A 112,201-nucleotide genomic window follows, 5' to 3' on the forward strand; every position below is an offset into this window, starting at 1 on the left:
CTGCTGGACGGCAGCGACCAGGTGGGAGTAATGGCCCTCACCCTGGATACCGTCGATGACGACGACCGGCGCCTGCTGCGCAGGCTCTCCGGCCTGGTCGCCGACATGCTGGTCACCAAGCACAGCTACACCGACCAGTTCTTCCTGGCCCGGCGCCGCGAGCCGATGAGCGTGGCTGCGGAGATCCAGTGGTCCTTGCTTCCGCCGCTGGCGATGTCCGTCCCTCAGGTCGCGGTGGCCGGAATCCTGGAGCCCGCCTACCACGTCGCAGGCGACAGCTTCGACTACGCCCTCAACGACGACATCCTGCACGTGGCCATGGTCGATGCGATGGGCCACGGTCTGGACTCCGCCACGATGGCGACCGTCGCCGTCGGCGCCTACCGGCACGCCAGGCGTGCCGACATCGGTCTGTCCGAGATCTACACGTTCATGGACCGCGCCATCGCCGGGCAGTTCGGGCCCGACCACTTCGTCACCGCGCAGATGATGCGCCTGAACATCACAACGGGGCACTTGCAGTGGGTCAACGCGGGCCACCCTGCACCCCTGTTGATCCGCGACCACCAGGTCGTCGGGCAACTTCAGGGCCCGACCACATTGCCGGTCGGCTTCGGCGGTGAAGAGCCCCAGATCAGCGAACAGATGCTCCAACGCGGCGACCGGGTGCTGTGCTTCACCGATGGCCTGATCGAGGAGCACGAAGCCGGCGCAGAGCCGTTTGGCGAGGAACAGCTCATCCACTGGGTCAACCGCATCGAGCCCGCCGAGAAGGGAGTACGAGCGGTGGTGCGCTCGCTCTCTCACACGCTGCGGCAGGAACGGGGCGGGAGCACCAGCGACGACGCGACTCTCTTCCTGATCGAGTGGCGCGGGGGTGCCGCCGACCATCTCGCCGTTCTGGAGTGAGCCGACTGCCGCGCCACTATAGACAGAGCTGGCGGCACGTAGGCCCGCGCTGTGGCCAACTGCGGCGCGCACTCTCCGTTGGGACTGTCCGCCGGTGCGCCTCTGACCGTGGCTACCACGGAACGGGGGTCCGCACGAGCTCTGCATGTCAGAGACGCGACCCTCGGGGACTGGATTTACCGACCGATCGTTCTACTCCCGCCGCTGCGGCGGACACTGTGCTGGCGAGGCCGGCTCGGGGATCCCTCTGGGGCATTGTGTGACGCCGTCCGTGGGAATTACGCGACCGTCCACGGATGACGCGTAACAACGTATTGCCGTCCTGGTTGGGCACGGGGACGGGGCCTGTGTGTCGGCAAGGTCTGGCCGGCGTGGGGCTCTGCCCGGCAGGGAGCTGGGAGCGGGGGCAGGCGAGGTGGGCCGGGGCGGGTATGGCTGTGCCGGTCAACGCAGTTCTCAGGCGTGGGCGCTCGACCCGGGGGCGCGTGCGGCGCGGGGTGGGGCGGAAGCAGGGAGAGCAGTCAGGTGGGCCTGGTGAGGGCGGGTAGGTGGGTCGGCGTCGCGTAGCGGGTAGTGCGTTCGGCGAGGTGCTGATCGCGGACTTGTCGTCCTTGCCGTTGTGCTGACGAGCCGGTGAGGGCTCGGCGGTCTGTTCGGCGGCGGTTGCCTGCCGCTGTGCGGTCTGCTGTTTTGGCCTTCAGCAGGTCAGTGGTGCGGCAGGTCAGTTGTGAGTGCGTCGCGGGCGGCGGTGTGCGCCGCCTGGCGGTCGTGCGGGACCAGGCCGATGCGGGTGCGGCGGTCCAGGATGTCGGATTCGTCGAGGGCTCCCTCGTGGTGTACGGCCCACAGGAGTTCGGCTGCGGTGACGGGGTGGCCGGGGATGACGGGGCGGGCGAGTGCGGGGTCGGTGAGGCCGATGGCGTGGATCTGGAGGGCTTCGGTGCCGTAGCGGCGGACGAGGCGGCGGGGGGCGTCGAGGGTGGCGAGTGTGGCGGGGCGGGCGGCGCCGACGAGTGGGAGGGTGGCGGTGCGGCTGGGGCCTGCGGGAAGGTTGCGTACGGTGGTGGCGGCGTCGACGGCGTCCTGGGCCATGCGCCGGTAGGTGGTGAGTTTGCCGCCGACGACTGTGACGACACCGTCGGGTGAGGTCAGCACCGCGTGCTTGCGGGAGATGTCGGCGGTGCGTGCCGAGTCTGACGTGGTGTCGAGGAGGGGGCGCAGTCCTGCGAAGGCTCCCACGACGTCGTCCCGGGTCACTGTGACGTCGAGTGCGGAGCCGAGGACATCGAGGAGGAAGCCGATGTCCGTCTCCGGCACTTCGGGTACGTCGGGGATGTCGCCGTCGACGGGTTCGTCGGTGAGTCCTACGTACACGCGGCCGTCGCCCTGTGGGAGGACGAGGACGAAGCGGTTTTTCTCGCCGGGTATCGGGATGTGCATGCCGGCGGTGAGGCTGCCGAGGTCTTCGGAGCGCAGGACGAGATGGGTGCCGCGGGAGGGGCGCAGGCGGATGTCGTCGACGAGGCCGCCGGCCCAGACGCCGGTGGCGTTGATGACCGTACGTGCCCGGATGAGCAGTTCTTCGCCGGTGAGTTCGTCGCGTACGCGGGCGCCGGCGCCGCTGAGGTGGAGGGCGCGGGTGCGGGTGAGGATGCGGGCGCCGTGGGCGGCCGCGGTTCGGGCGATCGCGGTGACGAGGCGGGCGTCGTCGGTGAGTTGGCCGTCCCAGGACAGCAGTCCGCCGCGCAGGCCGGCGGGCCGGAGGGCGGGGGCCATGTGACGGGTCTCCACGGCGGAGAGGGTGCGCGGCGCGGGGAGGGTGGCGCGTCGGGTGCGGGCTGAGGCGCGCAGCAGGTCCCCGGCGCGGAAGCCGGCCCAGGCGAGTGCGGCCTGGCTTCGGGAGACGAGTGGGGTGAGCGGGAGGACGAAGGGCTGGGCGCGGACGAGGTGGGGGGCGGTGTGTTCCATGAGGATGCCGCGTTCGACGGCGCTTTCGTGGGCGACGTCGAGTTGGCCGGTGGCGAGGTAGCGCAGTCCGCCGTGGATGAGTTTGGAGCTCCAGCGGGAGGTGCCGAAGGCGAGGTCGTGGGCGTCGATGGCGGCGACGGTCAGTCCGCGGGTGGCGGCGTCGAGGGCGGCTCCGGCGCCGGTTGCTCCGAGGCCGACGACGAGGACGTCGACCTGTGTGCCGTCGGCGAGTTCGGCGAGTTCGCGGCTGCGGCGTGCGGCGTTGAGTGAGGACGCGCCGGGGGTGGGGGCGGCCGGGCTGCTCATGGGGTGAGGGTCCTCTCCAGGATGGTCCGCAGTTCGCCGAGGAAGGCGGTCTCGGTGAGGTGGGGGTCGGCCTCGTCGGTCATCGTGCGCAGTGACAGCGTGAAGGCCTGTACGACCAGGAGCAGTGAGCGGGCCTGCAGGCCGGGGTGGATGGTGCGGACGGATCCGTCGGCGTGGCCTTCGGTCAGGGCGCCGGTGATGAGTCCGAGGAGGGCGTCCTGGCTGGCGCCGCGTCGGTCGAGTACGTAGGGCAGGAGCAGTTCGGGGTCGACGTCGAGGATCTTGTGGAAGAGGGGGTGGGCGCGGAAGGCGGTGGTGCCGGCGACCAGTCCGTCGACGAGGCGGCTGCGGGTGGGGGTGGTGGGGTCGTTGTCGGGCATGGCGCCGACGGCGAGTGCGATCCATTCGCGGGTCATGAGGTCGCCGACGAGGGTTCGTACGTCGGGCCATCGGCGGTAGAGCGTCATGCGGGAGACGCCGGCGCGGCGGGCGACGTCGGTGAGGGTGGTGCGGCGTACGCCGACGGCGAGGACGCAGTCGCGGGCTGCGTCGAGGACGGCGTCTGCGTCCGACTGGTTGTGACGAATGGGCGTCATCTGTCACAGTGTAATGCCAGTGCAGGGTGCGCGGCACGGTGCCAGGCAGAACCGACGGTGAGGACGGCCCAAGTGACCCAGGTGGACATGTTGTGGAGCGGCTGGGGCGACCCGGACAAGGCGGCTCCGCTGCCCGACTCGGTGATCGGTCTGCTGCGCGATCTGCTCGGCGTCACCCCGCGCGAGACCGGGCCGGCCCGGCTCGACGGCATCGCGGTGCCCCCCTCCCCGCTCGCCGACGGCACGCTCCGGGCGCTCACCGAGTGCCTGGGCGACGGCGCATACGTACGCACCGGTGCCGAGAGCCGTATCCGGCACACCCGGGGCAAGTCCACCCCGGACCTGCTGCGCATCCGGGCCGGTGAGGTCGAGGACATCCCGGCGGCGGTCCTGCTGCCGGGCAGCCATGAGGAGGTGCTGGCCGTTCTGCGCGTCTTGGCCGAACAGGGGGTTGCGGCCGTGCCGTTCGGCGGCGGGACCTCCGTCGTGGGCGGACTCGCACCGCAGGCGGGGCGCTGCTTCGTCGCGCTGGACCTGCGCCGCCTCGATCGGCTGCTCGCGCTCGACGAGGTCTCGCGCACCGCGACGCTGCAGCCCGGGCTGCGCGCGCCGCAGGCGGAAGCGCTGCTCAACGAGCGCGGCTTCACGCTGGGCCACTTCCCGCAGTCCTACGAGTGGGCGACGATCGGCGGCTTCGCCGCGGCGCGCTCCAGCGGTCAGGCCTCGGCCGGTTACGGCCGCTTCGACGAGATGGTGCTCGGCCTGACCGTCGCCACGCCCGAGGGCACCTGGGAGGCGGGGCGGGCGCCGCGCTCGGCGGCCGGGCCGGATCTGCGTCAGCTGATCCTGGGCTCCGAGGGTGCGCTCGGCGTGATCACCTCGGTGACCGTGCGGATCAGGCCGCTGCCCGCGGCCCGGATCTACGAAGGGTGGCGTTTCGCCTCGTTCGAGGCGGGCGCGGCCGCGCTGCGCACGCTTGCCCAGGACGGTCCGCGGCCGACCGTGCTGCGGCTGTCGGACGAGACGGAGACGTTCGTCGGCCTGGCCCAGCCGGACAGGATCGGGAGCCCGGAGGCACCCGCGGCGGCCGGGTGCATGGCGATCGCCGGATTCGAGGGCACCGCCGAGGACACCGCGGACAGCCGTGCGCGGGCCCGCGAGGTGCTCCTCGCGTGCGGCGGCGAGTACGTGGGCGAGGAGCCCGGGGACCGCTGGGCGCACGGCCGTTACAACGCCCCCTACCTGCGCGACGCGCTGCTGGACGCGGGCGCGTTCGCCGAGACGCTGGAGACCGCGGGCTTCTGGTCGGCCCTCCCGGCGCTGTACGGCGCGGTGCGCCAGGCACTGACCGCCGCACTGACCGACGCCGGCACGCCGCCGCTGGTGATGTGCCACATCTCGCACGTGTACGAGAACGGCGCGTCGCTGTATTTCACGGTGGTCTCGGCGCAGGGCGACGATCCGGTCGCGCACTGGGCCCCGGCCAAGCGGGCCGCGAACGACGCGATCCTCGCCTCCGGCGGCACCATCAGCCACCACCACGGTGTGGGCACGGACCACCGCGACTGGTACACCGAGGAGATCGGCCCGCTCGGCGTGCGCGTCCTGCAAGCCGTCAAGGCCGAAATCGACCCTGCCCAGGTCCTCAACCCCGGCGTGCTCATCCCCGTCCGCTGACCCCTCCCGACAAGCCCCCCGCCGTCCGAAAGGCGCACACATGCGACAGTTCACCGCGGTCGTCAACCCCGCCGCAGGGGGTTCCAGCGGTACGGCGGCGCTGCTTCCGCTGGCCCGCCTCCTGCGGGAGGCCGGGGCGCAGATCGACACCCAGTACAGCCGCAGCCTGGAACACGCCGCGGAGCTGGCACGGCAGGCCGGCGGGCAGGGGCACACCGTGCTCGCGGTCGGCGGCGACGGCATAGCGGGCTGTATCGGGGGCGCGCTCAGCGGCACGGACACCGTGTTCGGGCTCGTACCGGCCGGCCGCGGCAACGACTTCGCCCGGGCGCTCACGCTGCCCGCCGACCCCTCCGCCCTCGCCGAGGTGCTGCTGCACGGCACACCGAAGCCGATCGACACCATCGAGGTCGAATCGGCCGTCCATGACAGGACATCCGTACTGGGCAGTGTGTACGCGGGCGTCGACGCGGTGGCCAACCGGCATGCCAACACCTCCCGGCTGCTGCGCGGTGCCGCCTCGTACTACGCGGGCGGACTGCGGGCCGTGGTGACGTGGCGGCCCGCCGCGTACCGCATCACGGTCGACGGCGTGATCCACGAGCGGCGCGGCTACACGGTCGTCGCCGCAAACTCGGGCTTCTACGGCTTCGGCCGCCACATCGCGCCGGGCGCGCGGCTCGACGACGGGCTGCTGGACGTCGTCGTGATCCAGCACGCGCCCAAGCGGCTGTTCTTCACCATGATGAACGAGCTCAAGACGGGCGCCCACCTCAAGCGCCCGCAGGTGGAGGTGCTGCGGGGCAGGGAGATCCGTATCGAGGCCGACCGGGACATCCCCTACGGCGCGGACGGCGAGGTCGACGCAACACTTCCCGTCACGGTCAGGGTGCAGCCGGGGGCGCTCAGCGTGCTGTGCTGACAGCCCGGACCCGGCCGGCCCCCGAACCGGGGCCAACTGCCCCTTTCATAGAGTTTCCGGCCGTGCCCGGGCCGCACTGAAGGAACAACTCAAACGGCTGCTGGAGGGCGTGCCGCCCGGGCGGACTGCCGGGCGGGGCCGGCCTCCGCATCCCCGGCCGGCCCACCGGAAACAGTCCGGGAGAACAGTGAGGATGCCGCCGGGGCTGCAGTCCGGTGCGGCGCAGATCGCTGTCAGGGTGGCCAATCGCACCGCTTCGGTGCGGCCGTTGCTCGCTGCCGGCAGATTCACCACCGTCACGCCGGCTCTCTCCGCCAGCCCGGGCAGTGTCACACCCCGTTGGGCGAGCCGCCGGCCGAGGCTGCAGGCGATGCGGTGCCGGTCCGAGGCTGCCGGCATGTTCCGACCAACCCGCCGATGTCCCGGGCCCGTTCCGTACCCCGGCGGGGCGTCCCGGCCAAGCGGGCAGCAGCACGGCGACCAGCAGCGGGACAGCAGGGAGCTGGAAGAGTCTGTGGCAACCCGGGCTCCCGGAGCCGGCCGGCCTAGTCTTCTGAGTCAGGAATTCTGTTCAGATGTGTAGGCTTGCTCTATGGCGGGGATGGGGCGGCCGAAGGCCGAGTTGATGCTGTCGGATGAGGAACGGGCCGCGCTGGAGGGGTGGGTGCGGCGTCGTTCCACGCCGCAGGCGTGGGCACTGCGGTGTCGGATCATTCTGGCCTGCGCCGCGGGTGCCTCGAACAAGGACGTGGCGGCCCAACTCGGTTCCACGCCTCATGCGGTGGGGCGGTGGCGTGCCCGGTTCGTGCAGTACCGGATCGCCGGTCTGGGTGACATGCCACGTCCGGGTGGTCCCAGGACGGTGACCGACGAGCAGGTGGCCGCGGTGGTCACCAAGACGCTGGAATCCACTCCGAAGAACGCGACGCACTGGTCGACACGGGCCATGGCGAAAGAGATGGGCCTTTCGCAGTCGTCGGTGTCCCGGATCTGGCGGGCCTTCGGCCTGCAGCCGCACCGGTCGGAGACCTTCAAGCTGTCGACCGATCCGTACTTCGTCGACAAGGTCCACGATGTCGTCGGTCTCTACCTGGACCCGCCCGAACGGGCTCTGGTGTTCTGCGTGGACGAGAAGTCGCAGATCCAGGCCCTGGACCGGTCCCAGCCCGTGCTGCCGATGATGCCCGGGGTTCCCGAGCGGGCCACCCACGACTACGTCCGCGCCGGTACCACCACACTCTTTGCCGCTCTCGAGGTCGCCACCGGCAAGGTAATCGGCTCCCTGCACCGCCGGCACCGGGCCGAGGAGTTCAGGAAGTTCCTGACCAAGCTCGACAAAGAGGTGCCAGCCGGCCTGGACGTCCACCTCGTCTGCGACAACTACGCCACCCACAAGACGCCCGCCATCAAGAAATGGCTGCTGGCCCACCCCCGCTTCCACCTGCACTTCACACCCACAGGATCGTCCTGGCTGAACCTCGTCGAGCGGTGGTTCGCCGAACTCACCAACAAGCAGATACGGCGAGGCGTCCACAAGTCCGTCCCGGCCCTGGAGAAGGACATCCGCAACTGGATCGCCGCCTGGAACACCGACCCGAAGCCCTACGTCTGGACGAAGACCGCAGACGAGATCCTCGAACGCCTCGCCTCATATCTGAACAGAATTCCCGACTCAGAAGACTAGGCCATGTTTTAGAACTAGCGCCGTCCGCCCGTAGGGCGGGGCTCGCGGCGTCTGGTGCGTGCAATCGCAAGGCGGAGGATCATCCTCGTACTGGACGTACTTGGATGACTCCGACAACGCAGCGAGTGTGCGTGCCAGGCGTCGCGGGCCAGGCGGGAGTTCTCAAACACGGCCCAGCCGCTCCCGGACCAGACCGGCCCCAGGGGTGGGGGCGGACGCCGCGACGAGCCCTCCCCCGGCGGTGAGACCGGCGATCCCGGCCAGCCCGGGCCGCGGTGCCCGGCCGAAACGGCGTGCCCCGGCAATGGAGAGCAGCAGCCCGCGCAGCAGCAGGGCACCGGTGCTGAGGCCGGGCACAGCGACGTCCGCCCTCCCGCTCTGCCTCATCGGGCAGGGTCTCCGAAGACGCGCCGCGCCCACTGATCGAGCCGGGTGCCGAATGCCGCTGCCGAACCGATGCCGGACGCGGGCAGCGTTCCGGCGTCTTCGAGGCCGGCAACGAAGTCCACATCGGCCCAGCCGCCCCGGAACAGCACAACGGACAGCTCAGCGCCCGCCGGCCCGGAGACCAGCACACCGATCGAATCAGGATCACGCACCAGTGCCCTGTCGGTCTCGAGCTGCTGAGGCCACGGCGCGGCTTCGTCCCGCCAGGTCAACCGCCCGGCCCTGAGACCGGCCGCCGGCCATCGGGCGGCCCGCTCGGCAATCACTGCGGCCGCCTCATCAAGATCAACGACTCGTTCCATGAGCGGATCATGCCCGACCCCCACGCGTTGTTCCGCCGGTTTCCATCGCCCCGGGTTCAGGCCGCCGGCCCCCGAACCGATACAAGTGCTCGCAGTCCGCGAACCACCGTCCCAGGGCTTCGGTAGGCGGCCGGCAGCCCGCCCGGCGCGCGCCGGGCACGATGCGGTGACGACGTCTGCCTGGAGCGCCGGGGAGTTCGGGGTGAATGATCCGGCCCCGGCCCTCAAGCGGGAGCGCGCTTGCGTCGATGTCTGAGGGTGTGACGGTTTCCTCGAAGGCGGTATTCAGGTCCGGGCGGCTGCTGGCCGCCGGACTGGTGGCGGCTGCGGCAGTGGTGAGCACCGCCGGAGCTCCCGCGGCCGTGGGTCCCGCTGCAGTGCAGCGGGCGGCGGTGGTCGTGCAGCGGTGGGACGAGGCCCGGCTGCGGGCCCTGTTCGGGTCGGAGAACCGGACGATCCGCACCGAGCAGCGCCTGGTCGCGCTGACATTCAACGCGGCGTGGAACGACCGGGGCCTGGACACGGTGCTCTCCGTCCTGGACCGCCACAGGGCCCCGGCCACCTTCTTCCTCACGGGTGACTTCGCCGACCGCAACCCCGCAGCCGTCCGCCGGATCGCGGCAGCCGGGCACGGCCTGGGCAACCACTCATACAGCCACCCCGACTTCGCAGACCTCACCGCACACGAGCGGGCGAGCGAGGTGCTGGCCGCGAACCGGGCCATCCGGGCCGCGTCCGGGACGGTGCCGCTGCCGTTCTTCCGCTTCCCCTACGGGCAGACCACCCCGCAGCACATCGCGGACGTCAACGAACTGGGCTTTGCCGACATCGAGTTCACCACCGACACCAACGGCTACCTGGGCGCCGCCGGCGCGATGACCGCGGACAAGGCCGTGCAGCGGGCCCTGGACGCCCTGCGCCCCGGCATAATCCTGCAGATGCACATCGGAACTGCGAACGGCACGGGCCCCGTCCTCGACGCCGAGGCACTGCCACGGATCATCCAAGCCTTCCAGTCCCGCGGATACCGGATCACCGACCTGCAGGACCTGATCAGCCAGTAAGGCACCCGCCAGAAGCGAGAACCACGCCCACTGGTTCACCCCCACAACCACCACCAGCCACCACCACTGCCCCCGGACGCCCCGCACGGTCCTCACCCACCCCGCTGCAGGCAAAGACCCGACACGCATACGCCGCCACACACCCCCGCCCCACACGACAAGCAGACCCCGACAAAGCCAAACCCCCACCGCCACAGGCATGCCCGCCCAACCCGCAGCCCCGCCCCGGCGGAACGCCAACCAGCACCACTGCCACTACGCTGCCGGACCACTGACCAGCCACCCGATCAGCACCCCCAGCACAGCAGCCGAACACACACCACACCGACCAACGTCACGCCGGGCCGCACACACGACCCCCGGCCTCGCGACAGAGGCCGGCGGGGACGCAGCGCTTGCTGCCACCGGCCGAGGTGAATGCCGTTGGCCGATCCCGGGCCGACATGGTCCTGCGTGCTGTGCGCGAACCCGTCATGACCGGCTGACCGCCAGGGCCCGGCGGTCGGTAGCGTCGCGTCCATCAACCGTGTCGAACTGCCGCACACCGTCAAGGACTTCGGCCGCCTGGTCGCTCTCGCGGAGAAGACCGGCGAGCACATGACCCTGACCGAGGACGGCAGGCCGGCGCGTACCAGCGTGCTGCTCCCGGCGGCCGGGCCGGGCACGCCGGAGCACTGGGCGCAGCGGGCATACGGCGCCCTGACACCCCTGCCGGACACAGCCGAGGACAGCCGCCCCGACGCGCGCAGCACGGCCCGTAACGCGGTACATGCACACGGTACGTGCACGCAGACCGCGAGCGTATGACCATCACCCGGGACCTGGGTGGTGGTGGCCGAGTCGCGCCGTGCCGGGTGGCTTGAGCGGCTGGAGGACCGGGCGGCAGGGGCATACGGGCCCCCAGCAGCCGGAGGCGTTCGCCGAATCCCGCCCGTCAGCCCCCGGCCGGCGAGCAGCAAAGGGGCCGGCTCGACCGGGGCAGCCTGCCGGGCGCGAGCGTCCGCACGGTGCAGGCACAGACCACGGTTCCCCGCCCGTTGTGCGAACCGCCTGCCCACAGAGCGAGCGCAGCTGCGAAAAGCCCACGCGACGCCGCCTGACCGGATGCGAGACGTCCGGCGCGTTCCCCTTCCGGCGCCGGATTGTCCTGCCGGCGACCCCTTTCGTCGGCGAATTCATGGGCGACCCATGGCCAAAGCAACCCATGATGCGCAAGGATCACGCCCGCACCGAGCCACCCCCCGAATCCGGCTCAGCACATCCCACCGATGGGAGATGTATATGGCTCGCCGCACATCCCGCGGCCTGGCTGCAGCAGCCACCGCCACTGTCGCGCTGCTCCCCCTGACCGGACCGGCCGGTTCGGCTTCGGCCTCCGGATCCGCTCCGGCTGCGCCGCAGGCCCGCGTCTTCATGGTCAATCCCGTCCAGTCGTCCGGCGATCAGCTGCTCACCGACGCCAAAGATGCCGCCGGGGCCGTACCGGCCTCCGCCTACGCCGTCGCCGCGCTGCGGAACCTGGACGCCAGCGGCGGCCTGTCCGGGACCTGGGCCCTGGTGAGATCCGACACGGGAGCCTCGGCAAAAACGACCGACGCCGGCTCGTACACCCGGCACGACGACCAGTTCGAACAGGTCATGGCCTACTTCTGGGTGAACGAGGCACAGGAATACCTGCAGGGCCTCGGATTCGGCAGCGAACTGCCCGGAGCCAACAACCGGGTCCAGCCCGTCCGTATCAACCAGTGGGGTGCGGACAATTCCTTCTTCACCGACAAAAAGGCCGAAATCCGTTTCGGCAAGGGCGGTGTGGACGACGCCGAGGACGCCGAGGTGATCGTCCACGAGTACGGGCACGCCGTGCACCACGCCCAAGTACCGGGCTTCGGCACCTCACTGGAGGCCGGCTCGATCGGCGAGGCCTTCGGTGACTATCTCGCCGTCGAGGTCGGCGCACACGCGGACGCCACCTACGGCTGGCCGATGAAGGCCGACCCCGCATGCGTCGCCGACTGGGACTCGGTCACCTACAGCAGCGCCCCGCACTGCCTGCGCCGCATCGACGGAAACAAGGTATACGGGGACCGGGTCGGGGAGGTCCACGCCGACGGCGAGATCTGGTCCCGCGCGCTCTTCGACATCCGCAACGCACTCGGCGCCAGGACCGCCGACCGCATCATCATCAACGCCCAGTTCGGCTTCGCACCCGACACCAGCTTCAAGGACGCAGCACTGACAACCATCGCAACCGCCGAACGCATGTACGGCACAAACGCAGCCGGCACCGTCCGCAAAGCATTCACAGCCCGCGAAATCCCCGGCATCCCCTAACGCCACCCCGACCAGAGGCCCCTCGCCCCGCACACCGGCCACCGACACGCCGGACACCGACCCGGACAGCCCGGGAGCCCGGGCAAAGACGCCGCCGCCCCCGCCGCCGACTCCCCACCAGAGACAACAACGGCAGGGGCGGTGGCGGGAACGGCGGCTGCCAGGGCACCGAAGGCCGCCGGGAGGGCCAGTCCGACACAAAACCCGTGGCGGACCGGACTGCCGCGATGACAAGCTCCCCCCACCGAAGGGGCGTAGCTCAGCCCGGCCAGAGCAGCGGACTCCAAACCCGTACGCCGCAGGTTCGAATCCTGCCGCCCCTGCCACGACAACTCGACCACGGCGATTCCGTCCCCCCTCCCGGCCATCCCGGGCGGCAGGACGGCGGCAACGGCCGCAAGGGGCCGCCCCGCGCAGCCCTGCAGCTCTCTGCGCGCAGCCACCGCAGAGCGTGCTTCGAAGTACGGCACGGTGAAATATCCGCGCAGACCGGGCACTTCGCGGACCATGCCCGCCCTGCCCGGGCCGACGGGCATCCCCCCTGCCGCACGGCGTGATACCCGCCCGCCACCCGGCCCACGATGCCGACGATGTGACAGGCCGCCCTTCGCACGCCTGCCGTGACGTCCGGGTTCCACCGTTCAGTCTCCGGGCAGCCGCAGCGGCACGGGCTTCAGCCCGTCCAGACCCTGCAGCGGCTCAGTGCCGGGGCCGACACCGGCCAGCTGCCGGACGAACTGCATGACATGGCCGCCTGCTGCCGGGCCGAAGCCCACCGTGATCCTGCCCGCTCCCAACACTCGTGGCACGCAATGCGATACGCCGCTGACCACGGTGGCCGCCTCGCGCCCGACGCGGCCCGGCACACCCGGCCCGCCTCGCCGGCGACTTCCCCACCGCCCCCGCCACCGCCGACACCCATCCGCCACCATCGCGCACACGGAGACATCTCGTGACCGCACAGCGACACACCCCAAGCAGCCACCGCCCATGAAACCGCTCACGCCGAAGCCGAGAAACACCCCATCCCCGGCGAACGCACCACCCCCCAGGCCCAACACGCCTTCGCCCTCGCCTTCATCAGCCCCGACCAAGCCGCTGGCGAAAACGAACTCGCCGAACAACTCCTGACCGGGCTCGTCCCGCACATGACCAGCGCTCGCCGCGCTCATCCGCGACGCCGGCACCACCCAGAACACCGAAGACCGCGCCGAACCGCTGCGCACCGAGACCGGCCTCGCCGGCGTCACCGTCGCCGAGCCCGTCCCCGAACTCGCCCTGCGCTTCCACCACACCGCCCCGGGCGCCGACCACGCAGTGACCGCCCCGCGATCACCCGCCTGAACAACCTCACCCGCAGCGGCGGCTACGCGTACTACGCCGGCATCGCCCACTCCACGGCCGGCCTTCCCTCGATGCTCCCCCACCAGCACGCACCAGCACGGTGGCTCGACGGAGAACAGCCCACCCGCGAGCAGTGGCGGGACCTGGCCGCCACCCGGCGCGATCACCGGCACGCCACCCGATGACGCACTGCGGGCCCCGCCGGATCCGGCGGGGCCCGCAGTTCCGCTGCGATCAGAAGGTGAAGCCCAGTACGCGGACCGGCTCCCCCACCCACCGGCGCGGGGCAGTGGCGGCGACACTCGCGCCGCCGGCACGGTCCGGGGCGGGCCGCGCCGCGTACCGGCTGTGCGCCGCGGCCCACCTCTCCTGCCGCCCGACGGCCGGCACGGCCGCCAGGTCCCTACCGAGAACAGTGACGCCGGACAGGGAGGCCGGATGCCCGGCCGTACCATGCCGGGCACGACCGGCTCCGCCCGACGCACACACCGGGGCACACAGGAACCAGTCCGCTGCGGCGTCGCGCGGTGGACCAGGCGGCTCACTCGCCGGACAGTGCCGATCCGCCGCCGAGACGTGTGCCGTCCTCGCGGCGTGGTCTCTCAGCGGGCGCTGCCGATGTTGCGGTCGGCGTCGGAGCCCTTGAGCATGAGGGTGGTTTCCTCGATGCGGCTGAAGCGGCCGTCGGGGGCGAGGTCGCCGAAGACGTACACCTCCACGGTGACGGTGGTGCCGTCCGTCTTGGTGATGTGACAGGTGTGCCGGTCGGCGTACCTGTCGCCGTCGTACAGCTCTTCGTGGACCTCGACCGTGCCGTCGGCGACGATGCCGCGCAGGTGGCTGATGTGGTCGAGGAACTCGGCGCGGTCGGCCCACTCGCCGTCCGTGCGCTGGCGGTAGCCGGGGGTGAAGTGGCGGTCGGCGGCTTCCTCCAGAGTGATGCCGCGGTTGAAGAGCAGGTCGTTGAGGGCGGCTTCGATACCGGTGCGGTTCATCTGGATTCCCTGGGAGTGTGAGGCGGTCCGGGAGGGCCGGCCGGGCGGGGAGGTGATCGGGGTCTGCCGGTGATGTCCGGCTTCTTCAGCGGGTGCTGGTGAGGGTGTCGTCGAGCCAGTCGAAGATCCGGGCCAGCGACAGGCGCATGGCGCCGGGGTGACAGTGGGCGCCGGCGCCTTCCTCGGCGGTGAACACCATGAGGGTCCTGGGGCAGGTCAGGTGGTCGTAGAGCTGCTCGGGCTGGCCCCTGAAGAACTCGTCCTCGGCGGCGTCGCAGACCAGGGTGGGACACCGGATCTGTTCGGCGATGCCGCCTTGGAGGGTGTAGTCGAGGTAGGAGGCGCTGAAGGCCCGGGGGGTGTCCACGCCCATGACGTACATACCGTGGTTGATCGCCCAGCGGGCAGTCGCGTCCTTCGCCATGATCTGCTCGAAGCGGGCGTCGAGTTCGGGGGCGGACTCCGCACGCAGAAGCCGTTCGGCCTCGTCGCGGTCACCGGGGATGCTGCGGACGGATATCTGGCCGAGGTCGTAGACACCGTCGACGGCGATCAGCGCGGCGAGCCGGTGCTCGAAAGCCGCGGCCCGCGGCGCGAGGATGCCGCCCATGCTGGAACCGAGCAGTGCGATACGGCTGCTGTCGACCTCGGGGAGGGATTCGGAGAAGTCGACGACGGGAGTGATGACGTTCTCCCAGTCGGGGCGGAAGACCAGCCCCTCGCGATGGCGCGGCCCGGGCTGTCCGGGGCCGTCGAAGGTCAGCACGGTGTAGCCGCGCTCCACGGCCGCGAGCGCGCCGCTGAAGTGGAGTTCCTCGGCGGTGCCGTCGAAACCGCTGTGCATGATCAGGGTCGGCCGGGGCGTGCCTGAGGTGTCGGCCCGGTAGAGGTAGCCGGGCAGCGTGGTGTCCTCGTACGGGATACGGACCGGCTCGATACGCGGGCTGGCGTAGAGGGCGGCCGCTGCCCGGAAACAGGCGACGCTGCGGTCGTAGGCGTGCTCGTGGCGCGGGTCGCACGGGTTGCCGTGCAGGAAGAACTCCGCCGACCGGTAGTAATTCGAGGCCCGCAGGAACCCGTCCCGGGCGCTGACCGTATGACCGGCATCCAGGGCCTTCTCAGCCTCTGCGGACACCCGGTCGGCGGTGGCGAGCCACTCGGTGTGCCAGCTGTCGTAGTCGCCCTCGACGATGCGCTCGCTCGTGGAGACGACCTCGCCGAAATCGGCGCCGCCGTAGGCGATGTGACTCATCGAACGCAGGGTCTCGTACCAGAACTGGGGATTGTTCGGGAACAGCAGCTGCCTCATCACACTCTCCTTAAGCACAGATTTGTGCGTACGACGGAACTGTAGACCCTGCGGGCACCGCGAAGCAAATATTTGTGCTTACGATGTGGGGGTGACCTCGAAACAACCGACTCCACGCATCCGCAAGAGCTCCGAGCAGGTCCGCTCGGCCGTCCATCAGGCGGTCATCGACCTGCTGTCCGACCCCCAGGGCGCGGACCTGACCATTCCCGCGATCGCGCAGCGCGCCGGGGTGAACCACACCAGCATCTACCGGCGCTGGGGCAGCCGTGAGGCACTCCTGGCCGACGTCGTCGTCACCCGCCTCGAACGCGACTGGCCACTGACCGACACCGGCACCCTGCGCGGCGACCTCACCGCCTGGGCACAAGCGGGAGTTGCCAGCATCCGCACACCCGAAGGCCGGCTCCTCGTACGCGCCGTCGCCCTGTCGATGCCCGCCAGCGCCCAGGCGCAGGGGGAACGCGCGCAACACTTCGAACGCCGGATCCACGCCATCGAACGCATCCGCCAGCGAGCCGCGGCCCGCGGCGAGAACCCCCCGCCCCTCGAACAGATCCTCGACCAACTCATCGCACCGCTCTACCTACGAGCAATCTTCGGCATCGACCCACCAGCCACCGGCTACCCCGAACTCCTCGTCAACAGACTCCTCAACAACCCAGACGAATCACCAACAGCCTGAACAAACACACCCCAACCCCCGACCCCCAGGCACTCACACCAGACACCCGCGTCAACAACGAACCAACGCACCGCCCCGCCAACGGGCGGGCAGCGGCCGAGCGAAGACTTTCCTCGATGTCACCGGCCCATCCCCCATCCGGCCAGGTCCAGGCCGTTCACGCCGCACGCGGACGTTCCACACCCCTGACGCACGCCGGCTCCTGTTGATCACACCAGGGCAAGGGGATGACGCCCGGCGATTGACCGCAGCCACGGACCGCGCCCGCATCCCGCGTCGGACCGGCGGGCACCCGCCCGACCCGCCCGGACCACCTGTGCGGGGATAAGGCGTACAGCCCTCGCCGCAACCGTCGCCACCTGAGAAGACGGCAGATCCGGCACACCATTCCCGAACACCGTGACCAGCGGACGAACCGCCGGCGAAAGCGCGGGCCGGCCCACGGGTTTGACCGGGCTCGACATGCCAGGAGGAATGACGTCGAGCAGACCATCAACGCACTCAACGGCTTTCGGGCCGCAGCGACCCGGCATGACAAGAGAAGGTTCATCTTTCACGGCACAGTCACCCTCGCCGCCAACCGGCTGTAGATCCGCCAGCGATCCCCTGGCAGCCCACAGGCGCCCTCGTCGCAGGACCCGCTGCCCTGGGCGCGTATCACCTGAGGTGAGATGCACAGAAACCAAAGACGAACACCGCCAATCCTGCCCGATTTCGGGCAGAAATATAGATGTTGCACGAGTCTCAACCTAGGGTGATCACTCATGATCACCCTAGATGCGATAGGGAATTTCACCCTGATAGTGGGACTCCTCACGCTCACTCCCGGACTGGATACCGCACTCATCCTGCGCACCGCGGCGCTCAGGCACCGCCGTCGCGCCTGGGGCGTGGTCCTCGGCATCCAGAGCGGCACGCTGGTGTGGGGCACGCTCGCCTCGCTCGGTGTGACCGCGCTGCTGACCGCGTCTCACGTCGCATACCAGACTCTTCGTTGGGGCGGAGCCGCCTACCTGGTGTGGATGGGCGGCAGGCTGCTGTGGACCACCTGGCGCCACTCATCGAGCCAGAGCCCGCAGGCGGCGAGGGCCGGGACCGAGACCAAAGCCAGGACAGGCACCGGCGACACCCTGCTCAGCGGCTGGCGGCAAGGGACCGTGACCAATCTCCTCAACCCGAAGATCGGCGCCTTCTACGTTGCCGTTCTCCCGCACTTCATCCCCGCTGGTGCCTCGCACCTCGGTGCGGGCGTACTCCTGGCCGGTGTACACATCCTCCTGGCTGTCGCCTGGGCCTGCGCGCTGATCGCCTTCGCGCGCGTGCTCCGAGACCGCCTGCACCGGCCCTCGGCCCGCCGCTACCTCGACCGCATCGCAGGCACGGTCATTGCCGCCTTCGGCATCCGGCTCGCGCTCGGACAGTGAGACGCCAGCCGACGCAGCCGCAAAGCCGCCCAACGCACGACCTGCGCACCATCCAAAGCGAAAGGACATCTGCATGCGCTCGCTCCCCACCAGCACCGAGGCCGTGGTCTTCGACTGCGACGGCCTGCTGGTCGACACCGAAACTTGCTGGACCGCTGCGGAATCAGCCATCTTCGCGGCACACGGTCACCCCTTCGGCCCCGAACAGAAGGCGCTGGTCATCGGCCGCACCGTGGAGGCCGCTGGAGAGGCCATGGCCCAGTACCTCGGGCGACCCCGCGCCGGCGCCGAAATCGCCGCCGAACTCCTCGAAAGAGTCCGCAAAGAGCTTTCCCGAGGCGCATCAGCACTCCCCGGGGCGGCGGAACTGGTGCGCGCCTGCCGGGCGGCCGTACCCATCGCCGTAGCCAGCAACACCCACGGGAACTGCTCGACACGGCACTGTGGTCGGCCGGTCTCGCGGACTACTTCACCCACTCGTTCGCCGCCGACGAAGTCCGCTCCCCCAAACCCGCACCAGAGCTCTACCTCACGGCATGCCAGGCACTCGGCACGACTCCCAAACGCTCCGTCGCCTTCGAGGACTCGGCCACCGGCGTCGCCTCGGCACGTGCTGCCGGGCTCCACGTCGCAGTGGTGCCGTCCCTTCCCGGAGCCGACCTCGACCACGACTGGCTGGGCACCAGCCTGGCCCAACCCGAACTGCTGGACTGGGCCGGGGAACTGCGAGATGGCACGGTCCGCTGATCCACTCAGGGAGAGGGGCCGTCACCGAAGACGTCGGGGTGTGCTGAGGCGTCCGCACCAACAGCCTGCCTCCCCTTCCCCGACGCTGAGACCGTCGGGGCCAACGGGTCCAGCCGGAAGCGGCCTGCCAGTCAGCGCCAGATGCGCCAGATGCCCCCCGGCGACCGCCCCGATAATCACGGAGAAGCAGGCGTCCCCGACCACACGGCACACCCCGGCGCACACAGCCAGCACAGCGACCACATCAAGCACTTGATGCCGCGTCGGCTCGGGCGGCAGCACTGGTCCAGGCGCACTGCGGCGGCCGACACTGTCCGCATGGGCCAGTAATCTCCTCGTACGCACCCAGCCCGACGCCGTCGCCGGCCTGCTCCGCCTCGGCCAGGGCCTGCGAGAAGCCCACCGCGAACTCGACCGTGAGCAGCTGCGCGAACTGTCCAGCCAGCAACACCGCCTGATCGGCGCGCTGGCACGCCAAGCCCGCCAGCTGGCAGCAGAAGCCGGACATCCGGTCAGTGAAGTCGCGCAGCACGAGATCGAAGCAACCCTGCACGCCGTCCTGGACGATCCCCAGGCGCCGCACCAGACCGATCGTCAGGAAGGCGAGAAGCTCGCAGACCACGCTCAGTGTGAGCATCCAGACCTTGGCCCCGAGCGTCTCGAAGCTCTTCTCCAGGTAGCCGGCCGGATAGCCGAGCACCAGGGCGATCCGCCAGAGTCCGCTCGGCAGTACAACCAACGTGGTCAGATGCGCGGCCCAGATCGCCCAACGGGGCGGCGGCGCAACGGAGTCTGCGGTCGTAGTGGTCTCAGAGTGGTCATGAGGCTCATCCTGCCGTCCCGTCCGTCACGTTCCATCGACCTCAGAGCCCGGGCCAGGTAGTCCGCTGGGATGGCGCCCGGCCGGTGCGAGGGGGCTGCGGGGAGGAGCGATCGTCAGACCTGGAGGGACCGCTCAGAACCCATCTCTGCACCTCAAAGCTGATCGCCGTCTACTTGTAGGCCTGATTCAGCGCCCAGATCGCCCAGACGATCACGGTCAGCGGAATCACGACGGCCGCGGTGCCGAGCGCGACACCCGCCCGCGCCCGGAAGCGATCGGCTCCCTCCCAGCCCCGCATCCTGCGCAGAGCGACGATGCCTGAGACGACCGCAGAGATCCCCACGGGCACGATCAAATAAACGGGAAGAAGGCGGACCCACATCGGGACCGGGACGGGCAGCAAGGGGCAGACAATCATCGCGACGGCGACAGCACCCAGTACAAGCGACGTCGTACCCCGCGACTGCTGCCGCGCCGCCACCTGTTCACTCGATCCGGCCATCTGCTCAACGGAACTCATGCTCGGGATGCTAGGCAGCAGGTACCGCGCTCCGCTTGGGCGCGAGTACCTAGGTCGTCCTGAGTAGCCCGCAGCCGAATAGACGGCACGAGACCAGCGCAAGAGCGGGCAGCGCCTCCACAGGTCTGTAAGCCCTGTTGCTCCTAGGGGGTGTCTCTTCGATCAGTGACTCGTTGTTCTGGTCATGCTCAGCAGGGGGGATCTCACGGACGGAGAGTGGGCGAGCCGCTGCTGCCCAGGGGCAACAACAGGTGCGGCCGGTGGCGGGACCACCGTCAGGTGATCAACGGGATCATCCACCGGCTCGGTACCGGCTGTCAGTGGCGCAAGCTGCCCGAACGCTTCGGCCCGTGGAAGACCGTCCACAAACGCCATGCGCTGTGGTCGGCCGACGGCACCTGGGAACGACTGCTCCAGCACGTCCAGGCCGTCGCCGACTCAGCAGGCGACCTCGACTGGAACATCAACGTCGACTCCACCTCGATCCGCGCCCACCAGCACGCCGCCGGCGCCCCGACCGATCCGCCACCGGCACCTGCCGGTGTCTCAAAGGGGGCCCTGCAAAGATCAGTTCACATGCGCACGCACATCCGCCTGAGACTGTTCCTGGCGGAGGCGGTGCGGCGGGCGAGGCTCTCGGCCGCTCCCGCGGCGGACTGACCACGAAGATCCACCTGAGCGCAGACGGCAGATGCCGCCCGCTCTCCCTGATCCTCACCCCCGGCCAGCGCGCGGACTGCACCCAGTTCGAGCCCGTCATGGACAAGATCCGCGTCCCCCGCCTCGGCACAGGCCGGCCCAGACGGCTGCCTGACAGCGTCGCCGCCGACAAGGCGTACAGCAACAACCTGATCCGCTCCTACCTGAGACGACGCGGCATCCGACACGTCATCCCGGAGAAAAGCAGCTCCAGAACCGCCCGTCAGCGCAAAGGCTCGGACGGCGGCCGACCGCCGGGCTTCGACAAGACCCGGTACAAAGCCAGGAACACCGTCGAGCGAGCGATCAACAAGATCAAACAGTTCCGAGCCGTCGCTACCCGCTATGACAAGCGCCAATACGTATACCTCGGCACCATCACGGCCGCCGCACTCCTCATCTGGCTCCGCTCGTGATCACAACGCCCTGGCGGGATCCGAGGCTGTGGCGTGAACGTCGATACCAAAGAAGGCCGCACAGTCTGCCAGTCCGCTCACGGTCACGGGCAGATGCTTCTGAGAGTTCCAACCCTGCTGGGAGAGGCGCAAGTACTGAGACTCGACGACCCGTCCATCGAGGACGTCGCGAGATAGGCCGTCAGGCTCGTAGCCGAGCTTTCGAGAGACGGCCAGCGATGCGTGATTGTCGGTGAAGGACGCCGACCTGGCGAACACTGCGCCAAGTTCCACGAACGCCAGGTGCAGCAGGGCGACCCGCATCTCAGTGCCGAGCCCCTGGCCCTGGTGATCAACGCCCAGCCATGAACCCGAGACGATCTCGCGTCGGATGCCGAAGTTCTCAGCCCGCATCTCCTGGATGCCCACGGGGTGTCCCTCGAAGAACACGACGAGCTCCAGAGCCCAGTCGTCGGGTGACCATGAACCCAAGCGGCTCCAATGCTGCTGCACGACGTGTCGAGCGAGCTCAACCGGCGGACGATCCGTCCACGGCGTCAGAAACGGACGCGTGCCGGGGGCATGCACGCCTCGTGCTGCCACTTCGGCCACCGCCGCGAGCTCTTCCTCGGAAGGAAGCCGCAACTCAAGACGGGGCGACCGCACACGCAGCGCCTTGAGCGGCCAGATGTCGATCAACATGCGTGCCAGTGTGCACAGATGTACGTGGGGACGCTCCGCCTTTTTCTAGATCTGCGTCTGTCTCAGAGCATGATCGGCGAGACGCCCCCTAGTCGGCGTGAGGCGCCCCGAAGTTCTCGGACAGCGGTCCCCATAGGATCGAAGTCCAGAACGGCGGAGAGAGCACGTGGCACAGAAGCGTAGGAAGTTCAGTCCTGAGTTTCGGGACGAGGCGGTCAAGATGGTGGTCGTGGAGTCCCGCCCGATCGCCGAGGTCGCCCGAGAGATACAAGTGAACGAGGGAACGCTGGGCACCTGGGTCAGCCGGTACCGGCAAGAGCACGCCGGGGAGGAGCCTCCCTGAACATCAGCGAACGCGCCCGCCTGCGCGAACTGGAACGCGAGAACCGGGAACTCCGTATGAAGACCGAGTTCCTGGGAAAAGCGGCGGCCTTCTTCGCCCAGGAATACCGGTGACGGAGAAGTACGAGTTCATCGACGGCGAGGCTGACAACTTTCCCGTGCAGCAGATGTGCACCTGGGCGGGAGTATCCACGTCGGGCTTCTACCACTGGAGGTCCAGGCCATTGTCGGCCACCGCGAAGCGCCGTGCGGAACTGAGGGCCGTCATCCTCAAGGTCTTCTCTGACTCTCAGGAGACCTACGGCTACCGGCGTGTCCACGCCGCGCTCCAGCGGATGAACGTGCAGGCCGGAGCGGAGCTGGTCCGCGCGCTGATGCGCGAGCTCGGCCTGGTGCCATGCCAGCCGCGGCCCTGGCGGGCGACCACGATCGCCGATGATGCGGCGCCGGCCACGCCCGACCTGCTGGCCCGTGACTTCACCGCTGACGCTCCCGGGCGCAAACTGGTCAGCGATATCACCTATGTTCACACCTGGGCCGGGTTCCTGTATCTCGCGACCGTCATCGACTGCCACACCAAAGCTGTGGTCGGCTGGGCGATGGCCGACCATATGAAGACCTCTCTCATATCGGATGCACTCGATATGGCAGTCCGGAACATCGACCTCGCCGAAGGCTGCGTATTTCATTCCGATCGCGGCAGTCAATACACGTCTCGGGAACTTCGTTGCAAGCTCCGCTCGTTGGGCCTGCGAGCGTCGGTCGGCCGCACCGGTGTTTGTTGGGACAATGCGATGGCTGAATCATTTTTCGGCGCCCTCAAGAACGAACTCGTGCACCGAACTACGTTCCCAACACGCGCACATGCCCACCGGGCGATCGTCCGCTACATCGAGATGTTCTACAATCGAAAACGCCTCCACTCCGGCCTCGGCTACAAGACTCCCGCAGAAGTCCACGCCGAGTACGAGGAGTTGCAGACGGCGGCATAAAGAGAACCCTCAACACCGCTGTCCGAGAAGCGCAGGGCCCCTCAACGGTCTTGCAGGGCGGGAGGTCGTGCGGCAGGTACTCCCATGGGATACCGGTGCGGTTCACGTAGAGGATCGCGTTCACGATCTCCCGCAGATCATGCACTCGAGCGGCCGTGCCTGGCCCGGTCCGCCCCGCTCGCCAAGCCGTGAACACCGGCTCGATCAAAGCCCATCGGGCATCGGACACGTCACTGCGATACGGGCGCCGAGAACTCACGGAACAAGCAACGACGCACTGCTGCCGCAGTCACCTGAACGGATCAAACCACCAGCAACCCAGATCAGATGCCCTCTAAGCCGTCGACGCACTACTTCGACCCCCGCGGCGTGCACCGGGTGTTCGCAGTCGCCGTCACCGTGGACACCTGGCGATTCTGGAACGATGCCCCCGGGTTCTCGCAGTGATTCACCGGCACGCTCACGACAACGACAACGCGATCAACGGTGAGGCAGAGCTATCGCGGGATGAGGTGCTACCTGGCCCTACTGGTCAGGGACCGGCCTGCCGACACCGGCGTCAGGCTGGGGCAGCGCGATCGAAGCGAGGAAGTCGTCGAGCATGGCGATCTGTACGTCCTCGGGGAAGCGGACGGGGTCGAAGAGGGCTTGGACGACGAGTCCGTGGGTGAACGCGACGGCGGTGGCGGCGAGTTGCTCCGGGGCGGCGGTTGCGGGGATCTCGCCCAGGCTGCGGGCGGCTTCGAAATGCGGGCGTATCGCTGAGCGCAGTCGGGTGTAGCGGTCGGCCTGGTCCGTGGCCAGCCCGTCGTCGGCGAGGGCAAGGTCCCAGGAGCTGACCCAGATGCGATTGCGGGCGGTGTCGTCCGCAGTCAGCGGCAGGATGTCCAGCAGCATGGCTCGCACGGTGGCAAGGCCCTCGATGGGACGTTCGCGGCGGGGACGTTCCGCGGTGCGCTTCTCCAGCAGGTCCAGGGCATGCGCGATCAAGGCCCGCTTGGTCGGGAAGTAGTGCATGAGCATCCCGGTCGAGACGCTCATCGCGGCGGCGACGGCACGCAGGGTCAGCCCGCTGAACCCCTTGTCGGCGAGTACGTGCCATACCGCCTGGGACACGTCCTCGCGGCGGGCTTCACGATCTCCAGGTGCGGGCGGCATGCTGCTACCTTACGTGCCGAACGCTCGTTACGTACCCCGGGATTGAGGTATCCTTGTTCGCACTGCCGGTCGGTGACAACGCTCAGCTCCGCCCCCTGGAGCCCTGGCACGCCCAGGAGTTCCTCGCCCATATCGACCGCGCCCGCCCCAACGTGGACCCTTGGATACCCTGGGCGACGTTCAGCACCGACCTCGCCTCCGCCACCGCCGTCCTCCAGAGGTACGCCGACAGACAGGCCAAGGACACCGCTCGGATCTATGGGATCTGGCTGGACGGCACGCTGGTCGGCGGCGTCATGTTCACGAAGTTCGACGCCACCTCCGGAGTGTGCGAAATCGGCTGCTGGCTGGAGGCGGACGGGGCAGGCCGCGGGCTGGTGACCCTGGCATGCCGGGCATTGATCGACTGGGCTTTCAAGGAACGCGGGATGAGCCGGGTCGAATGGTGGGCCATGGCTGGCAACACTCACAGCATCAAAGCCGCGCGCCGACTCGGGATGACCCGCGATGGTGTGCTGCGGCAGCGCTCTGCGTACCGGGGCGTGCGGCACGACAGCGAGATCTGGTCGGTCCTCTCCGAAGAGTGGTCACCCGTGCGAGGAGTACCCGTGTCCGACGTCAAGGCCGAGCTCGACCAGCTGATGCGCGCCTTCCTCGGCGCGTTCACCAACACCGGCGGCAGCCGGCCGAACGTCAACGTTGTCCGTGAGGTGTTCATTCCACAAGGAATGATTATCAGCAACGTCGGGGACAAGCCCGTGATCTACGACCTCGACGCGTTCGTCGAGCCCCGGGAGAAAATCCTCACCGATGGGACGCTGACGGAGTTCTCCGAATGGGAAGTCGCCGAGCGGACCGAAATATTCGAGTCGATCGCGCACCGGTTCAGCGAGTACCGCAAGTCCGGTTTCCTCGACGGCGAGTGGTTCGAGGGCTCCGGCCGCAAGACCACCCAGTTCGTCCGGACGCCTGCCGGCTGGAGGATGAGCTCGATGGCCTGGGATGACGTGTAGGAGGCTCCCCAACCCAGATATGGCATGGGTTTGCGAATGGCCGGAGTGGGCTTGATTCGCTTTGACGGACACCTGAGATCAGGGGTTCTGCCCCGGAAGGATGTCCATCATGGAGAGCATGGGGAAGAAGAAGCCTTGGCCTCGCCGTTCGTTCACGCCGGAGTTCAAGGCCGAGATCGTCGAGCTGTGCTGGCGCGGTGGCCGCTCGGTCGGCCCGGTGGCCAAGGACTTCGCTCTGACCGAGACCGCGGTGCTGCTGTGGGTCAGTCAGGCCGAGGTCGATGCGGGCGAGCGTGACGGTCTGACCAGCAGCGAGCGCGAGGAGTTGGCCGCGTTGCGGCGGGAGAACTGCCGGTTGCGCGAAGACGTCGAGATCCTCAAGCGGGCCACGGCTTTCTTCGCGAAGGAGACCCGGTGACGGTGCATCCGTTCATCGAGGCGGAGAAGCGAGACGGTCACAACGTCAAGCGCGCATGTGAACTGCTGCAGTCTCCCGAACCAGCCTTCTATGCCCGTCGCACTGGCAGGCCCGGACCTCGGGCGGTCCGGGACGCCGAGCTGACCGAGGAGATCGCCGAAGTGCACGAGCGGTCGCGCGGCGCCTATGGGGCTCCGCGCGTTCACGTCGTCCTGCAACAGGAGGGCGAGCGGTACGGCCGATGCCGCGTTGCCCGGCTGATGCGGGGCGCGGGGCTGCAGGGCCGGCACCGCAGACGACAGCACCAGACCACGATTTCCGACCCACGGGCCGCTGACCGGCCGGACCTGATCGGGCGGGACTTCGCCCCGGACTCGGCCGCCCTCGATACCCGCTGGTGCGGCGACATTACGTATGTCCCGAACGAGGAGGGCTGGCTCTATCTGGCCACCGTCATCGACATCACCTCACGCCGGGTGGTCGGATGGGCGACCGCCGATCACCTGCGAACCGAGCTGGTCGCCGATGCCCTGCGGACTGCCTGCCAGCAGCGTCGCCCAGGCCATTCAGTGATCTTTCACTCGGACCGCGGCTGCCAATGCACCTGCACCGAATTCGCCGCTCTGAGCGAAGAGTTCGGCATCCGGCATTCTGTCGGCCGCACCCGGCAGTGCTGGGACAACGCGCTCGCCGAGTCGTTCTTCGCCACCATCAAGCGCGAGTTGCTGAAGAGGGCGACGGGCTCGCCGCCCAGGAAACGCCAGAGCGGCGACCCTGCCCGAGCTGGAGCATGTGGAGCACTCGCCAGCACTGCCGGAGCCGTGGTGAGCATCGCCAGCAGGGTCCGTGAGTGCGGCGTGGGCACCCAGATCCGGACGGCACCGCCCTCTGGCACAGGTAGATAGTCGACCTCCCGATGCCCCCACACGCCGCCGCTGCCGCCCCACTTCACCTTGCTCACCTGCTGCACGGTGCCGCCGCACGCCAGCCGCAGGGCCTCGCGCCCGTACGGTCGGAATTCCACGACGCCCGCCTGCGGCAGCAGCCGCACGCGTCCACGGACGAAGCGCCGGGGATACGGCAGCGCGAAGCCATGCAGCCTGCACCAGATCCGGACCTCGTGCCCCGCGGCGGCTCTCCGCGCCATCCAACGGCCCCAGACCACCATCGCCAGACCAACGAACAGCAACCAGCCCAGCCCGAGAAACGGGCCGCTGCCGGACGGCAACCACATCAATTCCATGACGGCATACATGCAGCCTGACCTGCTCGTGACGACAGGCGCGGGAACAAAAATGATCGCCGGACCGTGGCTGCCGGAACCCGGCAACGAGGCCTATCCCCTACAGAAACGACCCGACGGAAGGTACGGCGCAGCCTCGCCCCACGCTGCCCGCCTTCGGACACGGCTCACCACCGCTGCAACCACTCGTCGCCGCACCACCCGCCGACTGCGGCTGCACGCGGAGGCGGCGGGCTCCGCTCACTAATGATCTCTGTGTGATGCCACCCGCTGAAAGCCCGTTTACACAGCTCAGTTCGCATCACTCCGCGACATTGCGCGGCGAAACTCAGTAACGTCCGGCAGGCCCGCGCGTCGCAGGAATTCCAGTGACCTACGAGGGACAGGCGGTACCGCGGCGGGCAACGTCCAGGTGTCCGCCGCGTACCTGTCCTAGATCCACGAAATACAGTCAAGCTCGGTTGAGTCGCCTTTCGATGACGAGCGCGAGGGTGGATAGCCGACCCCGGAGGGTCGGTTCCGATCTGGTTGGAATCTACCCATACAGTTCACTCTGAGGTCTTTGTGACCTGAGTCGCCGGATCCGAGAGGGAGATCAATGAGCTCCGCGAGGCAGACCGTCAAAACCGTGCGCAACGATCGGGTACAGCTCACCGATGCGGAACGAGCGACGATAGATCTCCTCAACGCCTCCGTCGCAGATGTCAGAGAGCCGGAGGGCTGCTACGCGCTCGCCGAGTTGCGCAAGTCGCTCACCAAGGAGACCCGCGAGGCGCTGGGGACCGCGATCCCAGATCCCGAGGAGCGTGGTCGCGCTCAGATCGAGCAGATCAGGCCTGAGCTCGAGAAACTCAAGGGCACCGCGTGGCCCGTACGTGGCTTCATGCCGCTAGAAACTCGCGGTCTTCCGCCGGTCGACGTTGCGCCGCAAGGTCCTATTCGTCCCCTCCCCCGTGACCCGGATATCTTCCTCGCCCAGCCACCGCACGTGGGCGAGTGGACGTGGACCGAGACGAGCACGCTCGTGAACGCGCCGAGCGATACCCTCACCGTCGACGTCGACAGCGATCGCTATCGGATCTTTGGACACATCGGCTACGCCAGCGACGACCTCTTCACCGGCACAGTGGGCCTCGCGATCACCTACATCCTCCCGCCCGAGCGCATGCCGAGGACGGACCGGACGGTCTTCGTGGTCGAACCCGAGGTGCGACTGGGCGGCGATGTCTCGGGCTGGACCGGTCCGTATCACCCGATCTGGCACGCGGACGATAAGTGGTCGAAGTGCTGGCGATTCCTTGAGGCGACCCTCACCCTCAGCAACGGCGAGCGGCTGGCTGAGGACTCGTATAGCTTCGACCTCTTCCTTCTCGATGACGTAATTCCGGTGGGCCGGGCGAGTGTCGACGAGTTCTTTGGCTGGGGCGCGAGGCTGACGTTCGCGGCGAACATGGCCGACCTCCGCCGGGACGGTCACTCGATCTTCTTGCGGATCGCGCTTCGCTACGACTTCCAGCTCGAGGGCGAGAGCGACATCTGGTTCCGCAACCGACCCGGCTCGGCCAGCGAGTCCGTGCCGGCATTCGACAACGCGCTAACGTTCCGCGTCATCTCGCCGGGCTTTGTCCCGATCTGAGTAGGGTCGGGGACTGGAGCGGTGGCTGCCACTCCGTTTCCAGTCCCCGCCGCTTCAAACCGTGCATGCAGTTCTCCCGCACACGGCTTTCCGACATCGTTCACCGACTGGCATGCGCTGTCGCCCTGCGATGAGGTCTCGCATCATCACCTCGTCCGGGACCAGTTGGCGGGCAGCCGCGATGACCGCGAACTCGTGCTCGGCCGGTGTGAAGCGGGCCACTGCGTCGACCTCACGCACGAGGGACGTCGGGATGTACGGACGCCCGGTGTCCAGGAGCAGCTGCCGGGTGTCGTTGTAGAAGTTCGCGGTCACGCCTCTGGCGAACTCCAACTGGTCGTCCTCCAGGTGCGTGAGGTGTTCGACGATCGCGGCGCGATCCCGTGCGGCGTAGGCCCGCAGCAGGTCGTGGGCCCGCCGGGACGCCTCGTTCATCCGGGGGTCGGTGAGAGCAGAAGGCCGCAGCCACACAGAGCGCGTGACTGCCCCTCACCCAGCCGTGATCGTTCTCGCCGATACTGACTGTTCCGTTGGTCCCCATGGCCGGACGGCTGGCGGATCCGCAACCGCAAGATCTGCGAAGCGTGCGGGAAGGTCCTCGACCTGACCCAGATCGGCCGCGGCTACGAACTTGACGATGGCTCGCTGGTCGCGATCACCGACGAAGAACTGGACGCGCTGCCGCTGGAGAGCGTCCGCGCCATCGAAGTCCAGGGCTTCAACCCCTATGAGAGCGTCGACCTCCTAAGGGTCGGCAAGCCGTACTACCTCGCCCCGAACGGGCACATCGCAGCCAGGCCGTGCGCGCTCATCGTCCAGGCACTGCAGCGCAACTCGAAGGTGGCGATCACCAAGTTCGCGCTCCGGGACCGCGAGCGGTACGGACTCCTCAGGGTCAAAGACGGCGTACTGGTTCTCCACCAGCTTCTGGCCAGTGACGAGATCCGCTCCCCCGCCGCCCTCGCCCCGCGGGAGACAGACGTGCCCGCTGACGAGCTCCAGCGCGCGCTCGACCAGACCGACGCGCTCACCACCGAGGACCTGGGCGACCTGACCGACCACTACAAGGAAGCCCTCGAAGAGGTCATCACAGCGAAGATCGAAGACAGGCATCTGTCCCGGGCTGAGGCACCGGCACCCAGAGAGCCTGTGCTGGTCGACCTGATGGCCGCGCTCAACGAGAGTGTCGCGGCCGCCCGCCGGTCACGCGGCGAGAGTGGCGAGCACGCGACCGTCCACGAGATGCCCCAGCCCAAGGGGACCGCGAAGAAGACCGCTACAGACGGAAGTGTCAAGGCTCGCCGCCACGACGACGAACTCGCTTGACGGACCCGACGGACTGTCCGGCGCTAGGAGCATCAGCGGTTTACAGACCCGTGGGGGTGCTGCCCGCTCTTGCGCTGGTCTCGTGCCGTCTATTCGGCTGCGGGCTACTCAGGACGACCTAGGTACTCGCGCCCAAGCGGAGCGCGGTACCTGCTGCCTAGCATCCCGAGCATGAGTTCCGTTGAGCAGATGGCCGGATCGAGTGAACAGGTGGCGGCGCGGCAGCAGTCGCGGGGTACGACGTCGCTTGTACTGGGTGCTGTCGCCGTCGCGATGATGGTCTGCCCCTTGCTGCCCGTCCCGGTCCCGATGTGGGTCCGCTTTCTTCCCGTGTACTTCTTCGTGCCCGTGGGGATCTCTGCGGTCGTCTCAGGCATCGTCGCTCTGCGCAGGATGCGGGGCTGGGAGGGAGCCGATCGCTTCCGGGCGCGGGCGGGTGTCGCGCTCGGCGCCGCGGCCGTCGTGATTCCGCTGGCCGTGATCGTCTGGGCGATCTGGGCGCTGAGCCAGGCCTACAAGTAGACGGCGATGCTGGCTGTTCATGGCGAGCGGGGTGTTGGGGGTTCTGGGCCATTGGCGGGGCGCCCGACTGGCAAGGCAAGAGCAACTCAGTCGCTGACGAGCGGGCAGCAAGCCCGAATCGCGGCCGGATCCCACCAGTAGCAGCGGTAGTGCGCCATCGGCCAGCCGCGGTCCTTGAAAAAGATCCGCACGATGATCTGGTCGCCTGCGGGGTCGTGGACGCGCCAGCTGGCCCGGGCGTCATGCCACAGGCCGCCCACCCTGATCTGGACCGGCATGGCGGGGACAGGTCCGTACGGCTCCATGTCCGGCACCGGCGCAGCGTCGCCCTGGGGGACGGGTCGGTGCCGGATCGCGTCGCCGGGCAGCACCCGGTCCTCGATGGGATGGGGCTCGAGAGCGGTGAATTCCATGGCGTGCTCGTCGGCCCAGAACCAGCCCAGGCGCCTCGCGCCCACCCGGTCAGCGGGCCGCAGGCCCATCGCGAAGAGAATCCGGCCGTCGGCGAAGTCGCGGCGCTCCACGGCTGAGCCGAAGTACGGCCGTCCCGCCATCTGCAACCGCACCCCGGGCTCTTTGCGCGGCCTGTAGAACTCCACGCTGACCGGCTCCTCCCCCACGGTCATCGGGTCCACCTGCACCGCATCCCGCCACTTGCTCACGGCACGCTCCTCGATGCGGGGCCGTCAGCCGGCGTGACGGTGGGAGGCGGCCGGGCCCACGGTGCCCGGGCCGAACCTTCGGTTGAGCGCGTCGACCGCCCGCTCGGCGCGCAGCCGGTCCTCCCGCATCGCGTCCAGAGACAGCTGCTCGGCCACCGTCTCGGCGGCGACGAGTTGCTCTCCTCTGATGGCCACGGCCCGTACGCGAGCTCGCTGGAGCGCCATGGACCGGTATAGGTCGTACGCGAGGTCGCGAAGGTCGTCGGTGTGCGCGGACGGCCCACCCGGCAGCTGCCGGCTGCGGATCAACTGGCCGCTTCCGGCGAAGGTCAGCGTGAGTGTCACCGCCTTCGCCGCCTGGCGGCGGCCGCGCAGGAGTTCTCCCAGCTCGACTGCGCAGGACAGCAGGGCGGCCCGGATCAGGTCCGGCGCCGGGGTGTCGGTCGAGAAGCGGCGCGCGGCAGAGGCGCTGTGCGGCAGCTCGGCAGGCACGATGACGCGGCGGTCGATGCCGCGGGTTCCGTCGCTCGTTCGGAGGTGTTGCATCGACAACACCTCCGCCGACGCCGTCGTCAGGGCGGGCGGTATTTGGTGGGCCTGCGGGGTCGGCGGCCTTGACGGTGGTGTTGAGCTCACCGAGGTCGCCGACGAGTGCTCGGCGTGGCCGATGTTGCGCCGGCACCAATCAGGTGCCGAGCGCGTTGGCGGGCGTGGTGCTGGCCGGGGGCAACAGCGGGGCAGACCATGACAGTCCGCTCACAGGCGGGGCTGGGTCTCGTACATGCGGACCGCTACGACCAGGCCGGAGGCCGCGGTGAGGGCAACCGACGAGATGCGCTGATCAGGACCGACGACAGGCTGACAAGTGATCACTTCCCGCGCATATCAAGATCGTTTCCCACGGTCCTGGTCCGCGGCAGGCACAGGGCGCATGCGGGTGGTGTACCCCGCACCACTCAGGGCGTAGAATTGAAGAGTTCTTCAATTTGTTAGTTGCCGAGTCGGGCAAGGGTGCCGAGGTGGGAAGGGTGGCCGTGGGCGGGTTCGTCGAGGCGGTGCTGGAGCGTGTCCGGGAAGCGCGGGCCGCCTTGGAGGCCGCGCTGGAGGCAGAGGACGCCTACGGCGCGGCGATGGCGCAGGAAGAGCTGGACGATGCGCTTCGGCTCGCGAGCGACCACGGGATCGACGTGGGGGCGGAGGAGGGTGAGCGAGGTGCCGGTTCCGCTGTATGAGGCGAAGGCGGAGTTCTTCCGGATGCTGGGGCATCCGGTGCGGATACGGGTGCTGGAACTGCTGCAGGGCGGGCCGATGCCGGTCCGTGATCTTCTTGCGGCGATCGAGATCGAGCCGTCGAACCTGTCGCAGCAGCTGGCGGTGCTGCGCCGGTCGGGCATCGTCACGGCCACCCGCGAGAGTTCGACGGTGGTGTACGAGCTGGCGGGCGGGGATGTGGCGGAGCTGCTGGCTGCCGCGCGGCGCATCCTGTCTGTCCTGCTGGCTGGGCAGCAGGAGCTGCTGGCCGAGCTGCGCGAGGCGGAGAGGGAAGCGGCTCCGTGATGGGGATGGAGAGGTTCAGGCCGTGGCGCAAGCACTTGCCCGCGGCGGCAGTCGAGCACACCTTGCCTGCGGTCCAGCGGTACATCGTGTCTGTCCGGGTGGCGCCGGAGGCGGTGCGGGAGGCTCGGCAGGCGGTGGCTGAGCACCTGCCGAAGGTCGGCATCGCCGCGGACTCTGCATTCGCTGATGCGGTGCTGTTGGTGGCCAGTGAGCTGGTCGCCAACGTGATCCGGCATGCGGCGCACACTCCCGTGACGGATGTCGGGATAACCGTCGGTGCCGGACAGCTGGTGATTGCGGTCACCGACGGGGACTCTCGCCTCCCTTGCCTCGCCGCGGATGCAACGGGTGAGGGTCTGCGGACGGTGAGTGAGCTCACCGACATGTACGACGGCGATGTCAGCGCGGAACCGGCCGTGGATCACGACGGCAAGGTCGTGCTCGTCCGGTTCCGGATTCCTTACCCACAGACCCCAGGAGACGCAAGGCCATGAGCGATGACGGAACCGAGAAGCAAGCCGAGGAGCCGATGGACCTGGAGAGGTGGAAAGAACGCGGCGTCATGCTGCGCGTCTTCGTCTACGTCTTCGCAACGCACCTGTTCGCCGGCTTCATCTGGCTTCTGTTTTACGTGGGCGAGCACGCGCCGAAGTAGCGGGCCGCCTCATAGGTCGTTGCCGGCGTAGGAGAGGTTGAAGCTCTTATTGGTCAGTGGGAAGTCCGGGACGATGGTGTCGGCGAGGGCGACGGGCAGTGCGGGCCAGTTGAAGAACGACGGGTCGACCGGTTTGACCCGGGCCAGAGTGCCGTTGGGGGCGAGCTCGATGCGGGTGGTGATGGTGCCGCGCCAGCCCTCGACGATGCCGACGCCGCTTCCTGGCCCCACGCCCGGTGCGGGCGTCGGCGCGAGGACGGCACCTGGGGCGAGGCCGTCGGTGAGGCGCTCGATCAGGGCAAGGGAGACGTCGATCTCCTCGGCGCGGACGAGGAAGCGGGCGAGCACGTCGCCGGTGTCGCGGACGGGGACAGCGATCTCGGAGTCGTACGCGGTGAAGGGGTGGCTGAGGCGGGCGTCGGTGCCGGGCAGGCCGCTGGCGCGGGCCACGTAACCGAGGCAACCGATGTCCCGCGCGGCCTCTGCGGTGAGGACGGCGGTGTCGGTGAAGCGGTCACGGACGGTGGACTGGTCGAGCGCGAGACCCGCGATCTCGCGGATGTCAGCGCCGATCGCCTTCAGCCGCCGCGGGTCGGGCAGGGCGTGCAGGGCTGCGCCACCGGGCATGACGCCGCCGCGCAGCAGACGGTGACCGGTGATCTCGGCGTTCAGGCGCAGGAGTTGTTCCCGCACCCGCTGGGCGTGGGCGTTGAGGATGGAGTGGCCGACGTCGTTGCAGAGCATGCCCAGGTCGGCGACATGGTTGTGCAGGCGCTCCAGCTCCAGGAGGAGGACTCGGGCGCGTTGGGCGGTGGCCGGGACCGCCGTGCTGGTGGCCTCTTCGACGGCGAGGCAGTAGGCGAGGGCGTGTCCGACGGCGGTGTCGCCACTGATCCGTTCGGCGAGGGGCAGCCCGGCCGCGATGCTGCGGCCTTGGAAGAGTTTTTCGATGCCTTTGTGGACGAACCACAGGCGGGCTTTGAGTTTGAGGATGGTCTCGCCGACGACGGAGAAGCGGAAGTGGCCCGGCTCGATCAGCCCGGCGTGCACCGGTCCGACCGGGATTTCGTAGACGCCGTCGCCTTCGACCTCCAGGAAGGGGTAGGGGCCTTCCTGCTCTGCGAAGGGCGGCGGGGGCCCGGCGTCGGGGAGCATCGGGTACCAGCCGCGCGGCCAGTGGAAGTGGCGCACCAGACGGCGCGGCATGGGGTGATCGCGGGGGACGATCCCGAAGAGGTCCCGCATTTCGCGCTCGAACCGGCCTGCGGGGAAGGACATGTGGGCCAGCGTCGGCACCTCCGGCCGGTCGGCGTCGAGGTGTACGTGCAGTTCGGTACGGGTATCGGGCGGTCCCGCGACGAAGAGGTACACCACGCGGATCCGGTCCTCGTCGTGGTGGGCGGCGACCAGGGCCAGTCGACGGCCGGCGCGCAGCAGTTCGTCGGCCCGCTTGGGCAGTTCGGCGGCATGGATCTCGTGCACAGTGCGCATGGCTTCAGCGGGCTCCGATCGCCTGGGCGGCATCCTGCAGCAGGTCGGTGAGCGGACCGGTCGAGATACCCAGGGCCGCGCAGGCCACCAGGCCCAGGACGAGTGGCCATCGGGTCGTGGCGGGCGGCTCGTCCGTGCGGGCTGTGGGTGCGGGGCCGAGCAGCATCCGGGCGGTGCGGGTGGCGAGCGCGGCGAAGGCGATCAGGACCAGCAGCAGGGCGGCCGAGACGGCCCAGCCCATGCGGGCGGTGAATCCGGCGCGGACGATGCCCAGTTCGGAGGCGAACAGACTGAAGGGCGGGAACCCGAGCAGCGCGACGACCGCGAGCCCGAAGATGCCCGCAAGGCCGGGTGCCCGGGCGATCAGGCCGCGTACGCGTCCGATGCGGGTGGTCCGGGTGAGGTGGAGGATGTGGCCGGAGGCGCAGAAGGCGGCCGCTTTGGCGAGCCCGTGCCCGGCGATGTGCAGGAGCAGGGCGGCACGGGCGAGAGGGGTGCCGATCGCGGCGCCGAGGGCGATCAGGCTCATGTGCTCCATGCTCGAGTACGCCAGCATGCGTTTGTAGTCGCGCTGGGCGAGCAGCAGGGCCGCGGCGAGGGCGAGTGTGAGCAGCGCGATGCCGGTCAGCAGGGCGCGGGTGTAGCCGGTCCCGAGGGCGGCGTCGGAGATGCTCTGGTAGCGCAGGATCGCGGTGAAGGCGACGGACAGCAGGACGCCGGACATCAGCGCGGAGACGGGGGCGGGTGCCTGGCTGTGGGCGTCGGGTAGCCAGGCGTGCAGGGGCACGAGGCCGGCTTTGGCGCCGAAGCCGAGGAGCACGAGGCCGATGCCGAGCCGGGTGACGGCCGGGTCCAGCCGGTCGGCCTGTTCCATGAGGGTGGGCCAGTTAAGGGCGTACGCCTCGGCGATGCCCGCCTGCCGGGCGGCGTAGTAGATGAGGACGGTGCCCAGGAAGGCGAGGGCGATCCCGGCCGAGCAGATCACGACGTATTTCCACGCGGCTTCGACGGATGTGCGGGTGCGGCGGTGGCCGACGAGGAATGCGGTGACGATGGTGGTGGCTTCGATGGCGACCCACAGCACTCCGAGGTTCGCGGTGAGCACGGCCAGGCACATGGCTGCGAGGAACGACTGGACGAGGACGTGGAAGAGGGCGGTGTTACGGGCATCGGCCCGTCCGGCGGTGCGCTCGCCCGCCAGATAGGAGGGGGCCGTGGCGCAGGCGATCAGTGCGACGGCGCCTACGACGAGCAGCATCCACACCGTCAGGGCGTCGGCGCGCAGCAGTCCGCCGTAGGCGGTCACGGCTTCGTCGTCACCGAGGGCGGCTGCCAGTACCGCACCGCAGGTGATGACCGCCAATGGGGAGATGAGCCCGTACCAGTCGGCCCGGTGAGGTGCATCGGACCCTGGCGGAGGTGGCGCTGCGGCCCCGTCCGCCGGTCCGGTGGCGGCGCCGACCAGGGCAGGCTGACGGGACACCTCCCTGCTCGGCTCGCGAACTTCCGCGGCAGACGCACGCAGGCCGGTCAGCGCATGGACGCAGGCCACGGCCAGGGGCACCGCGACGGGCGCGGTCAGCAACACGGCGGTCGCAGCGGGCTCTTGGAGAAGATGCGGCATCAGTCGTGCAGCTCCCGCAGGTCGTCGATGTCGGTCGTGCCGAATGCAGCCCGCATACGAGTGGTGAGCAGCTGCAGTACCAGTACGGCGAGCAGGACATCGAAGGAGACGCCGAGTTCGACGATCAGCGGCACTCCGGAGGTGGCGAGAAAGGCGGTCGCTGTGATGCCGTTGTCCAGCAGCAGGAAGCCCACCACCTGGGCCAGCGCCCGCCGCCTGGTGACCAGCACGAAGAACCCGATCAGAACGACCGCAAGGCCCACCGGCAGGGCACGTGTCGCCGGGGTGGCGTCGAGCTCGGCCAGCGGCCGGGCCACGGCATAGGCGAGCAGGGTCAGTGCCGCCGCAGTCAGCAGGGACGCCGCCACATTCACCAGCGGCTGGGTCTCCCGGGTCTCGGCCCCGTCCGTGTCATACGTTCTGTGGTGCCCGGTCGGGGCGGTGAGCGCCCGGCGCATCAGATACGGAAGCACTCCGGCCCGCAGGAGACCGATTCCGGCCGCCACCGCGATCAGGTCCCAGCGTTCCTCATGCAGCCCCAGGAGGACGGCGACGGCGGCCAGGGCGATGCCCTGGAGGGCGAAGATCCGTACGATCGCGTCGAGTTCACGCCGCCAAAGGATCATCACCGCCGCCAGCAGGAACGCCCCACAGGCCAGGTCCAGCAACTGCGTGTACAGACTCTCGCTCACGGCGCGCTCACTCTCCGCTCAGGAAGTAGGAGGAGGTCACCGCGAGCAGCGCCAGCAGGAAGGACCCGGCGAGCAGCTCCGGCACGCGAAACAGCCGCAACTTCGCCCAGAACACCTCTGCCGCGGCCAGCACCACCCCCAGCAGCGCAACCTTGACCACGAACAGGACCAGCGCGACGGCGAGCGCCGACGCTGATACGGTGGTCGCGATGCCCCAGGGCGCGAACAGCGAGGCGAGCAGCCCCAGCAGCACCGTGAGCCGCATCTGCGCACCCAGTTCGACCAGCGCCAGATCGGGCCCCGCGTACTCCAGCACCATCGCCTCGTGCACCATCGTCAGCTCCAGATGCGTGGACGGGTTGTCCACCGGGAGCCGCCCGGTCTCCGCGAGGACGGCGACGGCGAGCGCGGCGGTCGCCAGCAGCCCCGCCGGCGAGGCCAGCCGTGCCGGTTCGTGGACGGCGCCGGAGACAATGGCAGGCAGGTTGGTGGAGCCGGCCGGTATCGACAGGGCGAACACCGACATCAGGAGGGTCGGCTCCACCAGAGCCGCGATGGTCATCTCCCGCGAGGCCCCCATGCCGCCGAACGCGGTCCCGGTATCCAGCCCGGCCAGCGCCAGGGCGACGGTGCCCAGCGCGAGGAGCGCCACCACCAGGATCAGGTCCGCGCGCCCGGCGACCGGTGTGTCCGTGGAAAGCAGCGGAACCAGCGCGGCGACCACCACAGTGGTCGCCACCAGCAGCCCCGGAGCGATACGGAACGCGGGCCCCGTCCCGATCGCGCTGATCGGTTCTTTACGCAGCAGCTTGCGCGTATCGCGCCACGGCTGGAGCATACCGGCCCCGGCCCGCCCTTCCATGCGCGCCCGCACCTGCCGCATCAGCCCGGTGAGCAGTGGAGCGCCCCCGACGACCACAGCGATCTGCCCCGCCACCGCCACATACCCGGCGGCGCTCACCAGCCCACCGCCAGCACCAGGAGCAGAGCGACCAGGCCGAAGAAGCCGTAGCCGAGATAGAGATGGACACTGCCGCCCGCCAGCCGGCGCGCGGCCCGCCCGGACCTCGCGAGAAACGCCAGCACCGGTTCGTACAGCCGGTGCTCGATCCGGTCGGGCACCCGGTTGCGGAACCGGACACGCTCCACCAGGTACGCGGATTCCCCTGCGTGCGTGACATTCACGTCCTGCTCCGGGGCAAGTACGTCGTCGAAGACGCGCTGCAAAGGTTCGGCGAACGAGGTCGCCGTATAGGCCATCCTCGGCGTGGGAGCGCCGCCGCCGCAGTCCCACAGCTTGGCGTCTCTGCGTCGACGGCGATTGCCATACAGCCGGGCCAGGTACACCGCCAGGGTGGCTTTATTCACCAGTAGTGCCGTCGGTTGTTCACGGGTTTGGGAGGCACCCAGATCCACGGTCGGGTGATGTTCACGAGTTTTGACAGCGCTGAGGTACTTGCCAGGGCAGCATCGGGATGCTCCTGGTGAAAGGTCCTGGTCATGCCGCAGATGTCCAAGGTCGAGCTGTACGCGGCGATCCGGCGTGATCACCGTGCCGGCATGAAGATGCGCGAGCTTGAGCGCAAGTACAACGTGTCGTGGCGGACCGTGAAGAAGGCCGTGGACTCGGTCTGGCCAGAGCCGAGGAAGAAGCTGCCGCCGCGGCCGACCGCGCTGGATCCGTACAAGCCGGTGATCGACGAGATGCTGCTGACAGACCTCGACGCACCGCGCAAGCAGCGCCACACGATCACCCGGATCTTCCACCGGCTCGTCGAGGAGCACAGCGCCGACGTGTCCTACCAGATGGTCCGACGCTACGTCTCCGACCGGAAGCCGGAGATCCTCGCGGCCTCGGGCAAGGCTCCGGTGGAAGCGTTCGTGCCGCAGACCCACCTGCCGGGCCACGAGGCGGAGGTCGACTTCGGCGACGTGACGGTGCGCCTGGCCGGCGAGCTGGTGACCTGTTACCTGTTCTCGCTTCGCCTGTCCTACTCCGGCAAGGCCGTCCACCGGGTCTTCGCCTCCTGCGGTCAGGAAGCCTTCTTCGAAGGACACGTGCACGCGCTTCGCACGCTGGGCGGTGTTCCCCGGACCAAGATCCGCTACGACAACCTGAAGTCGGCCGTCGCCCAGGTGCTGGGACTGAGTCGGGCCCGGGTGGAGACCGACCGGTGGATCGCTTTCCGCTCGCACTTCAACATCGAGAGCTTCTACTGCCGCCCCGGCATCGAAGGCGCCCATGAGAAAGGCGGCGTCGAAGGAATGATCGGCTACTTCCGCCGCAACCACTTCACGCCGGTTCCGGAAGTCGACTCCCTGGCCGAGCTGAACGAGATGGTCGACCAGTGGGACCTGCATGACGGGCGCCGGAGGATCGGCTCGCGGCCTCGGACCGTTGACGAGTACTTCGCCGTCGAGCAGCCGCTGCTGATGCCGTTGCCTCAGGAGCCCTTCGAGACGGGCCGGCTGTTCACGCCGCGGGTTGACCGCTACAGCCAGATCAATGTCCGGACCAATCGCTACTCGGTCCCGACCCGCCTGATCGGCAAGCGGGTGCGGGTCGTTCTGCACGCCTCTCACCTGGTGGTTTACGACCGGAACGTGGAAGTTGCCCGGCACGAGAGGCTGATCGCGAAGGGCGGCTGCCGCCTGGACCTGGACCACTACCTTGAAGCCCTTATCCGCAAGCCCGGCGCGTTCCCCGGTGCCACGGCCCTCGAACAGGCCCGGTCAGCGGGCAAATTCACTCCGGTCCACGACGCCTGGTGGGCCCAGGCCCGCAAGATCCACGGCGAGCGGGACGGCACTCGGGCGCTGATCGAGGTCCTGCTGTTGAACCGGCACCTCTCCCACGAACACGTCGTCGCGGGCCTGGCTACCGCCCTGCGGGCCGGCGCCCTGACCGCCGACGCTGTCGCACTGGAGGCCCGCAAGGCTGCTCAGGCGGAGGACGAGCCGATCGTGGGTTCCTCCGTCCCGGGGCTGCCCGGCGAGACGCCGGCGACCGTTACGTCGTTGCACGAGTGGCGCCTCGCACACCTCCCGCCGGACACCCGACCGATGCCGTCGGTGACCCCCTATGACCAACTGCTCCGACGCCGCCGCACCAGCGGCGGCGACCGCCATGAGGGAGAAGCACAGTGACCACTCTGCCCCGCCAGCGAGGCTTGACCGAGCAGGCCGCCGACGCCGCGATCGACACCGCCTGCCGCCTGCTGCGGCTCCCGTCGATCCGCAACGAGTTCAACGAGATCGCCGACCGGGCGGTCAAGGACCAGATGACCTACCGCGGCTTCCTCGCCGAACTGCTGATGACCGAGTGCGACGACCGGGCCCGTCGCCGTTCGGAACGGCGAATCAAGGCAGCCGGCTTCCCGCGGGAGAAGTCCCTGCGTGCCTTCGACTTCGATGCCAACCCGAACATCGACGCCGCTACGATCCACACGCTGGCCAGCTGTGAATGGATCAAGAAGAGCCAGCCCCTCTGCCTGATCGGCGACTCCGGAACCGGCAAGTCGCACATGCTCATCGCCCTGGGCACCGAGGCGGCCATGAAGGGCTACCGCGTCCGTTACACGCTCGCCACGAAGCTGGTGAACGAGCTGGTCGAGGCCGCCGACGAGAAGCAGCTGAACAAGACCATTGCCCGCTACGGCCGCGTCGACCTGCTCTGCATCGACGAACTCGGCTACATGGAGCTCGACCGCCACGGCGCCGAACTCCTCTTCCAAGTGCTGACCGAGCGCGAGGAGAAGAACAGCGTCGCCATCGCCTCCAACGAGTCGTTCGGCGGCTGGACCAAGACCTTTACCGATCCACGCCTCTGTGCGGCCATCGTCGACCGCCTCACGTTCAACGGCACGATCATCGAGACCGGCACCGACTCCTACCGACTCGCCAGCACGCGCGCACGCACTGAGCATGCCGAGGCTGGCTGATCTCGTTCCGAAGCTCCGGGCGAGAATCAAGGCCAAGACCGCTGACGAAGGTGAGAAGGCCGTGAGGCACGCGTTGAACCTATGGCGTCAAGAACTCGGAGAAGTTCCCGACTCGGTCTGGCAACAGACCGAACTCCGCGTGCTGATCCTTGCCGACAACGGACTCACGGCCCTCCCACCGGAGATCGAACGACTGCACCGACTGACGACCCTGGACCTGGGCCACAACGCGCTCACGTCGATTCCCGACGAGCTGGGCAGGCTGACGGAGCTCAGCGACTGCCTCTACTTGCACGACAACCAACTGTCACGGATTCCGGACGCCGTGGGAAGGCTGACCAGGCTGCGATACCTCAACATCGGCGAGAACTCGCTCACGACCCTCCCCGAGGCCATAGGGGGGATGACCAGCCTCATCGAGTTCAGGGCACAGCACAACCGGCTGACCACGTTGCCCGACTCCATCGGCCGGCTCCGCAACCTGCGTGAGCTCTGGCTCCGAGGAAACACGATCGAGCATCTCCCGCCGTCAACTGCTGAACTGCACGAACTTCGTCACCTGGACCTGCGCGAGAACTCCGTGGCGGAGCTGCCGCCGTCACTGGCCAGCCTGCCGCGGCTGCGTCAGATCGACCTGCGGACCAACCGCCTCAGCCACTTGCCGGGCTGGCTCACTCTGCTTCCATCGCTGGAGAAGCTCGATCTGCGATGGAACGACATCGATCCGTCCCTCCCGCTGCTGACCGAACTCGAGCGACGGGGATGCGTCGTCTTGGCATGAGCAAGACGACACGCGATCTCACAGCAGTGCCGTCATTTCTCGTGAACATCCACGAGCAGGTTGATCATCAAGTGCTGCTGAAACTCGCCGACAAACGCTGCTGCTGAAGATGAACGAAGCCAGCCAGGGCCAGCGCCGCGGTGAGTGCGGCCACCACCCACAGCGGCGACAGCGACGCCGACACGTCGGCAAGCCGTACTCCCAGCCCGCCGCCCGACAGGGCCTGACCCCCAGGAAGGCCCGCGGCGAGCACGGCCTGATCCAATCCACTGCCCAGCAGTCCCGGGACCAGCGCAAGCCCCACGCACCCGGCCGCCAGCAGCCCCATTCCGGCGAGCATCATCGGCGGCGCCTCCCGCGCGCCGGTGGCCTCTTGGCTGCGCGGCCGGGCGAAGAACCCGACCCCGAGCGCCTTGACGAACACCGCCGCGGCGATCCCCGCCGAAAGCGCGATCAGCGCCACCGCCAGCGGCAGCATCACGGCGACGGCCACCCCTGGCATCTGAAGTCCGTGGATCAGCGACTGCAGCAGCAGCCACTCACTGATGAACCCGTTGCCGGGCGGCAGCGCCACCGCCCCCAGCGCGCCCAGCGCGAAGAGTCCGGCCGTGACCGGCATCCGCGCCCTCAGACCACCGAGCCGGTCGAGATCCCGTACGCCCGTGGCGCGCAGGACGGAACCGGCCGTGCAGAACAACAGGGCCTTGAACGCCGAGTGGTTGACCACGTGCAGCAGCGCGGCCGCCAGCGCGAGGGCGGCCAGCGAACGATCACCCGAGGCGGCGAACAGACCCGCCGCTCCGGCCCCGATCAGGACCAGCCCCATGTTCTCGGATGTCGAGTACGCCAGCAGTCTCTTCAGGTCCGAGGCCATCGCGGCCTGCAGGATCCCGTACACGGCGGACAGCCCGCCCACCGCGATCAGACCGAGCCACCACCAGGACGGTCCGCCGCCCAGCAGGTCGAAACCGGTCCGGATAAGCCCGTAGACGCCGAGGTTGACCATGGCTGCGCTCATCAACGCCGAGACGGGGCTGGGTGCTTCGGGGTGGGCGCGCGGCAGCCAGGCGTGCAGCGGCACCGCTCCCGCCTTGGAGGTGAAGGCCGCAGCGGTCAGTACGAAGATCAGCCCGCGGGTGGCGGGCGGCATGTCCTGCGCGCCCGTACGCAGTGTCGCAAAGTCTTCACCCCCGGCGTGCGCGGCGAACAATGCGAACCCGGCCAGCAGCAGGACGAGTCCGAGGTGGGTCATCACCGCGTACCAGACGCCCGCCGTCCGCACCGACGGCCGCTCGCGGTGCTCGGCCAGGACCAGCAGCAGCGAGGCCAGCGCCATCAGCTCCCACAGCACCAGGAACGTGGACACCGATCCCGCCGCAGGCACCAGCACCAGCGACAGGGCGAACAGCGGCAGCACCGTCTGCGCCGCCCGTGAGCCCAGCCCGTGCGGGCCATGCCCGGACGCGTACCCGATGCCGTACACCGCCACCGCCGCCACCACTGCCCCCGCCACAGCCATGAACAGCCCCGACAGCGCATCCACTTCAAGATGCACCCCGGCCAGCGGCAGCAGCCCCGGGAGCTCGGCCGACCATCGCCTTCCGCCCAGTACAGCCACACCCGCCGCACCACCGGCCACCCCCACCCCCGCCGTGCACATTCCGGCGGCGATGATGCGCCACCGGACCGGCAGCCCGGCACCCGCCGCCGCTCCGGCCCCACCCATGGCGACGGCAGCACCAAGGGCGGCCGCGACCAGGCTCACCGGCCGGTCACCCGCCGCAGCGCCGCCACGATGTCGTCCGGCGTCGGCGGGCACCCCGGCACCTGAAGATCGACCGGTACGACATCGGCGACCGCGCCCTCGACTCCGTACCCTCCCGCGAACTCACCGCAGTTGATCGCACAGTCCCCGACCGCGACCACCAGCTGCGGCTCGGGCATGGCCGCCACCGTGCGCCGCAGCGGCTCGGCCATGTTCCGCGTGACCGGCCCGGTCACCAGGGCCACATCCGCATGCCGGGGCGAGGCCACCAGCCGGGCTCCGTACCGCTCCGCGTCGTAGACCGGGCCGAAGGCCGCCGCGATCTCGATCTCGCATCCGTTGCACGAGCCGGCATCCACACAGCGCACCTGCACCGACCCGCCCAGCCCGCGCGCCATCGGCAGCGGTTCCACCGACCGGGGCGGAGCAGGTTCAGCCACCCGCCCGGTGCCGCGGATTTTGCGCAGCAGGCCCATGAACGCCCCTCCCGGATGCTGGTGAGGACTCTTCCGCACGTGGCTAACGGACGTCTCCACAGCCGGAGTTACGCCCTTTTTTCTTGCGCTTTGACTATTTTGTTGGCTGCGCGTCGGCGGGGTTGAAGGCGGCCGCCCCTCGCCGCGCAGAGCGCTGTCCGTGTACGCCGAAGGGCGGCCGCCGGTCTGCGGACGGCCTAGGTCTGCGGTTCTCCCTCGGACGCCGCCGCCTGCAGGTCGGCGAGCAGTTCGGCCTGACCCGCCAGCACACCGGACAGGATCGCCCGCGCGACCCTCAGCAGCTCAGCCACCTGCGGACTGGTCAGCGAGTAGAAGACGGCCGAACCTTCCCTGCGGGTTATGACCAGATTGGCCCGGCGCAGGACGGCCAGTTGCTGCGAGAGGTGGGCGGGCTCGACGCCCACCTCCGGCAGCATTTCGGAGACCGCATGCTCGCGCTCGCTCAGCAGTTCCAGCACGCGGATCCGGACCGGATGCCCGAGCGTCTTGAAGAACTCCGCCTTCAGTTGGTACAGCGGCGCGCTCACTGAACCGGCCCCGCGTCCGGGCATGCCGCCGTAAGGCCGGACGATCGTTGCCAAGCCTGCACCGTGCATCCCATCCACCCAAAACTCTTCACCATGGGGTCATCCTCGCGCCATCACACCCACGTGATGACCTCGGGAATTGCTAAGATTAGCAATTCCGAAGGTCGAGAGAGGGAGGTTTCGGGTGAGAATCCCACGACTGCGTGGCGGCGGGGCTCTACTCAAGTGCCCTGCCTGCCGTCTCAAGTGCCTGCCCGCGGCCGTCGCCGCGGACGGCTCATGCCCCCGCTGCGGGCATCAGCGCCTGCTGAGCATGGACATCGACCGTGGCTGGATCCGGCATGCCGCCCACGCGGCCCGCGGCCCGAAGCTGTCCGACGGCGAGCGTTGAGAGCGGCGCCGCCTGTGAGCATCAGCTGGAGTTTCGGGGAACAGCGCGGCGTGGCGGTCATGAGTGTTGCCGGGTTCCTCGGCAGCAGTGCGGTCGACCGCTTTTCGGAGGGGTTCGGCTGGGTAGCTGCCCGCAGCACCGGGGCCGTCATCCTGGACCTGACCGAACTGCTGGGCTGGAGCGCCGAAGGTGAGGCGGCAGTCCTGCAGGCGGCCGCCACGCTGCGGAAGACTGAGCGTTCCCTCGTACTGTGCGGCCTGGACCGCATCGAGGCAACGCAGTCACGGGTCATCCACCACGACTCGATGACCATCTACGCGGACCTGGACACCGCCCTCGGCGCCCAGGCACCGCCCTCCGGCTGACCACGCGCTGCACCGTGACGCCGTGGAACAGCTGCGGCGCTGCCCCTGCCGTCGGCCAGGAGGTGACGGCAGGGAGAAGCGCCGGACGAGACCAGGGTGGGCCTTGAGGTCACGCCTTTTTCAGGAACTCGGTCTTCAGGACCAGGCCCTTGACCTTCTTGGTGTTGCATTCGATCTCGCCGGCCTTGCCAGTGAGGCGGATGTTCTTCACCAGCGTTCCGCGCTTGAGTGTCTCGGAGGTGCCCTTCACCTTCAGGTCCTTGATCAGCGTCACGGAGTCGCCGTCATGAAGCGGGGTTCCGTTGCTGTCCTTCACGATCACGTCGCTCATACTGCTTCCTTGTCTGCTTTCGTTCCTGTGGATCTCTTACATCAGGCCCTGTGGCGCCACATTTCGCGCGCCGGGCCAGTCGTCGCTGTGCCACTCACGCGTTTGGCCACTCAGGTCGTCGTACGCAGCGAGGGCGGCTGCGAGGTCGCAGTGGACGGGGATCGGCGGGTGGGTGCCGTCGGGGACGAGGGAGCCGTCCGCGGGGATCGCAGCGAGTTCCAGACGCCGTCCCTCATCCTCGAGTTGGCGTGCTGCCTGGGCGACGGCGAGCTGGCCACCGATGGACCAGCCGCGCAGCTCGGTGAGGTCGAGGATGACCGGTCCCGTGCCGCGGGCCAGGGCCCAACCGACGGCGCCGGAGAAGCGGGCCACGGCATCCGCGCCGAGATACCCGGCCAGCGAGAGGACACAGAAGTCCTGCTGGGTGGTGTAACGCCACTCGATGGTCATCGTCGCTCTCTCGTTCTCACAGGGGGAGGGTGATCCACACGCTTTTGCCGCGGCCGTCAGCGTCCGCGCGTACGACCGCGGTGCCGCCGAGGCCGAGGGTGAGCTCGACGACAGTGGCCAGCCCGCTGCCCCCGTTGCCAGCCGTGGCGTACAGGGCTGGCTGATAGGGGTGGCGGTCGTGGACAGCGAACGCGAACGTGTCATGGCCCGCCGCGTAGATCACCGTGACGTTCGGGGAGAGCACGGCGGCGTGCCGCACGCTGTTGGTGACCAGTTCGCCCAGGATCAGCAACGCGGGATCGACCGTGGGGTGGCGCCGGCTGATGCCCCACTCCACCAGCACCTGTTCGGTGGTCTCGCGCGCTATCCGGACAGCGGACCCTATGGCGGGAACAGTCAGCACATGCCGGTAGGGCAAGCTCTCGAGCTGAGCGGCCATCAGGCACCCTCGTGGGCGAGGCGGAAGCCGGTCACCGTCTGCGGGCGGATCCGGACGAGGGTGTCGTGCGGGCCGTGGACCCAGCCGGGCAGCGTACGGCGGTAGTGGGCCGCCTCGTCCGGATCGGTGATCACCTCGGCCGGACCGGTCGCCGTCACCGTCCACCCGATGCCGCCGGCCACGCGGATCTCGTCGGCGTGGTACGTGAGCGCGGCCCTCCCGGACAGGGCTGCCGCCTGGGCCGGGGTGCGGACGATCAAGCGGCCGTACTGGAGGATGTGCACCGCCGGACGTATCACCGCGCTCTCGCGCTGGACGTACACGAGCCGTCCCCGGGCGGCACCTTCGAGCAGCCACAGGGCTTCGGTGCCGGACACTTCGACCATGCGACGGGAGACGGGGACGGTCATCGGGAAGCCTCCTCGGAGACGGGGGCGGGCGACTGCGCGGGAACGGCGGGCAGGACCCCGGCTCCCTGCAGAAGGGCGCGGGCACCGGCGATGGCCTCCGGGGTGGTCGCGTACTCCCGCCCCTCCAGCCGCAGAAGATCCAACGCGCCGACGGACTCGAGGACGCGCCGCTGTCCGGGCCGTATCCCGGACGTCATCACCGCGATGCCGCGCCGGTTGAGCTTCTGCACGGCGTCCTTGAGGACCAGTGCACCGGTGGCGTCCATGGTCGTGATGCGCGACATGCGCAGGATGACGACCCGGACGTCGGCGACCTCGCTCAGCTCCAGCAGGAAGCGGTGCGCGCCGGCGAAGAACAGCGGCCCGTCGATCCGGTAGGCCACGATGTGCTCGGCCAGCAGGGCGTGTTCCTCGTCGCTGTGCTCGCCGGGCAGGTCGGGCCGGAAGTCCACCTGATCCATCCGGGCCTGTTTGGCCACCGCCCGCAGGGCCAGTGCCCCGGCCACGACCAGGCCGATGATCACCGCGTAGACCAGGTCCAGGGCGAGCGTGGCGACGGCCGTCAGTACGAGCACGATGGCATCGGAACGCGTCGCGCGGGCCATGGCCCGCAACGCGCCGACTTCGACCATGCGGATCGCGGTCGCCAGCAGCACGCCCGCGAGCGCGGCCAGGGGGATCTTGGAGACCAGCGGGGCGGCGGCGAAGACGATCACCGCGAGGACGGCGGCGTGAGCGAGCGCCGCGAGCCGCGAGCCCGCGCCGGTGCGGACGTTGACCGCCGTCCGGGCGATGGCGGCCGTCGCCGGGACGCCACCGAACAGCGGCGCGGCCAGGTTCGCGATGCCCTGACCGAACAACTCCTTGTCCGGGTCGTGCTTCTGGCCCACCGTCATACCGTCCGCGACGGTGGCCGACAGCAGCGACTCCAGCGCCGCGAGCGCGGCCACGGCGACCGCCGGGGCCATCAGAGAACCGGCCGCCGACAGGTCGAGGAAGCCCAGCGACGGAGCGGGCAGCCCGGACGGCAGATCACCGATCGGCACGGCAGCGTCCAGATGGAAGAGCTGTGCGACGAGGGTCGCGGCGATCACCGCGACTATCGAGAAGGGGACGGTCGGCCGCCAGCGCGCACCGAGAAGCATCACGACGGCGACACCGGCCGTGAGCGAGACGGCGGTCCAGTTCGGTGTGCGTACGAACGCTTCGACGGCCCGCCAGGTCACCACCAGGACCCTGTCGCCCTCGGGCTTGGCCACCCCGAGCGCGTTCGGGATCTGCTGAAGCCCGATCACGCACGCGATGCCGAGGGTGAAACCCTCCACCACCGGAGCCGGGATGTACTGCATGTACTTCCCGGCGCGCAGCAGGGCGAGTGCGATCAGGATCAGCCCGGCCAGCACTCCGACCGTCAGCACCCCGCCGGGCCCGTACTCGGCGACGATCGGCACCAGCACCACCGTCATGGCCCCGGTGGGGCCGGAAACCTGGAGATTGGAGCCGCCGAACAGCGCGGCGAGCGCACCGGCGACCACCGCGGTGGCAAGCCCCGCCTCCGCGCCGAGCCCGGAGGACACCCCGAAGCCCAGCGCGAGCGGCAGCGCCACGATCGCCACCGTCAGGCCCGCCAGCAGATCGCGGCGTGGGTTGCGCGCCATGAGCAGAAAGTCGGCACGGGCAGGCAGCAGGGAACGCACCCGGCCCATGGCCCGGGTGAAGACCGCACTCACTGCGCCGCGACCTCGGCTTCCCGCAACTCCACCAGCAGCTCGTTCTGCCCGGCCAGCATCTCGGTGAGGATCCGCCGTGCGGCCCGCATCAGATCCGCGACATCCCCGCCCGCGAGCTCGTAGACCACGGTCGAGCCCTCTCGCGTTGAGCTCACGATCCCCGACCGGCGCAGCACCGCCAGCTGCTGGGACAGGGCCGACGGCTCCACCTCGATCGATGCGAGCAGATCCCGCACCGGCATCGGCCCGCCCTGCAGCAGCTCCAGCACACGGATGCGCACCGGATGCCCCAGCATCCGGAAGAACTCTGCCTTGGCCTGATACAGCGGAACCGGCACGGTCTCGGACTCTCCTCAACCCCCGTCGGGGGTATCGCTTGGTGCTGTGCCCGCGGCTACCTACGGACACAGCCAACACAGCATGTAATGAATTGCAGAATTTTGCAATTCATGGAGTTCCGCTCGACGCTGAAGGTGTCGCCTGCCAGGGCGCCTGGGGGCTGCGTGAATTCTGCGTCTGCGCGGCGACGGGGCCCCAAGCCCCCGCCGGTACACGGGTCCCCGTTCGGGAACGGCCAGGCCGGACGGCGCGGGCGCGCACGGCAGGCAGGTGCGGGAGCCTGGAGACATGGACATCGAGATCCTTCTCGTGCCCGGCTGCCCGAACGAGACGCTCGCGGCCGAGCGGCTGCGCTGCGCGCTCGACACGTCGGGGTTGAGCAGTATCGGATTCACCACCCGCGTCGTGACCGGCCAGGCCGAAGCCGAGCGGATCGGCTTCACCGGCTCCCCGACCATCCTGATCGACGGCCGCGACCCGTTCGCCGAGCCCGGACACACCCCCGGACTGTCCTGCCGGATGTACCGGACCGCGGACGGCCTCGCCGGTGCCCCCGACGCCGGCCAACTCCACGAGGCGCTCCGGGCCGCCGCCGTCACCACAGCCGGTCTCACCCTCACCGCGGTGGAGAAGTTTGTCTTTCGCGATACGAAGTTCCCCTCCCCGGCTGCCACCCACATCCTCGGCACAGCGGAACGCCCCCATACGGGAGACGGCACATGACGAGCACAGCAGGCGAAAACAAGCCCGTCCCCCTGGCCGACCTCAGCGCCGCCCACGCCTCCGTCACCCTGCTGGAGCGCCTGGCCGACAAACTCGGCGGACGGGCCTCCGTGACCGCCGTCTACGGCGAACCCATTACCCGCGACGGCATCACCGTCATTCCGGTCGCCAGGGTCGGCTTCGGCTTCGGCGGTGGCGTCGGGCGGGAAATCGGCGCCGCCAAAACCGGTGAGGGCGGAGGCGGAGGCGGCGGAGCCGAGGCCCGGCCGCTCGGCTACATCGAGATCACCGACGGCAAGGCCACCTACAAGCCGATCCGCGACCCATGGACGGACGTCGTCCTTCCGCTGGCGGCCCTGCTGGCCGGATCGGCCCTGCCCCAAGTCGTCCGGATGATCAGGCGCCGCGGACACCGCTGACAGTCAGCCATGCCTTGACGCTCGCACCCGGTTCTCCTCAGTCCTCAGCGGGGGCTCGTTGTCCCGCAGAGGCGGAGCGCCGTGAGGAGCCAAGGCTGTACGGGGCACCGTCCCCAAGACCGGTGGAGGAGTGTGGAGGCGGTCGCGTTCTGTCAGGAGTTCGGCGATCACCTGGGCATAGGTCTCGACACGCTCGGTCAGGTGCCGGTTCGTCTCGAGCAGTCGGCGGTTGCGCTCCTCCAGGTCACTTGTCCGGGCCTGCAGGTGCTGGAAGGCGGGCGGGATTCCGTTGGCCAGTGTGCGCCGGGCGAGGAAGTCGTCCTTGAGGTCGGGGTGTTTGTGGGTGAGAACCCACCGTTTGACTCCTGCTTCGGCTGCGAGCTGCAGGACGGTCAGAGCTCCGGTGGAGCGTTGCGGGGTGCCGGCGAGGAGGCGGTCGGCCGCGGTCTGGATGGCGACGCGTTCTGCTGAGCGGTCTGTGGCCATTAGGGCTCCTGCGGGTCGTGTTCGGCCAAGATGCCTTCGAGGCGGGCGAGTTCGTGCCGCTCGCGCTGGTTGCGGATCGGCGGGGCGAGCGGATCGTCGACGAGGATGCGCAGCCGGTCGGCCTGAGCGCGGACGATTGCGATGTCGCGGTCAGTGCGGGCGATGTTGAGGCAGGTGGGGCGGCAGTCATCGAGGTCAGGGGTGCGGCGGCTGCTGTGCTCGTCGCTGGCGAGGCGGCAGGCCGCGCGGGCGGGGTCCAGGACGCACGTCATGCCCGTGCCGGGGTAGACCATGAGGTCGGGGTTGGCCAGCAGGGTCGCGGCGTCGCGGCGGGTGCGCAGGACACGTCCGGCGAAGCGGGCTGCAGCAGCGACGCGGTGACGGTATCGGTCGGCTGCGGGGCCGCTGACGTGCTCTGCGGCGGCGAGGTGCTCGCGGGCCTCGGCGAGCTCGTCGAGCCGGGCGAGCCATTGCTCGAAGACGAGTTCGTCGGGGAAGCCGGAGGCGTAGGTACCTAATGGTGGAGTCGGGTATTGGAACTGTCCGAATGCCTCAGCCATTGCGGACCCATGAGGTGAACTCGTCGGCGAGGCCGGGCGGGTTGGCGGCCTCGGTCTGCCGGGCGATCGCCTCGTAGTACTCCAGCTCGTGGACGATCACCGGCACGGTTCGGCCGACAGATCTTTCGATGATGCCGGTTGTATGGAGGGTTCGGGCGAGCTGGCAGCAGGTCTGGTTGAAGCGGGCCTCGATCTGCGCGGCGAGTGGCTCGATGACTGAATCCCAGTCGGCGAGGTCGGTCGGCTCGTCGTACCAAAGTCCGAGTTCGGTGATCCACTCCTGGCGAGCTGTGGCCCCGGCGGGGTCGCTGGTCAGGTCGCCGACCACAGTCAGCTCGTTCTGGATCCAGAAAGCGTAGTTCCAGCGGGCTTCTGCCGGGTCAGAGGCGTCCTGGATGCTGCGGCGGGCCTGAGTTTCAGTGTTGTAGCCGATCGTCAAGGTCGGCTGACGAGGGTCGTCGTCCTCGTTGTCGATGAGGAAGGAGACAGCGTAGATGTCGCCGGCGTCGGCGGCCGGGATGGATGCGAGGGCCCTCTCGACGAGATGCTGGAGGTGATCGTTGAACGTCATGGTCGGCGGGGTCCTGTCGGTCGGGGTCATGTGTCCCACTGGTCGCAGTACTCGATGTGGATCTCGCGCGCGTCGCCGAGAATGCCGTCGTTGGAGTGGAGCTCGGTGCAGAAGTGCGGGTAGCTCGGATGGACGGGGACGTATCCGGGGCCGTTTCGGGCGACGTCGAAGAAGTGCCGGGCGGTGTCCCTGAACACCTTCGCGCTGCCCGTCATGAACAGGGTCTCGGCGTGGAGATGCTGGTGGAACAGATCCCGGTTCTCCTGGTAGTGCCGTGCCTCGTGATCAATCACGGCTTCGTCGGTGTGTCCTGGGCCGGGCAGCGTCACGGTCTGCGGACGCCCTGGGCCGAGCCGTCCTCGTACTTCCTTCCAGCGTGAGGGTGCGAACTGGAGCGAGTGGTGCAGCAGCACGAGATCAAGCTGCCGTGTGCCGTCTTCTGGCAGCTCGTGGGAGGGGCCAGGGTTCCCCCGCATCGGCAGGTGGACCAGCGAGCGCGGTGAAGAGGCGGCGAGCTTCCATAGCCCACCGATTCGGTGGGCGGCGTCCTGATCGAGGTAGATGTCCAGGTGCCGATCGTGGTCGATGAGCACTGCGTGGACCAGGGGCCGGGCGGGTCGGATGACCTTAAACTCCGTGGATCCGAGCCGTGCTTGGTGGATGGTGATGGGTAGCTTCATTGGTTCTCCGGGACACGGCGGCTGACATCGGCGGCGTAAGAGGCCCAGTCGCCGGCTGATGCCTTCTGCCATTGGACGGCGACTTGGATGTGGACGCCGAGTACCCGGGCGAGGATGGCGGCGGGCAGTTCGGCGGCGAGGGTGAACAGTGCGGTGGAGCGGTCCTGCCGGGGTCGGATCCCGATCTTGTGGAGACGTTGGCCGATCCGGTCATCGCCGAGGGGGTGTCCTGGGCGGCCGCCGGGAAACAGCCAGCGGACGTCCTCGAGGGTTCCGATCTTGGCTTTGCCTCGGCGGGTCGCGACGAGCTCGCGGACGAGTGCGGCCAGCGGCTCGGGTAGGACGACTGGCGAGGTGCCGAACGTGATCGCGACGGTGTCGTTGTCGAGGTGGACGTCGTCGACAGTGAGCTGGCTGATGGTGGCGATCTTCTGCGCGTAGAGGACCAGCAGCAGTCCGGCGACGCGGTCCGGGGTGGGCAGGGTGTCGTCGTGGAGGAGCCGTCGGGCATCTGACCAGCGTTTCTCGCTGTCGATGGTGCTGAGGGGGCCCGTCCAGCGGGTAGTGCCGTAGGTCAGGCCGCGGGCGTGCCGATGCTGTACCGACCAGCGGACGAAGTGGCCTGTCTCGTCCCGGTAGGTGGCATCGGTGCCTGAGGTCCATCGCTCCAGGTCAGGCTGGGTGCAGTCGCCGAGCGTCAGGCCGTTGCCGGCCAGCCAGTCGAGGAAGTTGGCCGCTGCGGTGACGTGGCAGCGGACGTTCAGGGCTTGGAGGTGGGTGGTGTGTTCCTTGCCGAGGCGTCGTCGGAGTCGCCGCAGGTGATGCCAGCTTGCGTATCCGTGCAGGATCCGGCGTTCGGTGAGATCGGTGCGGGCCTGGACTGTCGCGATGGTCCAGCTCTCCAGGGCGACGAGGCGTTCGTCGCGGGCCGGCAGGGCGCCGGTGGCGACCATGACGCTGCGGAGATGTGCGAGAACCTTGCTCGCGGGGAGCTCGTCGAGTGTTTCGTGCGTGACGGGTCGTTCGTCGCGGCCGATCTGCCGGAGCAGGGTGCTGACCTTCGAGCCCGATAGCCAGAACATGGTGCTGGTGGGGCGTTCGGCTCCGGACAATGCCTCGTAGAGGGAGACGAGGTCCTCCCGGATCGTGCCGGTGTCGCCGCCAAGGAGGTCGCGTACCAACTGGTCGAGGGCGCATCGCTGGCAAGGGCGGGTGCTGAGCTGCCATGTGGTGCGGCAGACCGGGCAGCGGCCCCAGAAGTCCGGATCCGGGTCGGTGCACTTCGCGCACAAAGGCGCGTCCCAAGTGCCGCCGCGGACGTGGTCGACGGTGCCGCAGCTGCTGCAGGGCGTCCACCGCAGCTGGCACCGGTTGCACCAGGGTTCGCCCGTGACCCGGGAAATCTCACAGACCGCTTTCCGTCCGCAGATGCCGCACTGGGTGGCGGTCCTTGGCCGGCAGTTGGCGCAACGGGGTCCGTCGGGAAGGCGGACGGCGACTTTCTGGCGGCGCCCGCAGCCGCAGCATTCCTCCAGGTTGACGGGGTCGCTGACGAGGCAGTTGGGGCAGAGCGGGTGCCCCTCGGCATCCCGGGCGGCGGGCTCGCGGACGGCTCCGCAGCGGATGCAGGGCACGGCCGAGCTGCGGGCGAAGCAGTTGCGGCAGACCCGTTTGCCGTCCAGCAGCTTCGACAGTGCCTTGACCTCCTGGCAGCGGAAGCAGGCCGGGTTGACCACCGTCGTGGCCCCGGCTTGGACGAGTTCGCCGATGAACCGCAGGACGGCGGGGGTCGGGGCGTCGTAGCCAGCGCCGGTCAGCAGGTCGGGCTGGGCGATGACCGCCCAGGCCAGACGTCGTCGGCCAGCCGTTCGGACGGTGGCGCGTTCGAGGGCTGATCGAACAGTGTCGGCGGTCAGCACAGGATCGACGGCGGTGACGAGTCTGGTGAGTTCGGCGAGTGGATCGCCGTCTATGTCCGGGCACTTCGCGCAACGAGGGTCGCCGTGGCGGTCCCGGGTGACGACGCGCCGCTGCTGGCGGCAGCCCGCGCAGACGGCTGGCTTGTCGAAGCAGGGCGAGCATCCCCACCGGCCGCCGGTGCGGCTGCCCACGTAGGGGCGTCCGCGGCCGCACTCACCGCAGCGGGGAAGAGCGATGTCCTGGGCGCCGGCTTCGCGAAGAGCCATCAGCAACCGCGCGACGCAGAACGGTGCCGGAGGCCGTCCGGTCCGCAGCAGCGACGGATCGTCATGCAGGGCCTGGGCGAGGCGCCGACGACCGGCTCGTTCACGCATCACCGTGCAGACGATCTCGCGAACGCGGTCGGCGTCCAGGTGCCGCTCGACGTTTCCGACCAGCCGCACGACCACGCCGACCGGATCGGCCAGAACCTCCTCCGCGTACCCGTTCAACGGTCCACCGGTGCGATCCGGGCCCGCTTGGGCCGCAGGTCACCGACTCCCTCGGCGGCGGGTGCCCCGCCTGCCGCCACCTTCTTCGGCTTCTTCACGGCGCCAGCCGTTGCGATCGGCTCGATGAGGTCGTCCATAGTGCAGTCCAGGATGTTCAGCAAGGACATGAGGATCTTCAAGCTGAGCCGCTCGGGCCGGTCCACGACGAGCCGGTAGACCTGGCTGGAGGAAAGCGTGATGCCGCGTTCCTCGAGCGGAGCGATCAGGTCGGTCGTGGAGAACATCCCGCGGTCCGCCATGATCTTGCGCAGGTGCCACTGGTAGTCGAGCTTGGCGGCCATCGTCGGGTCCTTCCTCGTCACGTCCCGGCGAACGCCGGGGCAAGTGCCTTGCTCAGGGCAGTGTTCATGAAGTCGTCGCTGACGTGGGTGTAGATGGCGGTGGAGCTGTCGCACTCGTGGCCGACTTGCTGCTGGATGAACCGACGGTCAACCCCGTCCTCGGTCAGATGCGTGACGTACGAGTGGCGAATTGAGTGGGGGACGAGCTCCTTCGGGAGCTTCAACGCGTCGCGGTAGGCCACAAACCGGGCGTTGATCTCGGAGGGCTTGACCCGCCCTCCCCGCTCAGTGACCCACAACGCCGGGTGGTCCTCGCAGCCGAACCGCGGCCGGACGTTCTCCACATAGTCCTGGACCGCGTCCACCGCCCAGTCCATCACCGACAGCACGTTCCGGCGCCGTGGCGGCTGGCCCTTCTTCGCCTTGCCGTAGCGGACGTTGAGCGTCCCGTACCGGCCGAACTGTCGCGCCTTCGCGTTGCGGCCGAAGTCGACGACATCCAGCTTCGAAGTCTCCGTCCGACGCAGACCCCACCCGTAGATGACCTTGAACAGTGTGGCGTCGCGGTAGGCAGCAAGGGCGCCCTTGCGCTTGGACTTCACCGCGCGTTCGACCTGATCGTCGGCGTAGTCGAGGAACCGCTGCAGTTCTGCCCGGGTGAACGGCCTGGCCTCCGGGTCGCCCTCGTAGTCGTTGAGATGGGCGATGGTGTTCCACTCGTGGCAGATCGCCACTGGATGGGTGCCGAAGGCGTCTTCGCAGGCCGGCCCCCAGCCGTAGCGGCCGTCGACGAGGAACTCTGTGAACTGCCGAACGTCGCCTTGGTAGCTGCGGATCGTGGACGGTGCCAGGTGCTTCTCGCCCGTCAGCGAGGCTGACCACTCGTCCATGTGGCCCGGCAGCCACGACCACGGGTACTCGTTGGTGAATTCATGGAAGCGCCGGATCAGCCGTTCCCGCCCGGCGATCGTGCCTTCCTTCAAACCCCGGGACATCTGCTGGGCCCGCCAGCCTCGCAGCATCGCATCGACCATCGCGTCCTCCGGACGCAGCTGGATCACCCCGGAGACAAGCTCCAGATGAGCCGCCCCGGCCAGAGCCACCTTCCGCTCTTGCACCACTCCAGGCCCTCCCTTCTGGAGGGCAAATCCTGCATCAGATGGGATCTGTCTGGCAAACTTCCTGATCAGGAGGCCACTTCGTAGTAGCGTTGGAGTCCATCAGGCCCTCGCCCCGAGCTGGCGACCTGCGACTTCTCGCCCGTCTGATGCAATTCCCGAGCCTTGGAGTAGCCGAGGGTCATCTGCACGCGGACGTGGCCGTACTGGACGGCGGCGGCGACCAGGCCTCGGGGCTTGCGCACGATGAACCAGGCCAGGGTGCGGCGCAGTCTGCTGGAGCTGATCCCAGGCCGGGCCGGATCCGGCGGGATCGGGTCGGGGCGCCGGTGGGCTGCGCAGTAGTCGTTGACCCAGGTGATGAAAGCGTTGATGTCGGCGCTGGCGTTGGAGTCTGTGCGTGCCTTCCCGGCGCGCTGACAGAGGCTGGCGGCGGTGGCGCGGCCGTCGATGTTCAAGGTGGTGGGGAAGAGGAGTTCGGCGTTGTGGAGCCGTTCGAGGACGGTCACGGCGCGGGCGACGGGTTCGACGACCACCCAGGGGTCGGGGCGTTCCTCGCCCTGGGGGACGTGACGGCCGGCGGTGTCGCGTACTCCTTTGAAATGCTGGCCGTGGACCAGTGTCAGGCCGGTGTTGGAGTCGCGGCGGGCGCATCCACGCTGGAGGTTGAGGACTTCGCCCGGACGTATACCGGAGAGGTACGCGATGACGATGAAGCAGGCCGTGCTCAGGTGGCGGGCCATCTGCGGGGCCTGCTCGTAGGTGATCGGGCCCGGTAGCCAGGGGACTCCGTCAAGGCCAGCGGTGATAGGGGCGAACAGAGGGGAACCGTCGGCGACCGGCAGCCCTGCGGCATCGACGGCCCGCACCAGATGGGGGCTCTGGATCAGGGAAATGACGTCGATTCGCCGGGCGATGTGACTGTAGTTGACCCGCAGAATCCCGTCCGGGCCCGGCTTGCCCGGCAGCGGCAGGTCCCGCCGGCGGTAACCGTCCAGCAGGCGTTCCAGGTCCTTCATCCGCTCGCCGGGGGCCCGCGGCGCGGGCATCGGGGACAGTCCGGCGGCCCGGCCGGACGGGGTACGCACGCAGATCGCCTTGAATTCGCCGAACGCGGCCGTGATGTCGTCGGCGAAGAGCTCGATGAACCGCAGGGCCCAGCCCAGCAGCGCTGTCATCGTGTCTGGGTGGATGCGCTGGGTCCGGTTCTCTCCCGATGGGTCGCGGCGGGTACCCAGGATGTCGGCGATGAGTTCGCCCCGCCACGGAGCCGCGGCCGGCAGCCGGTCGCCCGGCGGCAGGAGCTCGCGCAGGGACCACAGCCGGACCACCACGGCCAACAGGTCCTCACCGGTGGCGTGCGGCAGGCCGGTTGCACGGACGTGGGCGGCGAAGTCGTCCAGATCCGCGCTGGTGAGACGGTGTAGAGAATCCACGGCCCGAGCGTCCGCCCAGTGCGCGAAGCTGCGCAGACTCTGGAAATAGGCGGCCACTGTGCGTACGGCGGGCCGTGAGGACTTCGCCCGGTAGTAGGACGGCATACTCTCCGGCGGGTTGATCCACAGCCACACAGCATGCTTGACCGTGCTGGTGTATGCGGATGGCACGGTGGTGAAGTCCAGGGAGAGCGCTTTGGCGTGCGCTTCGAACAACCCCGGTGTCAGGTCCCAGCGGTCGTCGGCGAACCGCGACAGCGTGTGGGCATCGGTGCCCGGCCTAAGGGGCCGCTCCCGTAGTACGAGCTCGCCAGGAGCCGGGCGAGAGGGGAACGAGGCCGCGGACGCGGCGGGGGTGGTCATCGGTCCAGCCCGCGGTTCAGCAGACGCTCCACGAGTTCGTGCTCGCGCTCGGCGCACCGGGCTCTGGCCGAGGCGACGTGCTGGGGCGGGAACTGTTTGAGGATGTCGGTGAGCTGGCTGGCCGGAATGCCGTACCGCCGGGCCCACTGCGAGGGCGGCATTGCTGCGCGCCGGGCATCGATCTTTTCCAACGTGAGGGCCAGGACTGGCAGGTGCTCGGGGGTGGCACGTGCACACGGGCAGGACAGGCACAGCAGGAAGGAGGCCGGACACGGCTCGCCGGGCGGCGCATGGGGACTGGCCCGGTGGCCGGTACACGCAGCCAGCGCAGTATCCAGGCGTCCGGCCAGCACCTCCTTGAACGTGCCGGCCGACAGGCCGAAGCGGCCCGCGACCCGGCCCGGATCCTCACGGGCTTCGGCCAGGTCGGCCTCGGTCATCACCGCCAGCGCCGGCAGCGCCGGCAGCGCACGAGCCTTGGCCACCTGCTGTTCCAGGACCTCGGCAACGACCCTTTGGTAATCGGTGAGGTTGCCTCGGTTGCGGGCCAGGTAGTCGTTGGCCAGGGTCCGCTCGCTGTGCGCCACCGGCCGTTGATTCGTCTCCAGCCAAGTCAGGCGCAGGCGCCTCGAATCCACATGCAGCAGTCCCTCTCCGGCTACCTCATTGCTGCTCGTGAGGGACATGCTCTTGGACCAGGTGTGGACCATGCTTGAGGGCATGCCCGTGCGAAAGCCCGAGCCATGCGGGCCTTTGAGGCTGAAGTAGACCAGCAGCGCGTCCGTCCGCGCCCAGACGCGCGAGGCGGCGCCCAGATCGATCAGCAGCATGTAGAGGCCAAACGGCGTGTGCAGATCCCACCGGGCACCCTCCCTGCAGCCGGCTCCCTGCTGCAGAGGTACCGTGCGGTGCGAAGAGGCAGGTCCTCGCCGGGGCTTGAGCCAGTCGACCAGCGCAGTCGCCTGCCCGCCCGCGCCGCCGTCCGGGCGGTGATGATCTGTGACGGCTGACGCGATCGTGCTGTGATTCTCTCCGGTCAGGCACATCATCAGCACCCCGGCTGCAGCCACGTCCAGGAACGTCATCAAGGGAGAAGCCAGCGCTCAGGGCGAGAAGGCCATCGCCTACGCGAGTCTGCAGATCGGCAAACCTTACGAGTGGGGCGCCGAGGGACCGAATTCGTTCGACTGTTCCGGACTCACGTCAGAAGCTTGGGCCGCCGCGAAACGCCCCATCCCACGTACGTCGCAGGAGCAGTGGCGCCAGCTTGCACGCATCGACATCAAAGATATGCGCCCCGGCGACCTGATCATCTACCACAGAGACGCCAGCCACGTGGGCATGTACATCGGCGACGGCTCGATCGTGCACGCACCCCGACCCGGGCGGAACGTCACCGTCGCTGATGCCGGCTCGATGCATATCCTCGGAGTCGTGCGTCCTGACAAGTGACGGTCCCCTGGCCGCTGTGAGGCAAGCGAATTGGGCTTCGGACGTCTCTTTTCGGCGAACTACGGGCTACGGGCCACGGCCGCGACACCACGCGACATGGCCTAGTAGGGCTTGGTCAGGTTCATTCGTCGGTGGCGTCTCCGGTTGGGGCTGTTGTCGTTGACCGGTTTGTGACACCTGGGGAGTTGGATGAAGTCCGGTGCCGTCTGGAGGACTTCGCGGCGGATGTGTTCGAGCCGTTCGCGCGGGCGGATCAGCGTCAGTGGGGCGGGGTGTATCTGCAGGGACTGCTACTGGACGGGCAGCGGAAATCGGTGGAGCTGATGGCCGCCCGGCTGGCTGGAGCGGCTTCGGCGAGGAAGGGTTCCACGCGGTCGGCCTTGAGGAGATGGAGCGAGTCGAGCGCCTCTACAGCCTCGCCGGCGTACTGCAGACCATTGCGTTCGTGCTGTGCGGGATTGTGTTCATCCTCTGGTTTCGGCAGATGCGGGAGAACGCCCAACTTTGCGCGCCCGACGCGCACAGGAGATCACCAGGCTGGGCGGTGTGGGGCTGGATCGTACCGGTCGTATTCCTGTGGTTCCCTCGCCGCATCACACTGGACATCGGGACGGCGAGTGAGCTGCCGCGCGACGTGCCCGACGCACCGCGCGCACACCGGTCACCCTCGTCAACGCATGGTGGGCGGTGTGGATCTCCCAGGCGACACTGAGCAATCTGGCCTCCCGGTACTACGTCGCGGCCGACGATGCAGGCGCGATCAAGGAGGCATTGGGCCTGTTGATGGTCTCCGACGTCCTCGACATCGCCGCTGGCGTGCTAGCCGTCCTCGTCGTGCGAAGGATTACCAGGATGCAGCAGCGGAGGGTCTCGTGGACCGAGCCCGTCCACGACTCCCCGGCCGCAGCCGCCGGACGGCCCGCCTGATGTGATCGGCGCAGCGTGCGGGAGTCCGTCGGGCTCCGCAACCCGAGCGCCAGCTCATGTCGCGGATGAGAGGCCCCAACCACCGGTCAGGGCGCTCTACCCGCCAGGTGTTACGACTGCGGTTCGTACGGCCGACGACCGCCCCGGACGCCAGGCCCAGCGCCGACGTAGTGGACTTGGTTGACTGACACCGCGGCTCACTTCGCTGAAAAGGGACACAGCGAACTGGGAAACGATCACGGTAAACGATCAACGTCTGACTTCCGTCATCCGCCGCAGCGCATTTCGTCGGTCAGCCTGAATCTGCGGACGGTTATCGAGGGGAGTGCGGGCGTTCGTGCTATCGCACGCCTCGGCAAACCGTTCGGGCTAACGGTGGGAATTGGGGTGCCACCACAGTTCTTCGGTCAGCCTCTCCCAAGGAATCCGCATGTGGAGGTGCTCGGATCCGTAGACGACGACAGCGCGCGTCTGCTCGAGGAAGGTTTCCAGGTCGCTTGGGCGCATGGCGAGTATGGCCCGTCCCTTGGGCGAACTGAGCGTGATGCGCACGCTCGTAGGCCCTTCCTGCCCGGGAGGGGCTTCGGATCTGTGGACCGTGACATCTCCCGTGCCGGAGGAACGACGCAGCCCTTCGATGAGGAGCTCGCGCGCGAAGATCCACTCGACTTGGGTTCCTACCCGTTCACCGAAGGCAACGCGTACGGCGTAGGGGTCGTCCGAGCGGTAGGTGAAGGTGGTGCGAACCGGCCGCGGGCGGGGGTGGCCGTCATCGAGCAGCTCCAGCTGCGTCTGTGCCCGGACGGTTGTCACTCCCTCGTCGCTTTGGACCGTGCAGGCCAGCGGCGGCCACGGATCGTCTCCAGGCAACGTGGTCGCCCCGGCTGCTGGGAGGCCGCTGTCCGGGAGGTCGAGTCTGCCGGATCGGATTGCATGCGGGCGCAGGGGTACGGCGTCGCTGCGTTGGAGCAGCTGCCAGAGCGGTTGTGTTCCGTGCGTGACCACGATGAGCCGCCGCCGTCTGGCATCCACGGCGCTGAGTGCGCCGGCGGTTCGCTGTGCCGCGGTGGGGGGTGGGCGGAGATGGCGCAGCGGAAGGCACAGATTGGGTTGCGCCGGCGTGAGGGAGCCGGAGTTCTGGATGTGGATGAACTCTGCGGGCAGCAGCCTTGCCGGCGTCGCGTCCAGCATCTGCCATACAGGGACGAGATCCCATACCCAGGGCCGCAGCGAGCCGCATACCTGCAGCACGTCCCACCACTGCCCCACCGGACGCAACGGATCGCGGCCCTCCCGAGAGAGCTCGTGGGCGCACCACAGGCACGCATGGCGCCAGATCTGGCGATGGGGTTGCAGTCGCGACACCAGGTGGTCGTACACGTCGAAGGAAGGCATCAGGCGCCAGGGCGCAGACAGCGACAGCTCCAGAGCCCGTCTCGATGAACCCTGACCAGGCCTGTGAGCGTCGAGGGTTGCGGCTGCCACCGCTGCCGATGCCGGCTCCCCCAGAGGGCTGCCCAAGCCGGGGACATCCCGCAGCAGTACCGCAGGATCGTCACCGGCGTGCGTCACAACCACATGGGCCACTGCGACTCGCAGCAGCTGCGCCCATGTTCCCAACGCGCCGAGTGTTCTCGTCGTGCCGGACCAGGCCGTCTGCTCATGCCACGTTCTCGGGTCGCGCAACGAGGACACGAAAGCCGACACAAGAGAATCCGCTGTGCACGCCTGTGGCAGAACCATGAGAACGCCGTCGCCCCGGTCCTCGGCGCCCGCCAGCAGGGCAGGGGAAGCCGCCTGGTCGAACACCGCCCGCATATCGACGCCGAGGAGGGCGTTGAGGAAGGAGGACTTACCCATGCGCATTTCTCCCAGCACCGCCAAGGACACCGACGGATGCGCCGCCGCGGCGGCGCGTTCGGTCACCCGGCAGCTCGTTGCACCCGGCGCAGCCGGGAGCGGCTCACGTGCCGTCACGGCCGGACGTTGATCGTCCTGCAGACGGGAGTCGAGCAGCTGGCGGATGCCGGAGGGGGTGTGCGCGCTGACCGCTTGTATGCGGGGGGCTCCCAGGCTGGAGGCGGCCAGCAGTGTGTCGAAGTCGTCTGTCTCACGTCGAGCGGCGTTGAGGTCGAGGTCCATGGTTTTCCTTGTCGGCTCCGTCATCGCGGTCCCCCCTCGCCGGGTTCCTGCCACCGCGCCGTGACGGCACGGAGCTTGACTCGTACGCGGCTCAAGCGACGTTCCAGAGCTTTTTCCGTCAGGTTCGCCATCGCGGCAGCCTCGCCCTGGGTGTATCCCGCGGCCCGCCAGCCGATTCCGATCCGCACTTGTGCGTCGGTCAGCAGCGGGAGGATGCGGTCGATCTCGTCCTGGAGGGCGGCAGCGTGGTAGGGGTCGGCGGCGCGCTGGTCGGGGATGCTGTCCAGCGGGTCTGCTTCGTCGTGCCCTAGAGGTATTGCCGCCATAGCTTGACGGGTCATGTGCTCGCGGCTCCAGCGGATATACACCGGCCGGAACGCGCGCACGCAGGCGCCGACGTAGTACGTAGTGAGGGTCGCCCCGCCTTCGGGGGTCCATCTGCCGTTTTCCAGCGCATGGGTGCGGAAGAGTTCAAGGCCTGCCAGGACGGTGTCCGTGGCGACCTCGCTGCGGTCGTCCCGGTCCCAGTCGTGGATGATCTCGCGGCCCGGGACGGGCCGGCCGATCAGGCTGGTCTGACGGAAGATCTCCGCCGTGCTGTTCCAGCTGAGCATGATGGGCCAGCCGTAAGCCATCAGCTGTCCCGCGAACTTTCGGTAGCGGGGGCCGTCGAAGCCGTCGGCCCGCAGCGCGTCCACCACACGCGCATCACCCGCCAGCCGTGCGGCGCGGACAACGGCGGCTTCCAGCCCGACACCACCCGACAGCAGATCCTCGATGCGGGCCAGTTCCTGCTGTTGCAGCGGCAGTACCGGTCCCTCCCCGTCCACGGGCGGACCGGGGCGCGGGGGGACACCAGCTGTGATCTCACTCGGCACACCGGCTCCTTCGCGCTGTGGGGACCCGTCATCGGGTGCGTGGCATTGGCTCACGACCTTCTGATAGGTCCGGCGCGCGAAACTCCCCCCGGCCCTTTCCCGAAATTCTTCACCGCCCCGGCGTGATGGTCCTCACCCGGGGGCAAAGGCAGCGCGCCCCGCTACAGCAACCACAACCAGACACCGTCGCCGCATCGGCCGTGTCGCCCTGCCAGCAACCGGAGTTGTCATGAACGACCGCGGTCCCCTCCTCGGCCAGCGCTCCGCCGTCATCTTCCTTCTCGGCATCCTCACCGCCCTCGGCGCGGGCCTCCTCACCGCCGCCAAAGGCGGCGCCATCGCCGACGCCGTCCTCGTCGGCGGCGCCTCCTTCGCCACCGCCGTCGCCTTCTTCCACACGATCATCGAATAGCCCAACACCACCGGACAGCTACCACCGACACGGCACGGCCACCGGACAGCTGCCTGCGATCGAAGCGCACAGCGGCCCCACAACACCGACGATCTCGCGAACGACCCACCTGCCAACAATCCGCCGGATACCATCCGCACTTCACCCCAGGGGACATGACGACCACATTCCCGCCACCGCGTCCGTGAGACGCCACCCACCATGCCGACAGGCCGCAGAGCCCAGAACCCGCTCGAACAGGCCGCTGCAGGCTGAGTGCCTCCGAACCAGACGGTCACCGAGCCGCAACCGGTGCAACGGTCGATGCCCTCTCTCTCGCACCAGCCCCAGGCCCGACTGCTCGCCCTCCAGTGCGCACAGCGGCAGACTTCCGTGGCCAGGTGCGCCTTCCCGCCGGCTCCTGCGCGGCAAGCGCCTGGCCCACGACCCCAGGCCCAGGCACGAGATGGCACAGGTCAACTGCCTGGCGGGGCTTGGCTCATGGATTCCGCTGACGAGCAGCATGTGTCACAGCCCGGCCTGCTGGTGCCGGACATCACGGCCCGCGGATGAGCCGACCGCCCTGGCGGCCCTGGCCGAGCCGGACCGGGTGTGGGCTTCCTCCGGTACCCATCGACTGTGGCGGGTGCCCTGGCCAACCACGCGGCGCACGGCATGGGACGGGATCCGGCCAACCTACGGCAGGCGCGATGAGACACCAGCGGACGCTGGCGGACGCCAACGAACAGCAACGACCAACGACGACCGCCAACGGGACCGGTCTGACCTGGCCGGATGGCATCCGGCCGTCGTTTCGGACCGGCGCGGTTGCGCAACACTCCCCCGTATGTCGAGCTCCTCGGAGTGCTGCGCTCCGAGGACCATCCCGACAGCAACGCTCCCGAGGCTCCGCAGCCCACCCTGGAACGGCTCGACGGCCTGCTCGCCAGCGTGCGTACGGCCGGGCTCGACGTGACAGTGGTGATCTCCGCCGCCCGCCGCCCGCTGCCCGAAGGCGTGGAACTGTCGGCCTTCCGGATCGTGCAGGAGGCGCTCAGCAACACACTGCGCCACGCCCCCGGCGCCACGGCCCGCGTCGAGCTCACTTACTCCCAAGACGCTCTTCACCTGCGGATCCTCAACAGCCCCGGACTACAGACCGCCCAGCCCTCACCAGGAGCCGGCCACGGCGTCCTGGGTATGCGCGAACGCGCCGCGATGCTCGGCGGAGAGCTCTCCGCAGGTACAACACCCCACGGCGGCTACGAGGTCACCGCACTGCTGCCGGTGCCTGCCGCCCCGACTACTCGGACAGACAGGGAACAAACCGCATGACGATTCGAGTGGTGATCGCCGACGACCAGGCGATGGTCCGCGAAGCCTTCTCGGTGCTTCTCGACGCCCAGCCCGACATCGAAGTGATCACGACCGCCGTGGACGGCCTGGAAGCCGTCGCCAAGGCCGAAGAACTACGCCCCGACGTGATCGTCATGGACATCCGGATGCCCGGACTGAACGGCATCGACGCCACTCGCCAGATCACCGCGCAGGCCGACCTGCCCACCAAGATCCTGGTCCTGACCACCTTCAACCTCGACGAGTACGTGTACGAAGCGCTGCGTGCCGGCGCCAGCGGATTTCTCCTCAAAGACGCCTCGGGAGTCCAACTGGCCGAAGCCGTACGCACCGTGTCCGCCGGCGAAGCTCTGCTGTCTCCGGAGATCACCAAGCGGCTCATCACCGAGTTCTCCCGCCTGAGCAGCTCGAGCTCGGCGAAGCCACCCGCCCACGTACGGGTCGACGGGCTCACCAACCGCGAAACCGAGGTACTGACGCTCGTCGCCCAAGGGCTTTCCAACGCGGAGATCGCCGGCAAGCTCGTCGTCGCCGAACAGACCATCAAGACCCACATGGGCAGCATCCTGCACAAGCTCCAGCTGCGAGACCGCACCCAGGCAGCCGTCTTCGCCTACGAGACGGGCCTGGTCGCCCGAGGCCGCACCAACCTGTGACCCCACGGCGAGGCTGGGCCTCAGCGGAATCTGAGCCTGTGGCAGCTGATGTCTCATGCACCCCTGCCTGAGAGCCATTCCAAGGAATGGCTCCGTAGCGGGATGCCGAACCAGGGGCCCGGTTTCTACCTTTATTGAGTGAGTTCGCCCTGGCCGCTTCACATGCGGTTCCCGAGGATGTTGCGGCTCCCAATCAGTCCAGCAGGCGGCCGAGTTCCGCCCACGTACAACCGCAGGAGCGCAGCCATGACCACGCACAGAAGTCCCACCGCATCGACCAGCGGGCCGGTCCGGATCCTGCGTGTCATCGCCGCCGTCCTGGCCTCGTTCCTCGCCTTCCTGGCCGTCACCATCGTCCTCGGCGCGTGCTTTCCGGCCATCCCAAAGCCGGAGTGATCGGGCCGGTCCTGGGCGGGCAGTATCCCTTCCACCTAGCCCTGCTCGCCGTCGCGGCAGCCGTCCTCGCCGCGCTGGCCTGGCGTGCCGGCCTGGTGCGCTGGGGCCGCACGGTCACCATCATCACGACGTTGTGCACCCTGGGTGCCCTGGCCATCGGCGGAATCCAGTTCCGGGCTGCGCAGAACGCCGGCGTCGACATCTCCTTGGGCCAGGCGTTCACCGAACTCGCCTATCCGGCAGCGAAGCCGGACGCAACCAAGACGTACGCCAGCCCCGAAGGCAAGCCACTGCAGGTGGACGCGTACCTCCCCAAGAAGACCCCGGGCAAGCAGGTGCCCGCCATCGTGCTCGCCCACGCCGGCGGTTTCCACACCTTCGACAAGAGCGACCTGCGCGGCACCGGCCGCTGGCTGGCCGACCACGGGGTCGCCGTCTTTGCCTCGACTACCGCCTCGCCGGCCCCGACCGGCCCACCTGGAACAAGGCCCCTCAGGACCTCGTCTCTGCCCTGCGCTGGGTGCAGAAGAAAGCCGACGAGTACGGCATCGACAGCTCGCGGATCTCGCTCGGGGGCATGTCGGCGGGCGGCACCCTGGCGATGAACACCGCCTACCGCCTCCACAACGAAACCATCAAGACCACTGACGGCACCCCCCCCAAGCCTCTGGCCTCCGTGGTCGGCTTCTACCCCGGCGCCAACGTCACGCAGATGTGGAAGGACGATGTGGCCGGAACCCGCGAGGCGGCGGAAATGTTCACCGGCGGACGCCGCAGCAGTACCCGGACCGCTACCGCGAGGTGTCCCCGACCTCCGACATCCACCCCGGCCTGCCCCGCACCTTGCTGGTGGTCGGGGACCGCGATCGCAGTGCCCGCCGAACCCATCACCGCCTTCGGCGACGCGCTCAAGAAGAAGGGCGTCGACACCGAGGTCAAGGAACTGCCCTTCGCCGAGCACGCCTTCGACGACGCCTACGGCAGCCTCACGTCCCAGACCAGCCGACAGATCCTGCTCGACTTCCTCACCAAAGACGCACGCTGACCTCGCCGTCCCGCCCAAGCCCCCTGGCCGGCCCGTTCCGACCTGGGGCAGGGCCGACCCGGCCCACGTTCGAGGGGCACGCACAGCCCAAGGACTGTGCGTGCCGCTCCGCTCGCGCCGGGCGGGCGACCATCTGATTCGGGACGCTCCCGGAGCGCGTGTACATCAGAGCCGCGGCCCCGGTCTCCATAATCGTGCGGGCCCACCAGGCGCCGCCGGAACGCATAAAAAGGAGGCCCTTCAGAAGGCGCCTCCCGGCGGCACCGAGCCCGATGACCATGACCTCGGACGAAGCTCTACCTGGCCGATCGCGGCCCGTTTGTAAAGGCGCCCGTATTTCGCTGGTTCTAAACTCGCAGCTCAGTTCGCGTATAGGCCCTAAGCCTGCCGTGCTCCCGGGGGGCCTCTAGTCCTTAAGAGCTACTGCTCGGGTTGGCTCTCCGGCGTGATTCTTTCCGGTCTCGGTTTTTCTACGTTGGTATTCCAAGGCCGTAACAGAATTGCGCGGCCACAGAGAGAAAGGTGATGGAAATGTCCGCACACAGTCGTGGAGCCGTTGCCGTCCTGCTTGCTGCCGCTGTCGCCGCGGGCGTGACCACCCTGACCGCTTGCAGTTCTGAGGATTCGGCCGCTGTGTCCTCCGCCTCGTCCTCTCACGCTACCGCTTCGGAGGACCGGAAGGAGGATTCGGCCGCCGTGCCATCCCCCTCGTCGTCTCACGCTGCCGCTGCGGAGGACCGGAAGGAGGGCCTCGCACTTTCCGCCCCGACCGGTGAGTACGCGGTGGGCCGCGACTCGTTGCACCTTGTCGACAAGGGCCGCCGTGACCCCTGGGTGTCGAAGGCGGGCGACAGGGAGCTGATGGTGTCGATGTACTACCCGGCGCAGAAGGGAACCGGCAAGCCCGCCCCGTACATGAGCGCCGAGGGGGCCCAAGCCTTCCTGAAGCAAATGAAGTTGGAGGTCCCCGCCAAGGTGCTCAGTGGCACCCGCACCCACACATACGCCGACGCGAAGCCCGAGTCGGGGAAGTTCCCGCTGGTCGTCTTCTCGCCTGGCTTCAAGACGCCGGGCGCCACTCTCACCGGCCTGGCCGAGGACCTGACTAGCCGCGGCTACGTCGTCGCGGTCGTGGACCACGCCTTTGAGGCTGCGGGCGTCGACTTCCCTGGCAAGGGCATCCTGCCGTGCACGGCCTGCGGGAAGGTCGGCCCCACCAGCTTCCAGCCCGCCGCCGAGGGCCGAGCCAAGGACCTCTCCTTCGCGCTGGACCAGCTGATCGGGAGCACGTCGCCCTGGAAGCACGCCGGCATGATTGACAAGGGCCGGGTCGGGATGGCCGGGCACTCCCTGGGCGGCGCTGGCACCGCCGCCACCATGGCCCAGGATCCGCGCGTGCGCGCCGGGGTGAACATGGACGGCCCGTTCATCGACTCCGGCAGCAAGTCCGGCCTCTCCGGGCGGCCCTTCCTGATGCTGGGCACCAAGGCCGACCACAGCCCCGGCAGCGAGGACAAGACGTGGGACGTGGCTTGGAAGAAGCTCGAGGGCTGGAAGCGCTGGGCCACGGTCGCCGGAGCCGACCACTTCGCGTTCACCGATCTGGCCCCGCTCGCCGGGCAGTTGGGCCATGACGACCCGAAGGGCCTGCCCGGCAAGCGAGCTGCGGAGATCACCCGTGACTACGTGGGCGCCTTCTTCGACGAGCAGCTGCGCGGCAAGGACGAGCCGTTGCTCGACGGCCCGAGCAAGGCCAACTCCGAGGTCACTTTCCAGCACTCCTCCACCCGGGATGCCAAGGACGACTCAGGCACTTCATCCCGACCCTGACTGCGGCTGCCTTCACACGACCGCGGTGCGGTCTCGGTCGTTCGGATACGCCTGGCCGGTCGTACGCGTGTGGAGGCGGAGCGCAGCCTGTCATGCCGCCGCGGGCGGATGGGACCGCTCGCTGCACTCGGCATCGCCGTTCGGGACCCGAGGCGGGCAAGTCGCCCTACTTCCATCTCCCGTTTAACGGTATATCGCATGGGGGATCTTGCCGCAAGCCCCCCATATCGGGTGAAGATGGCCCTCCGCGTCACGAGCGCGGCAAGAGTATGGGAGTGAACATGCGGGTGCTGTTGTCCACTATCGGATCGCGCGGAGAGGTCCAGCCGGTGATCGCTCTGGCCGTGCAGCTGAAGGAATTGGGGCAGGAGGCCGTGGTGTGCGCACCTCCTGATTTCCAAGAGTGGGCCAAGTCGCTGGGGATCACCTACGTCCCGGTCGGCCCGGAATTGCACGCCACAGCCAAGCGGCCGGCAGGGGCAGTGCTCACACCCGAGCAGCGGCGACAGATGATCGAGGGCACGGTTGCGGATCAGTTCGCGGCGGTGGGTTCGTCCGCCGAGGGATGCGGGATGATCGTGGGAGGCGGTGCTCTGGCGATCGCCGCCCACTCGGTGGCCGAGCAGCGAGGTATCGGCTACGTGTACGCCGCGTTCGCACCGATCACGTTGCCCTCGCCGCACCACGCGCCGCCCGTGTTCGGATTGCTGGGAGAAAAGCCGACGGACAGCCCCGTCGACAACCAGACCCTGTGGGCCCAGGACGCACAGCGCTGGAATGTCATGTGGAGCGCGGCACTTAACGCACAGCGAGAGGCTGCCGGGCTCGCCCCGGTGAGCGATGTAAGCCGTCATATCTTCACCGACACCCCGTGGCTGGCCGCCGATCCGACCCTGGCACCGTGGCCCGAGCCATCGGAGCTGAACGTGTTCCAGACCGGGGCGTGGACGCTGACGGATCACCGGCCGCTCTCGCCCGAGCTGGAACAGTTCCTCGACGATGGCGAGCCACCGATCTACTTCGGATTCGGCAGCGTACGCGCCCCCGAAAGCATCGCCCGGAAGATGATCGCAGCCGCCCGCGCACTCGGCCGCCGCGCGATCCTCGCCCGCGGCTGGGCCGAGCTGTCTCTCGACGAAGCCGCGCCCGACTGCCTGGCAATCGGAGACGTGAACCAGCAAGCGCTGTTCCAGCGGGTCGCCGCAGTCGTGCACCATGGTGGGGCGGGCACGACCACGACGGCCGCCGCAGCCGGGGCGCCCCAGGTGATCGTCCCGCAGATGTTCGATCAGTTCTACTTCGCCCGCCGCGTCGACCAGCTCGGAATCGGCAGCGCCCTCGCGGTCAGCGACCCGACGGCCGACTCCCTCACCGCAGCGCTGGGCCGAGCCCTCGCCCCCCAGGTGGTCGAGACCGCACACACTCTGGCAGGGCGGGTGCGCACCGACGGTGCACTGACCGCAGCCCGCCGAATGATCGAGAGGCAGTAGCACCCGCTCGCGCCCGCCTTCTCCGGCCAGCAGCACTCTCTCCTCCATCATCACTGTCCGTATTTAACAGCGGCAAGACGCTTCGTAGACAGACCGCTGGGCTTTGGAGGAGATATGCCCGAAGGGGACCTGCTGAGTCAACTCCCCGAGGTGTCCGGGGGCATAAAGGCCCTCGGCGACGGTGAGGGTGCGGCAGCAATCGTCACATCAAGCAAAGCTGCCGTGCCGGCTACCCGGCCGGCACCCGCATCACCGTGCGGCGCGAAGGCGTTCAACTACCATGCGGTAGCTACACATTGCACCGCCAACGGCCACCGCGGCGCCGAAGGCGGCGACGGCTTGGATCGGCTCGCTTCGCCCCCGTAGTCAAAGCCCCACCAGAAGACCCAGCAGTCGGGGCTGACCCGGATTGCAGCCCGGCCCGTCCGGCCGGGCTCCGATACAGGCCAGCCGGCCGCCACGGCTCCGGGGTCTGAGAGTCTTGGGTATCCGGCTACTGACGAGGAGCAGGCGATGGCTGTTGAAGTACCGGCGGATATACAGGCGCGCTGCAAAGGGCTGGGGAAAGGTGTCGGCTACGCCTTGAAGGTGCTGTGCGCGCAGCTTGAGGACGACCCCCTGCTGGGCAGCCCAACGGGTGACCGGTCGCTCTACATCGCGCAGATCGACGGCGAGACCTTCGAAGACTGCCCGGCGCTGACCGTGCACTACGCTTACGGCCCTCCGCTACTGGAGGAGGGACAGTTACAGATCAGGGGTATCGAAGAGACGCATCCGGCTGCCGTCGAGCCGAAAGAGGAGGCCGTCGCGGCTCCAGATCCCCATCAGGAGGAGATCGAAGCGCGGCAGGTGACGGACTCGTGGCGGCGCATTGAGGCGTGGCTGTGTGAGCATGCTTCCGCCTCATTCGATCTGCTCAAGCCAGGCGCCTCGGAGGGTGAGATAGCCGCGCTGGAAGAAGCGATCGGCGTGCGCGTCCCGGCGTCCTTGAAGGCGCTGTGGCAGCTTCGCGCAGGCCACCTAGATGAGCCTGGGGCCGGGTTCCTCCCCGAGTACAACTGGGCGCTGATGGATCTCGACGCGGTGGTCCTGGTCTACCGGGAGCGCATGGAACTCCAGCGGGACTGGGGAAGTGACGAGCCCTTCCTGTGGAAGCCCTCCTGGATTCCCTTCTGCGCGTGGAGCACGCACGACTTCACCTCCGGCCTCTACCTTGATGCCGAGAGTGGAGAGGTCTGCCGCTGGTCTGAGTCGATCGACCGTCGTACCGAGTTCGAGTCGCTGACGGCCTTCCTGGAGGGGATGGCGGATGCTCTTGAGGTGCCCTCTCTTGCCACATGGCCTAAGCCCGGACTACTGAACGGCGGCCTTGTGTGGGGGCCACCAGGTGATGCGAACGAAGAGGCATTGTGGCGGCCGTGGAACGGATGACATGAGTGAGGGGGACCGGCCGGTGCCGGTCCCCCTCACTCATGTCAGGTCGTGTCAGCCGACCTTGCGCCAGGCGCAGGTGGTGTCGGCATTCGCGCAGTGCTCGAAGCCGGGGTTGCTGACGAAGAATCCGTCATTGTCCAGTAGACGCCAGATGGCGGGGTTGAGCTTGTTGAATGCCTTCCGGTTCTGGGTTGACTCGATTCCGGCCCGCCCGCACCGCTCCTTCCAGGCGGGCCCGTTCGTGGCCGTCCGGGTGTCTGCGAGGAGGCCGAAGTTGGCGCTGCCGTCACCCAGCTTGTCGGTGAAGAGCTGGGCACACTGGTCCCCGGAGGACACCTGGTTGACGCCGCCGGGGAAGCCGCCGCTCTCGTGGGTGGAGGCCATGGCGTACTCGTCGCAGTCCATCGTTCCCACGGAGGCGTCGGCGCGGTGCGCCGCCCAGCTGCTCGGGCAGACCTTGTCACGGCTGTCATCCGACGTCCACGGCTTGCCGTCGGGCCGGGTCGCGGTGGTGTCCGGGCCGAGATAGTGCAGGAGGGAGTCCCACTTCACCGAGCCGGCGTGGTCGGGCATCTTCTCCTGCATCAGCCAGTAGTACGCACCGGCCGCCGGGTACAGGTTGGTGTCGACGGTGTACGTCGGCTTGAAGAACGGCAGCACACAGCCGGGCGCCACACCCTTGAGGATGTCGTCGCAGCGCGGGGCGAGTTCCCTGACGCGCACGTCACCGCTGGTGCCGAAGTTGGCTGTTGCGGGGTTTCCGCCGGCGTCCACGGTGGCGGTGATCGACCATCCAAGGTCGATGATCTCCTTGCCCGTGCCGGACCAGGTGGTCTGGATGGTTCCCCACCGGCCGCCGTACCGGCTGTCCGGCTCGATGGGCCAGTATGCATCGCCACCCGCCGGGTTGTTCTGGTCGTCCGCCCACCTGATGTTCGACGTCACACAGGACTTGCACGTCGACCCGACGTTCCACTTGATGTGGACGCCCTTGAGGACGGGGTCGATGTGCGTCGGCACCAGCATGATCTGCTGGTCGAACTCGGCGAAGTTGGAGCCGCTTCCTCCCTTGTTCGGGTAGGTCTTGATGCGCTGCTCGATGTTGAAGGTGGCCGTTCCCAGCGCGGGCTTCTCAGGATCGGTGTCGGTGAAGATCAGTGTGCCGCTGCCGATGGTTTTCATGCAGGCTTCGGTGCGGCTCATGTAGTCCTTGCCCGACGGCTTGCCGTAGCACCAGTCGACCAGATCGACGCCCGGGCCCACCGGCGCGGACGCCCGGAGCGCGTTCTTGGCCTTCTTGGACGGCGGGTTCAGCTCGACACACAGCTTGTGCCCCTGTGCGTCAGGCTTGCCGCACGTACGCTTCTGGGTGGGGGCCTTGAGGGTCGTGCCGTCCTTGCGCAGGGTCGGCAGCGCCGGGCCCGGGTCGGTACGCGTGAACTCGATGATCTTCTGCGCGACCGGGTCGATCGTCGACGATGCCTGCGGCGCAGGGAACTTCACGTAGGGCTCGATGCGGAAGTTGGCCCACGGTGACCAGGTTGTCTCGTACAGGCTGCCGTCAAAGGCGTTGGTGTGGAACGTGTAGGTCACGCCTGGCTTCAGCTTCCCGTACGGGACGGGGACGGACGCGGGCTTGCCCGACGCCACATAGCCCGATACCAGAACGCCGTACGGGTTGGCGTCGGTCAATTTGACCTGGGTCTTGGGCTTGCCATTGGCGTCAGTTGTCCACACCTCGAAGGTCAGGGTGCTCTTGTCGCCGTCTGCGTCGGTGACCGTGTTACTTAAGACGGTCTCGGGTGTGATGACGCGCCATGTGCTGCCACTCTTCTTGAACTGCGGCCCGGCTGAGGGGTTCTTGCCCGATACGGGGCGCGATCCGGCGGCTGTCGCGTCTTCGGGCCCAGCTGCTGGACGCGATGCCGGAGGAGCGGAAGGGGTAGGACTCGGCGTGAAGCCGGCGGCTGACGCCGTTCCCACTCCCGCGAGAAGAGCGAGGACGGCGCCTGCGGCCACGTGCCGCAGCGCCGACAGGGTGCATATGCGTCTCAACTTCGAATCCTCCTTGAGGGTACGTATGTTCGACGCAAGCTCATCAGACACATCCCCAAGGCCAATATGGCCAAGGACACGGTTTACCCCACACCCAGAAAGTCCAGCCAAAAGCCCCAACCTCGCCCGAACTCCGCCACGCCCACACACCGGTGACCGCCCATCAGAGCGCAATAGGCGACGCCCGCGGTGCAGTAGCTGAAGGTCCCGTCCAGCAGCATGTTCAACAACAGGAATGCAGGTGCCACGCCCAACTCCCGGGGCGTGGCACCTGCTCCCTTTGAGGCGCCCCGAAGTTCTCGGACAGCGGTCCCCATAGGATCGAAGTCCAGAACGGCGGAGAGAGCACGTGGCACAGAAGCGTAGGAAGTTCAGTCCTGAGTTTCGGGACGAGGCGGTCAAGATGGTGGTCGTGGAGTCCCGCCCGATCGCCGAGGTCGCCCGAGAGATACAAGTGAACGAGGGAACGCTGGGCACCTGGGTCAGCCGGTACCGGCAAGAGCACGCCGGGGAGGAGCCTCCCTGAACATCAGCGAACGCGCCCGCCTGCGCGAACTGGAACGCGAGAACCGGGAACTCCGTATGAAGACCGAGTTCCTGGGAAAAGCGGCGGCCTTCTTCGCCCAGGAATACCGGTGACGGAGAAGTACGAGTTCATCGACGGCGAGGCTGACAACTTTCCCGTGCAGCAGATGTGCACCTGGGCGGGAGTATCCACGTCGGGCTTCTACCACTGGAGGTCCAGGCCATTGTCGGCCACCGCGAAGCGCCGTGCGGAACTGAGGGCCGTCATCCTCAAGGTCTTCTCTGACTCTCAGGAGACCTACGGCTACCGGCGTGTCCACGCCGCGCTCCAGCGGATGAACGTGCAGGCCGGAGCGGAGCTGGTCCGCGCGCTGATGCGCGAGCTCGGCCTGGTGCCATGCCAGCCGCGGCCCTGGCGGGCGACCACGATCGCCGATGATGCGGCGCCGGCCACGCCCGACCTGCTGGCCCGTGACTTCACCGCTGACGCTCCCGGGCGCAAACTGGTCAGCGATATCACCTATGTTCACACCTGGGCCGGGTTCCTGTATCTCGCGACCGTCATCGACTGCCACACCAAAGCTGTGGTCGGCTGGGCGATGGCCGACCATATGAAGACCTCTCTCATATCGGATGCACTCGATATGGCAGTCCGGAACATCGACCTCGCCGAAGGCTGCGTATTTCATTCCGATCGCGGCAGTCAATACACGTCTCGGGAACTTCGTTGCAAGCTCCGCTCGTTGGGCCTGCGAGCGTCGGTCGGCCGCACCGGTGTTTGTTGGGACAATGCGATGGCTGAATCATTTTTCGGCGCCCTCAAGAACGAACTCGTGCACCGAACTACGTTCCCAACACGCGCACATGCCCACCGGGCGATCGTCCGCTACATCGAGATGTTCTACAATCGAAAACGCCTCCACTCCGGCCTCGGCTACAAGACTCCCGCAGAAGTCCACGCCGAGTACGAGGAGTTGCAGACGGCGGCATAAAGAGAACCCTCAACACCGCTGTCCGAGAAGCGCAGGGCCCCTCACTTTTCGCTACCGGCCGCGCCGTCTACGCGTGCATTGACGTGGAACCCGGATGGGGTACCCGCTCTGCCGCAATCGTCTTGGCGAAGGCTGCCGTGCTGGCCACAGCCCCCAACTGGGCGAGGATCTCCTTGGGCAGCAGGTCTTCCTTGCCTTTCAGGGCGTCAGCGACGTCCTGCGCGGACGAGAACACCATCGGCGCGGCGATTGTCCTGAACGATCCGCGTTAGGTTGCAGCGCCGTCCCCGTCGCGGGTGCCATCCTCACCGGCCTGACCGGCACCGGTGCCAGCATCCCCGTGCTGCGCCCCCTCATCCGATGAACCTCCACGACGGCAGGTCGACCATCGGCCGAAGGTCCGCTTTCGGTGGGTATAGATGCTGGTGGCTGGGTGGTTGGGGTGCTCGGGGGCGGGTGCTTGAAGTGGTGTTACGGGCACGGCCAAGCCGTGATGCAGACGAGGAAGCCGCTCTCCCGCCCACGAGATCCGTAGCAACCAATGGCCACAGCTTCCCGACACAAGGGACGCAGCGAGTCTCAGCAGCCGCGCCGTGCCGAGAAGACAGCGTCGAACTGGTGCCGTGCGGCGAAGGCCGATCCGTACCAAAACGGCGTTGACCGCGCGAAGAACCACTAGCATCGGTTTACTGTCGCCGAGGCGGCAACGCGATGGGGGAGACGCGTGGAACGGGCGGTTGTCTTCGTGCATGGCACCGGGGTGCGTGCCGACAAATACACCAGAACTTTCAGCACCGTCCGCGACGCGATACGGGCGACATCACCCGGGCGGGAAGTCCGCGGCTGCTTCTGGGGTGCGCAGGAAGGCGCCCGGCTGCTGTTCAACGGCGCTTCCATCCCCGGTTACGCGGACTCCGGCGGAGGAGCGGACGAGAAGGCCGACGAGGACATCGCCCTGTGGGGCGTGCTCTACACCGATCCCTGGTACGAGTTGCGGCTGCTCGGCCTGGGTGCCCCACCAGTGGTCCGGACCGTGCCCGGTCGGTTACCGCCGGCCGAGGAGTTCCTCACTGCGATCAGGAGCCTCACCCCGTCTGCGGAGCTTCTCGCGCTGCTTGCCCGGCACGATCTCGGCAAATTTTTCACCGAAGCTGTTGTCGCCCTCCGCGGCTCCCCCGAGCTTGAGGAGGCCGCTCGTACCGCCGACACAGGTGGCCACGAACACCGCCACGCCGCCGCCCGCGCGCTCACCGCGCACACGCTCGCAGCAGCCGCCGAGCGCCGCGACACCGCTCTCACCGGTCTCGCGCGCGATGCCCTTGCCACCCGGATCAGCGCTGAACTCGGTGGTCAGGCACGCTCGTTGGCGGAACGCCTGAAGCGAGCCAGTGCACACGGGCTCACCTGGCGGGTGCACCGCAGGCGTGGCTCGTACACCGATCACGGGTTCGCATTCGCCGCCGATATCCTGCGCTACCAGGCACGCGGCGACGGGGTGCGGAGCCTGCTGCGCCGTACCGTCGAGGACACGCCGGGCGACCGGATCACCGTGATCGGGCACAGCCTGGGTGGAATCGCCGCCGTCGACCTGCTGGCGCTGGCGTCCGTCCCGCGGGTCGACCAGCTCATCACCGTGGGCTCGCAGGCCGCGTTTTTCTACGAGACCGGCGCTCTGGTCTCCCGAGAGCACCCGGACCTCCTGCCGCCCTACTTCCCCGAACGCTGGCTCAATATCTACGACCCGCGCGACTTCCTCTCCTTCCGTGCCACCGATGTCTTCCGCGGCCGGGTACGGGACGTCCGCGTCGACAACGGACAGCCTTTCCCCCAGGCACACAGCGCCTACTGGGACAACAATGCAGTCTGGGACGCGGTCCGGACGTGGCTGGGGTGACCACGGAGAACGACCATGCGGTCGTGGTCGGCCTGGAGCAGTACGGGGTCTGGCAACTGCCCGGCCCGGCCGCCGATGCGCTGCGTTTCACCCGTTGGCTTCGCCGCAGGCGCGTGCCCGCCAAGAACATCCAGCTGTGGCTAGCCCCGCTGAGCGGTGACGGCCTGCGTGCCCAGGCGCAGGCGCTGGGGGTGCGGTACAACGAGGCCGTCTCCCGCGACCAGTTGATGGACGTCTTCCGGGACGGTCCGAGACCCGGCGGAGACGGTGGCACGCTGTACGTCTTCTGGGGCGGTCACGGCGTGATGGCCCGCAATGACCAGCGGTTGCTGTACTGCCCCAACTCCACCTGGGAGGACCGGCGCTGCCTCAACTTCACCAACCTGCGCGAATACCTCACCAGGCATGAACTTACCGGGTTCCGGCGCCAGGTCTTCCTCGTCGACTCCTGCGCCACCTACTACGAACGGCTCAACAGCGGTGACCCGGATCCGGCCGTCGCCTACTTCCCCGAACCCCAGCGCATTCCGGGCGTCGAGCAGTTCATGCTGTACGCCACCCGCGCAGGCGAGGCTGCCGACAACCCTGGAGAGGGCCTCTTCTCCCAGGCTGTGCTCGACCACCTGGAGGCCGCCGCCACCGATCCCGCGCGGGATGTTGACCTGGCTGCCCTGACCGGCCACCTCGCCGCCCACTTCCGGCAGCTGGCCATCGGCAAGCCCTCCGTCGCCCTTCCCACCGCCGTCCACGTCCGGCACCTCAGTGGCGATGAGGAGCAGCTCCACCGCGCCGCGCTCCCGGCCCCGCCCGCCACGCCCGACTTCCGCGACTTCGCCCTCACCGTCCGCACCGCTTTCGCCGATGTCGGCGAGCTCGCCAGGCACGCCCAGCACTTGGCCGCGGAGTGTCCGGCGTCTGGGGTTCAGGGGCAGGCCTCGGCCGACGAGGTGGCCTGCGCGCTCTACACCCATCCCAGGGCCATGGCCGCGTTCACCGAGAGCCTGCACCGGGCGGGCAGCCCGTACGCGAACCAGATCCGGGAACTGGGCGCGACCCGCAACCTTCCGGGCCTGTTGTCGCCGATGGAGTACGAGCGGCTGTTGCAGATCCTGCGCGGCCTGCCCGAGCTGTCCGGTCCGCAGGTGCTGGCCTGCCTCCAGGCCGCCCTGCCGTGGGTCATCCTCCCGGATCTCCCGGCCGAGGAGGACTCGTACCAGCGCCTGGTCGCATGGGTGCGGGAACTCGAGAAGCGCCGCCTGGGAAAGTACCCTCCACTCGTCCATTTCACCGAGTTCCTCGCAGCCCTCGTGCCCGAGTCCGACGCGGAAGCGCTGCGTGCGTGGGGGCTCGAAACCGTGCTGCGTGTCGGCGGCAGCGCCGAAGTGGCCGCCAGCTGGCGGGAGGAGGCCCGGCAGTGGGCCGCGACCCGCCCGGCCCTGGGCCGCGGCCGGGTCGTCGTCCAGCTGGACGCTGGCGCGGGCGCCGACTGGGACGACGCCGCAACGTACACCTGCGCGGTGTGGTCGGACATCGGCGACGGCCAACTCGTGCCCGGATCGTCGAGCGGGGGCGGGGGGCACACCGCCGCGCAGGTGACGCGACTGGTCGCCGAGGCCGTCGAAACGCTCGGCGCCACCAGCCCGGTCGTCGAGATCCTCGTTCCCCTGGAAGGGCTCGCCGTGCCGGTCGACACCTGGCACTGCACCGTTCCCGGACGCCGCGCACCGAAACTCCTGGCCGTCGACCACCCAGTGGTGCTCCGCTGCGCAGCCGCCGCCGGCTCCTACAGGGGCCGCCGGTTGGCGCCGGGGGCCCCCGTCGTGCTCACCGACCTGCACCGCGACGGCTGGGCCGCCCACGGAGCGCTCCAGGCCGACCAAGCCCGCGGGCTGGCCCTGATCACCGCCGAGAAGCCCTACCGGTTCGATATGGCGTGGCTGGCCGTCGAGCTGGGCTACAGGGTGGTGCTCTGGGAACGTGAACTCTCGGGCCCGTTGGGGGAGGATTTCTTCCACCCCTTGTTTCCCCGCGGCGCCGCCCTCGGCGCTCTGCCTGACCGGATCCGCGCCTACCGGGCCAAAGCGCTCGTGGACCCGGCCGCGTGCCCCGGCCGCCTCTCACTCGTGTACGACGATCCGAGCCTGCCACTGCCGGCTGTCCTGCCCCTGACCCAGGAGATCACCGCCGATGAACAGCAACGAGAGTGTGGACTGGCGCATCTTCCGGAGCCGGAACGGTCGACCGACCACCTTCCCCGAACCGCCCCCGTGGCGCCGGTTCGCGACCGTCCGCCCCTCACCGGTTCCGTCTGAGCGCGCGTATGTGCTCGGCGAGTTCGAGATCGAAGTCGTCAACGCCGCCCTCTACCTGCGCCGCCCGCTGCTCGTCACCGGCCTGCCCGGCACCGGCAAGTCCTCGCTGGCCCATGCCGTCGCCGGGGAACTGGATCTCGGGCCGGTGCTGCACTGGCCGGTCAACAGCCGCTCCACGCTGCAGGACGCGCTCTACCGCTACGACGCCATCGGACGCCTTCAGGAGACCGAACCCGGTGGCGAGCGGCCCTACATCGGCACCTTCGTACGGCTCGGCCCGCTCGGTACGGCCATGGCCCCGTCGGACCGGCCACGGGTACTACTGGTGGACGAGCTCGACAAGGGAGACGTCGACCTGCCCAACGACCTGCTGACCGTCTTCGAGGAGGGCAGCTTCGAGATCCCCGAACTGGCCCGGCTCCCCGAGGAACAGCCGGTGATCGACGTCCTCACAGCGGACCGCGGAGCGCGCACCGGCGTCGAGCGGGGCATCGTGCGCTGTACCCAGTTCCCCGTGGTCGTCATCACCAGCAACGGCGAGCGTGACTTCCCGCCCGCCTTCCTGCGCCGCTGCGTACCGCTACACCTGACGCAGCCGGACGGGGAGCGGCTGCGGCAGATCATTTCCGTACGACTGGGCGAGGAGGCGCTGGACGGAGCCGACGACCTCATCGAGGATTTCCTGCACCGCCGGGCCTGGGGCGAGCTGGCTACCGACCAGCTGCTCAACGCCGTGTTCCTGCGTGCGGGCGGGGCCCGGCTGGCGGACGGGCTGCTCGATACCGTCCTGCACAAACTCAGCGGGACAGGCGACGCCGAGTGACCGCGCCGCTCGGACGGCTGCAGGCGGCTTTCGCCGCCGCAGGAGTCGAGCTCGACGGCCCGGAGCTGGCCGACGCCCTGTGGCTTGCCGCTCGGCTGCCGACCGGAGCGGCGGCACCTGTGGCGCGGGCTATCGCTGCCGCCCCTCCGCCCACCCAGGAGTCCCACCAGTCGTTCCCCGGGTCCGCACTTCCCCCCCGGGACGCGGCCCCGGCCGTAGGGGCGCATGCCGCACCTCCGGCGTACAGCACTGAAGAAGAGTCCGGCCGCGGCGCAGTCCGGACCGGCCCGGGGACAGCCAAGCCCGTACGGTTGCCCGGGCCTCGCGCCCTGTCCCGGCAGCTCAAGCTGGGCCGAGCCCTGCGTCCACTGAAGCGCAGTGTCCCCGGCATGTCCGGCCGGGAGCTCGACGAGGCAGCGACCGCCGCTGCCCGCGCCGACACCGGCGTCCCGTACGTCGTGGACCGCCCGGTCCCCGAGCGCTGGCTGCGGCTGGTCCTGGTCGTGGACGACGGCCTGTCCATGCAGCTGTGGCGGGGCCACGCCCGCGAACTGCAGTCCTTGCTCGAACGCTGCGGCGCCTTCCGAGAGATCCGCACAGTCCCCCTGGACCGCGCCCTGCAACACCCGTACGCCAACCTGTTCGACCCGACCGGCCGCACGATGGTCCTCGCCCTCACCGACGGCACCCGCACCGTCTGGACCGACGGCCGCGTGCGCAGACTGCTCAACCACGTGGCCCGGCTCGGCCCGACCGCCGTCGTCCACACCCTGCCCCGCCGCATGTGGCCCGGCACCTTCCTCACCGCCGATACCTGGCACGTGGCCCAGCACCGCCGCGGCTCGCCCAACGTCACCTGGACGGTCACTCACCCAGCGCTTCCCGGCACCCCGCTCCCCCCAGGCCGCACGCCCATCCCCGTGCTGGAAACGGCCCCCGCCTCCCTGGCCGCCTGGACCAAATCCTTGACCGCCATCGGTCGTCTCACACCGCTGTCGTTGTGGACCCCACCCACCGCTTCCGGCAGCCTCTCACCCCGCCCTGCACTGTCGGTCACCGACTTCCGCCGCACAGCCTCCCGGGACGCCTACCGGCTCGCCGCCCACCTGGCTGCTTACTCCCCGGTGACCGTCCCCGTCATGCGCCTGGTCCACGCCTGCCTACCCGGTGCCCACGGCCCGGCCCCTTTGGCCGAGGTACTCCTCGGCGGCCTGCTCAAGCCACTCGACGACGTCGAAGTGCCAGCCTTCGAGTTCACCCCGGACGCGCGCTACCTGCTCCTGGAAGCGGTGCCTACGGCCGAACTGGTCGAGACGGGGCGCCGTGTGGCAGGCCGGATGGCCGACCTCGTCGGACGATCCTCGGACTTCCCGGCCTGGATCGCCACCCCGGCGGAGGGCAGGCTCGACCAGGGCTCGCAGCCGTTCGCCCGCATCGAGGCGGGGGCGGCGGGACGCCTCGGAATCACCCGGCCCCCTCACACCCCGCTGCCCAAGGACAGCAGTGGCGCCCCCCAGCCCGCGGGTAAGCGCCGAGAGCCCGAGTGGATGCACCCGCTGGGATCCAGTGGCGGCTTGGCGTCGTTTTTGGCTACCGACGAGGACACGGTGTACGTCAGCGACACGGAACATGTGTGGGCGGTGCAGGCAGGTTCCGGCCGCGTGCGTTGGAAGCGACGCCTGCAGTACCCCTCGGCTCCGTCGGTAGCGAATGGAGTCGTGTATGTCAGCGATACGCAGCGCCTGTACGCGCTGGATGCGCGGGACGGCAGCGAGACGTGGTCTTGGCCCACTGGGGAGTGGGAGACCTCGCGCCCGGCTGTGGCTGACGGTGTGGTCTACGTGGGTGGGGAGACTGGCCTTTGGGCAGTGGATGCTGAGACAGGCGAGCCCTGCTGGTCCAGCCCGTTTCGCACCCTTGGCAAGGTGCAGGCGGCGCCTGCCGTTGCTGATGGCCTCGTCTTCGTCGCCAGCTATGACCACCGGCTGCGTGCACTGGAGGCAGGCACTGGACGCCTGCGCTGGACCTTTGAGGCTGGCGGCGCTTTCTTGCACGCTCCTGTCGTCGCTAACGGCGTGATCTATGCACCGAGCAATGAACGGTTGTACGCGCTTGAGGCAGACAGCGGGGAGCTGAGGTGGTCGCACGAAGGCTGGTGGTGGTCGCCCTCGGTGGCCAACGGCCTGGTCTGCGTGGGGGGCGTGGAACAGTTCGTAGCGCTGGATGCGTCGACGGGTGTCAAGCGCTGGGCTCCTGCTGAGGGTCGGGTCGGAGGCAACACGGTGATTTCCGGCGGGGTCGTGTACGCAGCGCACGGCGCCTACGTGTGGGCCCTGAACCTGGAAACCGGCGAAGAACGCTGGACTTTTTACACGGGGGGCGGGCTCGTTTGGTGGGCACCAGTCGTGAATCAGGGAAGGGTATACGTCGGCATCTCACACACCCCACAGAACGAGGCGCTTCTTCTCTCCATACGAGCCTGACAACCCGTGGCGGGGTGATTCGCCGTCATGAACTCACAGACCGGAAGTGGGAGTTGCTTGCTCAGCTGATACCGAGGGCCGCCACGGGTTGGCCGCGGTGATCTGCGCCGACGAGCTGGGGCCAGTGATCCCGCGAACCTTCCCGCCCGCACCCACCTGGTCACCGGGCCGGCACGGGATCAATGCGGAACTTGACTACAGCCGCGGACCGGAGAAAACCTGGGTCTACGGCGGTCTGCGACCAACCGACGGCCAGGCAGTCACGATGACCCCATCCTCTCGCAACAGCGTCTTCTACCAGCAGTTCCTGCAATGGCTCGAGCAGGCCCACCCGGACGGGGAGATCTGGATCGTCACCGACAATCTGTCCAGTGACAACAGCCTGTCCACTCGGACCTGGCTCGAGGACCATCCCCGCATCCACCACGCCTTCATCCTCGTCGGGGCATGCTGGCTCAACCTGCAAGAAGGCTGGTGGCGCATCTTCCGCAAAGCCACCCTCGCCGGCCGTTCATTCGCTACCCGCGATGACATCGACCAGGCCACGGCCCTGGCCAGCGACCAACTCAACTCCCGTGCCAGCCCCTGGTCTGGGGCAGACCCACACCGCCAACTCGCTTACTACGGTGCCGATATGTGTACATCGTTTGAGGAATTCAGCACTAGGAGCAACAGGGCTTACAGACCTGTGGAGGCGCTGCCCGCTCCTGCGCTGGTCTCGTGCCGTCTATTCGGCTGCGGGCTACTCAGGACGACCTAGGTACTCGCGCCCAAGCGGAGCGCGGTACCTGCTGCCTAGCATCCCGAGCATGAGTTCCGTTGAGCAGATGGCCGGATCGAGTGAACAGGTGGCGGCGCGGCAGCAGTCGCGGGGTACGACGTCGCTTGTACTGGGTGCTGTCGCCGTCGCGATGATTGTCTGCCCCTTGCTGCCCGTCCCGGTCCCGATGTGGGTCCGCCTTCTTCCCGTTTATTTGATCGTGCCCGTGGGGATATCTGCGGTCGTCTCAGGCACCGTCGCTCTGCGCAGGATGCGGGGCCGGGAGGGAGCCGATCGCTTCCGGGCGCGGGCGGGTGTCGCGCTCGGCACCGCGGCCGTCGTGATTCCGCTGACCGTGATCGTCTGGGCGATCTGGGCGCTGAGCCAGGTCTACAAGTAGACGGCGATCAGCTTTGAGGTCCAGAAATGGGTTCTGATTACTGGGCGAAAGAGCTGAACGCCTTTTCCGAGGAAGCATCTGACGGCCCCTTGGGGTTCCCCAGGTTCGGCCTGCGCACGACCTATCCCGCTCGGGAGGTGACTGACTGGGAACAGACCCGTGATCCGCACGCCGCACCTATGCACACCCCGGCAGGCCGCCGGGCATAGGAGACGGACGCGGTTGGTCCCAGAGAGCCCGCGGCGAAGGTCAGGGTGATCGTTTCTGCGGTGAACTTCGTGACCCGGGGTGGTGAGTTCGCGCGGTCTGGGGGGGTGGAGCGGTGCGGTGCGCGCTACCTGTATCCGTGTGATGACAACCATGACGCGTTCCGCTGTAGCCGCTGTCCTTGCTCTGGTGCCGTCGAGTCTGCAGTCGTCGGCTCAGGCCACCGGTACGGTGATGAAGCCCGGCGCAGGTACGACAACCTCCGCCGTGCGTGCGGTGGGATGCCCCGATGGCTACGTCTGCATCTACCCGGACATCAACTTCGGAGGTCAGCCGTGGGTCCGGCGGGCGGCTGACGGAAGTGTGAAGGACCTGCCCTCACAGATCCGCGACGACGGCAGCTCCATCAGGAACAACTCCGGCAAGACCGCCCGCGTCTACGAGAAGCGCAATCACCACGGACGGTGGGTTTGTGTGACCCGCAGCGGCGGCTCCATCCACGACCTGCGCTCCTACACCTCAACGACCAGACCCGCTCGCTGAAGATCAACAACAACGACTGCGGCTGAACACCGGCACAGTTCCTTCTAGTTGGGCTGCGGTAGGGACGTCACCCCTGACGCGGTGAGCGACGGCTACCAGGCAGCGGAAGGCGGGCGGTGCCCGACGTGCGAGCGAGTCCACCGCGATCTCCAGGCGGAGCGAGCAGCCGCGGAAGACGCTGCCGGCAGCAACGGGATCCTCGCCCATCTGCACGCTCGCCCCGAAGGCCAATAGAGACTGCCCTGAGCCAAACGCCACGCCGGCACCACTGGTCACGGCCGTCCTTCACGTTTCTGGGAGCGGGCTACCGGTGCTTCGAGCGCCCCCGATTCGCGCTCTGCCTCGTCATGTCGGGTCCGCGACACGGTGGATGCAACCTGGGGGCGGAATCCCTCATTCAGCCGCCATGGAGGTGGCCGATCCGACCCCCGGTGTGAGGCGGTCAAGGCAAATGGCAACACTTCAGCCTGTGTTCGTCGACTGGACGTCCCGCAACGATGAGCGGACCGAGGCGATTGGAAGCCTGGGCGGTGCTTCGGTGACGCTCGCCGGGCCCCTGGGCGCCGTCTACCTGCACGAGGACTGGACGGAATTCGGGTTGGCGTACTTCACCCCGCCGCTGCCCGCATCGGACATGATCGAAATGGTCGGTCATTTCGAAGGCAGTACGCTCGAGGTCAGTTTCCGTCCCCCGGTGAAGGATCCCGTCTTCCACCTGGGATCGCTCGCCTCCGAGCTGGAGTTCCTGGAGCTTCCGGCGGGTACGCGCGTCGAGCGGCTCAGCGGCGACGAACATTTCGAGGTCGACGGCAACAAGGTCAAGGGCCAGTTTGCGGATCCTGTCCCCAATCCCGACGGGAGCCTTGGGCCCAGTGACTCTAACGGCAGCGTTCGCCTCCGCGGGCGGGAACCCGTCTCTTCGATCAGGTTCACCCTGAAGCCGACCTACACCGCCGGCTCGCCCGACGGCGTACACCTCCAGATCGGCGGGACGGTAGAACAGCCTGTGTTCGTCGACTGGACGTCCCGCAACGACGAGCGCACCACGGCCGAGGGAACCCTGGACCGCCGCACTTCGGTAACGCTCACCGGGCCCCTGGGTGCCGCTTACCTGCACGAGGACTGGACGGAATTCGGGTTGGCGTACTTCACCCCGCCGCTGCCCGCATCGGACATGATCGAAATCGTCGGTCATTTCGAAGGCAGTGCGCTCGAGGTCAGTTTCCGTCCCCCGGTGAAGGATCCCGTCTTCCACCTGGGATCGCTCGCCTCCGAGCTGGAGTTCCTGGAACTTCCGTCGGGTACGCGCGTCGACCGGCTCAGCGGCGACGATCACTTCGAGGTCGACGGCAACAAGGTCAGAGGCGAGTTTGCGGATCCTGTCCCCAATCCCGACGGGAGCCTTGGGCCCAGTGACTCCAACGGCAGCGTTCGCCTCCGCGGGCGGGAACCCGTCTCTTCGATCAGGTTCACCCTGAAGCCGACCTACACCGCCGGCTCGCCCGACGGCGTACACTTCCAGATCGGCGGGACGCCGTTGCCGCACACATCTCCAACCGAGACGGCTACCGCCTGAGCCGAGCTCGGACAACGAACCGCGACAAAATTTGCCCGCCCAATCGAGCAGATGTCGGACGACCAGAGACCGAGCCGGAGACGGATGGGGCGAAGGGCTGGCTCAAGAGCCCTGGGACGCCGCGGGTAGCGCCCGACCGGCGGTGCACCAGGACCACGTCGATCATTTCGCTTCCTCGATGCGTGTGGCGCGGGCGCGCGCGGTCTCGGCGCCGCTTCGTGCTTCGCGGGCCTTGCGGGCGGCATCCGACATGCCGCGCCGGGCTTGGTCCAGTGCGCTTCGTGCCTGGCGTGTTTGCTCCTGGGCGGATTTCATCTCCTCGGCGAGGGCGGCGGACCGTGCCTCTGCCGCCTGGAGCTGTTTCTTGGCCTGCTCCTGCGCTGATTCGGCTCGCTGGCGTTCTTCCTCCCGGTCGCGTGCCTGTTGCTCGGCGCTTGCCGCGTCCTGGCGGGCCTGGGCGACCTTCCGTTGCCGCTCTGTCTCGCGGCGCTGCTCCTTGGCGCTCCGGACCGAGCTGTCGGCACTGTCCTGTTGGTCCTGACTGGCCGGGCGGCTGGATCGTGTTGGGGGTGGGGGAGCAGCCGTCCGCGCGGTGGCGCTGAGCGTGGCCGCGGTGAAGCCCACCAGGGGATTGAGAGGCTTGACGAGTTGGCCTGAGGCCCATTCCTGTGCTGCCTGGGGATCGGCCAGGACCGCATGCAGGGTTGCTTCGATCTCGCGCTGCACGACTTCACTGACCGGATGACCGGCTTCTGCTGCCAGCTGGCGGGCTTGGCGTGCCGGGGTCCCGCCGGTAACGCTGCTGGATTGAACGCTAAGGAATGATCTTGCCCCCTCGCGTAGGTGGAGGGTAGCCAGTTGCCTACGACGCCAAAGGCGCGGTGGTCTGTTCGTCGTGTTCGCGCAGCATGCGCATGACGGTGGCGGGTGAGGGGTGCTGGCCCTTCTTCTGGCCGTTGGTGATGACGAGGCGGGAGGCGATGTCGCGGAGGCTCATCTCTTGCTCCCGCAGGTGGAGGGCCATGGAGAGCATGTGGTCGTCGGTGACGCCCGCGCCGCCGATGGTTTTGCCGCACTTGCGGGCGGACTCGTGGCCTTCGAGGGTGCGGTCGCGGATGTACTCGCGTTCCATGCCGGAGAGAGCCGCCAGCACGGTGAATACGACGCCGGAGGGGTCGTGCGAGCCCTGGAGCTCACCGGTGAGGAAGTGAAGGCCGACGTCACTGGCCTTGAGCTCTTCGGCCAGCGTCGCCAGTTCGATGCCGCGGCCGAGTCGTTTGTGCTCGTGGACGACGAGGGTGACGCGGACGCCGGAGGCGCGCAGTTCGCCGGCGAGCTTGACGGCCTTGTCCAGCTCGGGCCGTTGGGTGGCGCGGGTGGAGATCTTCTCGGAGAAGATCCGGGTGGCGCCCCCCTCGGTCAGCGAGTCGAGCTGGGAGTCCAGGGACTGGCGGGCCGTGGACGCGCGCGCGTACCCGAGGCGGACGTGTCCGATCGGCTCGGTGCCGACACCCTTGGGCCGGGGCAGCTCGGTCCAGACCGAGCCGGGCTTGCGCACGGCGGGGGTCGGTACGTTCAGCGCCTTGACGAGTTTTGGCACCAGCCGGAAGCGGGCGGTGTGGTACTGGCTGGTCACCTTGCCCTTGCCGGTGCGGCACGGCGAGCCCGCCGGGGCGGCGCAGGTGGACATCGGGCAGGCGTGCGATTCCACGCGCTTGAAGTCGTCGCTCACGAGCCCTGACTGTTTCATGAGGGTGTTTCAGCCGTCCAGCTATTTGCAACAACACATGAAACATGAAACCCGCAGCATGATCGGCGGGCGGCGCCGTGTTTCACAAGCGAACACCTATGAAACACGGCCCCCGGTTCGGACCGGTCAACTCGCGTCCGTGGAAACCACCTCAGAAGAACGGATGTGGCTCATGCGGTTCTACCGCTTGAACCGCAGATACGCGGTCCGCTCGATCGATGTTGCAATAGAGAGGCCTGCCCCTGGCCTCGGACCGTCTGCGAGGCAATGGAGATCGGCGGCAGTATCCAGCCATTCAGGCAGAGGAAGCGGGGAAGGGAGCGCGGCGGCGAGATCGGAGTGCGCCCCGGCGGCTCCGGTCGGTTCCGGTTGGTGCGCCCTCATCGCCACACCCGCCGTGTGCTTCTCGATGCGCAGGCCGAATCGTTTTGCCGTCCTTGCGCGCATCCCGCTCGCCTGATGTTTCATTTTTGACGAACCTCGCGAGCCGCAGTACAGCTCTCTGGCCACTTTAGAACTTTACATATGATCCCATTTTCTCTAGTGACCTTGCTATGGCATCCACCTATGCACGTAGCTATTTGGGTACACCCGCTTCCTTGTTCCGGCTCCCGATGAGCCTGGACGGGACGGCCAGGAACCGGTCTCCGGTTCCCGGCCAGCCAGGCGGCGGTCGTGTACACCCCATGTGAGGAGAAGTCATGAAGAAGGCTTACGAGGCGCCGACGCTGGTCCGGCTCGGGACGTTCCGGAAGAAGACCGGGCTCCTGCAGAGCTCCGGCAACGACCGTCTCATCCTGAGCAAGAACTGACGAGCGACGGTTCCTGACCCGACGTCATGACTGAACTGCACGAGAGTGCGGGGACGGGCCCCGGCGACGCGCACTTCACGGTCTTCACCGACCGGGAGGACGCGGCCGCCGTGGCCCGCTCCTTCGCCCGCCCCGGAACGCGAATCCTGCAGCACGCTTCGGGCCGGCCCTGGCTGGTGGGGCAGTGGCACGATGAGGAGATCGTCACCGCGCGCGCCGGCCACACGGTCCTCGCCGTCATCGGCTGCTGTCGGATCGACGCCGTAGAGCTTGAGCGCCACGCCGGGAGGCTGCGGGATCTTGCCGAACTCGACGCACTGGCCCGCTCCCTTCCAGGGAGCTTCCATCTCGTCGCCGCGCTCGGCGGGCGGCTCAGGGTGCAGGGCACCGCCTCCGGGCTCCGGCTGGTCTTCCATGCCCCCGTTGACGGAACACAGGTGGCTGCCAGCCGCGCCGACGTACTCGCCGCGGCGCTCGGTGCTGACCCGGACGAGGAGCAACTGGCCGTCCGGCTGCTGTGGCCGGTTCCCCATCCACTCGCCGAGGCACCCATGTGGCGAGGCGTCACTTCCGTGTCTCCCCAGGACGCGCTGATCGTTTCGCCGGATGGCCGGAGCGTGCGCCACTCGCGCTGGTGGGCACCGCCGGAACCGGTACGTACTCTCGCCGATGGCGCCTCACTCGTCCGCGAAGCCCTGGCCGCGGCGGTCGATGCTCGTACCCGGCAGGGTGGCGTGGTCAGCTGCGACCTGTCAGGCGGCCTGGATTCCACCTCCATCTGTTTCCTGGCGGACCGCTCACCAGCCCGGGTAGTGGCCAGCACCTGGCCTGGTCGTGACCCCGCCGACACCGATCTGTACTGGGCAGAACAGGCCGCCCGGTCGATGCCGGACATCGACCATGTGGTGTGGGATGCCGATACCTCGCCGCTCGTCTACACCGGCCTGCTCGGCATCGATGACCTGCTGGACGAACCGACCATCGGCGTCATGGACCGCTCAAGGGTCCTGCACCACCTGCCCGGCCTGGCGGAGCGGGGCAGCCGGTTGCACCTGACCGGCATCGGCGGCGACCACGTGGCCTGGTGCTCGGAGGCGTACTACCACCGACTGCTCCGCACCCGCCCGCTGTTCGCGCTGCGCCGGCTGCGCGGCTTCAGGGCCCTGTGGCAGTGGCCACTTGGCGGCACGGCACGCGCGCTGGCCGACTCGCGGCCGTACGGGAAGTGGCTGGCCGACTCCAGCGGCCGCCTGCGAGACCCACTACCCGCCACCGTCAGCACCAGCCTCGGCTGGGGCATGCCCCCTCGCCTCTTCGACTGGATCACCCCCGACGCCGAACGGATGGCCCAACGGGCGCTGCGAGAGGCCGCCATGACCGCCGTACCGCTGCACCCGGACCGCGGCCTGCACACCGACCTCGAACAGATCCTTTCCTGCACCCGCATCATCCGCCAGTGGGACGGGATGGCCGCCCGAGCCGGTGTGCCGATGGCATCGCCGTTTCTCGACGACCGCGTCATCGAGGCATGCCTCGCCGTGCGCCCGAGCGAGCGCGTCACGCCCTGGCAGTACAAACCCCTCCTGACCACTGCCATGAGCGGGATCGTGCCCGACGCGTGCCTGCGGCGCACCAACAAGGCCGCCGCTTCCATGGACGCATCCAACGGACTGCGCGAACACCGCGCCGATCTGCTGGCGCTCTGGGAGGACTCCCGGCTGGAACAGCTCGGACTGGTCGACGGCGCAGCCCTGCGCCGGCTCGCCCAACGCCCGGCCACACCCGAACTGCGCGACGCGATCCTCTACTCGACCATTGCCGCCGAAGTGTGGCTGCGCGGCCTCCACCGAACCACCGGGCCCAAGGCTCCCGCCTCCTCATGACCACCGTTCCCCAGCAGAAAGGCACACGCATGGCATTGAAGTTCGGCGCCAATGTCTCCACAGCCGAGACGGACTACGGCACGGTCCTCCTGGACGAACGAGCCGGGGACTACTGGGAGCTGAATCCCACTGGCACCCTGGTGGTCAACACGCTGATGGCGGGCGGTGACCAAGCCGCCGCGGTCGCCGCGCTCGCCGACGAGTTCGACATCGACCTCGTCCAGGCGAAGCAGGACGTCGACGCCCTCGTACAGCAACTGCGGGCCTCGGGGCTGGCCGAATGACGACCCCCAGCGCCCTGGAGCGGCCCACCGGCGTGCCCTTCACCCGGCGCCTGGCCGCCCGTCTCGTCCTGACCCCCGCCCTCGTCATCGCCCTCCTGCCGCCCCGCCGGATCCGTGCCGTGCTCCACCTCGCATGTCGCGGAGCCACGCCGGCCACCGCCACACAGGCCAAGAACGCACGGGACGCGATGTGCGCGGTGAGCCTGCGCTGCGCCGGCCCGAAAGGCTGCCTGCGCCGTTCCCTGGGAGCCGCGCTGCTGTGCCGCCTGTCAGGGAGCTGGCCGACCTGGTGCACCGGGGTGCGCGTGGTGCCGCCGTTCACGGCGCACGCCTGGATCGAGGCGGACGGCCGCCCCGTGGACGAGGGTGTACCCGACGACTACTTCACCCGGCTCATCACGGTCGCTCCCGGGAGCCGATCGGGCCGATGACCGACACCGTCGTGGATCAGGCACAGCCGACGGCCGCGGGCGACCGCTCCACCCGAGCCGCGGTCGCCACCATGTACCGGCTCACCACCGGCCACCGGGCCACCATCACCGTCGCCACCGTACTCACCCTCGTCGGCTCGGCGCTCGGGCTTGCCCAGCCGCTCGTCGCCAAACAGGCCGTGGACGCGAGCGGACGGGGACAGGTGTTGTGGCCCTTGCTGCTGCTCCTGGCCGTACTGTTCGTCACCGAAGCGGCGACCAGCGCGGTGGGCCGCTTCGTCCTGGAGCGCATGGGCGAAAGCATCGTACGAGGGCTGCGCCACAGCCTGGTGGCGCGGCTGCTCCGGCTGGAGATGCGGGAGTACGACCGGCACCGCAGCGGCGACCTGATCTCCCGGGTCACCGCCGACACCACCCTGCTCAGAGAAGTCGTCTCCCAGGCACTGGTCGATCTGGTGACGGGTGCCCTCGTCGCGGCGGGGGCGATCGTCCTCATGGTGTGGATCGACCCGCTGCTGCTGCTCCTGGTCACAGCGACCGTAGCTACCGCCGCCGTGATCGTCGCCTCGCTTCTCAAGGGCATCCGGGCTGCCTCCGAACGCATGCAGACCTCCGTCGGCGCGATCGCCGCCGACCTCGAACGCGCGCTCGGCGCCCTGCCGATGGTCCGGGTTCACCGAGCCGAGGACCGTGAAGCGGGCCGCATCGGAGAATGCGTCGAGGCGGCCTACCGCGCCGGCGTACGGACCGCGAAACTCGCCTCCCTGATGAGCCCCGCGGTCGAACTCGCCGTCCAGGGCTCCTTCCTGATCGTCCTGGTCATCGGCGGCCTGCGGGTCAACGGCCACGCCAACTCCCTCGGCGACCTGGTCGCCTTCCTGCTGTACGCCTCCTACCTGGTCCTTCCACTGTCCTCGGTCTTCCGGGCAGCCGGCCTGATCCAGCGTGGCATGGGGGCCTACCAGCGCATCGAGCAGGCACTTTCCCTGCCGGCGGAGCCCTCCCAGCAGACCCCGGCCGTCCGGGCATACACGCGCGAGGCGGCCCGGCAGACCATCCCGTACCAGGAACCCGCCCTCGCCCTGCGCAATCTCAGCTTCGGCTACGACCCGGACCGGCCGGTGCTGCGCGGCGTCTCGTTCACTGTCCCCTACCGGCAGCAGACGGCCCTGGTCGGCCTGTCGGGTGCCGGAAAGAGCACGATCTTCGCCCTCATCGCCAGATTCCACGAACCGGACTCCGGGACCCTGCTCTTCGACGGCCTGCCCGCCACCGCACTGAGCCGCACCGCATGCCGCGGACGCATCGCCGTCGTCGACCAGAACGCACACGTCGTCCACGGCACCCTCTGGGACAACATCACCTACGCCACGCCCGACGCCACCCAGGCAGAAGTGCAACACGTCGTCGAGCTCGCCCAGCTGGAAGGCGTCGTGCGGCGGCTGCCGGACGGCTTGTCGGGAATGCTCGGCGAACGCGGCGGCACCCTGTCAGCGGGAGAGCGCCAACGGGTCGCCCTGGCCCGCGCCCTGCTCGCCCGCCCCTCGATCCTCCTGCTCGACGAGCCCACCTCCCACCTCGACACCATCAATGAGACCGCGCTCACCACAGTGATGAAGGACGTCGCCCGAGAATGCGCCATCCTGGTCATCGCACACCGGCTGTCCACCGTCCAGCACGCCGACCAGATCGTCGTACTGGACAACGGCCGCACCACCGCCCAAGGACGTCACCAGGAACTACTCACCAGCAGTCCCACCTACCGCGAACTGGCCGCCGGACAGACGCTCCACCCAGCCAACGCCCAGACCTCCCCCGTGACGACCGTCCGCCCCCACCCACGCCACCCGCTGTGAACCGGACACGGACACGACACCGAGCGCGCCTCAGGCAGTCCAGCCAGCCATCACCCTGGGCCAGGGCGACGGCGACGGCCAAGCCGTTGCTCCCTGCCGCGAAGGCGTCCGGCACCGACGACGTCATCGCCGGACACCTCCACGAGGCCACATCGGCACCACTTCGCCCGCGCTTACGTCATCCCCGTCGGCTGACCGGGGGTTGCCAGAGGAACTGATCCGCTCGACAGCCCAGTGAAGGCCGTCGGAGTCGGTCCGGAACCGCACGACGTCGCCCTTGGATACTCCGTCCTGAAGGAAGGCGGCATTCTGTACGCAGGCCGTGTCGACGCCGAGCCTCGTCGCCCACAGGCCCTCAGTGTCCTGCGGGAACCATCCTTCCCGAGGAACGAAACGGAACCAGATCTTGATCTCCTCGACCGCGCTCTCCACGACGTCATCCTGCGTCAACCGCCCCCGTGCTTTGCACCGGGCCTTAGAGGCAATGCCGTTGTTTTAGGTTGCGGGCGTAGGCTGCTTGGCAGTGGTCCCGGGGGTGGTTCGGGTGGCTGTGAGTGTCTCTGAGTTATCGGGTCTGGGGCTGTTGACCTGGGTGTATCCGCCGGGGTTGGTGGATCGGGTGGTGGCCGCTTGCGGCTGCGCGGAACAACGCAAGCGACTGCTTCCCGCCCGGCTGGTGCTGTACTTCGTGCTGGGGCTCGCGTTGTTCTCTCCGGCTCCGTATCTGGAAGTGATGCGGCACCTGGTGGAGGGTCTGCGAAGCCAGGGACTGCTCGGTGCCTGGCACGTGCCGGCGAAGTCCTCGCTGTTCCGGGCCCGGCAACGGCTGGGCTCGGAGCCCTTGCGGGTGCTGTTCGCCACGACGGCCAAGCCGATGGCCACCGAGGCGACGCCCGGGGCGTTCTGGCGGGGGCTGCGGCTGCTGGCGGTGGACGGGACCTGCTGGGACGTCGCGGACACCGCGGCCAACGAGGCTGCCTTCGATCGTCCGGGCAGCGGCCGCGGGACAGGCCGGAGTGCGTTTCCGCAGGTGCGGATGGCTGCCCTGGTGGAGCTGGGCAGCCATGCGGTGCTGGACGCGGAACTGGCCGGCTGCCGCACCGGTGAAGTCACCCTGGTGGCCCGTCTGCCGCGTTCCTGCGGTCCCGGCCAGCTCGTCCTGGCCGACCGGGAGTTCCTCGGTGTCCCGTTGTGGCAGGCATTCACCGCCACCGGCGCCGACCTGCTCTGGCGGGTGCCCGCCAACCGCGTCCTGCCCGTCACCAGGCAGTTCCGTGACGGGTCGTGGCTGTCACAGATCCGCGCAAGCAGCGACCCTGCCCGGAACGAGCCCATCGTGGTCCGGGTCCTGGCCTACCGGCTCAAGGACCAGCTCGGCGAGGATGCAGCCGGCGGATACCGCCTGGTCACCACCCTGCTGGACGCCCGACGGTATCCGGCCCGGCAACTGGCCGCGCTCTACCGCGAACGCTGGGAGATCGAGTCCGTTTTCGCTGAGATCAAGACTCATCAGCGCGGCGCACGCGTCGTCCTCAGCAGCAAAACCCCCGACGGCGTCCGCCAGCAGATCTGGGCACACCTGCTGGTCCACCACGCCCTGCGCGAGCTCATGCTGAGAACGGCCGCCACCCGTGGCCTGGACCCCGACCGGGTCTCCTTCACCGAAACCCTGCGCTCTGCCCGCCGCAGCGTGACCGTCACGCCCGGCAGCTTTTCCCCCTGACCTCCTGGTCAGAGCCCTGGTGATACTCGAACAGGACCTCCTGGAACGACTCCTGCCCAACAGACGCCTGCGCAGCCAGCCCCGCGTCGTGAAACGCAAGATGTCCAACTACCGGCTCAAACGACCTGAACACCATGACTGGCCCCAGCCCACCCGCACCGGCACACGAGCCGTCCTGATCACCAGACCCCAACCAGCAGATCCGTAAAGCAACGGCATTGGCCTTAGAGGGTGTCTCACGTGGCAAGTTTCGCGAGCTTCTTGTAGCAGGTCAGGGCAGCAGCCAGGCCGAGGAAGGCGAGGAAGTGTGAGCCCTTTCGTTCGTACCGGACGGTCAAACGGCGGTAGCCGAAGAGCCAAGCGATCGACCGCTCGATCTTCCAGCGGTGCCGACCGAGGCGTTCGCCGGAGTCGACGCCTGGCCGCGCGATGCGCGCGACGAGCCCACGCTCGCGCAGCCAGGCCAGGTGTTCGCCGGAAAAGTACGCCTTGTTCGCGCGGAGTTTGACGGGGCGGCGCCGCCGTGGCCCCCGGCGGGACCGGATGGCGGGGATGCCGAGGATGAGCGGCTTGAGGGCGAGGCTGTCGTGCATGTTCGCGCCGGACACGGCGACGGTGAGTGGGACGCCCTGGGCATCGGACAGCACATGCAGCTTGCTGCCCTTCTGGCCGCGATCGACCGGGTTCGGACCGGCCAGCGATCCCCCCTTTGGAGCGAACGGAGGCCGCGTCGACGATCGCCGACGTCCAGTCCACCTCGCCCCAGGCCCCGAGTTCGTCCAGCACCGCCCGGTGGAGCCGACGCCACAGGCCGGCCTCGGTCCATATCGTGAAGCGGCGATGCGCGGTGGCGGGGGACGTGCCGAACGTCGGCGGCAGATGCCGCCAGGCACAGCCGGTGGTCAGGACGTACACCACTGCCGTGAACACGGCCCGTTCGTCACACGGAGCGGTCCCACCACCTTGCGGTCGAGCCGCGAACGACGGCAATAACGGGGCAACCAGCTCCCAGAGTGCATCAGGAACCAGACGCTTCGACAGATCAGCACTCACAACCGGCATCATGCCGCTCGAACATCACGTCACGTCGTGGGACAGCCTTCTAAGCCTTGGTTGGTGCGGCCGTCCTGGCGGTCTGCTCGATCTTCGCGAAGTAGGCTGCACGGGCTTCCTCGTCGATCGGCTGCTCGTTTTCGGCGCGCACCCCGGTCCGGCCGTCGACGCCCTCGCGCAGGATGTCGGCGTGCCCGGCATGCCGGATGGTCTCGCCGAGGACATGGACCATGATGGCGAACAGGTTCGTGTTCGGATAAGGCTCCGACCACCAGGGCACGTGGCCGGGGGCATCGAGGGCAAGCTCGTTGATCGTCGCGTCCGAGTGTTCCCGCGTGCGCCGGTAGAACCCGACGATCTGATCGCGCGTCTCGTTCTCGGCCGCCCATTGATCGCTGCCGTCGGAGTCCTGCCACCGGCACAGCGGTTCCGGAGAAGGGCGGTCGAAGACCTCACCGAAGTACCTGGCCTCGACCGTGGCCACGTGTTTGACCAGGCCGAGGAGGTTGGTCCCGGTTACTGTCAGAGGCCGGCGCGCGTCGTATTCGGACAAGCCGTCGAGCTTCCAGAGCAGCGCCTCACGGTCCCGCCGCAGTCTCTTGTGCAGGTTGTCTTTCGCGAACTCATCGATCATGCGGCATGAGCCTGCCATGGGCTGCTCATGGTCTCAAGATCCCGTACGCGGTCCGCAACGACTGGCGGAGCCGTGGTCAGCTATGGTCACCGCCCCGACCTGCTGCAAGGAGCTCAGGAACCTGTCCACGTGAGACAACCTCTTAGCTGCTCGATCCGTCTTCGACAGCACCAGCTATGCAGTCGTCAAGAGCTGTCCACGGCCGCGCGGTGTTCGGAGGCTCACCCCAGGGGATTTGACGGCATAGCAACGTGAGGTGTCTGGCCAGGAACCCGCCACATGCGGTGGCTGCCGGAGGACGCCCCTCGGGGCCGTCACGCGGCCCGCGAGCGGGAGACTGACCTTGACTGTGCACATCGACCCCGTCGGCGGCGCCCTCATGGTGGTGGCGTGCGTCGTGGGGTACTTCGTCTACATGCACACTCGCCAAGGGCCGCTCGGCAAGGGCGACATTGTCGGGGCAATCGTCTGCGGCACCTCGGTACTGGCGGCGCTGGTGCTCATCCTCGGGGGCGACCACTGCGAGGTTCAGCTGCCCGAACCGGGGCGGAGCGGAGTCCCCTCGACGTCGTTGAGTCCCGCTTCCAGCATTGGTCACCAGGGCGCCGGCCCTTCCGCGTCGCCCTAAGCGGCATAACTGTGCGCCGGTCTTCTCGCAGTCCGCTGAGCCACGTTGGCCCGGACCGCGTGCCGCTGCTGATCCTCGCCGCGAACGACCGCAGGTGACCACCGCATTGGGAAAGCCCGGCCTCAACCTGCAGACCCTGGTCGATCGCCCTTCCAGCCCTTCATCCATCGACGAACCACCTCTTGCGGCACGGCGGCCAGGCTCAGCGTTACACCGTCGCCGAGATCCGTCTCTTTCGAGGCTTTCTTTCGAGTCTCTTCATTGAGTCGCTTGGCGTACCTCTTGGCTTCTGCTCTCAGGTCCTTGGCCTCGGCGGAGGCTTTGGCGAGCCGTTCAGCGGCGCTGCGTTCGGCCTCGGCCCGTACCTGCGCGGCCTCGGCTTGGGCCGCTCTCGCGTCCTGACGCAACTCCTCAAGTTTTGCTTCGTGGCTTGCCAGCAGCAGCTCTGTCTCTGCTTTCCGGGCCTCGCGCCACTCGTCGGCGTCGAGCCGTGCTTGCTCGATGATTCGTTCCGCCTCTTCGCGGGCCTTAGTGAGGATGGCCTCCCCTTCGTTGCGGGTCTGGTCGAGGGTGTTCTGCACGGTGGTGCGCAGGCGTTTCCAAGGGTCCTGGGCCTGCCGTTGCAGGAGTTTGACCTCCTGCCACCGCTTCCGCCACGGTGCTACGAGTTCGGGCCTGGCCCTGTACGTGGGTGAGTCGTCTGGCGGCGGTAGTGGGTTGCTGACGACCCGGACGAACTCCAGAAGCGCTTCAACGGAGGGGAGCCGCTTGCCAGTCAGCGCCTCGTTGATGCCGGCTTTGGTGAGCTTGGGCCGGGCTGACGCCGTGACGAGCATCGCGTAGGACGGTGCGCCGAAGGCGATATGCAGCCGGTTCAGCTCGGTCGTGAAGTTGAGCAGTGCCTCGTTGCATGCGGCGATGGCTGCTGCGTCGTTCGGGTCCACCTCGGGACTGTTCTGTGTCACCGGCTCCCCCTTGCCGCTTACGGTCTGAGCCAACGGTAGAAGGGGCAGGTCCTGAACATCCACGAATTCCGCTAAACGTTTCTGAACGGCTCGACTGTTCGGCAACGAGCCGCATCTGTACTGCTGCTGACCTGCAGCGTCGGGGGTTTTCCGAGGTCGTACGGATCACTAGGCATTCAGGGAGCAATGCCGGTCTTCTTGAGCCATGGCTGACATCGACACCACCTCGCAGATTCCCGAGCCCGAACTGCCCCGCCCCGCTGACGAACCGGCGCCGGCCTCTGATGGCGACCGGCACCGGGTGCTCGACCTCGTTGTCCTGGTCGCCCTGCTGGGGCTGTGCGCGGGGGTGTACCTCGCGGTCGGGGATGCTGGCTTCTCCGTGATCATCGCGGCGGTCGCCGGGCTGTTCGGCACCTGGCGCATGCGGCGCTGACACGCTGGTGTAGAGCACGTGTGCCGCTCTGCCTCTCGCTCTGGAGGCACGCTCGCGCAGCGCCGGGAGTTCGGCACGACGGGCGGCGATCCGCTCGAGCAGCGGATCGTATTGACGTGGCGCCGGTCAATTCGATGGCTGTGTCCTTGGCGGACTGGCAGAGCTCGCGCGCGCTGCTGCTCAGTTCGGTCTCCTGGTCCTGGCGGCCGATCAGCTCGGTGCGGTCGCTCACCCGCTGTCGCAGGGTGTCGGCGTCCTCCACATCCGCCTGCGCTGCTGCGTGGCGGGATTTGTGTCCGTGCACGCGTGCTGACTTCGAGCCGTGGGCACGGCCGGGTTGTACTGGGGTGACCCGGCCGCGGGCCTCCTGCCAGGCCGGCTTGGGGCCCGGTTGCTCGGGCCCCGGTGACCTGCCGCGAGGTCAGGAACGCGGTGCAAGCTCCTCCCAAATCGGGACTGTGCGGGCGGTGCACCCGGTGCAGCGGACTGTCTGTCAGGCGGCGGCAGACAGCTCGTGGTGGGGTTGCACGGTCCCGAAGGTGCCGTCGAAGGGCAGGGAGTGGCTCGAGGGCACGAGGCAGTAGGGGGAGCCGGATCCAGCGGGCGTACGAGGCCCGCTCCGGCCCGCCATCAGCACGTCGTAGGGAGTGAGTACGTCGAGGTTGTCGAAGACGTAATAGACCGGCAGCTGCGTCCATGCCACCAGCTGGAGGTGGGCGGTGACCGCGGCGCGTTCCACGACGTGGCGGTTGGTGGCTCGGCTGGTCATCCGGCTCTTGCAGTCGATCAGGGCAACGCGCCTGCCGTGGGCTGCGATCAGGTCGGGTGTCCAGCGCAACGAGCTGCTGGTGCCCCGGAGGGCGGACTGTACGGCGTCGGTCAACACGCCCTGCCCCCACGCGTTGACAGCCCACCCGCGTAGGGCGAGTTCCTGGGCGACGCGTCGCTCATGGGCGTCACCGACGGCCTTCCTGTGCTGAAAGCTTGGCGCAGCTCAACCAGCCCCTCCAGGGCGCCCGCGCGGATGTCGGCCAGCGCCGTGACCAGTTCCTTGGGCGGATCCGCGACACGGTACGGGGCGGCATCGGCCTGGATGGAGATGACCGACATATGGTGGGCGACCACATCATGCAACTCGCGTGCGATGCGGGCGCGTTCCTCCAGAACCGTGCGGCGTGCCCGCTCCTGCACGATGGCTGACTCCTGCTCCGCGAGCCGGGTGCGGACCTCCCGGGTCCTGCGCACCCCGATCGCGGCGGCCACGGCGAGAGCGAACATCACCAGAACAATCACGACGAAGCGCCAGGGCCCGATCCCGCCACCCGATACCTGCAGCCCAAGCAGCAGCACGGTGCTCAGCAGCACTGTCTCGACCATCACCCGCAGTGGGTTGCGCAACGCGATCAAGAACAGCAGCCCGGCATGCACAGCCCACGCCCACCCCCCGTACGCGCTGAAAGGCTGATGGAGCGAGAACACTGGCAACATCACCAGCGACAGCCACCAGGCCGGCACCGGCCAGCGCAGCGCCAGCACGAGCAGCGCCGCGTGGACCATCCCGACGGGCCTCGGCGAGATGTCCTCTGTGCCCCCGTGCGCGGCTAGAACCGTCACCGCGACGACTGCGAGATGCGGCAGCCACCGCAGCGGACTCGGCCCGCTCATGGGCGGCATCGGCTGCGGGGCCAGCGTGAACAGATCCTTCCTTACGGTGTGCAGTGCTCCGCGCACTGCCCCCTTCACAGCCGTGTCCATGCGCTCAGTATGGTCCAGTTCATCCATCAGTCTCGTCCCTACCAGTCGTGGAAAGTCCAGCTGCGCGGTCGTGTCCGCGCCTGCCGGTGGGCAGAACGCGGCTCGGCATACGGCCAGGGCAAGAGCGAAGGCTGGGAACCAGCACAGGCGGGCGATCAACCAGCGGGGGCCATCCACTGTGGTGTGCAGCCCAGAGAGGGGGCCAAGGGCCAGCAGGTCGGTGGTGACCGCGAGCATCGCGGTCTGGTGCCAGGCGAGGATCGCGGCATCCGCGCGGCCGACCACCCGGGCCGTCATCCGGACTGTCCGCCTGGAAGTGGCCCTGCGTAGCGGCTCGTACAGGAGCAGGGCCAGACCGCATTGCACCAACCCCAGTGACACGGCGGCCAAGTTCGGGCCAGTGGTCGTCGACCCTGTCACACCGAAGGTGCTCACGGGACCGCCAGCCCGGACGACCAGCCCTGCGGCGGCCGCAGAACCCCCTGTCAGCAGGAGCCAGCCGGCACGCCGCGTACCGAACCCGTCCCGTGCCCACATCGCACCCAGGCCGAAGGGCACCAGCCAGCCGACCACCGCATTCACCCAGCCGAGCCAGTCCAGCGCTCCGACACCGAGGCGGATCACGTCCACATGCAGGACGACGGCGATCGGCCACAGCGGCCCGATGCGCGCGGCAATCGGGGTCACCGCGGTGAACAGGGCGAGGACCGGGAGAAACCACAGCGGGGACAGGGCGATGTCCAACTCCACCAGGAGCATCCCGATGTCGACGCCGAGGGCCAGCATCACGATCGCTGCCGGGGTCCAGAGCCCGAGCAGCCATGCCACGGGCCCGAACAGCCGGGACAGCCGTCGACCGAGCCACTCGCGGTAACTGACACCTCGGCTCTGGGCCCGTGCGTAGCTCTTGGCGGTGGCATGCCCTTGGACGAGGAACAACACCGCCAGGGGCGGCACCACCCAGGACACCGGCGTGAGCCAGGCCAGGTGTTGCAGCTCACTGAATTCCGCCAGCCGCCCCCGACTGCCGTCAACGGCACCGTGCAGCAGCCAGTTGCCCGCCACTACACCTACGACGGTGATGGCCCAGAGCGTCTCCAACGCCGGGTCATGACCGTCATGCTGCGCAGCAGCTCCGGCATCGGCCACTCCTCGAGCGGACCGCGTGGTGCCGATGCCGCTGGGGGCGGCACGGCTCAGAAGGTCAGTCACCGCTCACCTCCTGGGCCGTTCCGAGCGCGATGCGAGCGAGGTTTTTCAATGACACGGAGTGCGGTGCCAGGTAGTCGCTGTGACCCGCGGCACCGCTGGCGAACACCCGGGCCCCGAAGGCAGCAGAGGTGGGGTCGGCGCCGAATCCGACCGTTGTGCCAAGGAACGTGGCGCTGACGTTGGGCACGTACGAGATCCAGTCCTGCTCGCCTCGGGCGGCCCAGACCCGTGCGGCGGTGCCCCACTGGGCCAGCGAATCCGCGCCAGTGCCCGGACTGCCGTAGACGGCGATGTCGGCGACTTCGAGCCCGCTCGCCGCCCGGCCACACACAACAGATCCGTAGGAGTGGCACATCAGCGAGACCCCTGCGGCGTCGTTGGCCTGCTCCAGGACGGAAACAAAGCCACGCAGTTCGCGTGCTCCATCTTCGGCGCGGGTGGTCGTCAGCACATCCGTACTGATCGTCTTGGGCGGGGTATATCCGAGCCAGGCGACTACCGCGACCTTGGCTTCAGGGGCTTGGCGGTGGATCTGCTCCTGGAGCGAGCGGGCCGCCCCGCCGATCCTGGAGGACGGGCCGTCAAACGTGTCCAGGGTGGTGTCCGAACCAGGAACCAGGATCGATATCCGGTCGGCGGCGGCCAGGTCACCGAGCACCTCGACCGCGCGGCCCTCGCCCCGGCCGTCGAACGACAGGAAGTGCCGGCCGGGAGCGGCCAGGGCACGCAGCGCGCGCTCCCGCGGAACATCACCGGCTGCCTTCGCCATCTCCGCGGCCTCGGCGATGTTGCCGCGGTTGGCCGTGTAGCGGGCGTCGAGACTCTCGGCGGAGAGGGCGGGCAGCGCAGCCGGGGCCGGTGCGGGAGTGCGGGGCTCAGCAGCAGCCCAAACCGGACCGCACAGCGCGGCGGTGATCATCGCCGCCAGTACGCTCCGCCGTAGCCGGGTAACTCGGGTTCGGACGCTCACGATACTTCCCCTCCAGACGTTCATCTGGAGGGGAAGTTACGGAGCGAACCTGCTGGTCAGCCTCACGCTGCGGAGCCACCTTCCTGTCTGGCTCTCAGGTATGACGCGGCGTCGCAAAGCGAACCATTCAGCGGGGAACGCGGCGCCAAGGTGGTGCTGCAGTAGTGTCCTGAGTCTCGGGAAAGGTATGGAAGTGAAGTTCCCCCTGGGGCCTGGACAGCCTGATACTGGGACGGACGGTCCCGGAGGAAGCAGTTCCAGGTAGTGAGCAAGAAGAGCAACACGAGCAAGCGGTACACGCCCGAGTTCAAGCGCGACGCGGTCGCCTTGGTGCACTCGTCGGGCAAGCTCAGGTCACGCATGAGGCGTACTGCCATGCTCCTGGGGCGGCCTCTAGTCCTTAAGAGCTGCTCGGGTTGGCTCTCCGGCGTGATTCTTTCCGGCCTCGATTTTTCTACGTTGGTTCTTCAAGGCCGTCACGGAATCGCGCGGCCACCGTCCAGGGAGGCCGCAGTGTCCCGAACGCCGCAGGAGATCTTCGAGGGTTACCTCTACGCCGGTGCCATGACCCGGAATGCCGATGCCCTTGCCGAGAACTTCACCGCGGACGGCGTCTTCGAGGCGCCGCTCATGCCCGCCGGCGCCACCTTCCCCAGGAGGTTGGTGGGGCGCGAGGAGATCCGTAGCGCGATGGCGGCGTACTACGAGCAACAGGTGAAGGACGACCGCTCGCCGAGCCTTGAGAAGTCCGGATACGTGCTGCACACCACCTCCGATCCCGACGTGTTCATCGCCGAGATCGACACGGTCTTCGACGGGGACGGAGATGACGTGGCTGTCTCGCTGGTACAGATTTTTCGCATCCGCGACGGGAAGATCGCTCGACTGCGTGACTACTTCGCGCCCGAGGTGATGAGCTGAGGACGTCCGAGCAGTTCCCGCCGCAAGGATGCGCTGACCATTCGGCCGCTCCTTGGCCGGCGGCGACCCGTTCCCGGGCTGCCGCCATCAACGGGCTCAGGGCGGAGCAAGCTCTCCCAGGAGATCAGGTGTGAGCACAACGGAGCGGTCGCACTCGGACCGGCAGGATGAGTCTTGTTGCGTTGACCACCGCTCTCTTCCATGTCCCCAGGAGCGCAGTCGTCTCCGCTACCGCATCGGCATCTTCGGAACTGGTTCCAACAAGAATGACGAGTGACCACTTGGTTCCAAGAATCTTGGCAAATCAGTTCCAACAACCGTGTCACGCACAACGAGAACAGCCAGGCGCCAACACGTCTCGCCGGTTCCAACTATCGCGTCACGGCTCAAGAGCCTAAGGGCTTGCAGGGAATCAAGGTGTTGCTTCCCGTGCTGGAGCTCGTTGATGTGGTATGCGCATCCCGGACGAGGTTCGTGACCGACTCTCTGTGAAATTCGCGGTGTTGTTCCCGCATCTGGACGAGCGACAGCGGCGGCTGATGATGGCTGCCGAGGCCCGGGTGCTCGGTCACGGCGGTGTTCGGGCCGTTGCGCGGGCGGCCGCGGTCAGCGAGACGACGGTCCGCAAGGGCGTATTCGAGCTGGAGGCCGGTGAGGAGCCCCTGGGGCGGGTGCGGCGGCCGGGAGGAGGTCGCAAACGGGTCGCGGAACTCGATCCGGGGCTGCGGCGGGCCTTGCTGGCGCCGGTCGAGCCGGATGTGCGGGGGGGGATCCGATGTCGCCGCTGCGGTGGACGCTGAAGTCGACCCGCGCACTCGCGGGGGAACTGACCCGGGCCGGGCACCGGGTCAGTGCGGACGCGCCGTTTGTGCCGGGACTACGAGACGCTGACCGCGACCAGCGAGGCGATGATCCTGTTCTCGATGATCACGCGGATGAGCCGCCGGCTGGCCCGGCCACGAGCCGACGGCCGGCGCTGAACGCCCCCGACGCCTCCTGGAGCAACCATCCGCGCTCGCCCAGGCGTTCGCCTTCGACCGCACTCCCTCGACCTTCGCCGCCACCGACGCCTCGATCCCGAGGGCCGCCGCGATGTCCTTGGCCCGCACCGGCTCGTGGCCCGGCCGGTCCTGAAGCACGTTCAGGATCCGCTGGTTGTCCAGCGAGAGCACCGACACCGACAGCCCCTCCCTCCAGGGCGGCACGACCGCTCCCGGCACCGACGCGGACACCGGCACAGGAGAAAGCACTTCCTCGCCTTCGGCCTCCGCCGCGGCGGTGGTCTCCTCAGCAGACGCGGCCAGGGCGTCGACGAGCTCTTCACGCGCGATCACCCGCCGGTCCCACTCGATCTCGGCGGCCTCCAGCGCCGCGGCCATACGGGCCGCTTCCTCCCGCAGGGCCTCCACCCGCTCACGGGCAGCCGTTTCCCGCGCCTCCAGCAACCCCAGCATCGACGCCATCGCGCACCCCTCGACGATCAAGCAGAAACAGAACGTCGAGACCATCCCTCACCCCGACCGAAACCATGCCTGACCAGCAGGAACTCAACGATCACCTCCGGTTCAACAACGGCTTCTGACGGCAGCACAGGCACAGGCCACCTTGGTGATCACGGAGCGTCGCAACTCTGTGATCACCAAGGCCCGTGCCTGTTCCTGCTACGGGGGATCCCCCAACGCACCTGTCGGCGCGGTTTCTCAGGCGGGAAACCGGTCCAGCACAGCTCGGCAGGCAGATGCCGCATGTCGTTGCAGACGAGGACGGAGGGCGGCCGGTTCGGGCGGGTATCGGATGACCGTCAGGGCGCCGTCCACAGGCCCAGGAAAACCTCACCGCCTGGGGCCCGGGAGGGAAACGCGGCCGTGGACTGCCTGGGCCTGCCGCAACTCAACGATCAAGTTCGGTAGGACAACGGCTACCAGTTGTCCAGGGCGGTGCGTTGGGGGCCCGCGTGAAATGACGAGGGCTGGATCTCGGGTTTTGACCGGACCGAAGGCCGAAGCCGAGGAGATAGAGAATCAAGCTCAGATCTCGTTCGCGGCAACGCTGGAGTGCTGGTCCTTGACGCGGGCAATGCGGGCAGCAATCCTGCTGGCCGCATGACGGATGTCAGGATCAGGATCCCCAACGCTGACCCGGTGGGCGAGGTCTGACAGAGCGATGATTGCGTCGTCGTGGCGGCTGTCGCTCATTATCAGCGCACCCCATACCCGCTCGCGGATCTCGGTATCGGGGTGTTCGGCGACCAGTGCCATCGCGGGCAGTGCAAGGCGGATGTCCGCGCCGCTGACGGCCCGTTCCTCGGTGACGGCCATGGCGGCACGGCAGACGTCGACGTCGGGGTCGAGGATGGCCACTGTCAGTGCGGGCTGGGCCACCCGCACGTCGTGGACATCGCGTGCCTGCTGGTGGAGCCGGGTGATGATCGCACGCCGGGGCTGCGGATCCGGTTCAGTCCACAACGGCCGGATGACAGCCCTCAGCCGGTCATCCGCCCGGTCCTGTGCTGCGGTACTCATATGGAGGTCAGCTCCGTTCGAGGAAAATCGTTGCCGATGTCTGTGCCGCGCGACGCGAGGGCCGCCAGGGCGGCGGCTGCTTCGCGGCTGGCAGCGAGCGACGCCCAGGAAGCGGCATCGGAGCCGGGTGTGTCGAAGGGATGCGCGGCCACTGCGGTCAGGCCCTCCACCAGGCAGCGTCCGTCCGCGCCCTGTGCCACGGCCAGCCGGGCGACCTCGGCGGCGGCGCGAGCACCGGGCCGGCCAGGGACGAGGAAGGCCGGCAGCCAGCGAGCCACCGAGGCCACCGACCTGCCGGCCTTCGCGATGTCACGCAGGCATTCCAGAGTCGTGTCGAGAGAGACCCGCCAGTCACCGCACAACAAGGTCCCCGCGATCGCCGGCACCGCTGCTGTTACGTCGGATCCGTTGCTGGCTGCGGCTGCCAACGCTCCCAAAGCGCTCCCCCGGCGTCGGCCGGCCAGGTGGTCGATCAGGATGCCAAGACCCTCGCGGGTTTGCACCCGAACGTGAGGTGCGAATCTGGGATGGAAGGCCGACTCGGATTCGAAACACCAGGCCGGGTCGAAGTCGTTGGCCACCAACCAGTCCACCAAGGAAGGTGCGAGCTGCCCATACGAGGTGTCCATCACGCCCTCAACGGCGGCATAGACCAGCTCGCGTCGGCCGAGCACTGCTTCCAGCGCTGTGAAGTCGCCGCCGAGCCGTGCGCTGACCACGCCGAGACCGAACGCCGCCGCCTGCCGGGCCTGCCCACGGCGCTGGGACAACGCCTCCTGAAGTCCCGCCACGATGAATTCCGGATCGGCCACTGCGCCGACAGCCTGGCCCAAGGCCAGCGCGGCGTGCGTCCCGGCCGTGGCGTGCCACCAAAGGCCCTCCGATGGAAGACCGGATTTTTTGCGATGCTCGTCTGTCAGAGCATCCAGTAGCGCCGGAACAGCCGCTTCGACGTTCGCGCCGGCAGCCGCGCATGCGGCCAAAGTCGCGATCGTCACGATGCGTACATCGGGTTCCGCGGAGGCGATGCAGGGATGGATCCCGTCGACGATTAGCTGGATGTTGCGCCCTCGTGGCCAGCGGCGCGTGCTCCCGGCGTAGATCGAACCCACCACCTGGAACAGTTCTCCCGTCCCCGCCGCCGACCGCACGGCCGCGGCGAATCCCGGCGAGTCCCCGCGCAGCCAGCAGCGATAGTAACTGATCGTTTCAGAATGAGGTTCGGAGTCGTCTCAAGCAGATGATGCTGCAGGCGAGTTGGAGCAGTCCGAGGTGGAGGTCGGCGCGTATCTCGTAGCGGATCCGGAGTCGCTTGAACTGGTGGAGCCAGGCGAAGGTCCGCTCGACGCTCCAGCGGGTCTTCCCCAGTCCGGAGCCGTGCGCGGTGCCTTTCCGGGCGAACTTCGGTGTGATGCCGCGGGCCCGGACAAGACGACGGTACTTGTCGTAGTCGTAGCCGCGGTCTGCGAACAGCTGGCCTGGTCGGTGACGTGGCCGACCTCGAACCCCGCGGATGCGGGGCATCGCGTCCAGCAGGGGCATCAGCTGAGTGACATCGTGACGATTCCCGCTGGTCAGCGAGACGACCAGCGGGGTGCCATGCCGGTCGACTATCAAGTGGTGCTTGCTGCCGGGCCGAGCCCGGTCGACCGGCGAAGGTCCGGTGTGAGCCCCCCTTTGAGCGCCCGGACGTGCGAGCCGTCGATCGCAGCGTCGTCCATGTCCAGCAGACCCGCGGCCCGCAGCTCCGCCAGCAGCACCTCATGCAGTTGCGGCCAGACGCCGGCTTCGGTCCAGTCCCGCAGACGCCGCCAGGCCGTCACACCGCTGCAGCCGACCTGTTCCGCCGGAACGTCCCGCCAGCTCACGCTCTTGCACAACACGTAGACGATGCCACGCAGGGCAGCCCGGTCATCTGCGGGCAACCGCCCGGGATACCGGTGCCGCCTGGGCGGACGAGCAGGCAACAACGGGGCCACACGTTCCCACAGGTCATCAGGCACAAGATCAGCGGACACCCAACAGATCATGTCGGCACAACACCCAACTTCCAAGATCCACGCAGCAGTTCATTCTGAAACGATCAGTAAAGGGGTTCGGTGTCGCTGACGCGATCAACCGCCCATCCATAACCCGCTTCCGCCGCCGCGTTGATCAATTCGCGCCACAGCTCAGGCTCGCCGTCGCTGAACGCCTGGAGAATCACACGGCAGGCGCCGGGGTCACTCACGGCGAGACCTCGGACCTCCCGCCGTACGCCCGCACGCACCTCCTCGACCACCGCCCGGCTCCGATGGCTGCACAACGCTCGCAGCGCCGGTGCCAGACGGGGTGCGGCCTGCGACAACAAGCGGAGCGCGTCCGCAACGGCCGCGCGGACATCGGCGACCTTGCGCGACCGCAGAGCCCCCTCGATGTCGGCAACCGTGTCGTCCAATACCCTCGGATCGACGTGAGCAGGCTCCACATCACCAATGCCGGCGGCTTCGGCGCTTCCTTCCGTGCGCGCTTGTGCCACCGCTGCGGTTGCCGCCTCCATCCACAACCTCTGGCGGCCCGCCGACTCACAGTCGGCCCCAAGACGCGACACCAGTGGCCCCATGGCCGGCTCCTGCCAAGCCTCCGACGCAGCCCACGCCACCGCCGCAGCAACCGTCAACGCTTCGCTGCCACCCACGTCACACCGTCGAAGAGCTTCCTCGACAGCGGAGAGCCTGTCGGCGCCCAACAAGCGCTCATACAGTTCCCACGCCGCCGACCAGCCGCGACCACCATCTCCATCTCCCGGATCACCAGACATGACCGGCAGCCTAACCACCCCCACTGACACGCCACCGCCCACCGGAAATCCCCGCAACCACAGTTGAGTATTGGCTGCTCCCCGGAACGATCACGAATCAGGTGTACATCACCGGTTGATGTAAGAAGCCGTATCTCAACCGAACGTGATCCGTTGATTTCTGCTGGTCAGGCATGGTGTAGCTCGGAATGAGAGAGACATCCGGCGTCTTGTTTCCGCTCCGTGAGCGAGGGGTGCGCGATGGCGTCGGTGCTGGGAATGCTGGAGGAGCGGGAGACAGCGGCCCGTGTGCGGGTGGAAGGGCTACGGGAGGAAGTCGCCCGGTTGGCTGAGGTGTTGGAGGCCGCCGAGATCGAGCTGGACCGGCGGGTGATCGCGCGGGAAGAGCTGGTCGAGGCCCTGGCAGCCTCGGCTGCCGAGACCACCGCCGGGACCGAGGCCGAGGAGAAAGCGGTGCTGTCGCTCGCGCCGGTGCCGGGCTCGACGGTGCCGCCCTGGCGGGAAGGGCTGCCGGTGACGGTTCTGGTGCCGGACTATCAGCGCATTCTGGGCATGCTGGAACGGCAGCGATCCACGGGTCACGGACCGCTTCGGGCCAAGGAGATCGCGGTGGAGCTGGGCCTTGACGCGACGCCAGCGAAGGTCGAGGGGCTGCGGTCGAAAGCCCGGCGCCTGGCGGAGCGCGGGTGGCTCCTCCTGGAGGCGTCGGGGGCGTTCAGTGCCGTCCGGCGGACCGTGGCCGTCCCAGACGCCGGCTCATCCGCGTGACCATCGACCACCGGATCATCGCCTCGCTGGTGGCGGGCAGGGTCTCGTAGTCCCGGGCCAGACGGCGGGAGTTCATCAACCACGCGAACGTGCGCTCTGCCACCCACCGCCTCGGCAGCACCACGAACCCTGCCATGTCGTCGGTGCGCTTGACGATCTCCAAGGTCAGGGCGAGTTTGTCCCGGCACCAGCCGACGAGGGAGCCGGTGTAGCCGCCGTCGGCCCACACGAGGGTGATGTCGCGGTGCAGACGGCGCAGCCGCATCAGCAGGCCCGCCGCGGCGTCCCGGTCGCCGATGTTCGCAGCCGTGACCGCGACGGCCAGGAGCAGGCCGAGGGTGTCGGTCACGATGTGCCGCTTGCGGCCCGGCACCTTCTTCCCGCCGTCGTAGCCGCGTGAGGCGGCCGGCACCGTCGCGGCGGCCCGCACCGACTGCGCGTCGATGATCCCCGCTGTGGGCTCGGCCTCACGGCCCTCGCGCTCACGGACCGTCCCGCGCAGCCGGTCGTGGAACTCGGCGATCAGCCCGTGCTCGCGCCAGCGGCGGAAGAATGCGTAGACCCGGGCCCATGCGGGGAAGTCCGAGGGCATCGCCCGCCACGAGATCCCGCCCGCGACCAGGTAGCGGATCGCGTCCAACAGCTGCCGGTGGCAGTAGCCCTCGGGCCGTCCACCCCGCCCCTGGAACCAGGCCGGCACCATCAGCAACGGCCGGACGGCCGCCCACTCCGCGTCCGTCATGTCCGACGGATACTGGCGCACCCGGTCCGGATGGTCGGCCGCGTTGCCGTACACGTGCGCGAGGCAATCGCACGACACGGCAGGCGAGTTGAAGTCAACATGCTCGGGAACGTACAACAAAGACAACAGGGCCTCCGGGAGCCACTCGGAATGGGATCGCACCCCCGAGCTACCTGGAGGCCCTGCTTTCACGCGCGGAAACCGCCGCAGTCACCCGATCGAGACTCCCGTTCGATCGACAGCCTTCGAGATCGGTACGGGCAACAACCACTTACGTGTCGGGATGCTCCGGCAGGGCGAGCCAGTCCGACCAGGAGATCTCGCGGCCGAGGAAGCGCGGCTGCTCGAACGGCCAGTCGGCGGCGATCCACTGCGGCACCAGCCCGTCGAGGGCCTGCTCGACCTTGCTGCCCACCAGCTCGTCCACCACCCACCAGGAGATCTCGCCGTCCGCGCCGGCCCTCTCCGGTGGGTCGATGTAGACACAGCCGAGCAGAGCTGTCTCCGCCGCGTCGAACAGCGCGTAGTTGAAGGACTGGTGTGCGGCGATCTCCTTCTCGTGCCGCAACAGGTCGGCCTGGTCGGCCTCGTAGGTCATGGTGGCCGCGGGCCAGCCCCAGGCCGGGCCGAAGATGGTCCACAGCCGCTCGCGCGAACCCATCACAGCCGGATAGTCGAGCGGGGTGTCCGCCTCCCGGATCGGCCGCAGGTGATGGCCACCGCCCGGCAGCGGTACCAGGACGGGGTGGACGAAGTCATCGGGAAGCCAGCTCATGGCGCCCGACCGTAGCAGCGCGCGGCCGTCCGTTCCCCTGGATTTTCCCCGTATACCGCCAGGCCCTGCTCTCATGCCGGGCAGGGCCCGCGATCACCCGATCGAGACTCCCGTTCGATCGACTGAGGCGCCCCGAAGTTCTCGGACAGCGGTCCCCATAGGATCGAAGTCCAGAACGGCGGAGAGAGCACGTGGCACAGAAGCGTAGGAAGTTCAGTCCTGAGTTTCGGGACGAGGCGGTCAAGATGGTGGTCGTGGAGTCCCGCCCGATCGCCGAGGTCGCCCGAGAGATACAAGTGAACGAGGGAACGCTGGGCACCTGGGTCAGCCGGTACCGGCAAGAGCACGCCGGGGAGGAGCCTCCCCTGAACATCAGCGAACGCGCCCGCCTGCGCGAACTGGAACGCGAGAACCGGGAACTCCGTATGAAGACCGAGTTCCTGGGAAAAGCGGCGGCCTT

The 112,201-nt window shown here is 68.4% G+C and carries 112 protein-coding genes, 1 tRNA gene and 11 pseudogenes (1 of these 124 cut by a window edge); 64 read left to right on the forward strand and 60 right to left on the reverse strand.

The features are described from left to right. Positions 1-909, forward strand: a 909-nt coding sequence (locus tag OHA61_RS00005; RefSeq protein WP_406301052.1) for a PP2C family protein-serine/threonine phosphatase, incomplete at its 5' end; no start/stop codon positions are given. 705 nt (positions 910-1,614) lie between these two features. Here OHA61_RS00005 and OHA61_RS00010 read toward each other — a convergent pair. Together OHA61_RS00010 and OHA61_RS00015 are read right to left on the reverse strand one after the other, a co-directional pair. Beyond that, positions 1,615-3,183 carry a glycerol-3-phosphate dehydrogenase/oxidase gene (locus tag OHA61_RS00010; protein ID WP_406301053.1) on the reverse strand — a complete coding sequence of 523 codons (1,569 nt, stop codon included), beginning with the start codon at positions 3,181-3,183 and terminating at the stop codon, positions 1,615-1,617. Further along, the gene (locus OHA61_RS00015; protein WP_406301054.1) at positions 3,180-3,779 is read right to left on the reverse strand and encodes a TetR/AcrR family transcriptional regulator; all 600 of its coding nucleotides are present in this window, start codon (positions 3,777-3,779) and stop codon (positions 3,180-3,182) included. The genes OHA61_RS00010 and OHA61_RS00015 overlap by 4 nt, the downstream gene beginning before the upstream one ends. Before the next feature lie 81 nt (positions 3,780-3,860). Between OHA61_RS00015 and OHA61_RS00020 the strand changes: the two genes are divergently transcribed. Continuing rightward, the gene (locus tag OHA61_RS00020) at positions 3,861-5,456 is read left to right on the forward strand and encodes an FAD-binding oxidoreductase (protein WP_406307234.1); all 1,596 of its coding nucleotides are present in this window, start codon (positions 3,861-3,863) and stop codon (positions 5,454-5,456) included. Between the two features lie 40 nt (positions 5,457-5,496). Next, a complete protein-coding gene (locus OHA61_RS00025; protein WP_406301055.1) occupies positions 5,497-6,378 on the forward strand; it encodes a YegS/Rv2252/BmrU family lipid kinase in 882 nt (293 codons plus the stop codon). A gap of 45 nt (positions 6,379-6,423) precedes the next feature. On the opposite strand, the gene OHA61_RS00030 is transcribed toward OHA61_RS00025, so the two are convergent. Continuing rightward, complete coding sequence (locus OHA61_RS00030) at positions 6,424-6,777, reverse strand: helix-turn-helix domain-containing protein (protein WP_406301056.1); 354 nt, start codon at positions 6,775-6,777, stop codon at positions 6,424-6,426. A gap of 202 nt (positions 6,778-6,979) precedes the next feature. Here OHA61_RS00030 and OHA61_RS00035 point away from each other — a divergent pair, with 202 nt between their 5' ends. Beyond that, positions 6,980-8,062 carry an IS630 family transposase gene (locus OHA61_RS00035; protein WP_406307235.1) on the forward strand — a complete coding sequence of 361 codons (1,083 nt, stop codon included), beginning with the start codon at positions 6,980-6,982 and terminating at the stop codon, positions 8,060-8,062. Between the two features lie 162 nt (positions 8,063-8,224). On the opposite strand, the gene OHA61_RS00040 is transcribed toward OHA61_RS00035, so the two are convergent. Then, a complete protein-coding gene (locus tag OHA61_RS00040; RefSeq protein WP_406301057.1) occupies positions 8,225-8,449 on the reverse strand; it encodes a hypothetical protein in 225 nt (74 codons plus the stop codon). Then, the gene (locus OHA61_RS00045) at positions 8,446-8,811 is read right to left on the reverse strand and encodes a hypothetical protein (protein WP_406301058.1); all 366 of its coding nucleotides are present in this window, start codon (positions 8,809-8,811) and stop codon (positions 8,446-8,448) included. Before OHA61_RS00045 ends, OHA61_RS00040 begins: the two co-directional genes overlap by 4 nt. A 248-nt stretch (positions 8,812-9,059) precedes the next feature. Here OHA61_RS00045 and OHA61_RS00050 point away from each other — a divergent pair, with 248 nt between their 5' ends. The 4 genes from OHA61_RS00050 to OHA61_RS00065 all read left to right on the forward strand — a co-directional run bounded on the left by OHA61_RS00050 (position 9,060) and on the right by OHA61_RS00065 (position 12,532). Then, positions 9,060-9,875 carry a polysaccharide deacetylase family protein gene (locus tag OHA61_RS00050; protein WP_406301059.1) on the forward strand — a complete coding sequence of 272 codons (816 nt, stop codon included), beginning with the start codon at positions 9,060-9,062 and terminating at the stop codon, positions 9,873-9,875. Positions 9,876-10,472: 597 nt separating this feature from the next. Further along, the gene (locus OHA61_RS00055; protein WP_406301060.1) at positions 10,473-10,682 is read left to right on the forward strand and encodes a hypothetical protein; all 210 of its coding nucleotides are present in this window, start codon (positions 10,473-10,475) and stop codon (positions 10,680-10,682) included. A gap of 474 nt (positions 10,683-11,156) precedes the next feature. Then, complete coding sequence (locus OHA61_RS00060; protein WP_406301061.1) at positions 11,157-12,206, forward strand: M36 family metallopeptidase; 1,050 nt, start codon at positions 11,157-11,159, stop codon at positions 12,204-12,206. A gap of 248 nt (positions 12,207-12,454) precedes the next feature. Continuing rightward, positions 12,455-12,532 (forward strand) — tRNA-Trp (locus OHA61_RS00065). Between the two features lie 315 nt (positions 12,533-12,847). Here the strand turns inward: OHA61_RS00065 and OHA61_RS00070 are convergent. From OHA61_RS00070 to OHA61_RS00085, 4 genes are all read right to left on the reverse strand, one after another. Next, positions 12,848-13,015 carry a hypothetical protein gene (locus OHA61_RS00070; RefSeq protein ID WP_406301062.1) on the reverse strand — a complete coding sequence of 56 codons (168 nt, stop codon included), beginning with the start codon at positions 13,013-13,015 and terminating at the stop codon, positions 12,848-12,850. Between the two features lie 769 nt (positions 13,016-13,784). Next, positions 13,785-13,940, reverse strand: a complete 156-nt coding sequence (locus OHA61_RS00075) for a hypothetical protein (RefSeq protein WP_406301063.1) — start codon at positions 13,938-13,940, stop codon at positions 13,785-13,787. Between the two features lie 212 nt (positions 13,941-14,152). Continuing rightward, on the reverse strand, positions 14,153-14,545 hold the full coding sequence (locus tag OHA61_RS00080) for a nuclear transport factor 2 family protein (RefSeq protein WP_406301064.1): 393 nt from the start codon (positions 14,543-14,545) through the stop codon (positions 14,153-14,155). 85 nt (positions 14,546-14,630) lie between these two features. Further along, on the reverse strand, positions 14,631-15,854 hold the full coding sequence (locus OHA61_RS00085) for an alpha/beta hydrolase family protein (protein WP_406301065.1): 1,224 nt from the start codon (positions 15,852-15,854) through the stop codon (positions 14,631-14,633). Between the two features lie 91 nt (positions 15,855-15,945). Here OHA61_RS00085 and OHA61_RS00090 point away from each other — a divergent pair, with 91 nt between their 5' ends. The 4 genes and pseudogenes from OHA61_RS00090 to OHA61_RS00105 all read left to right on the forward strand — a co-directional run. Further along, positions 15,946-16,539, forward strand: a complete 594-nt coding sequence (locus OHA61_RS00090) for a TetR/AcrR family transcriptional regulator (RefSeq protein WP_406301066.1) — start codon at positions 15,946-15,948, stop codon at positions 16,537-16,539. Between the two features lie 202 nt (positions 16,540-16,741). Then, positions 16,742-17,129: pseudogene (locus tag OHA61_RS00095) on the forward strand (IS5/IS1182 family transposase); the annotation flags it as partial. 174 nt (positions 17,130-17,303) lie between these two features. Next, positions 17,304-17,963, forward strand: coding sequence for a LysE family translocator (locus OHA61_RS00100; protein WP_406301067.1), 660 nt, complete (start codon positions 17,304-17,306; stop codon positions 17,961-17,963). Between the two features lie 73 nt (positions 17,964-18,036). Next, positions 18,037-18,542, forward strand: a pseudogene (locus OHA61_RS00105) (HAD family hydrolase); the annotation flags it as partial. Positions 18,543-18,954: 412 nt separating this feature from the next. On the opposite strand, the gene OHA61_RS00110 reads toward OHA61_RS00105, so the two are convergent. Together OHA61_RS00110 and OHA61_RS00115 are read right to left on the reverse strand one after the other, a co-directional pair. Continuing rightward, positions 18,955-19,410 carry a hypothetical protein gene (locus OHA61_RS00110; protein ID WP_406301068.1) on the reverse strand — a complete coding sequence of 152 codons (456 nt, stop codon included), beginning with the start codon at positions 19,408-19,410 and terminating at the stop codon, positions 18,955-18,957. 292 nt (positions 19,411-19,702) lie between these two features. Next, positions 19,703-20,053 carry a hypothetical protein gene (locus OHA61_RS00115; protein WP_406301069.1) on the reverse strand — a complete coding sequence of 117 codons (351 nt, stop codon included), beginning with the start codon at positions 20,051-20,053 and terminating at the stop codon, positions 19,703-19,705. Between the two features lie 184 nt (positions 20,054-20,237). Here OHA61_RS00115 and OHA61_RS00120 point away from each other — a divergent pair. Then, positions 20,238-21,168 (forward strand): annotated as a pseudogene (locus tag OHA61_RS00120) (IS5 family transposase). Here OHA61_RS00120 and OHA61_RS00125 read toward each other — a convergent pair. Continuing rightward, positions 21,169-21,849, reverse strand: a complete 681-nt coding sequence (locus tag OHA61_RS00125; RefSeq protein ID WP_406301070.1) for a GNAT family N-acetyltransferase — start codon at positions 21,847-21,849, stop codon at positions 21,169-21,171. A 166-nt stretch (positions 21,850-22,015) separates the two neighbouring features. On the opposite strand from OHA61_RS00125, the pseudogene OHA61_RS00130 reads away from it, so the two are divergent. Next, positions 22,016-23,183 (forward strand): annotated as a pseudogene (locus OHA61_RS00130) (IS3 family transposase). A 43-nt stretch (positions 23,184-23,226) separates the two neighbouring features. On the opposite strand, the pseudogene OHA61_RS00135 reads toward OHA61_RS00130, so the two are convergent. Both OHA61_RS00135 and OHA61_RS00140 read right to left on the reverse strand, forming a co-directional pair. Then, positions 23,227-23,442: pseudogene (locus OHA61_RS00135) on the reverse strand (transposase); the annotation flags it as partial. Between the two features lie 266 nt (positions 23,443-23,708). Beyond that, positions 23,709-24,341, reverse strand: a complete 633-nt coding sequence (locus OHA61_RS00140) for a TetR/AcrR family transcriptional regulator (RefSeq protein ID WP_406301071.1) — start codon at positions 24,339-24,341, stop codon at positions 23,709-23,711. A 53-nt stretch (positions 24,342-24,394) separates the two neighbouring features. On the opposite strand from OHA61_RS00140, the gene OHA61_RS00145 reads away from it, so the two are divergent. From OHA61_RS00145 to OHA61_RS00160, 4 genes are all read left to right on the forward strand, one after another. After that, positions 24,395-25,354, forward strand: a complete 960-nt coding sequence (locus tag OHA61_RS00145) for a GNAT family N-acetyltransferase (protein ID WP_406301072.1) — start codon at positions 24,395-24,397, stop codon at positions 25,352-25,354. 109 nt (positions 25,355-25,463) lie between these two features. After that, positions 25,464-25,772 carry a transposase gene (locus OHA61_RS00150; protein ID WP_406301073.1) on the forward strand — a complete coding sequence of 103 codons (309 nt, stop codon included), beginning with the start codon at positions 25,464-25,466 and terminating at the stop codon, positions 25,770-25,772. Positions 25,773-25,774: 2 nt separating this feature from the next. Then, complete coding sequence (locus OHA61_RS00155) at positions 25,775-26,677, forward strand: IS3 family transposase (protein ID WP_406307237.1); 903 nt, start codon at positions 25,775-25,777, stop codon at positions 26,675-26,677. 936 nt (positions 26,678-27,613) lie between these two features. Further along, positions 27,614-28,651 (forward strand): hypothetical protein, encoded by a 1,038-nt coding sequence (locus OHA61_RS00160; protein ID WP_406301074.1) that lies wholly within the window; start codon positions 27,614-27,616, stop codon positions 28,649-28,651. Positions 28,652-28,705: 54 nt separating this feature from the next. Here the strand turns inward: OHA61_RS00160 and OHA61_RS00165 are convergent, their stop codons facing one another. Continuing rightward, a complete protein-coding gene (locus OHA61_RS00165; RefSeq protein WP_406301075.1) occupies positions 28,706-29,086 on the reverse strand; it encodes a hypothetical protein in 381 nt (126 codons plus the stop codon). Positions 29,087-29,209: 123 nt separating this feature from the next. On the opposite strand from OHA61_RS00165, the gene OHA61_RS00170 reads away from it, so the two are divergent. Next, positions 29,210-29,977 carry a Ku protein gene (locus OHA61_RS00170; RefSeq protein ID WP_406307238.1) on the forward strand — a complete coding sequence of 256 codons (768 nt, stop codon included), beginning with the start codon at positions 29,210-29,212 and terminating at the stop codon, positions 29,975-29,977. Positions 29,978-30,148: 171 nt separating this feature from the next. Beyond that, positions 30,149-30,499 carry a hypothetical protein gene (locus OHA61_RS00175; protein WP_406301076.1) on the forward strand — a complete coding sequence of 117 codons (351 nt, stop codon included), beginning with the start codon at positions 30,149-30,151 and terminating at the stop codon, positions 30,497-30,499. Between the two features lie 86 nt (positions 30,500-30,585). Here the strand turns inward: OHA61_RS00175 and OHA61_RS00180 are convergent, their stop codons facing one another. Beyond that, the gene (locus OHA61_RS00180; RefSeq protein ID WP_406301077.1) at positions 30,586-31,161 is read right to left on the reverse strand and encodes a hypothetical protein; all 576 of its coding nucleotides are present in this window, start codon (positions 31,159-31,161) and stop codon (positions 30,586-30,588) included. A 24-nt stretch (positions 31,162-31,185) separates the two neighbouring features. Next, positions 31,186-31,707: a hypothetical protein gene (locus tag OHA61_RS00185; RefSeq protein WP_406301078.1), complete on the reverse strand. Its 522-nt coding sequence runs from the start codon at positions 31,705-31,707 to the stop codon at positions 31,186-31,188. A gap of 473 nt (positions 31,708-32,180) precedes the next feature. Here OHA61_RS00185 and OHA61_RS00190 point away from each other — a divergent pair, with 473 nt between their 5' ends. The 4 genes from OHA61_RS00190 to OHA61_RS00205 are packed head-to-tail and all read left to right on the forward strand — an operon-like array spanning position 32,181 to position 33,373. Continuing rightward, positions 32,181-32,393, forward strand: coding sequence for a hypothetical protein (locus OHA61_RS00190; protein WP_406301079.1), 213 nt, complete (start codon positions 32,181-32,183; stop codon positions 32,391-32,393). Then, positions 32,374-32,718, forward strand: coding sequence for an ArsR/SmtB family transcription factor (locus OHA61_RS00195; protein ID WP_406301080.1), 345 nt, complete (start codon positions 32,374-32,376; stop codon positions 32,716-32,718). The genes OHA61_RS00190 and OHA61_RS00195 overlap by 20 nt, the downstream gene beginning before the upstream one ends. 5 nt (positions 32,719-32,723) lie before the next feature. Then, positions 32,724-33,212, forward strand: coding sequence for an ATP-binding protein (locus tag OHA61_RS00200; RefSeq protein ID WP_406301081.1), 489 nt, complete (start codon positions 32,724-32,726; stop codon positions 33,210-33,212). 35 nt (positions 33,213-33,247) lie between these two features. Next, positions 33,248-33,373, forward strand: a complete 126-nt coding sequence (locus tag OHA61_RS00205; protein ID WP_266486505.1) for a DUF6126 family protein — start codon at positions 33,248-33,250, stop codon at positions 33,371-33,373. A gap of 9 nt (positions 33,374-33,382) precedes the next feature. Here OHA61_RS00205 and OHA61_RS00210 read toward each other — a convergent pair whose 3' ends face one another. The 5 genes from OHA61_RS00210 to OHA61_RS00230 are packed head-to-tail and all read right to left on the reverse strand — an operon-like array spanning position 33,383 to position 38,548. Next, complete coding sequence (locus tag OHA61_RS00210) at positions 33,383-34,864, reverse strand: NADH-quinone oxidoreductase subunit C (protein ID WP_406301082.1); 1,482 nt, start codon at positions 34,862-34,864, stop codon at positions 33,383-33,385. A 4-nt stretch (positions 34,865-34,868) separates the two neighbouring features. Then, on the reverse strand, positions 34,869-36,488 hold the full coding sequence (locus tag OHA61_RS00215; protein ID WP_406301083.1) for a proton-conducting transporter membrane subunit: 1,620 nt from the start codon (positions 36,486-36,488) through the stop codon (positions 34,869-34,871). Continuing rightward, positions 36,488-37,180: a hypothetical protein gene (locus OHA61_RS00220; RefSeq protein WP_406301084.1), complete on the reverse strand. Its 693-nt coding sequence runs from the start codon at positions 37,178-37,180 to the stop codon at positions 36,488-36,490. Before OHA61_RS00220 ends, OHA61_RS00215 begins: the two co-directional genes overlap by 1 nt. A gap of 7 nt (positions 37,181-37,187) precedes the next feature. Further along, a complete protein-coding gene (locus tag OHA61_RS00225) occupies positions 37,188-38,141 on the reverse strand; it encodes a respiratory chain complex I subunit 1 family protein (protein WP_406301085.1) in 954 nt (317 codons plus the stop codon). Then, positions 38,138-38,548, reverse strand: coding sequence for a hypothetical protein (locus tag OHA61_RS00230; protein ID WP_406301086.1), 411 nt, complete (start codon positions 38,546-38,548; stop codon positions 38,138-38,140). Before OHA61_RS00230 ends, OHA61_RS00225 begins: the two co-directional genes overlap by 4 nt. Before the next feature lie 141 nt (positions 38,549-38,689). Between OHA61_RS00230 and istA the strand changes: the two genes are divergently transcribed. The 3 genes from istA to OHA61_RS00245 all read left to right on the forward strand — a co-directional run bounded on the left by istA (position 38,690) and on the right by OHA61_RS00245 (position 41,902). Next, complete coding sequence (gene istA / locus OHA61_RS00235; RefSeq protein WP_406307239.1) at positions 38,690-40,327, forward strand: IS21 family transposase; 1,638 nt, start codon at positions 38,690-38,692, stop codon at positions 40,325-40,327. Continuing rightward, positions 40,324-41,121, forward strand: coding sequence for an IS21-like element helper ATPase IstB (istB, locus tag OHA61_RS00240; RefSeq protein ID WP_406301087.1), 798 nt, complete (start codon positions 40,324-40,326; stop codon positions 41,119-41,121). Before istA ends, istB begins: the two co-directional genes overlap by 4 nt. Before the next feature lie 61 nt (positions 41,122-41,182). Next, positions 41,183-41,902, forward strand: a complete 720-nt coding sequence (locus tag OHA61_RS00245) for a leucine-rich repeat domain-containing protein (protein ID WP_406301088.1) — start codon at positions 41,183-41,185, stop codon at positions 41,900-41,902. A 67-nt stretch (positions 41,903-41,969) separates the two neighbouring features. Here OHA61_RS00245 and OHA61_RS00250 read toward each other — a convergent pair whose 3' ends face one another. From OHA61_RS00250 to OHA61_RS00260, 3 genes are all read right to left on the reverse strand, one after another. Further along, positions 41,970-43,667 (reverse strand): proton-conducting transporter membrane subunit, encoded by a 1,698-nt coding sequence (locus OHA61_RS00250; protein WP_406301089.1) that lies wholly within the window; start codon positions 43,665-43,667, stop codon positions 41,970-41,972. Continuing rightward, on the reverse strand, positions 43,664-44,143 hold the full coding sequence (locus tag OHA61_RS00255) for an NADH-quinone oxidoreductase subunit B family protein (protein WP_406301091.1): 480 nt from the start codon (positions 44,141-44,143) through the stop codon (positions 43,664-43,666). The genes OHA61_RS00250 and OHA61_RS00255 overlap by 4 nt, the downstream gene beginning before the upstream one ends. Before the next feature lie 197 nt (positions 44,144-44,340). Further along, positions 44,341-44,691, reverse strand: a complete 351-nt coding sequence (locus OHA61_RS00260; RefSeq protein WP_406307240.1) for an ArsR/SmtB family transcription factor — start codon at positions 44,689-44,691, stop codon at positions 44,341-44,343. A gap of 184 nt (positions 44,692-44,875) precedes the next feature. Between OHA61_RS00260 and OHA61_RS00265 the strand changes: the two genes are divergently transcribed. Both OHA61_RS00265 and OHA61_RS00270 read left to right on the forward strand, forming a co-directional pair. Further along, the gene (locus tag OHA61_RS00265) at positions 44,876-45,082 is read left to right on the forward strand and encodes a hypothetical protein (RefSeq protein WP_406301093.1); all 207 of its coding nucleotides are present in this window, start codon (positions 44,876-44,878) and stop codon (positions 45,080-45,082) included. Between the two features lie 59 nt (positions 45,083-45,141). Next, positions 45,142-45,447, forward strand: coding sequence for an STAS domain-containing protein (locus tag OHA61_RS00270; RefSeq protein ID WP_406301095.1), 306 nt, complete (start codon positions 45,142-45,144; stop codon positions 45,445-45,447). A 109-nt stretch (positions 45,448-45,556) separates the two neighbouring features. Here OHA61_RS00270 and OHA61_RS00275 read toward each other — a convergent pair whose 3' ends face one another. The 6 genes from OHA61_RS00275 to OHA61_RS00300 are packed head-to-tail and all read right to left on the reverse strand — an operon-like array spanning position 45,557 to position 49,145. After that, on the reverse strand, positions 45,557-45,778 hold the full coding sequence (locus tag OHA61_RS00275; protein WP_406301096.1) for an alkylphosphonate utilization protein: 222 nt from the start codon (positions 45,776-45,778) through the stop codon (positions 45,557-45,559). A 36-nt stretch (positions 45,779-45,814) separates the two neighbouring features. Then, the gene (locus OHA61_RS00280; RefSeq protein ID WP_406301097.1) at positions 45,815-46,228 is read right to left on the reverse strand and encodes an STAS domain-containing protein; all 414 of its coding nucleotides are present in this window, start codon (positions 46,226-46,228) and stop codon (positions 45,815-45,817) included. A gap of 16 nt (positions 46,229-46,244) precedes the next feature. Further along, positions 46,245-46,667, reverse strand: coding sequence for an ATP-binding protein (locus OHA61_RS00285; RefSeq protein ID WP_405595426.1), 423 nt, complete (start codon positions 46,665-46,667; stop codon positions 46,245-46,247). Then, positions 46,667-47,077, reverse strand: a complete 411-nt coding sequence (locus OHA61_RS00290) for a pyridoxamine 5'-phosphate oxidase family protein (protein ID WP_406301098.1) — start codon at positions 47,075-47,077, stop codon at positions 46,667-46,669. The genes OHA61_RS00285 and OHA61_RS00290 overlap by 1 nt, the downstream gene beginning before the upstream one ends. Further along, positions 47,074-48,783, reverse strand: coding sequence for a SulP family inorganic anion transporter (locus OHA61_RS00295; RefSeq protein ID WP_406307241.1), 1,710 nt, complete (start codon positions 48,781-48,783; stop codon positions 47,074-47,076). The genes OHA61_RS00290 and OHA61_RS00295 overlap by 4 nt, the downstream gene beginning before the upstream one ends. A gap of 20 nt (positions 48,784-48,803) precedes the next feature. Continuing rightward, the gene (locus OHA61_RS00300; protein ID WP_406301100.1) at positions 48,804-49,145 is read right to left on the reverse strand and encodes an ArsR/SmtB family transcription factor; all 342 of its coding nucleotides are present in this window, start codon (positions 49,143-49,145) and stop codon (positions 48,804-48,806) included. Positions 49,146-49,434: 289 nt separating this feature from the next. Between OHA61_RS00300 and OHA61_RS00305 the strand changes: the two genes are divergently transcribed. Further along, positions 49,435-49,869 (forward strand): hypothetical protein, encoded by a 435-nt coding sequence (locus tag OHA61_RS00305; RefSeq protein WP_406301101.1) that lies wholly within the window; start codon positions 49,435-49,437, stop codon positions 49,867-49,869. Further along, positions 49,866-50,288 (forward strand): spore germination protein GerW family protein, encoded by a 423-nt coding sequence (locus tag OHA61_RS00310; protein WP_406301103.1) that lies wholly within the window; start codon positions 49,866-49,868, stop codon positions 50,286-50,288. The genes OHA61_RS00305 and OHA61_RS00310 overlap by 4 nt, the downstream gene beginning before the upstream one ends. A gap of 3 nt (positions 50,289-50,291) precedes the next feature. On the opposite strand, the gene OHA61_RS00315 is transcribed toward OHA61_RS00310, so the two are convergent. From OHA61_RS00315 to OHA61_RS00355, 9 genes are all read right to left on the reverse strand, one after another. Next, positions 50,292-50,774 (reverse strand): hypothetical protein, encoded by a 483-nt coding sequence (locus tag OHA61_RS00315; RefSeq protein ID WP_406301105.1) that lies wholly within the window; start codon positions 50,772-50,774, stop codon positions 50,292-50,294. Beyond that, the gene (locus OHA61_RS00320; RefSeq protein WP_406301107.1) at positions 50,774-51,334 is read right to left on the reverse strand and encodes a hypothetical protein; all 561 of its coding nucleotides are present in this window, start codon (positions 51,332-51,334) and stop codon (positions 50,774-50,776) included. The genes OHA61_RS00315 and OHA61_RS00320 overlap by 1 nt, the downstream gene beginning before the upstream one ends. Beyond that, on the reverse strand, positions 51,327-51,905 hold the full coding sequence (locus OHA61_RS00325) for a hypothetical protein (RefSeq protein ID WP_406301109.1): 579 nt from the start codon (positions 51,903-51,905) through the stop codon (positions 51,327-51,329). Before OHA61_RS00325 ends, OHA61_RS00320 begins: the two co-directional genes overlap by 8 nt. A 26-nt stretch (positions 51,906-51,931) precedes the next feature. Continuing rightward, on the reverse strand, positions 51,932-52,585 hold the full coding sequence (locus OHA61_RS00330) for a hypothetical protein (RefSeq protein ID WP_406301111.1): 654 nt from the start codon (positions 52,583-52,585) through the stop codon (positions 51,932-51,934). Further along, positions 52,582-54,996 carry a site-specific integrase gene (locus tag OHA61_RS00335; protein WP_406301113.1) on the reverse strand — a complete coding sequence of 805 codons (2,415 nt, stop codon included), beginning with the start codon at positions 54,994-54,996 and terminating at the stop codon, positions 52,582-52,584. The genes OHA61_RS00330 and OHA61_RS00335 overlap by 4 nt, the downstream gene beginning before the upstream one ends. Further along, complete coding sequence (locus OHA61_RS00340) at positions 54,993-55,337, reverse strand: helix-turn-helix domain-containing protein (RefSeq protein WP_406301115.1); 345 nt, start codon at positions 55,335-55,337, stop codon at positions 54,993-54,995. Before OHA61_RS00340 ends, OHA61_RS00335 begins: the two co-directional genes overlap by 4 nt. Before the next feature lie 17 nt (positions 55,338-55,354). Next, on the reverse strand, positions 55,355-56,458 hold the full coding sequence (locus OHA61_RS00345; protein ID WP_406301117.1) for a tyrosine-type recombinase/integrase: 1,104 nt from the start codon (positions 56,456-56,458) through the stop codon (positions 55,355-55,357). A gap of 65 nt (positions 56,459-56,523) precedes the next feature. Continuing rightward, positions 56,524-58,254 (reverse strand): hypothetical protein, encoded by a 1,731-nt coding sequence (locus OHA61_RS00350; RefSeq protein WP_406301118.1) that lies wholly within the window; start codon positions 58,252-58,254, stop codon positions 56,524-56,526. After that, a complete protein-coding gene (locus tag OHA61_RS00355) occupies positions 58,251-59,339 on the reverse strand; it encodes a hypothetical protein (protein ID WP_406301119.1) in 1,089 nt (362 codons plus the stop codon). Before OHA61_RS00355 ends, OHA61_RS00350 begins: the two co-directional genes overlap by 4 nt. Here OHA61_RS00355 and OHA61_RS00360 point away from each other — a divergent pair. The 4 genes and pseudogenes from OHA61_RS00360 to OHA61_RS00375 all read left to right on the forward strand — a co-directional run. Beyond that, a pseudogene (locus tag OHA61_RS00360) lies at positions 59,338-59,706 on the forward strand (C40 family peptidase); the annotation flags it as partial. The gene OHA61_RS00355 and the pseudogene OHA61_RS00360 sit on opposite strands and share 2 nt — an antisense overlap. A 227-nt stretch (positions 59,707-59,933) precedes the next feature. Then, positions 59,934-60,047 (forward strand): annotated as a pseudogene (locus OHA61_RS00365) (transposase); the annotation flags it as partial. A gap of 47 nt (positions 60,048-60,094) precedes the next feature. Continuing rightward, positions 60,095-60,418, forward strand: coding sequence for a DUF4328 domain-containing protein (locus OHA61_RS00370; protein WP_406301120.1), 324 nt, complete (start codon positions 60,095-60,097; stop codon positions 60,416-60,418). Further along, positions 60,349-60,633 (forward strand): annotated as a pseudogene (locus tag OHA61_RS00375) (DUF4328 domain-containing protein); the annotation flags it as partial. The gene OHA61_RS00370 and the pseudogene OHA61_RS00375, both read left to right, overlap by 70 nt. Before the next feature lie 369 nt (positions 60,634-61,002). On the opposite strand, the gene OHA61_RS00380 reads toward OHA61_RS00375, so the two are convergent. Both OHA61_RS00380 and OHA61_RS00385 read right to left on the reverse strand, forming a co-directional pair. After that, positions 61,003-62,799, reverse strand: coding sequence for an SsgA family sporulation/cell division regulator (locus OHA61_RS00380; protein WP_406301121.1), 1,797 nt, complete (start codon positions 62,797-62,799; stop codon positions 61,003-61,005). Beyond that, a complete protein-coding gene (locus tag OHA61_RS00385; RefSeq protein WP_406301122.1) occupies positions 62,796-63,653 on the reverse strand; it encodes a hypothetical protein in 858 nt (285 codons plus the stop codon). Before OHA61_RS00385 ends, OHA61_RS00380 begins: the two co-directional genes overlap by 4 nt. A 229-nt stretch (positions 63,654-63,882) precedes the next feature. Here OHA61_RS00385 and OHA61_RS00390 point away from each other — a divergent pair, with 229 nt between their 5' ends. The 8 genes from OHA61_RS00390 to OHA61_RS00425 all read left to right on the forward strand — a co-directional run bounded on the left by OHA61_RS00390 (position 63,883) and on the right by OHA61_RS00425 (position 72,248). Then, positions 63,883-64,065, forward strand: a complete 183-nt coding sequence (locus tag OHA61_RS00390; RefSeq protein ID WP_406301123.1) for a hypothetical protein — start codon at positions 63,883-63,885, stop codon at positions 64,063-64,065. Between the two features lie 774 nt (positions 64,066-64,839). Further along, complete coding sequence (locus tag OHA61_RS00395; protein ID WP_406301124.1) at positions 64,840-65,379, forward strand: sensor histidine kinase; 540 nt, start codon at positions 64,840-64,842, stop codon at positions 65,377-65,379. Then, positions 65,376-66,056 carry a response regulator gene (locus tag OHA61_RS00400; RefSeq protein WP_406278521.1) on the forward strand — a complete coding sequence of 227 codons (681 nt, stop codon included), beginning with the start codon at positions 65,376-65,378 and terminating at the stop codon, positions 66,054-66,056. Before OHA61_RS00395 ends, OHA61_RS00400 begins: the two co-directional genes overlap by 4 nt. 246 nt (positions 66,057-66,302) lie before the next feature. Continuing rightward, positions 66,303-66,452, forward strand: coding sequence for a hypothetical protein (locus OHA61_RS00405; protein WP_406278524.1), 150 nt, complete (start codon positions 66,303-66,305; stop codon positions 66,450-66,452). A gap of 133 nt (positions 66,453-66,585) precedes the next feature. Continuing rightward, positions 66,586-67,497 (forward strand): alpha/beta hydrolase, encoded by a 912-nt coding sequence (locus OHA61_RS00410; RefSeq protein ID WP_406301125.1) that lies wholly within the window; start codon positions 66,586-66,588, stop codon positions 67,495-67,497. A gap of 696 nt (positions 67,498-68,193) precedes the next feature. Beyond that, the gene (locus tag OHA61_RS00415) at positions 68,194-69,327 is read left to right on the forward strand and encodes an alpha/beta hydrolase family protein (protein ID WP_406301126.1); all 1,134 of its coding nucleotides are present in this window, start codon (positions 68,194-68,196) and stop codon (positions 69,325-69,327) included. A 281-nt stretch (positions 69,328-69,608) separates the two neighbouring features. Then, a complete protein-coding gene (locus OHA61_RS00420; protein WP_406301127.1) occupies positions 69,609-70,817 on the forward strand; it encodes a glycosyltransferase in 1,209 nt (402 codons plus the stop codon). Between the two features lie 513 nt (positions 70,818-71,330). Then, positions 71,331-72,248 carry an SMI1/KNR4 family protein gene (locus OHA61_RS00425; RefSeq protein ID WP_406301128.1) on the forward strand — a complete coding sequence of 306 codons (918 nt, stop codon included), beginning with the start codon at positions 71,331-71,333 and terminating at the stop codon, positions 72,246-72,248. Between the two features lie 54 nt (positions 72,249-72,302). On the opposite strand, the gene OHA61_RS00430 is transcribed toward OHA61_RS00425, so the two are convergent. Then, complete coding sequence (locus tag OHA61_RS00430) at positions 72,303-74,306, reverse strand: hypothetical protein (RefSeq protein ID WP_406301129.1); 2,004 nt, start codon at positions 74,304-74,306, stop codon at positions 72,303-72,305. 349 nt (positions 74,307-74,655) lie between these two features. Here OHA61_RS00430 and OHA61_RS00435 point away from each other — a divergent pair. After that, positions 74,656-75,823: pseudogene (locus tag OHA61_RS00435) on the forward strand (IS3 family transposase). A 67-nt stretch (positions 75,824-75,890) separates the two neighbouring features. On the opposite strand, the gene OHA61_RS00440 reads toward OHA61_RS00435, so the two are convergent. Then, positions 75,891-76,061, reverse strand: coding sequence for a hypothetical protein (locus OHA61_RS00440; protein WP_328681915.1), 171 nt, complete (start codon positions 76,059-76,061; stop codon positions 75,891-75,893). A 486-nt stretch (positions 76,062-76,547) separates the two neighbouring features. Here OHA61_RS00440 and OHA61_RS00445 point away from each other — a divergent pair, with 486 nt between their 5' ends. The 8 genes from OHA61_RS00445 (at position 76,548) to OHA61_RS00480 (ending at position 86,821) form a co-directional block, all read left to right on the forward strand. After that, on the forward strand, positions 76,548-77,717 hold the full coding sequence (locus OHA61_RS00445) for a hypothetical protein (protein ID WP_406301130.1): 1,170 nt from the start codon (positions 76,548-76,550) through the stop codon (positions 77,715-77,717). After that, the gene (locus tag OHA61_RS00450) at positions 77,705-80,029 is read left to right on the forward strand and encodes a hypothetical protein (protein ID WP_406301131.1); all 2,325 of its coding nucleotides are present in this window, start codon (positions 77,705-77,707) and stop codon (positions 80,027-80,029) included. The genes OHA61_RS00445 and OHA61_RS00450 overlap by 13 nt, the downstream gene beginning before the upstream one ends. Before the next feature lie 10 nt (positions 80,030-80,039). Beyond that, a complete protein-coding gene (locus OHA61_RS00455) occupies positions 80,040-80,852 on the forward strand; it encodes an AAA family ATPase (RefSeq protein ID WP_406301132.1) in 813 nt (270 codons plus the stop codon). Further along, complete coding sequence (locus OHA61_RS00460; protein ID WP_406301133.1) at positions 80,849-83,335, forward strand: SAV_2336 N-terminal domain-related protein; 2,487 nt, start codon at positions 80,849-80,851, stop codon at positions 83,333-83,335. Before OHA61_RS00455 ends, OHA61_RS00460 begins: the two co-directional genes overlap by 4 nt. Before the next feature lie 97 nt (positions 83,336-83,432). Beyond that, on the forward strand, positions 83,433-84,095 hold the full coding sequence (locus tag OHA61_RS00465; protein WP_406307242.1) for a transposase: 663 nt from the start codon (positions 83,433-83,435) through the stop codon (positions 84,093-84,095). A 49-nt stretch (positions 84,096-84,144) separates the two neighbouring features. Beyond that, positions 84,145-84,495: a hypothetical protein gene (locus tag OHA61_RS00470; protein ID WP_406301134.1), complete on the forward strand. Its 351-nt coding sequence runs from the start codon at positions 84,145-84,147 to the stop codon at positions 84,493-84,495. A gap of 360 nt (positions 84,496-84,855) precedes the next feature. Next, on the forward strand, positions 84,856-85,245 hold the full coding sequence (locus tag OHA61_RS00475; RefSeq protein ID WP_406301135.1) for a peptidase inhibitor family I36 protein: 390 nt from the start codon (positions 84,856-84,858) through the stop codon (positions 85,243-85,245). 469 nt (positions 85,246-85,714) lie between these two features. Then, positions 85,715-86,821, forward strand: coding sequence for a hypothetical protein (locus tag OHA61_RS00480; RefSeq protein WP_406301136.1), 1,107 nt, complete (start codon positions 85,715-85,717; stop codon positions 86,819-86,821). Positions 86,822-86,983: 162 nt separating this feature from the next. On the opposite strand, the gene OHA61_RS00485 is transcribed toward OHA61_RS00480, so the two are convergent. Both OHA61_RS00485 and OHA61_RS00490 read right to left on the reverse strand, forming a co-directional pair. Next, entirely contained in the window at positions 86,984-87,547 is a 564-nt protein-coding gene (locus OHA61_RS00485) for a hypothetical protein (protein ID WP_406301137.1), read from the reverse strand. 136 nt (positions 87,548-87,683) lie between these two features. Beyond that, positions 87,684-88,553: a recombinase family protein gene (locus tag OHA61_RS00490; RefSeq protein WP_406301138.1), complete on the reverse strand. Its 870-nt coding sequence runs from the start codon at positions 88,551-88,553 to the stop codon at positions 87,684-87,686. A gap of 719 nt (positions 88,554-89,272) precedes the next feature. Here OHA61_RS00490 and OHA61_RS00495 point away from each other — a divergent pair. From OHA61_RS00495 to OHA61_RS00515, 5 genes are read left to right on the forward strand one after another with little or no spacing between them, the layout of a single operon-like run. After that, on the forward strand, positions 89,273-89,383 hold the full coding sequence (locus OHA61_RS00495; protein WP_107050258.1) for a keywimysin-related RiPP: 111 nt from the start codon (positions 89,273-89,275) through the stop codon (positions 89,381-89,383). A gap of 26 nt (positions 89,384-89,409) precedes the next feature. Next, complete coding sequence (locus OHA61_RS00500) at positions 89,410-91,266, forward strand: lasso peptide isopeptide bond-forming cyclase (protein ID WP_406301139.1); 1,857 nt, start codon at positions 89,410-89,412, stop codon at positions 91,264-91,266. Positions 91,267-91,295: 29 nt separating this feature from the next. Next, positions 91,296-91,550, forward strand: a complete 255-nt coding sequence (locus OHA61_RS00505) for a lasso peptide biosynthesis PqqD family chaperone (protein WP_406301140.1) — start codon at positions 91,296-91,298, stop codon at positions 91,548-91,550. Continuing rightward, entirely contained in the window at positions 91,547-91,981 is a 435-nt protein-coding gene (locus tag OHA61_RS00510; protein ID WP_406301141.1) for a lasso peptide biosynthesis B2 protein, read from the forward strand. The genes OHA61_RS00505 and OHA61_RS00510 overlap by 4 nt, the downstream gene beginning before the upstream one ends. After that, positions 91,978-93,837, forward strand: coding sequence for an ABC transporter ATP-binding protein (locus OHA61_RS00515; protein ID WP_406301142.1), 1,860 nt, complete (start codon positions 91,978-91,980; stop codon positions 93,835-93,837). The genes OHA61_RS00510 and OHA61_RS00515 overlap by 4 nt, the downstream gene beginning before the upstream one ends. A gap of 201 nt (positions 93,838-94,038) precedes the next feature. On the opposite strand, the pseudogene OHA61_RS00520 reads toward OHA61_RS00515, so the two are convergent. Beyond that, positions 94,039-94,287: pseudogene (locus OHA61_RS00520) on the reverse strand (DUF4265 domain-containing protein); the annotation flags it as partial. Positions 94,288-94,387: 100 nt separating this feature from the next. Here OHA61_RS00520 and OHA61_RS00525 point away from each other — a divergent pair. Next, positions 94,388-95,560: an IS4 family transposase gene (locus OHA61_RS00525; protein ID WP_406301143.1), complete on the forward strand. Its 1,173-nt coding sequence runs from the start codon at positions 94,388-94,390 to the stop codon at positions 95,558-95,560. Between the two features lie 236 nt (positions 95,561-95,796). Here the strand turns inward: OHA61_RS00525 and OHA61_RS00530 are convergent. Beyond that, positions 95,797-96,613 (reverse strand): IS5 family transposase gene (locus OHA61_RS00530; protein ID WP_406301144.1). Its coding sequence is split into 2 segments (ribosomal slippage): positions 95,797-96,271 and positions 96,270-96,613, totalling 819 coding nucleotides; the frame shifts between segments, so codons are not numbered across the junction. A 49-nt stretch (positions 96,614-96,662) separates the two neighbouring features. Further along, positions 96,663-97,247 (reverse strand): DinB family protein, encoded by a 585-nt coding sequence (locus OHA61_RS00535; RefSeq protein WP_406301145.1) that lies wholly within the window; start codon positions 97,245-97,247, stop codon positions 96,663-96,665. A gap of 343 nt (positions 97,248-97,590) precedes the next feature. Between OHA61_RS00535 and OHA61_RS00540 the strand changes: the two genes are divergently transcribed. After that, positions 97,591-97,875: a hypothetical protein gene (locus OHA61_RS00540; RefSeq protein ID WP_406301146.1), complete on the forward strand. Its 285-nt coding sequence runs from the start codon at positions 97,591-97,593 to the stop codon at positions 97,873-97,875. A 122-nt stretch (positions 97,876-97,997) separates the two neighbouring features. Here OHA61_RS00540 and OHA61_RS00545 read toward each other — a convergent pair whose 3' ends face one another. Continuing rightward, positions 97,998-98,840, reverse strand: coding sequence for a hypothetical protein (locus OHA61_RS00545; protein WP_406301147.1), 843 nt, complete (start codon positions 98,838-98,840; stop codon positions 97,998-98,000). 205 nt (positions 98,841-99,045) lie between these two features. On the opposite strand from OHA61_RS00545, the gene OHA61_RS00550 reads away from it, so the two are divergent. After that, on the forward strand, positions 99,046-99,276 hold the full coding sequence (locus OHA61_RS00550; protein WP_406301148.1) for a hypothetical protein: 231 nt from the start codon (positions 99,046-99,048) through the stop codon (positions 99,274-99,276). A gap of 493 nt (positions 99,277-99,769) precedes the next feature. Here the strand turns inward: OHA61_RS00550 and OHA61_RS00555 are convergent, their stop codons facing one another. The 3 genes from OHA61_RS00555 to OHA61_RS00565 are packed head-to-tail and all read right to left on the reverse strand — an operon-like array spanning position 99,770 to position 103,213. Beyond that, entirely contained in the window at positions 99,770-100,159 is a 390-nt protein-coding gene (locus OHA61_RS00555) for a hypothetical protein (protein ID WP_406301149.1), read from the reverse strand. Further along, the gene (locus tag OHA61_RS00560) at positions 100,156-102,243 is read right to left on the reverse strand and encodes a histidine kinase (protein ID WP_406301150.1); all 2,088 of its coding nucleotides are present in this window, start codon (positions 102,241-102,243) and stop codon (positions 100,156-100,158) included. The genes OHA61_RS00555 and OHA61_RS00560 overlap by 4 nt, the downstream gene beginning before the upstream one ends. Further along, positions 102,236-103,213, reverse strand: coding sequence for an alpha/beta hydrolase (locus tag OHA61_RS00565; RefSeq protein ID WP_406301151.1), 978 nt, complete (start codon positions 103,211-103,213; stop codon positions 102,236-102,238). Before OHA61_RS00565 ends, OHA61_RS00560 begins: the two co-directional genes overlap by 8 nt. A 264-nt stretch (positions 103,214-103,477) precedes the next feature. On the opposite strand from OHA61_RS00565, the gene OHA61_RS00570 reads away from it, so the two are divergent. Together OHA61_RS00570 and OHA61_RS00575 are read left to right on the forward strand one after the other, a co-directional pair. Next, positions 103,478-104,134: a nuclear transport factor 2 family protein gene (locus OHA61_RS00570; RefSeq protein ID WP_406301152.1), complete on the forward strand. Its 657-nt coding sequence runs from the start codon at positions 103,478-103,480 to the stop codon at positions 104,132-104,134. A gap of 452 nt (positions 104,135-104,586) precedes the next feature. Continuing rightward, positions 104,587-104,993, forward strand: a pseudogene (locus tag OHA61_RS00575) (ISAzo13-like element transposase-related protein); the annotation flags it as partial. On the opposite strand, the gene OHA61_RS00580 reads toward OHA61_RS00575, so the two are convergent. The 5 genes from OHA61_RS00580 to OHA61_RS00600 all read right to left on the reverse strand — a co-directional run bounded on the left by OHA61_RS00580 (position 104,983) and on the right by OHA61_RS00600 (position 109,456). Beyond that, positions 104,983-105,642 (reverse strand): hypothetical protein, encoded by a 660-nt coding sequence (locus tag OHA61_RS00580; protein ID WP_406307626.1) that lies wholly within the window; start codon positions 105,640-105,642, stop codon positions 104,983-104,985. The pseudogene OHA61_RS00575 and the gene OHA61_RS00580 sit on opposite strands and share 11 nt — an antisense overlap. A 519-nt stretch (positions 105,643-106,161) precedes the next feature. Continuing rightward, complete coding sequence (locus OHA61_RS00585) at positions 106,162-106,656, reverse strand: hypothetical protein (RefSeq protein ID WP_406301153.1); 495 nt, start codon at positions 106,654-106,656, stop codon at positions 106,162-106,164. Further along, positions 106,653-107,771 carry a hypothetical protein gene (locus OHA61_RS00590; RefSeq protein WP_406301154.1) on the reverse strand — a complete coding sequence of 373 codons (1,119 nt, stop codon included), beginning with the start codon at positions 107,769-107,771 and terminating at the stop codon, positions 106,653-106,655. The genes OHA61_RS00585 and OHA61_RS00590 overlap by 4 nt, the downstream gene beginning before the upstream one ends. 94 nt (positions 107,772-107,865) lie before the next feature. Continuing rightward, a protein-coding gene (locus OHA61_RS00595) for an IS5 family transposase (protein ID WP_406301155.1) occupies positions 107,866-108,686 on the reverse strand; the annotation gives its coding sequence in 2 pieces (ribosomal slippage) (positions 107,866-108,335 and positions 108,335-108,686; 822 coding nt in all). Between the two features lie 53 nt (positions 108,687-108,739). After that, a complete protein-coding gene (locus OHA61_RS00600) occupies positions 108,740-109,456 on the reverse strand; it encodes a hypothetical protein (protein ID WP_406301156.1) in 717 nt (238 codons plus the stop codon). Positions 109,457-109,696: 240 nt separating this feature from the next. Between OHA61_RS00600 and OHA61_RS00605 the strand changes: the two genes are divergently transcribed. Next, positions 109,697-110,224 carry a hypothetical protein gene (locus tag OHA61_RS00605; RefSeq protein ID WP_406301157.1) on the forward strand — a complete coding sequence of 176 codons (528 nt, stop codon included), beginning with the start codon at positions 109,697-109,699 and terminating at the stop codon, positions 110,222-110,224. Here the strand turns inward: OHA61_RS00605 and OHA61_RS00610 are convergent. Beyond that, the gene (locus OHA61_RS00610) at positions 110,172-110,966 is read right to left on the reverse strand and encodes an IS5 family transposase (RefSeq protein ID WP_406307243.1); all 795 of its coding nucleotides are present in this window, start codon (positions 110,964-110,966) and stop codon (positions 110,172-110,174) included. The two genes, OHA61_RS00605 and OHA61_RS00610, sit on opposite strands and share 53 nt — an antisense overlap. A gap of 271 nt (positions 110,967-111,237) precedes the next feature. Beyond that, positions 111,238-111,741, reverse strand: a complete 504-nt coding sequence (locus OHA61_RS00615; RefSeq protein WP_406301158.1) for an N-acetyltransferase — start codon at positions 111,739-111,741, stop codon at positions 111,238-111,240. Positions 111,742-111,932: 191 nt separating this feature from the next. Here OHA61_RS00615 and OHA61_RS00620 point away from each other — a divergent pair. Beyond that, a protein-coding gene (locus OHA61_RS00620) for an IS3 family transposase (protein ID WP_406301159.1) occupies positions 111,933-112,201 on the forward strand; the annotation gives its coding sequence in 2 pieces (ribosomal slippage) (positions 111,933-112,185 and positions 112,185-112,201; 1,170 coding nt in all) (it continues 900 nt past the right edge of the window).

The organism is Streptomyces sp. NBC_00885, assembly GCF_045207475.1.
In the GTDB taxonomy this organism is placed as follows: domain Bacteria; phylum Actinomycetota; class Actinomycetes; order Streptomycetales; family Streptomycetaceae; genus Streptomyces.

Coding starts and splice junctions, on each gene's coding strand:
- OHA61_RS00405 (WP_406278524.1), top strand. CDS start 66,303: ATGACCACGCACAGAAGTCCCACCGCATCGACCAGCGGGCCGGTCCGG.
- OHA61_RS00500 (WP_406301139.1), top strand. CDS start 89,410: ATGACTGAACTGCACGAGAGTGCGGGGACGGGCCCCGGCGACGCGCAC.
- OHA61_RS00285 (WP_405595426.1), bottom strand. CDS start 46,667: ATGGCCGCTCAGCTCGAGAGCTTGCCCTACCGGCATGTGCTGACTGTT.
- OHA61_RS00290 (WP_406301098.1), bottom strand. CDS start 47,077: ATGACCGTCCCCGTCTCCCGTCGCATGGTCGAAGTGTCCGGCACCGAA.
- OHA61_RS00100 (WP_406301067.1), top strand. CDS start 17,304: ATGATCACCCTAGATGCGATAGGGAATTTCACCCTGATAGTGGGACTC.
- OHA61_RS00330 (WP_406301111.1), bottom strand. CDS start 52,585: ATGAAGCTACCCATCACCATCCACCAAGCACGGCTCGGATCCACGGAG.
- OHA61_RS00085 (WP_406301065.1), bottom strand. CDS start 15,854: ATGAGGCAGCTGCTGTTCCCGAACAATCCCCAGTTCTGGTACGAGACC.
- OHA61_RS00035 (WP_406307235.1), top strand. CDS start 6,980: ATGGGGCGGCCGAAGGCCGAGTTGATGCTGTCGGATGAGGAACGGGCC.
- OHA61_RS00355 (WP_406301119.1), bottom strand. CDS start 59,339: ATGACGTTCCTGGACGTGGCTGCAGCCGGGGTGCTGATGATGTGCCTG.
- OHA61_RS00535 (WP_406301145.1), bottom strand. CDS start 97,247: ATGATCGATGAGTTCGCGAAAGACAACCTGCACAAGAGACTGCGGCGG.
- OHA61_RS00125 (WP_406301070.1), bottom strand. CDS start 21,849: ATGTTGATCGACATCTGGCCGCTCAAGGCGCTGCGTGTGCGGTCGCCC.
- OHA61_RS00420 (WP_406301127.1), top strand. CDS start 69,609: ATGCGGGTGCTGTTGTCCACTATCGGATCGCGCGGAGAGGTCCAGCCG.
- OHA61_RS00505 (WP_406301140.1), top strand. CDS start 91,296: ATGGCATTGAAGTTCGGCGCCAATGTCTCCACAGCCGAGACGGACTAC.
- OHA61_RS00025 (WP_406301055.1), top strand. CDS start 5,497: ATGCGACAGTTCACCGCGGTCGTCAACCCCGCCGCAGGGGGTTCCAGC.
- OHA61_RS00580 (WP_406307626.1), bottom strand. CDS start 105,642: ATGGTCTCGACGTTCTGTTTCTGCTTGATCGTCGAGGGGTGCGCGATG.
- OHA61_RS00255 (WP_406301091.1), bottom strand. CDS start 44,143: ATGGGCCTGCTGCGCAAAATCCGCGGCACCGGGCGGGTGGCTGAACCT.
- OHA61_RS00315 (WP_406301105.1), bottom strand. CDS start 50,774: ATGGCCACAGACCGCTCAGCAGAACGCGTCGCCATCCAGACCGCGGCC.
- OHA61_RS00305 (WP_406301101.1), top strand. CDS start 49,435: ATGGACATCGAGATCCTTCTCGTGCCCGGCTGCCCGAACGAGACGCTC.
- OHA61_RS00280 (WP_406301097.1), bottom strand. CDS start 46,228: ATGACCATCGAGTGGCGTTACACCACCCAGCAGGACTTCTGTGTCCTC.
- OHA61_RS00200 (WP_406301081.1), top strand. CDS start 32,724: ATGGAGAGGTTCAGGCCGTGGCGCAAGCACTTGCCCGCGGCGGCAGTC.
- OHA61_RS00400 (WP_406278521.1), top strand. CDS start 65,376: ATGACGATTCGAGTGGTGATCGCCGACGACCAGGCGATGGTCCGCGAA.
- OHA61_RS00390 (WP_406301123.1), top strand. CDS start 63,883: ATGAACGACCGCGGTCCCCTCCTCGGCCAGCGCTCCGCCGTCATCTTC.
- OHA61_RS00150 (WP_406301073.1), top strand. CDS start 25,464: ATGGAGAGCATGGGGAAGAAGAAGCCTTGGCCTCGCCGTTCGTTCACG.
- OHA61_RS00080 (WP_406301064.1), bottom strand. CDS start 14,545: ATGAACCGCACCGGTATCGAAGCCGCCCTCAACGACCTGCTCTTCAAC.
- OHA61_RS00440 (WP_328681915.1), bottom strand. CDS start 76,061: ATGGTGTTCTCGTCCGCGCAGGACGTCGCTGACGCCCTGAAAGGCAAG.
- OHA61_RS00205 (WP_266486505.1), top strand. CDS start 33,248: ATGGACCTGGAGAGGTGGAAAGAACGCGGCGTCATGCTGCGCGTCTTC.
- OHA61_RS00210 (WP_406301082.1), bottom strand. CDS start 34,864: ATGCGCACTGTGCACGAGATCCATGCCGCCGAACTGCCCAAGCGGGCC.
- OHA61_RS00340 (WP_406301115.1), bottom strand. CDS start 55,337: ATGGCCGCCAAGCTCGACTACCAGTGGCACCTGCGCAAGATCATGGCG.
- OHA61_RS00160 (WP_406301074.1), top strand. CDS start 27,614: ATGAGCTCCGCGAGGCAGACCGTCAAAACCGTGCGCAACGATCGGGTA.
- OHA61_RS00600 (WP_406301156.1), bottom strand. CDS start 109,456: ATGTCTGGTGATCCGGGAGATGGAGATGGTGGTCGCGGCTGGTCGGCG.
- OHA61_RS00470 (WP_406301134.1), top strand. CDS start 84,145: ATGAGTTCCGTTGAGCAGATGGCCGGATCGAGTGAACAGGTGGCGGCG.
- OHA61_RS00165 (WP_406301075.1), bottom strand. CDS start 29,086: ATGAACGAGGCGTCCCGGCGGGCCCACGACCTGCTGCGGGCCTACGCC.
- OHA61_RS00175 (WP_406301076.1), top strand. CDS start 30,149: ATGAGTTCCGTTGAGCAGATGGCCGGATCGAGTGAACAGGTGGCGGCG.
- OHA61_RS00310 (WP_406301103.1), top strand. CDS start 49,866: ATGACGAGCACAGCAGGCGAAAACAAGCCCGTCCCCCTGGCCGACCTC.
- OHA61_RS00610 (WP_406307243.1), bottom strand. CDS start 110,966: ATGACGGACGCGGAGTGGGCGGCCGTCCGGCCGTTGCTGATGGTGCCG.
- OHA61_RS00550 (WP_406301148.1), top strand. CDS start 99,046: ATGGCTGACATCGACACCACCTCGCAGATTCCCGAGCCCGAACTGCCC.
- OHA61_RS00060 (WP_406301061.1), top strand. CDS start 11,157: ATGGCTCGCCGCACATCCCGCGGCCTGGCTGCAGCAGCCACCGCCACT.
- OHA61_RS00325 (WP_406301109.1), bottom strand. CDS start 51,905: ATGACGTTCAACGATCACCTCCAGCATCTCGTCGAGAGGGCCCTCGCA.
- OHA61_RS00585 (WP_406301153.1), bottom strand. CDS start 106,656: ATGAGTACCGCAGCACAGGACCGGGCGGATGACCGGCTGAGGGCTGTC.
- OHA61_RS00040 (WP_406301057.1), bottom strand. CDS start 8,449: ATGAGGCAGAGCGGGAGGGCGGACGTCGCTGTGCCCGGCCTCAGCACC.
- OHA61_RS00115 (WP_406301069.1), bottom strand. CDS start 20,053: ATGAGTTCCGTTGAGCAGATGGCCGGATCGAGTGAACAGGTGGCGGCG.
- OHA61_RS00395 (WP_406301124.1), top strand. CDS start 64,840: ATGGCATCCGGCCGTCGTTTCGGACCGGCGCGGTTGCGCAACACTCCC.
- OHA61_RS00510 (WP_406301141.1), top strand. CDS start 91,547: ATGACGACCCCCAGCGCCCTGGAGCGGCCCACCGGCGTGCCCTTCACC.
- OHA61_RS00350 (WP_406301118.1), bottom strand. CDS start 58,254: ATGACCACCCCCGCCGCGTCCGCGGCCTCGTTCCCCTCTCGCCCGGCT.
- OHA61_RS00030 (WP_406301056.1), bottom strand. CDS start 6,777: ATGCCGGCAGCCTCGGACCGGCACCGCATCGCCTGCAGCCTCGGCCGG.
- OHA61_RS00140 (WP_406301071.1), bottom strand. CDS start 24,341: ATGCCGCCCGCACCTGGAGATCGTGAAGCCCGCCGCGAGGACGTGTCC.
- OHA61_RS00320 (WP_406301107.1), bottom strand. CDS start 51,334: ATGGCTGAGGCATTCGGACAGTTCCAATACCCGACTCCACCATTAGGT.
- OHA61_RS00045 (WP_406301058.1), bottom strand. CDS start 8,811: ATGGAACGAGTCGTTGATCTTGATGAGGCGGCCGCAGTGATTGCCGAG.
- istA (WP_406307239.1), top strand. CDS start 38,690: ATGTCCAAGGTCGAGCTGTACGCGGCGATCCGGCGTGATCACCGTGCC.
- OHA61_RS00015 (WP_406301054.1), bottom strand. CDS start 3,779: ATGACGCCCATTCGTCACAACCAGTCGGACGCAGACGCCGTCCTCGAC.
- OHA61_RS00185 (WP_406301078.1), bottom strand. CDS start 31,707: ATGCAACACCTCCGAACGAGCGACGGAACCCGCGGCATCGACCGCCGC.
- OHA61_RS00050 (WP_406301059.1), top strand. CDS start 9,060: ATGTCTGAGGGTGTGACGGTTTCCTCGAAGGCGGTATTCAGGTCCGGG.
- OHA61_RS00605 (WP_406301157.1), top strand. CDS start 109,697: ATGGCGTCGGTGCTGGGAATGCTGGAGGAGCGGGAGACAGCGGCCCGT.
- OHA61_RS00270 (WP_406301095.1), top strand. CDS start 45,142: ATGAGTGTTGCCGGGTTCCTCGGCAGCAGTGCGGTCGACCGCTTTTCG.
- OHA61_RS00215 (WP_406301083.1), bottom strand. CDS start 36,488: ATGCCGCATCTTCTCCAAGAGCCCGCTGCGACCGCCGTGTTGCTGACC.
- OHA61_RS00615 (WP_406301158.1), bottom strand. CDS start 111,741: ATGAGCTGGCTTCCCGATGACTTCGTCCACCCCGTCCTGGTACCGCTG.
- OHA61_RS00380 (WP_406301121.1), bottom strand. CDS start 62,799: ATGACGGAGCCGACAAGGAAAACCATGGACCTCGACCTCAACGCCGCT.
- OHA61_RS00370 (WP_406301120.1), top strand. CDS start 60,095: ATGGAGCGAGTCGAGCGCCTCTACAGCCTCGCCGGCGTACTGCAGACC.
- OHA61_RS00295 (WP_406307241.1), bottom strand. CDS start 48,783: ATGGGCCGGGTGCGTTCCCTGCTGCCTGCCCGTGCCGACTTTCTGCTC.
- OHA61_RS00010 (WP_406301053.1), bottom strand. CDS start 3,183: ATGAGCAGCCCGGCCGCCCCCACCCCCGGCGCGTCCTCACTCAACGCC.
- OHA61_RS00275 (WP_406301096.1), bottom strand. CDS start 45,778: ATGAGCGACGTGATCGTGAAGGACAGCAACGGAACCCCGCTTCATGAC.
- OHA61_RS00495 (WP_107050258.1), top strand. CDS start 89,273: ATGAAGAAGGCTTACGAGGCGCCGACGCTGGTCCGGCTCGGGACGTTC.
- OHA61_RS00515 (WP_406301142.1), top strand. CDS start 91,978: ATGACCGACACCGTCGTGGATCAGGCACAGCCGACGGCCGCGGGCGAC.
- OHA61_RS00055 (WP_406301060.1), top strand. CDS start 10,473: ATGACCCTGACCGAGGACGGCAGGCCGGCGCGTACCAGCGTGCTGCTC.
- OHA61_RS00475 (WP_406301135.1), top strand. CDS start 84,856: ATGACGCGTTCCGCTGTAGCCGCTGTCCTTGCTCTGGTGCCGTCGAGT.
- OHA61_RS00425 (WP_406301128.1), top strand. CDS start 71,331: ATGGCTGTTGAAGTACCGGCGGATATACAGGCGCGCTGCAAAGGGCTG.